Below are 115,343 nucleotides of genomic sequence, written 5' to 3' on the forward strand. Positions count from 1 at the left end.
CATCCAGTCGCCCCCCCCCCCCCACCCACACCCCCCCCCCCCCCCCCCCCCCGCCCCCCCCCCCCCCCCCCCCCCCCCCCCACCTCTCCGAAACCTTGCGCACATCTTCCGGCGGAGCGAGATTCCTCCGCGGAGCCAGATCTCTCCGCGGAGCTAGATCTCTCCGCGCAGTTTCGCCAGTGCCTCCGCGAGGATCGCCTCGCCGTCCGCGTCGCTGCGCCGTTCCCGTACGTACGCGAGGTGCGTCTTGTACGGCTCGGTGCGGGGCGGGGCCGGCGGGTTGTCCCTGTCCCGTCCGGCCGGGAATCCGCAGCGCGGGCAGTCCCAGGTGTCCGGAACAGCTGCGTCGCTGGCGAAACTCGGCTGTGTCTCGTGCCCGTTGGAGCACCAGAAGGAGATGCGCAGGCGGGGCGCGGACTCGCCGCGCTCTGCCTCACCCATCGGGCCCGCTCCGACCCGGCTTCCCCGGATCGCGTTGCCACTTGCCACGGTCGTAACTCCCTGCGTGATGGTGCTGCGAAGCTTCGGCGAGCGGCTTCACGGCGGGCGCCCAGTGTAGATAAGGCTCAACGCGCGTCCAGTGACGGGAGTTACACCCCGGCGGCGGGACGCACGGCCCATGATAGGCCGCGCCCGCCCCGGTGTACCGGAGACGACCGGTCGTGCGACCGGTCGTCCGCGACAGCGACGGCCACTCAGCCGTTGAGCTTCATCAGCAGCGCGAGCACCACGATGATCGCGAACCAGATCAGCCCGACGACGATGGTGATCCGGTCGAGGTTGCGCTCGGCGACCGAGGACCCTCCGACGGACGACTGCATGCCGCCGCCGAACATGTCGGAGAGGCCGCCGCCCTTCCCCTTGTGCATCAGAACCAGCAGCATCAGCAGCAGGCTGAATACGATCAGGGCGATCGAGAACCCCATAACCACGGCTGGACCAACTTCCTCGGAACTAGACATACGACGGGGCCGGTGGCTGGCCACCGGCCCCGTCAGAGTACGACGGATCGGCCCGAGGGCCTACTCACTGCGGTATGACCGCTGCCGATTACTGGTCGCGGAATCGCACAATCTTGACGAACTCGTCCGCGTCCAGCGCCGCGCCGCCGATCAGGGCGCCGTCGACGTCCGGCTTCGCCATGATCGCGGCCACATTGCCCGACTTGACCGAGCCGCCGTACTGGATGCGGACCTTGTCGGCCAGCTCCTGCGAGTACAGCTCGGCGAGACGGCCGCGGATCGCCCCGCAGACCTCCTGCGCGTCCTCGGGGGTGGCGACCTCGCCGGTGCCGATGGCCCAGACGGGCTCGTAGGCGATGACGATGGACTCGGCCTGTTCGGCCGGGATGTCCTTGAGGCCGCCGTCGACCTGGGCGAGCGTGTACTCGACCTGGTTGCCGGCCTTGCGGATGTCCAGGCCCTCGCCGACGCACATGATCGGGGTCAGGCCGTGCTTGTACGCGGCCTTCACCTTGGCGTTGACGACCTCGTCGTTCTCGTTGTGGTACTGGCGGCGCTCGGAGTGACCGATCGCGACGTACGCGCACTTGAACTTGGCCAGCATCGAGCCGGAGATCTCACCGGTGTACGCACCGGAGTCGTGCGCCGAGATGTCCTGGGCGCCGTACTTGATCTTCAGCTTGTCGCCGTCGACCAGCGTCTGCACCGAGCGCAGGTCGGTGAAGGGCGGCAGGACCGCGACCTCGACCGCGTCGAAGTCCTTGTCGGCCAGTGCGAAGGCGAGCTTCTGGACGTGGGCGATGGCCTCAAGGTGGTTGAGGTTCATCTTCCAGTTGCCCGCCATCAGCGGGGTGCGGGTGCCGTTGTCAGGGGTGGTGCTCATGCTGTGATCAGTCCTCCAGTGCGACAAGGCCGGGCAGGCTCTTGCCTTCCAGGTATTCGAGGCTGGCGCCGCCGCCGGTCGAGATGTGGCCGAACTTGTTCTCGTCGAAGCCCAGGATGCGGACCGCGGCGGCGGAGTCGCCACCGCCGACGACCGTGAAGGCGTCGGAGTCCAGCAGGCCCTGTGCGACGGCCGCGGTGCCGCCCGCGTAGTCGGGGTGCTCGAAGACGCCCATCGGCCCGTTCCAGAAGACGGTGGCCGCGTCCGCCAGCTTCGCAGCGTACAGCTCACGGGTCTTCGGGCCGATGTCGAGGCCCTCCTGGTCGGCCGGGATGGCGTCGAAGGCGACCGTGGTGGGGTTGGCCGGGGCCTTGGTCTTGAGGTCGGGGAACTCCGACGAGACCAGGACGTCGACCGGCAGGACGAACTCGACACCCTTCTTCTCGGCGCGCGACAGGTACTCCAGCACCGTCGGGACCTGATCCTCCTGCAGCAGCGAGATGCCGACCTCGTGGCCCTGGGCCTTGAGGAAGGTGTACGCCATGCCGCCGCCGACCAGGATGCGGTCGGCCTTCTCCAGCAGGTGGTCGATCACACCGAGCTTGTCGGAGACCTTGGCACCTCCGAGGACGACGACGTACGGGCGCTTGACGTCGTCGGTGAGCTTCTTCAGGACGCCGACCTCGGTGGCGATGAGGTCGCCGGCCGCGTGCGGCAGGCGGGCCGGGAGGTCGAAGACCGAGGCGTGCTTGCGGTGCACGGCGCCGAAGCCGTCGCCGACGTACAGGTCGGCGAGGGCCGCGAGCTCGTCGGCGAAGGCGCCGCGCTCGGCGTCGTCCTTGGACGTCTCACCGGCGTTGAAGCGGAGGTTCTCGATGACCGCGACCTGGCCGTCGGCGAGGCCCTCGACGGTCGTACGGGCGGACTCGCCGACCGTGTCGGTCGCGAACGCGACGTCGGAACCGAGGAGTTCACCGAGCCGGGCGGCGGCCGGGGCGAGCGAGAACGCGGGGTCCGGGGCACCCTTGGGGCGGCCCAGGTGGGAGGCGACGATCACGCGCGCGCCGGCGGCGGCGAGCTTGGCGATGGTCGGCTGCACGGCGCGGATGCGGCCGTCGTCGGTGATCGTGGTGCCGTCGAGCGGCACGTTGAGGTCGGCGCGGACGAAGACCCGCTTGCCGGTGACCCCTTCGGCGAGAAGTTCGTCGATCGTCTTCATGAACAGTGCTCCTCGGTAGTGCTGGACGTGCGTCAGGGCCCGAACCGCGCTGCGCTGCGCCGCCCGAGCCCTGTCGCTCACATCATGGTGCTCTCAGTGCTGGATTAGAGCTGGCCGCCGACGAAGACGGTCAGGTCGACCAGACGGTTCGAGTAGCCCCACTCATTGTCGTACCAGCCGAGGATCTTCACCGTCTTGCCCTCCTGAACCATGGTCAGGGAGGAGTCGAAGGTGCAGGACGACGGGTCGCCCACGATGTCCGAGGACACGATCGGGTCCTCGGTGTACGTGAGGAAGCCGTGCAGGTCGCCGTCGTCGGCGGCCTTCTTGAACGCGGCGTTGACCTCGTCCTTGGTGACCTCGCGGCCGAGCTCGACGACCAGGTCGGTGGCCGAACCGGTCGGGACCGGCACGCGCATCGCGATGCCGTCGAGCTTGCCCTTGAGCTGCGGGAGGACCAGGGCGGTGGCCTTGGCGGCACCCGTCGTGGTCGGAATGATGTTCTCGGCGGCGGCGCGGGCACGACGCAGGTCCGAGTGCGGGAAGTCCAGGATGCGCTGGTCATTGGTGTACGCGTGGACCGTCGTCATCAGGCCCTTGACCAGACCGAAGTTCTCGTCGAGAACCTTGGCCATCGGCGCCACGCAGTTGGTGGTGCAGGAGGCGTTGGAGATGACGTGGTGGTTTGCGGCGTCGTACTTGTCCTGGTTGACGCCCATCACGATGGTGATGTCCTCGTCCTTGGCCGGAGCCGAGATGAGGACCTTCTTGGCGCCACCGGCGATGTGCTTCTCGGCGTCCGCCTTCTTGGTGAAGATGCCGGTCGACTCGATCACGATGTCGACGCCCAGCTGACCCCAGGGGATGTCGGCCGGGTTGCGCTCGGACAGCACCTTGATGGTGTGGCCGTCGACGGTGATGGTGTCTTCCGTGTGCGACACCTCGGCCTTGAGACGGCCCAGGATGGTGTCGTACTTCAGAAGGTGTGCGGTGGTCGCAGTGTCACCCAGGTCGTTGACAGCCACGATCTCGATGTCCGCACCCTGCTCCAGCAGCGCCCGGAAGTAGTTGCGCCCGATGCGGCCGAAGCCGTTGATGCCTACGCGGATCGTCACGAACCGATCTCCTCGTTGGTACGCCGGGTTTCGACGCCACGGCGAGTTGTATGGGATGTCCCCGACCGCCTCCGACCCTACCTCTCCGTAGACCTTGGCGTCGCATCACGTACGACCGAGTGGGGTCCGGACATGGGCCAACGGCCCGTACTCCCCAGTAATGAAGCGGGTAGTACGGGCCGTCGGGACCTTCGCCCCGACTACTCTGCGTGAGCATCAGGAGGGAGTCTTGACAACAGATGAGCGGGCCCTCGCTCAGCCCTTGATGCTCTTCAGCGCCTTCTCCAGGATCTTGGCGCGCTGGCCCGCGTCCGGGACGTGTTCCAGGCCGAAGCCCAGGAGTGCGGTGTCACGCGTGGTGATGGCCGCGTACGTCTGGAAAAGCTCGCCGGTGCGTGCCCACGGGTTGGCCACCGCCTGGCTGCCGGCCGGAGGTGCGGTCGGCGCCCAGGTGCCCAGGCCGGTCTCGAAGCCGTCCACCGCCTGGTCCGCGCCGCCGATGCTCAGGCGGGCGTTGTCGGCGAAGACACCGCGCTCCAGCGAGCTGGGGTCGGTGACGTACGCCAGCGACAGCTCGACCTTCTTCCCGGCGTAGGCACTCAGGTCGAAGGCGACCTGCTTCCAGCCGCCCGAGATGCCGGTGAAGGCGTTCCAGGAGCCGGTGGTGCCGCTGGCCGTGCAGGCGGTCGCGCTCTGCGTCAGGTAGTGCGCCAGGAACGGGTGGTCGGCGAGGAGGAATCCCTCGTTGCACTGCGCGGGCACGGCGCTGGAGGACTGGCCGTTCAGGTCGGGCAGCGTGGTCCAGTCGTCGGCACCCGCGGTGCGCGCCTCCAGGAGGGCGAAGTCGTAGGCCTCCTCGGTGTTCCAGTTGAGCGCCGTCTTCAGCTTCGGCGCGTCGGCCGCGGTGACCCCGGTGAGATCCACGGTGCGGGTCAGCCGCTTGTAGTTGCTGTTGTCGCTGGTGGCCGAGGCCATGCCCTGACCCTCGAACGGCGCGTACGGGTTGGTGACGCCGGTGTAGCGGCCCGCCTGGGCGCTCCTGAACTGCGGGAACTGGGCCGGCGGCAGCGCGTCGGAGGTCACCAGGTAGGAGCCCGCGGTGTCCAGCGGGTTGGCCGGGGTGCCGGTCAGCGGGGTGGTGACCCCGCCCAGGGCGCCCGCACCCGCCAGGCCGGTGGCCCCCGCGGTGTTCACCCGGCCGTAGGCGCCGAGGTAGTACTGGCTGAAGTCATTGGTGTCGGCCGGGCCGAGCTTGGCCGCACCGCCCGCCTTCTCGCCGGCCTCGACCAGCTTGCCGCCCTCGTTGAGGTACGCCCGCAGCTGGAGCTGGGTCGCGCCGCCGGGCACCGAGGAGCCGGTGTAGTGCACGACCGAGTCGAAGTGGCCGAGGACGCCGAGCGCGTGCGGGGCGCCCTGGGTGGCGACGTCCCAGACGGTGGCCGAACGGCCGTTGGCCTTCAGCGCGTCGACGTACTTCTGCACCTCGGTTGCCGGTGCGCCCTCCTCGGCGACCACCAGGTGGGCGGCCTTGGGGCGCTTGGCGAGGGTGTAGGTGAAGTGCTCGCTGGAGGTGGGCTTTCCGGCCCTGGTGCGTCCGGTGAACCAGACCTCGACCTTGTCGCCAGGCCTGCCGTCCTGGACCTTGGCGCGGTAGTCGTCGAAGTAGACGTTGTCCTCGTCGCCGTAGACCTCGCCGCCGTCCCAGGCCTTGAGGGCCTGGTCGTGGACCTTGCCGCCGTTGACGCGGTACCTGAGCTCCTTGTCGCGGACCGACTTGCGGGCCGTGACGTTCACTTCCTGGTCCTTGTCACGGGCGTACGAGGCGGAGAACGCGTCCAGGGTGAAGTCGGGGGCGTCCATGCCGACCGAGGAGACCGGCTGGTCGGGGGTGAGCGAGGTCTGCGCCACGGATATCGCGAAGGGGATGTTCTTCGCGAACTCCTGCTGGATCAGCTTCTCGTCGTCGGGGAAGTTGAAGCCCGACTGGCAGTCCCGCGCGTTCCAGCGGTCGTTGGGGTCGAGGTTCGAGACGGTCTGGCAGGTGGACATCTCCGGCGTGAACATCTTGATGCCGTTGACGTTGCCCGCGTGGCCGTCGGCCTCGCCGTTGGTGGTGTAGAGCTCGGAGGAGACCTGCGGGTGGTAGCCCGGGACGGCCGGCTTCTCCGGGGTTCCGGCGAGCGCCTTGAGCGGCACGTCGTCGGGGGTGCCGGTGGCCACCTGCCAGCCGACGCCGTACAGGATCAGTTCGGCGGCCGAGTGGTAGTTGATCGCGTACTTGAAGCCGATGCGCTTCTGGAAGGCGTCCAGCGCCTTGGTCTCCGGCTCCGAGTTCGGGGTCGGGCCGCGGAAGGTCTCGTCGGACGGGTCGGGGGACGAACCCTCGTTGTCGTAACCCCACTTGTAGGCGAAGTTGCGGTTGAGGTCGATGCCGTCGCCGGTCTCGATGGTGCCGTTGCCGTTGGTGTCGCGGAGGTTCTTGCGCCACAGGCGGTTGGCGGGGGCGGCGTGGGTGAAGTCGTAGCCGTCCGGGTTGGCGCTGAGCAGGAACCAGACCTCGCTGGAGTCGACCAGCTTGGTGACGGTCCTGTCCTTGCCGTAGTTGTCCAGGTAGTGGTGCATCAGCCGCCGGTTCATCTCCGGGGTGATCCACTCACGGGCGTGCTGGTTGGACATGTACAGCGTCGAGGGCTTGGAGCCGTCGGCGGACCTCTTGGCGTTCTTCGTCAGCTTGAGCGCCAGGATGTCCTTGCCCTGGACGGTCTTGCCGATGGAGACCAGCTTGGTGAGGTCCGGGTACTTCTGCGCGGTGGCCAGCAGCTCCTCCTGGAGGCCGTCCTTTCCGCTGTACGGGCGGAACACGCCGTCGCCGGGGGCCGCGGCCCTCGCGGTGCTCGCGACCTTGTGCTCGCTGATCTCGACGCCCTCGGCGCGGAGTTCGGCGGCCTGCTTGGCGCTGAGGATCAGCTGGACCGTGGCGGTCCCCTTGGCGGGCACCCGCTCGTTGAGCTCGTGGCCGTCGGTGCCCGCCCTGAGCAGCAGCGGCACCTGGGCCTGGGTGACCTTGGCGTTCCACACCGAGATGCTGTCGCCGCCCCCAGCGGCGTTGTTCCCGGCGGGCTGTGCCTCGGCTGCGGGTACGGCCGCAACTCCGGCTATCAGCAGTGAAGAAGCGGCGAGGATCGATCTCGCTCTGCGTCTCATGTGCCCCCCTTGCTGTTGTCCGTCACGTGAGTGAACAGACGTCAGAATCATGACCATTCATGGTCATGTCAATAGGGCATAACGGACCCAAAGAGGATGCCCCTGACACCCAAGTGGGCGTCAGGGGCAGCGCGTTGAAACGGAGTCAGGGGTTCAGTGAAGTTCCGGCCATGAGCGGCGGGGCAAGGGCCGTCAGCCGGCCACTCCCTGGGCCAATCCGTTCGCCAGGCCCTTGGCCATCTCCTCCTCGATCTCCTCGGTCATGTCCTCGGTCAGATTGCACTCCGTACCGGGAATGCCGAGGTCCTGGGCGCGCTTGTCCGCCATGGCCAGCAGCCGGCGGATGCGCCCGGCGACCGCGTCCTTGGTGAGCGGCGGGTCGGCGAGTGCGCCCAGCTCCTCCAGCGAGGCCTGCTTGTGCTCCATGCGCAGCCGTCCCGCGGCGGCCAGGTGCTCGGGCACCTCTTCGCCGAGGATCTCCAGCGCGCGCTGCACACGGGCGCCCGCGGCGACCGCGGCGCGCGCCGAGCGGCGCAGGTTGGCGTCGTCGAAGTTGGCGAGCCGGTTGGCGGTGGCGCGGACCTCGCGGCGCATCCGCCGCTCCTCCCAGGCCAGTACCGAGTCGTGCGCACCGAGCCGGGTCAGCAGGGCGCCGATCGCGTCGCCGTCCCGCACCACCACCCGGTCCACGCCGCGCACCTCGCGCGCCTTGGCTCCGATGGAGAGCCTGCGGGCCGCACCGACCAGCGCGAGCGCCGCCTCCGGGCCGGGGCAGGTGACCTCCAGCGAGGAGGAGCGGCCCGGCTCGGTGAGCGAGCCGTGCGCGAGGAAGGCCCCGCGCCAGGCCGCCTCGGCGTCACAGGTGGCCCCCGAGACCACCTGAGGGGGAAGTCCCCGGATGGGGCGCCCGCGGCCGTCCACGAGCCCGGTCTGGCGCGCCAGCTGATCGCCGCCCGCCACGACCCTTACGAGAAAACGCGAACCCCGGCGCAGTCCGCTGGGGGCCATCACCACCAGCTCCGAGCTGTGCCCGAAGATCTCCAGGATGTCCTTCTTGAGCCTGCGTGCCGCATAGCTGATGTCCAGCTCCGCCTCGATCACGATGCGGCCGCTCACCAGGTGCAGCCCGCCCGCGAACCTGAGGATCGCCGAGACCTCCGCTTTTCTGCAGCAGGTCCGGGTGACGGGGAGCCGGGAGATTTCGTCCTTCACCGCTGCCGTCATCGCCATGGGCCGATCCTTCCATGCATCCGAAAAATACGGTCGTACGCGGCTGCCAGGAGCTCCGGGTCGTGCTTGGGGGCTCCGTCGGGCCGGGCCACCGGCGCCAGCTCGACCGTCGCACCGAACCGCTTTGCGGCATCGGCGAGTGAGGGAAGGTCGGGCACGGCGGCCTGATCGGCCAGCACCACGTCGAGGGCGAGTTTAGGGGCGTGTCGGGCCAAAACCTCCAAATGACGTTGCGGTGAAAAGCCCTCGGTTTCGCCCGGTTGGGGCGCCAGATTGAGGGACAGAATCCGCCTCGCCTTGGTCTCCACCAGGGCATCAAGCAGTTCCGGCACCAACAGGTGGGGGATGACCGAGGAGAACCAGGAACCGGGTCCGAGAACCACCCAGTCGGCGTCACGAACCGCCGCCACGGCCTCCGGAACCGCCGGCGGATCGTGCGGTACCAGGTGCACCGACTGGACCTCGCCGGGGGTGAGCGCGACCGTCGCCTGCCCCCGTACGGTGTCCACGTCGTCCGGGCGCTCCGGGTCGTGACCCCGTACGAGCGCCTGGAGCTCCAGCGGGACCGCCGACATGGGCAGGACCCGGCCGTGCGCGCCGAGCAGTTTGCCGACCAGGTCCAGGGCCTGGACGTGGTCACCGAGCTGTTCCCAGAGGGCGACGATCAGCAGATTGCCGACCGCGTGCTCGTGCAGGTCGCCCTTGGACTGGAAGCGGTGCTGAATGACGCGGGACCACGTCTGGCCCCAGTCGTCGTCGCCGCAGAGCGCCGCGAGCGCCTTGCGCAGGTCGCCGGGGGGCAGCACGCCCAGCTCCTCCCGGAGCCGGCCGCTGGAGCCGCCGTCGTCGGCGACGGTGACGACCGCGGTGAGGTCGCCGGTGATACGGCGCAGGGCCGCGAGCGACGCGGAGAGGCCCATGCCCCCGCCGAGGGCGACGACCTTGGGGGTGGCGCCGCGCTTGCCGCGTGCGGCGCGCGGGGCGGGCCGGCCGTCCTGCGCGGGAGTCACCCGGCGCAGTCGGCGCAGCCGGACAGTGCGGTTGGTCACTCGCGCCCCATGTCCCGGTGAACGATGACGGTCTCGACGCCCTCGGAGGCGAGGCGGGCGGCCAGCTTCTCGGACATGGCGACCGAGCGGTGCTTGCCGCCGGTGCAGCCGACCGCGATGGTGACGTACCGCTTGCCCTCGCGGCGGTAGCCGGTGGCGATCAGCTGGAGCAGCTCGGTGTACTGGTCGAGGAACTCCTTGGCGCCGGGCTGGTTGAAGACGTAACCCGACACCTCCTCGTTGAGGCCGGTGAAGGGGCGCAGCTCGGGGACCCAGTGCGGATTGGGCAGGAAGCGGCAGTCCACCACCAGGTCGGCGTCGACGGGCAGGCCGTACTTGTAGCCGAAGGACATGACGGTGGCGCGCAGCTCCGGCTCCTCGTCGCCGGCGAACTGGGCGTCCATCTTGGCGCGCAGTTCGTGGACGTTGAGGCTGGAGGTGTCGATCACCAGGTCGGCGTCGCCGCGCAGCTCGCGCAGCAGGTCGCGCTCGGCGGCGATGCCGTCGGTGATCCGGCCGTCGCCCTGGAGGGGGTGCGGGCGGCGGACCGACTCGAAGCGGCGGACCAGGGCGTCGTCGGAGGACTCCAGGAAGACGATGCGCCGGGTGACGCCCTTGGCGTCGAGGTCGGCGAGGGACTCGCGGAGGTTGTCGAAGAAGCGGCGGCCGCGGACGTCGACGACGACGGCGATGCGCGCCACGTTGCCCTGGGAGCGGGCGCCGAGCTCCACCATGGTGGGGATCAGCGCGGGCGGCAGGTTGTCGACGACGAACCAGCCGAGGTCCTCCAGGCACTTCGCGGCCGTGCTGCGGCCGGCTCCGGACATGCCGGAGATGATGACCAGCTCGGGAATGGGCGTCTCGGCCGGCTCGGCGGTGGTGTCCCGCGGCGTGCCCGTACTCACGTGTGCTCCGTCTCGTTCCTGGTCGTGGGCCTGGTCCTGGCCCTGACCCGGATCATGTTGGCTCTGTTCGCTCATCGGTGCTGCCCCCGTTCTGCGACCAGGCGGCCGCGGGTGCGGCCGGCTCGTCGTCCTCAATGATCTCTCCTGTCGCCGTGTTCACGGCGGGTGCGGCCGGGGCCGCGTTCGCGAAGGCGACGGCAATGGTCTCGGCCGTCTTGCGGCCGATGCCCGGAACCTCGCAGATCTGGTCAATTGTGGCGGACCGCAGCCTCTTCACCGAACCGAAGTGTTTGAGCAGGGCCTGCCTGCGGGTTTCGCCCAGGCCGGGGACCTCGTCGAGGGGCCCGCTGCGGAACCGCTTGGCCCGCTTGTTGCGCTGGTAGGTGAGGGCGAAGCGGTGGGCCTCGTCACGTACCCGCTGGAGCAGATAGAGCCCCTCGCTGCTGCGGGGCAGGACGACCGGGTCGTCCTCGTCCGGCAGCCAGACCTCTTCGAGCCGCTTGGCGAGGCCGCAGACGGCGACGTCGTCGATGCCCAGCTCTTCGAGGGCCCGCCGGGCCGCGGCCACCTGCGGCTGCCCGCCGTCGACGACGACGAGCTGCGGCGGGTAGGCGAAGCGCTTGGGCCTGCCCTCGTCCTCCTGAGCCTCCTGCTCCACCTCACCCCCCACCCACTCCCCCGTCTTCTCCTTCGCCTGGAGGTAGCGCCGGAACCTGCGGCCGATCACCTCGTGCATCGAGCGGACGTCGTCCTGGCCCTCGAAGCTCTTGATCTCGAAGCGCCGGTACTCGCTCTTGCGGGCGAGGCCGTCCTCGAAGACCACCATCGACGCCACGACATCGTCCCCCTGGAGATGCGAGATGTCGAAGCACTCGATGCGCAGCGGTGCACCGTCCAGGCCGAGGGCCTCGGCGATCTCCTCCAGGGCGCGGGAGCGGGTGGTCAGGTCGGACGCGCGCTTGGTCTTGTGCAGGATCAGGGCCTGCTGGGCGTTGCGCTGGACCGTGGCCATCAGGTCCTTCTTGTCCCCGCGCTGCGGGATGCGGAGCGAGACGTTCGCACCCCGACGGACGGTCAGCCACTGGTTGACGGCAGCGGCGTCCTCGGGGAGTGCGGGGACCAGCACCTCCTTGGGGACGGCGTCACCGCTCTCCTCGCCGTACAGCTGCTGGAGGGCGTGCTCGACCAGACCCGCCGTATCGACGTTCTCGACCTTGTCGGTGACCCAGCCGCGCTGGCCCCGGACGCGTCCGCCGCGGACGTGGAAGATCTGCACTGCGGCTTCCAGCTCGTCCTCGGCCAGGGCGATCAGGTCGGCGTCGGTGGCGTCGTTGAAGACGATCGCGTTCTTCTCCAGGGCCCGCTTGAGTGCCTCTATGTCGTCGCGGAGGCGGGCGGCCCTCTCGTACTCCATGTCCTCGGCGGCGATCATCATCTGCTGCTCGATGCGCTTGAGGTAGGTGCCGGTGCGACCGGCCATGAAGTCGCAGAAGTCCTCGGCCAGTTCGCGGTGCTCCTCGGGGGTGACCCGGCCGACGCAGGGGGCGGCGCACTTGCCGATGTAGCCGAGCAGGCAGGGGCGGCCGGAACGCTCCGCGTTCTTGAACACCCCGGCGGAGCAGGTCCTAACCGGGAAGACACGGAGCATCAGGTCGACGGTCTCGCGGATCGCCCAGGCGTGTCCGTACGGGCCGAAGTAGCGGACGCCCTTCTTCTTGGGGCCGCGCATCACCTGCACGCGCGGGAACTCCTCGTTCATCGTCACCGCGAGGGACGGATAGCTCTTGTCGTCGCGGTACTTGACGTTGAACCGGGGGTCGAACTCCTTGATCCAGGAGTACTCCAGCTGGAGCGCCTCGACCTCGGTGGACACCACCGTCCACTCCACGGACGCGGCGGTGGTGACCATGGTGCGGGTGCGCGGGTGGAGATTGGCCAGGTCCTGGAAGTACGAGGACAGGCGCGGGCGCAGGCTCTTGGCCTTCCCGACGTAGATCACCCGGCGGTGCTCGTCGCGGAATTTGTAGACCCCCGGCGAGTCGGGGATCTGGCCCGGCTTGGGACGGTAACTGGAGGGGTCTGCCATGTCGCACAGCCTACTTGCGGGCACTGACAGCCGGGGTGCCCCGGGTGGGACACCCCGGCGGTGGAGCGGGTGTGCCGTGCGGGGGCCGGTTACGGCTGTTCGCGGCGGCGCAGGCGTACGACGGTGAAGCCGGCCAGGGCGAGGAGTGCGGCTCCGCCGGCGGCGGCCAGCGGGGCTGCGGGGGTGGCGCTCGCGGCGGGGGCCGGGGTGCCGTCCGGGGCTCCCTGGGCGTAGCCGCCCGCCTTGCCCTGCTGGGCGTAGGCGGTGCCGGGGAGCTTGTCGGCATAGGCGGCGCGGACACGCCCGGCGTAGGCGGCCAGGGTGGTGCCCCCGGCGCCGACGGCGCGGGTGGCGTCCGCGTCGAGGGGCAGGACGCGGGTGGTGTCGGCGACGTACCAGGCGTCGATCTGGGGCTCGCGGAAGACGGTGCCGCCGGGGAGCTTGCGGGCGCCTTCGGCGAAGTAGCGGGTCTCGTCGTCGCCGGTGGCGATGTTCACCACCTGCCACTTGCCCCGGAGCGGGGCGGTCCACAGGGAGGCCTTCTGACCGTCGGAGGCGACCGCGGTGGTGGCCATGAATTCGAGTTCGGCGATCCTGGCGCCGGGCCGGCCCGCGACGAACTCCGGGGAGAGCGTGTTGACCTCCACGGTTTCCCGCTGGACGCGGGGGGCGGCGGCGCCGCGGGTGAGGGCGCCGTCCCGGGCGAAGAAGCGCGCGAGGGTGTCGACGGTGGCGGGGGCGGCGGCCGCCTTGTGGGCCTCTGCCCTGGCGTTGCCCGCCGCGGGGTTGTCGGCGGCGGTGGCCTCGGCTGTGGCGCCGAGCAGCAGGGTGGCGGTGACGGCGGCGAGGGCGGCTGCTCTGAGGTGCGAGGCCGGTCCGAAGGGGGAGGTCATCGTCGTCACGCTCCGATCTTGTAGAGCGAGTGGGTCCAGGAGAAGGAGCTGTTGTTCACGTACCAGGCGTGCGAGGCCCAGTTGTAGCGGCTGCTGGTCTGCCACGGGTCGCCCCAGTAGACCCAGCTGCTGGCCGTGTCGTACCCGTAGATGACATGCATGTGGCCGCCGCCGCTCTGCCACTGGATGCGGGTCTCGATGGGTCGGTTGGCCGATATCTCGGTCTGCACGGTCGGGTAGCGCAGATAGCCGGTGACGTACGAGCCGGGGTTGATGCCCGCCCAGTCGAGGCCGTCCTGGACGTTGCCGAGGGTGGCCTGGTTGTTGGGGCAGGTGGTGCTCTGGCTGCGGTTGAAGGCGGCGTTGCAGAACTGGTTCTGGCTGTAGTTCCTGCCGAACCAGGTGGCGATGGTGTTGCCCGCCGCGGCCCAGCACCAGTTGGTCTTCTCCTGGGCCTGCATGGTGATGTTGAGGCGTTTGGCGGCGAGCAGCGGGGCCTGCTCGCCTGCTTGCCGGTCGTCCTGTACGGCGGCGGGGGCGACCGGGCCGGCACCGGGGACGGGTGCGGCCGTGGCTGTCGCCGTGGGGACGGCGAGCAGGGTGGCGGTGGCGAGTGCGGCCAGCGTGAGCCGTCTCTTGTGGGTCTTGCGCATCGCGGTTCCTCCCGTGGCGGGGGGTTGATGGAGGAGCGCGTCCGGACGCTGATGAGGAGCATCGGGTGTTGTCGAGTGCAGGTCAACACGCTTCAATGCGGAGTGACGCGGCGCTGTGAACGGAGTGACCGGGGTGTGAACGCCCGGTTCCCCGCCACCTGCCCGCTTCGCCCACGGCGGCAGGCCGGTCCGGTGTGCCGTCGTGAATGTTCACCGCCACCCAAGGAGCTGTGATGCGGCAGCACCCGTCGCCGGACGCCGGCCCTTTCGTACCGGGCGGGGAACCCCCCGCACCGGCCGGAACCGACCGGGCCCCCGCCGAGGCCGATCTCGAACTGCTGCTGCGCACCGGCCCGTTCCATCTGGCGCTGCGCGCCGCGCTGTCCCTGCGCGGGCTGCCGTTGCAGCGGGTGCAGCACCATCTGGCGGGGCGGGGGGTCAAGGTCGGGGTGACCAGCCTGAGTTACTGGCAGCAGGGGGCGCGGCGCCCGCAGCGTCCCGAATCGCTGCGCGCGGTGCGGGAGTTGGAGGCGGTGCTGAAGCTGCCCGCCGAGTCGTTGATCCGGTTGCTGGTGGCGGAGGGGCCGGGCGGGGAGGCGCAGCGGCCGGCCACCCGTTCCTACCGGGCGTTGGTGGAGGCGTCGGGGTCGGTGGAGCGGATCCTCGCGGAACTGGAGACTCCGCAGGACGGCGGGCTGCATACGGTCGGCCATCACGAGCGGGTACGGATCGGCGCCGACCGGGCGATGCTGGGCCGCGACTCGCAGCAGGTGGTGCGGGCCCACCGGGACGGCATCGACCGCTACCTCGCCATCCACCACGGCGACCCGGGGTGTGATCCGGCGCGGATCGCGGTGCGGGCCGGGGAGAACTGCCGTACCGGGCGGGTGCGTTGGCAGCGGGACACCGGGGTGGTGGTCGCGGAGCTGCTCTTCGACGCGCGACTGCGGGCCGGGGACACGTATCTCTTCGGGTACGGCTTCGAGGACGGCACCGGCGGTCCGAGCGGCGAGTACGTGCGCGGCTTCAGCTTCGCGGGCGGGCAGTACGTGCTCCAGGTCGCCTTCGACGAGGCGGCGCTGCCGGTGCGGTGCCGCCGCTTCGCCCAGGTGTCGGCGGGCGCGCCGAGGGTGGCGCGGCAGGACCTGACACTGAGCGGGCGGCACGGGACGGTGCACTTCGTGGAGCAGGGGGTGCGGCCGGGGATCCTGGGGGTGGACTGGGACTGGGACTGACCCGGCTGTGCGGTACGCCGCTCAGCGCCGGTGTCCCGCCCCCGGCCGGGGTTCGGGCGCCGGGGCCTCAGGCGTCCGGGCCGGCGACCAGCTTGCCGTCCTTGAGCTTGACCGGGACGGCGGGCAGCGGGGCGGTGGCCGGACCCTTGAGTGCCTGGCCGGTGGTGACGTCGAAGCGGCTGCCGTGGCAGGGGCAGTTGCCCTCGTTGGCCTCGACCTTGTCCAGTACGCAGCCCGCGTGGGTGCACTGGGCGCTGAACGCCTTGTACTCGCCCTTCTTGGGGCAGCTGACGACGAGGCGCTGCTCGCGGTACAGCTTGGCGCCGCCCACCGGCACGGCGGTGGCGTCGCCGAGGTCGACCGGGGCGGTCGGGGTCGGCGTCTCGGCGTGCCCGAGCTTGGACTCGGTGGAGCAGGCGGCCACGCCCAGTCCGGCCGCGCCGGCCAGTGCGGCGCCCTTGAGCACGGTGCGGCGGGGGGTGGGCTGGCCGGACATGGTGTCTCCAGTGGTACGAGGGCGGGGTGGGGCGGGTGGGGCAGCGACGGACCGGGGTCGACGATACCGGGGGCGTGGTGGGGGGTGACGCACCCGGTCCGGTGACGGGGCGGACCAGGGGCGGTGACCGGGCGGACCGGGCGCGGTGGGAACAGGTCCGCCCCCCTGGGTCGTGCCCCCGACGGGGCACCCCCAGGGGGGCGGATGCGGCCTCGAAGCGCTACCCGATCAGCGGGTCGTCTTCTTGGCGGTGGCCGAGGACTTGGCGGTGGCCACCTTCTTGGTGGCCGCCACCTTCTTCGCCGGAGCGGCCTTCTTGGCGGTGGCCGCCTTCTTCGCCGGGGCGGCCTTGGCGGGGGCGGCGGTACTGGCCGCCACCACCTTCCTGGCCGGGGCCTTCTTGGCCGGGGCCGTCTTCTTCGCCGTCGCCTTGCGGGCCGGGGCCTTCCTGCCGGCACCGGCTCCGGCCGTCCCCGCGTCGCTGATCCTGCTCGGATCCAGGATGTCGCGGAGGAACTTGCCGGTGTGGCTGGCGGCCACACCCGCGATCTCCTCCGGGGTGCCCTCGGCGACGACCAGGCCGCCGCCCTTTCCGCCCTCGGGGCCCATGTCGACGACCCAGTCGGCGGTCTTGATGACGTCGAGGTTGTGCTCGATGACGATCACCGAGTTGCCCTTCTCGACGAGGCCTTCGAGGATCTTGATCAGCTTGCTGATGTCCTCGAAGTGGAGGCCGGTGGTGGGCTCGTCGAGGATGTAGACGCTGCGGCCCGAGGACCGCTTCTGGAGCTCGGCGGCCAGCTTGACGCGCTGGGCCTCGCCACCGGAGAGGGTGGTGGCGGCCTGGCCCAGGCGGACGTAGCCGAGGCCGACCTCGTTGAGGGTGGCGAGGTAGCGGGCGATCGAGGTGACCGGTTCGAAGAAGGCGAGGGCCTCCTCGATCGGCAGGTTGAGCACCTCGGCGATGTTCTTGCCCTTGTAGTGGACTTCGAGGGTCTCGCGGTTGTAGCGGGCACCGTGACAGACCTCGCACGGGACGTAGACGTCCGGCAGGAAGTTCATCTCGATCTTGATGGTGCCGTCACCGGAGCAGTTCTCGCAGCGGCCGCCCTTGACGTTGAAGGAGAACCGGCCCTGCTGGTAGCCCCGGACCTTCGCCTCGGTGGTCTCCGCGAACAGCTTGCGGATCTTGTCGAAGACACCGGTGTAGGTGGCGGGGTTGGAGCGGGGGGTGCGGCCGATGGGTGACTGGTCGACGTGCACGACCTTGTCGAGGAGGTCATCGCCGGCGACCCGGGTGTGCCGGCCGGGGACGCTGCGCGCACCGTTCAGCTCACGGGCGAGGTGGGTGTAGAGGATGTCGTTGACCAGGGTGGACTTGCCGGAGCCGGAGACTCCGGTGACGGCGGTCAGGACGCCCAGGGGGAAGGAGACGTCGATGTCGCGGAGGTTGTTCTCGCGGGCGCCGTGGACGACCAGCTGACGGGCGGGGTCGACGGGGCGGCGTACCTCCGGGGTGGGGATGACGCGCTTGCCGGAGAGGTACTGGCCGGTGACCGACTCCTTGTTGGCCAGCAGGCCCTTCATGGAGCCGCTGTGCACGACGTTGCCGCCGTGCTCGCCCGCGCCCGGACCGATGTCGACGATCCAGTCGGCGACCTTCATGGTGTCCTCGTCGTGCTCGACCACGATGAGGGTGTTGCCCATGTCACGCAGCCGGACCAGCGTCTCGATGAGGCGGTGGTTGTCGCGCTGGTGCAGGCCGATGGAGGGTTCGTCGAGGACGTAGAGCACACCCACCAGACCGGAGCCGATCTGGGTGGCGAGCCGGATGCGCTGGGCCTCGCCGCCGGACAGCGAGCCGGCCGGACGGTTGAGGGAGAGGTAGTCCAGGCCGACGTCGACCAGGAACCGCAGCCGCTCGTTGACCTCCTTGAGGACCCGCTCGGCGATCGTCTTGTCGCGGTCGTTGAGGGTCAGCTGGGCGAGGAAGTCCGCACACTCGCTGATCGACATGGCGGAGACCTCGGCGATGGACTTGTCCATCACCGTGACCGCGAGGATCAGCGGCTTGAGGCGGGTGCCCTGACAGGTGGGGCAGGGCACCTCGCGCATGTACCCCTCGAAGCGCTCGCGGCTGGAGTCGCTGTCGGACTCGGAGTGCCGGCGCTTCACGAACGGGACCGCACCCTCGAAGGAGGTGGTGTAGGCGCGCTGGCGCCCGTACCGGTTGCGGTAGCGGACCTCGATCTGGGTCTTGTGACCGTGGAGGAGGGCCTTCCTGGCGCGCTGCGGGAGTCCCGCCCAGGCCATCTCGGTGCTGAAGCCCAGTTCGCTCGCCAGGGCGTTGATCAGGCGGGCGAAGTAGTCCTTGGTGTGGCCGTGCGACCAGGGGTGGATGGCGCCCTCGTCGAGGGACTTGTCCGGGTCGGGCACGATCAGCTCGGCGTCGACCTCCATCCGCGTACCGATGCCGGAGCAGTCGGGGCAGGCGCCGAAGGGCGAGTTGAAGGAGAACGAGCGCGGCTCCAGCTCCTCGAACGACAGGTCGTCGTAGGTGCAGTAGAGGTGCTCGGAGTACATCCGCTCGCGGTCCGGGTCGTCCGCGTCGAGGTCCACGAAGTCCAGGATCACCATGCCGCCGGCCAGCCCGAGGGCCGTCTCGACGGAGTCGGTGAGGCGGCGCTTGGCGCTCTCCTTCACCGTGAGGCGGTCGATGACCACCTCGATGGTGTGCTTCTCCTGCTTCTTGAGCGTGGGCGGCTCGGACAGCTGGATGGTCTCGCCGTCGACCCGGGCGCGGCTGTAGCCCTTGGTCTGGAGCTCGGCGAAGAGGTCGACGAACTCGCCCTTGCGCTCGCGGACCAGCGGGGAAAGCACCTGGAACCGGCTGCCCTCGGGCAGTTCGAGCACCTTGTCGACGATGGCCTGCGGGGACTGCCGGGAGATCGGGCGGCCGCACTCGGGGCAGTGCGGCTTGCCGATGCGGGCGAAGAGCAGGCGGAGGTAGTCGTAGACCTCGGTGATGGTGCCGACCGTCGAGCGCGGGTTGCGCGAAGTCGACTTCTGGTCGATGGAGACCGCCGGCGAGAGGCCCTCGATGAAGTCGACGTCCGGCTTGTCCATCTGACCGAGGAACTGCCGGGCGTACGAGGAGAGCGACTCGACGTAACGGCGCTGCCCCTCGGCGAAGATCGTGTCGAACGCGAGGGAGGACTTGCCCGACCCGGAGAGCCCCGTGAACACGATGAGGGAGTCGCGGGGAAGGTCGAGCGAGACGTTCTTGAGGTTGTGCTCGCGAGCGCCACGAACGATGAGACGGTCGGCCACGCCGGTCCGCACCTTTCTTGAGAGAGAAGCAGGGTGCCGGAAAGCAGGCTGCTGGGGGTTCACTACTGCGGGGAATCGCTGGTACTGCCGGGGAGCTGCTGGGGGTGTCACACGTGCACCGGACTGCCGGTCCGGACTGCTCGTCCAGACTGCCGGTCCGGATCGCGAGTCACGGTGCACCGTCCGTACAACGGTTTCCCGGGACTCGGATGTTCCCTTCGAGCGTATAGCACGCACATTCGATTAGAGGACGTTCGCCGCCTGCTTCACCCGAACGAGTGGCCCAGCCTTGCACGGCGGCCTATCGTCTGCCTCATGAATGATCATGTGCACGATCTGGCCCTGCTGAGCGACGCCACACACCGTCTGCTCGACGCCGCGGCCAAGCTGGACAACGCCGCCGTCGCCGAACCGTCACGGCTCCCCGGCTGGACCCGCGGTCATGTACTGGCTCACCTCGCCCGCAACGCCGACGCCCTGCTGAACGTCCTCGCAGGTCGCCCCATGTACGCGAGCGCCGAGACCCGGGACGGCGACATCGACCGCGACGCCCCGCGCCCCCTCGACGTGCAGCTGGCGGACGTACGTACGACCGCGGACGCCTTCGCGCGGGCGGCCGACGCGGACGCCGACTGGTCGCGGACCGTGGAGCTGCGCAACGGGATCACCGACGTGGCGTCCCGGGTGCCCTTCCGGCGGCTGATCGAGGTCGAGCTGCACCATGTCGACCTGGGGATCGGGTACGGCCTGGAGGATCTGCCCGAGGAGTTCACCGGGAGGGAGATCGCGTTCCTGGCGGACCGTTTCTCCGGCAATGCCGCGGTGGCCCCGACCACGCTGACCGCCGCCGACGGACGGCAGTGGAGCACCGGCTGCACGGACGGCGACGCGGTCACCGTGACGGGCGAGGCCGCTGATCTGCTCGGCTGGCTGGCGGGCCGCCGGGACCCAGCCGCACTGAACGCGTCCGGGGGCGCGCTGCCCGTACTCCCGCCGCTGTAGCTAGGCTGCCGGGTATGACGTACAGCGGAGCGGTGAAGGTCGGCGGACCTGCGGATGTGCACGAGCTCACGGACCTGATGATCTCCAAGGTCGCGGTCGGGTCCATGAACAACAACGCATATCTGCTGCGCTGCCGGTACACCGGCGAGCAGCTGCTGATCGACGCGGCCGCCGAGCCGCACACCCTGCTCCGGCTGATCGGAGACGACGGGATCATGTCCGTCGTCACCACCCACCAGCACGGTGACCACTGGCAGGCGCTCGCCGAGGTCGTGGCGGCCACCGGCGCGCGGACCTGCGCGGGGAAGTACGACGCCCAGGGCATCGCGGTCCCCACCGACGTACTGCTTCAGGACGGCGACACCGTCCGGGTCGGCCGCGTCGAGCTGACCGCACGGCACCTCACCGGGCACACCCCCGGCAGCATCGTGCTGATCTACGACGACCCGCACGGCCATCCGCACGTCTTCACCGGCGACTGCCTCTTCCCGGGCGGGGTGGGCAACACCTGGGGCGACCCGGCGGCGTTCGTGACACTGCTCGACGACGTACAGCACAAGCTGTTCGACCGGCTGCCCGACGAGTCCTGGGTCTACCCGGGGCACGGCGGCGACACCACGCTCGGCGACGAGCGGCCGAAGCTGGGCGAGTGGCGCGAGCGCGGCTGGTAGCGCTCCCGCGCCCAACGCGGGCCCTCAGCAGCCCGTGCGACCGGCCCTTGGCAGCCGTACGGCCGGGCCCTCCCGGTGGCAACCGTTCCGTGCGCATAGTGGGACGCACAGGGAGGGCCGAGTCGTGCAGAAGCCCCGAACCGCAACCGCCGTGTCACTGACTGCCGTACCACTGTTGGCAGTTGCCCTGTTCCTCTCCGGCTGCACGTCGGCCGCGGACCCGCCGCGGGGCCCGGCCCCGACGAGCCCCGGCAGCGTCATGGGCGCGGTGGACAGGGGCAAGCTGAAGTCGTTGCGCAAGGTGGACGACCATCCGCTGTGGGTGATGCGGTACGACGGGACGTACGACAGGCTCCAGGAGGTGCGCCCGCCGACCGTGCCGCCGGACGCGGGGTTCGGCTGCTCGCTCTTCTTCGCGTACGGGAACAGCAAGGACCCGCAGTTCGCGCGGAACTTCGACTGGCAGCACGGCCCGGCACTGGTGCTGTTCACCGCGCCTCCGGACGGATACGCGTCGGTGTCGGTGGTCGACACCACCTATCTCGGAGTCCGCTCCGACGCCGACTTCCGTGCGGAGCGCACCAGGAAGGGGCTGCTCCAGGCCCCGTTGCTGCCCTTCGACGGGATGAACGCCAGGGGGCTCGCGGTCGGATTCGCCTCCGTCGACCGGGCGGACGGGCCCAAGTCCGGGCGGAAGGTGGGCAGTACGCGCATCGTGCGGATCATCCTCGACCGGGCCGCCACCGTCGGCGAGGCCCTCAGGCTCTTCGACGACTACGAGATCGACTTCACCGACAGCCCTCCGCTGCACTACTTCCTCGCGGACCGCGAGGGCGACTCGGCCGTGGTCGAACTGGCCGGCGGGAGGATCAAGGTCGCCGAGCGCGGCCGGAAGCCGTGGAACGGTGCGGTCAACTTCACCTTCGCCGACACCCCGGCAGCCGAGCGCCTCAAGGACTGGCGCTACAAGGCGGCGACCGGGGTTCTCGACGGAGCGAAGGGCGTCCTCAACACCGGGCAGTCGGTGGATCTGCTGCGGACGGTCGCCCAGCAGCACACCCAGTGGTCGGTGGTCTACGGCATGACGAGCGGCAAGGTCACCCTGGTGACCGGGCAGCGCTGGCAGACCCGCCACACCTTCCAGTTGCCCATGGGGTGAGGGCCACGAGGGGTACTGGAGTGATCTTCGTCGGCGCGTCGGTACGACTAGTGGAGTACGCCACTTGAGGCGGCGGCCGGTGGGGTATCGAGGGCCGCATGCATGCTTCAGGATCACCGGGCCCGCCGGTGGAAACCACCGCCCCTCCCACACCCACCGCCCCTCGGGTACCCGCCGCCCCTCCCGCACCCACCGCCCCCTCTATGCTCCGCCTCGCGACCGCCTCCCTCGCCGGGACCGCCATCGAGTTCTACGACTTCGCGCTCTACGGGACCGCCGCCGCCCTGGTCCTCGGGCCGCTCTTCTTCCCGTCCTTCTCGCCGCTCGCCGGCACCCTCGCCGCCTTCGGCACCTTCGGTGTCGGCTTTCTGGCCCGTCCGATCGGTGCTGTTCTCTTCGGACACATCGGCGATCGCTACGGCCGGCGTCCTGTTCTCTTCCTGTCGTTGATCCTGACCGGGGCGGCCACGGTCGCGGTCGGCTGTCTGCCCACGTACGCCTCGCTCGGCATCCTCGCGCCGGTCCTGCTGCTCCTGCTCCGCTTCCTCCAGGGGCTCGGCCTGGGCGGCGAGTGGGGCGGGGCGGTGCTGCTGACCGCCGAGCACGCGCCCGCCAACCGCCGTGCGCTGTGGGCGAGTTTCCCGCAGACGGGTCCCTCGATCGGATTCCTGCTGGCCAATGGCGTGATGCTGGCGATGTCGGCGCTGCTGACCGATGCGCAGTTCAGCGCGTGGGGGTGGCGGGTGCCGTTCTGGTTCGCGGGGGTGCTGGCGGTTGCCGGTTTGCTGTTGCGTACGTCGCTGGAGGAGACACCGGACTTCAGGCGGCTGGCGGAGCAGGACGAGCGGTCCGGGGCGCCGTTCGCCGAGATCGTGCGCGGGCACTGGCGGCTGGTCCTGCTGACGGCCGGCGCGCTCTCCCTCGGATATGCGCTGGTCTACACGATGTCGACCTGGGCGCTGGCCCACGGGACGGAGAAGCTCGGCGTGGACCGGACGGTGATGCTCGGCTGCATCATGGCTGCGGTGTTCCTGAAGGGGCCGCTGATTCCTCTGGCCGCGATGCTCGGCGACCGGTTCGGGCGGCGGCCGATGTGTCTGACGGGGTGTGCGATCAGTGCGCTGTGGGTCTTCCCGATGATCGCGCTGCTCTCGACCGCCGAGCCCGTCTGGATGTTCCTCGGATTCCTCGGCGGGGCGCTGTCGTTCGCGGCGATGTTCTCGGTGGTCGGTGCCTATCTGCCGGAGCTGTACGAGCCGCGGGTGCGGTGCACGGGGGCGGCCGTGGGCTACAACCTGGCAGGGGTGCTCGGCGGTGCGCTGACCCCGATCATCGCGACGGCCCTGTCGCAGGGCGCGGGGCCGCCATGGGGTGTGGCCGGGTATCTGACGGGGATGGCGGTGCTCAGCCTGGGGTGCTTCGCACTCCTGCCGGAGACCAGGCCGGTGGCGGCCCGCGCGGTCGGGGCGGGCGCGGCACCGGCCTGAGCGACGTACCGTTGAAGCCCTTCCGGCGTACCTCTGAGGCCTCGCCGACGCCCCCCAAGCCGCAGCAACGTACCCCTGAAACCTTCCGGGGCGACTTTCATGCCGCCGCCACAGTGTGGCAACGACCGGGCGCCACGATGGACGGGAGGCAGCGGGGCCCTCCCCCGCTGCCGGTCAACTCCCTTGATCAGTAGGTCCGTTCATTGCGCCCGGAGGAGTACGCCCATGACCGCCAGCATTCTCAGCTCCCTCGACGTCACCCCGATATCCGGCCGGATCGGCGCCGTCGTCAGCGGCGTCAGGCTCTCCGGCGACCTGCCGGAGGCGACGCTGACCGCCGTCGAGGAAGCCCTCCACACCCACAAGGTGATCTTCTTCCGGGGCCAGGACCACCTCGACGACGCCACCCACGAGGAGTTCGCGCGCCGGCTCGGCCACCCTGTCTCGCACCCGACCGTGCCGTCCGCCGACGGGCGGTACGTCTTCGAGCTGGACGCCACCAAGGGGGTGCGCGCCAACCAGTGGCACACGGACGTCACCTTCGTACCGGCGTATCCCAAGGCGTCGGTCCTGCGTGCGCTGGAGATCCCGGCGCGCGGCGGGCACACGGTCTGGGCGAACACGGCGGCGGCGTACGACGATCTGCCGGTGCCGCTGCGGACGCTCGCGGACTCGCTGCACGCCGTGCACAGCAACGACTACGACTACGCGGAGCGGATCGGGCACCGGGGGCCGGGCGGGGCCGACGGCGGCGAGGTCGCGCAGTTGTTCCGGCAGGTCTTCGTGTCGACGAAGTTCCGCACCGAGCACCCGGTGGTGCGGGTCCACCCGGTGACCGGCGAGCGCACCCTGCTGCTGGGCAACTTCGTCCAGCGCATCGCGGGGCTGCCGACGGCGGACAGCCGGGCGCTGATCGACCTGTTCCAGCGGTACATCGAACGCCCGGAGAACCTGGTGCGCTGGCAGTGGCAGGTCGGTGACGTGGCGATCTGGGACAACCGGGCCACCCAGCACTACGCGGTCAACGACTACGACGACCAGCCGCGGGTGGTCCGCCGGATCACCCTCGACGGTGATGTCCCGGCGGGCGTGGACGGTTTCCGCTCGGTGCTGCTGGAGCCTGCCGAGGCGCCCCGGGTGCCCGGCCTGGTACCGGCGGACGAACTGGAGCGGGAGGGGCGCTGAGCACCTACGACGGCGGCGGCGTACGGCACAGTGCCGTACGCCGCCGCCGTGCGGGGCAGGGTCAGGAGTCGATCGGCGTCTTGTCCTGCGCGGCGGCGGCCTCCGCCGCCTCCCGCTTCTTGTTGGCCATAAGGCTGGTGATCGTCGTGATGACGAGGACACCGCCGATGACGGCGAGCGAGGTCGCGATGGAGATCTCGGGGACGCCCACACCGGACTCGTGCAGGGCGTGCAGCACCAGCTTGACGCCGATGAAGCCGAGGATGACGGACAGGCCGTAGCTCAGGTGGACCAGCTTCTTGAGCAGGCCACCGATCAGGAAGTACAGCTGTCGCAGACCCATCAGCGCGAACGCGTTCGCGGTGAAGACGATGTACGGGTCCTGGGTGAGGCCGAAGATCGCGGGGATGGAGTCCACCGCGAACAGCAGGTCGGTCATGCCGATGGCGAGCATCACGACCATCAGCGGAGTCATGATCCGCTTGCCGTTCTTCTGAATGAAGAGCTTGGTGCCGTGGTACTTGTCGTCGACGCCGAACTTGGCCTCGATCTTCTTGAGGAGACGGTTCTCCTCGAAGTCGTCCTCCTCCTCGCCGGCCCGCGCCTCCTGGATGAGCTTCCAGGCGGTGTAGAGCAGGAACGCACCGAAGATGTAGAAGATCCACGAGAAGTTCGCGATGACCGCGGCGCCGGCCGCGATGAAGATTCCTCGCAGCACCAGGGCGATCAGCACACCGATCAGCAGCACCCGCTGCTGGAGGTGGGAGGGCACCGAGAACTTCGCCATGATCAGTACGAAGACGAAGAGGTTGTCGACGCTGAGCGATTTCTCGGTGACGAAGCCCGCGAAGAACTCCGCGGACGCCTGTCCCGTGCCGAACAGCATCAGGCCGAAACCGAAGAGGACGGCCAGGGTGATCCAGACGACCGTCCAGATTCCGGCTTCCTTGATCGATACGTCGTGGGGCTTGCGCCCGATGAAGAAGTCGACACCGATCAGGGCGGCGAGCCCCAGGATGGTGAAGACCCACATGCTCGTTGAAACGTCCACTGCGCCTCCGGCAGATAGCTACGGCAACTCAATCAGCGTCGTCGCTGCCGGAGGTCTCTTCCACCCGAGCCGCTCAGTGGCGGGCGTCGGGCCGATGCCCCGGGACCGATGGCGGTCCGTATTGACGGGTACATCGCAGGCCGGGAGTACTCCCCTCCGATCCACCGAGAGTACAGGAAGTACCAAGAAAAGGTAAAGGGGCACTCGACATTTTGATTAAGTGCGCAGGTCAGGCTGCCTTTACTGGTCCTTGGGAAAGGGCTGGAACGGTCAGCGGCCGAGAGCCCTCCGGGCGGCGGCCACCTGGCTGAGCACGTTCCACAGCACCTGACTGCCGGGCGGGGCGAGCAGCGGCTCGTACGTCCATGCGTGTCCGACCCACGGATCGGCGAGGTGCTGGTCGGGCACCGGCGTCAGTCGCAGCAGCGAACGCCACAGCGGGTCGAGCACCGGGCCGTAGGCGCTGGCCTCCTCGCGGTCGGCCACCATCATCAGATGGACGCCGACCGACGGGCCCTCGTCCGCGAGGTAGCGGAGCTGGGTGACCGCCCGGTCGTCGAAGCCGTGCGGGAAGTCATTGACGATGAGGAGCTGCTCGGCGGTGTCCAGGTGCGGGGGCAGCGCGTCGGACGCACCCGCCCTGATCGCCATCTGGACCAGGTCCACCCGCTCGGTGAGCTTCCCCAGCACGCTCTGGACGCCCTGGGCACCGGCCGCCGGGGGCTCGGCGAGCGCACCGGACTTGACCAGCGGAGCGAGGGCGGCGTGGGCGGAGCCGGCAGGGTCGATGACGTGGACGGTGAACTCACCGGCCGGGTACGCCCCGAGGAGGCGGGCGGCGTGGGCGACGGCGGTGTCCATGGACTGGCGGCGCAGCTGGTCGGTGTCCATCATCATCGCGGCCTCGGAACCGGTGCGTCCGCTGTCGATCCACAGGCCTCGCTCCAGCGGCAGCCGGACCAGGAGGGGGATGTGCAGGTCGGGGCGCTCGGGGAGGTGGAGGTCGCCGATGCGCAGGGCCATCGGGATCTCCATCGGGACCCGGTAGGAATGCCAGGCCGGGGTGTCCCAGCGGGCGAAGGACGGGGGCAGGGCGGGCTCCACGACCTCGGACTCGGCGAGCAGCTGGGCCAGGTCGCGGTCCATGACCGCGCGGGCCTGCTCGATGAGCTGGTCGCGCTTGGCGCGGGCCTGCTCGCGGGCGAGGTCGCCGGTGCCGCCGATGCGGCTGCGGGGGTCGTCGAGGACCTTGTCCAGCTCCTGCTCCATCCGGGACTCGGCGAAGTCGACGGCGCTGCGGTAGGCGGCGGCAGTCCGGGCCAGGTCTTCGAACATGCTCCAGACCTGGTTGTACAGCCGCTCCTCCAGGGACCATCCGGCGGCGTCACCCGCGACGGGGCGGGCCGGTTGGCCGGGCTCGGCGGGGGGCGCGGGGTCCGGGCGGGCGGGGGGTGCGGGCGGGGGCGCGGGGGTGGCTGCGGGAGGCGTGGGGGCTTTGCGGCGGGGGTGGCTGTAGTTGACGGGGCCGGAGGGGGCGGGGCTCGGGGTGACGGGAGTGGGGCTCGGGGAGGCCGGATCCGAGGTGACAGGGGTGTGGGTTTCCGGCGCCGGGGCGGGGGGCTGCGCGGGGAGGCCCTGGGGGGTGGTGGGGGTGGCCGGGGCGGTGGTGCCGGTGGGTGGGGTGGGGCCGGTGGGTGCGGCGGGGTCGCCGGCTGTGCGGTTGCCGCGTCCCGCGTCCTGGCGGGCCGGGTGGCGGGTCCTGTCGCCCTCGGCGGTACGGGGAGGGGGCGGCGCCACCGAACGGGCCAGCCCGCGGCCGACGGCCTCCTGAATGGTGGCGGCCAGCTCCCCGGCCTGCCCGAGGCCCTGGTCGGCGAGCATCTCGGCGAGCCCGCCGGCGTACCCCTGGCCGACGGCACGCACCTTCCAGGCGTCGCCGCGCCGGTACAGCTCCAGGGCGACCACGGCGGACTCCGCGTCCAGGCCGGTGAGGGTGAAGGTGGCGACCTCGGTGCCGTCCAGGCCGGTGACGGCGACGAAGGGGGCGGCGACCGCGCCGAAGTGGGCGGGGCCCACGGTGGCCGGGAGGGCGAGCAGTACGTTCACCCGGTGCACGTCCTCGGGCAGCGCGCCCAGGTCGACGGCGAGCCGGTGGTCGGCGGCGGCCTGCCGGGAGACTTCGAGGCCGGGCAACTGGGGGGTGCCCGGGTGGGCCACCCACTCCACGCCCCGTACGGTGCCCCGCTCGTCGCCGAGGGTGGCTCCGGCGACGACCGGCTGACCGGCCGAGACCCGGATCTCCAAACGGGCCTGGGGCAAGGGGTGGTTCTGACCCCGGACCAGTTCGGCCGTCATCGTCTGTCTCCCCCACGTCGATGTATCGGTCAGCGGTGCTGGTGATGCAGTTGCAGCTCCCGGCGGCCTGCTGCCTCCGGGAGCTGCGGTGGTGCGTCGTGCCGTACTGCGGTGGAACCGTGCGGTCCGGTTGCTTACAGGTGCGGCAGGATCGACGGCATCAGGTCCTGGAAGGTGCGCCCGTTGGCCGGGTTGCCGAGGGCCGTCATCTGCCAGCCGGCGCCCGCGCGGCTCACCTTGGCCATGATCTGCGCGGTGTACTGACCGCCGCCGTCCAGCGTGTAGCGGGCCAGCTCCTGGCCGTTGGTCTCGTCCACGATGCGGCAGAACGCGTTCTGCACTTCCTGGAAGGTCTGCCCGGTGAAGGAGTTCACCGTGAAGACGATCTGGTCGATGTGCACCGGGACGCGCTGCAGGTCGACCAGGATCGACTCGTCGTCGCCGCCCTGGCCCGCGCCGCCGACCAGGTTGTCGCCGGTGTGCTTGACCGAACCGTCGTCGCTGACCAGGTGACGGAAGAACACGACGTCCACCGGCTGCTTGTCCGCGAACAGGACCGCCGACGCGTCGAGGTCGATCTCCTGGGTGCGCTTGCCGAACAGACCACGACGCGGCGCCGCCTGCCAGCCGAGCCCCATCCGCACCGCGGTCAGGGTTCCCCCGTCGCTCTTCTGCAGGCTGATGGCCTGGCCCTTGGTCATGTTGACCGTCACGCGCTACCCCTCTCCACAAACCCCAGCACCGCCCGTGTGTGCGGTTGTGCAGCACCCTACGCAGTTCCGTGCAGGGGGTCGCAACCCCGGTGCGTTTTGTGTCGTTCCTGCAACACTCCACGGCAACACTCCACGGCAACGCTCCCCGGCGCGCGGCCGTCGCCCGCACCGGGGCGCCCCCGGCCCGCCCGTTACACCTGTCCCGCCTCCCTCATCTGCCGCAGCTCCTTCTTGAGTTCGCCGACCTCGTCGCGCAGCCGGGCCGCCACCTCGAACTGGAGCTCCGCGGCCGCCGCCCGCATCCGTGCGGTCATCTCCTCGATCTGCTCGGCCAGTTGGGCCGCCGGGCGGTCGGTGAGGACCGGTTCGCCCTTCTTGCCCTTCGCCGCCTTGCCGCCGAGCGCGGGGACCGGCGCCTTGGCGTCCTTGCCGGTCTTGGGCTTGCGGTAGTCGGTGCCCAGCAGCTGCTCGGTGTCGACCTCCTCGCGGGCGATCGTCGCGACGATGTCGTTGATCTTCTTGCGGAGCGGCTGCGGGTCGATGCCGTGTTCCTTGTTGTACGCGACCTGCTTCTCCCGGCGGCGGTTGGTCTCGTCAATGGCCTTGGCCATGGCGGGGGTGACCGTGTCGGCGTACATGTGGACCTGGCCGGAGACGTTGCGTGCCGCGCGGCCGATGGTCTGGATCAGCGAGGTGCCCGAGCGCAGGAAGCCCTGCTTGTCGGCGTCCAGGATGGCGACCAGGGACACCTCGGGCAGGTCGAGGCCCTCGCGGAGCAGGTTGATGCCGACCAGTACGTCGTACTCACCGGCGCGCAGCTCGCGCAGCAGCTCGATGCGGCGCAGGGTGTCGACGTCGCTGTGCAGATACCGCACCTGGATGCCCAGTTCGAGGAAGTACTCGGTGAGGTCCTCGGACATCTTCTTGGTGAGCGTGGTGACCAGGACGCGCTCGTCGCGCTCGGTGCGCAGCCGGATCTCGTGCACCAGGTCGTCGATCTGGCCCTCGGTCGGCTTGACGATGACCTCGGGGTCGATGAGGCCGGTGGGGCGGATGATCTGCTCGACGAAGCCGTCGCCGCGGGAGAGTTCGTACGTCCCGGGGGTCGCCGACAGATAGACGGTCTGGCCGATCCGCTTCTGGAACTCCTCCCACTTCAACGGGCGGTTGTCCATCGCGGACGGCAGCCGGAAGCCGTGGTCGACCAGGGTCCGCTTGCGGGAGGCGTCACCCTCGTACATCGCGCCGATCTGCGGGACGGTGACGTGCGACTCGTCGAGGACCAGCAGGAAGTCCTCGGGGAAGTAGTCGAGCAGGGTGTGCGGGGCGGTGCCGGGCTCGCGGCCGTCGAAGTGCATCGAGTAGTTCTCGATGCCGGAGCAGCTGCCGATCTCGCGGAGCATTTCCAGGTCGTACGTGGTGCGCATGCGCAGCCGCTGGGCCTCCAGCATCTTGCCCTGCTTCTCCAGCTCGGCCAGGCGGTCGGCCAGCTCCTTCTCGATGCCGTTGACCGCCTTCTCCATGCGCTCGGGGCCGGCAACGTAGTGCGAGGCGGGGAAGACGTAGAGGCTGCTCTCCTCGCTGATGACCTCGCCGGTGAGCGGGTGCAGCGTGGACAGTGCCTCGATCTCGTCGCCGAACATCTCGATGCGGACGGCCAGCTCTTCGTAGACCGGGAAGATCTCGATGGTGTCGCCGCGCACCCGGAAGGTGCCGCGGGCGAACGCCATGTCGTTGCGGCTGTACTGGATGTCGACGAAGCGGCGCAGCAGGGCGTCGCGGTCGATCTCCTCGCCGACCTTGAGGGTGACCATGCGGTCCACGTACTCCTGCGGCGTACCCAGGCCGTAGATGCAGGAGACGGAGGCGACCACGATGACGTCGCGGCGGGTGAGCAGCGAGTTGGTCGCGGAGTGCCGCAGCCGCTCGACCTCCTCGTTGATGGAGGAGTCCTTCTCGATGTAGGTGTCGGACTGGGGGACGTACGCCTCGGGCTGGTAGTAGTCGTAATAGGAGACGAAATACTCGACCGCGTTGTTCGGGAGCAGCTCACGGAACTCGTTGGCGAGCTGGGCGGCGAGGGTCTTGTTGGGCGCCATGACGAGCGTGGGGCGCTGGAGCTTCTCGATCATCCAGGCGGTCGTTGCCGACTTGCCCGTGCCGGTCGCGCCCAGCAGGACGACATCCTTCTCGCCTGCGCGAATGCGCTTCTCCAGCTCGGCGATGGCCGCCGGCTGGTCACCGCTGGGCTGGTAGGGGCTGACGACCTCGAAGGGCGCCACCGTACGTTCGATCTTGGAAACGGGCCGCATGCAACCACCGTACGACCCACCACTGACACTCACCGTGCGATCGCCGCTTCGGAGGCCCGGAGAGGGGCCCGGGACGGGGTACGGGCCGAACGCCTGATTTGTACCGGATCAGTCACGGAACGTGTTCACATCTCTTGACACATCGTTCACCGCTTGGCCATTCTTCGCCTGTTCCTCAGTGGTGCGCGGCTGTCACGCTCGGCGCGGCCATGACATTCCGCGCAAGGAGAACCACCGTGCCCACCACCACGCTGCGTCGTGCTGCCGCCACCTCCCTGACCGCTCTGCTGGGCGGGGCCGCCGCGCTGGCCCTGCCCGCCACGGCGCAGGCGGCGCCCGCTCCCGCCGCGCCTCGTGCCGCCGCCGCGCCCGCCCCCGCCGCCGGGGGGCCGACGATCATCCGCCGACCGGTCGTGATCGCCCACCGGGGAGCCGCGGGGCAGGCGCCGGAGAACACCCTGGCCGCCGTCGACAGGGCGGACGCGCTCGGCTTTGACTGGGTGGAGAACGACGTCCAGCGCACCAAGGACGGCGAGCTGGTGATCGTCCACGACGACTCCCTGGCGCGCACCACCAACGTGGAGGAGCTGTTCCCGGACCGCGCTCCGTGGAAGATCAAGGACTTCACCGCGGCGGAGATCCGCACGCTGGACGCGGGCAGCTGGTTCGGCCCCGCGTTCGCGGGCGCCCGGGTGCCGACGCTGAAGGAGTACGTGAACCGGGTGGACCGGAACCATCAGAAGATGCTGATGGAGGTCAAGAACCCGGAGCTCTACCCGGGCATCGAGAAGAACATCGCCGACGTGCTGGACCAGGAGGGCTGGCTGGACCGGTCGCACGTGCTCTACAAGCTGGTGATGCAGAGCTTCAGCGCCGACAGCGTGCGGACCTTCCACGGGCTGCGGCCCGAGGTGACCACCGGGTTCCTCGGTACGCCCGCCCTCGCCGACCTGCCCCAGTACGCGGCGTTCACCGACCAGATCAACCCGCAGCACGGGACCATCAACGCGGCCTTCGTGAAGGCCGTGCACAGTCTCCGGGGCCCGCAGGGGAAGGTGCTCCAGGTGAACACCTGGACGGTCGACGACGCGGTGAACACCAAGAAGGTCTGGGACTACAAGGTGGACGGCATCATCAGCAACAAGCCGGATGTCGTACGCGAGGCCATGCGCCAGCCGTAGGGGCAGCCCTGACCCACCCCACCGGCCCTGAACTGCAAGAACCCGGCGTTCAGGGGCCGTTGTCAGTGGTCGGTCGTACCGTGGGAGGCGTGAACAGCAACCCGCCTGGTGCAGGCATCGTCGAGTGGGCCGTCGTCGGCAGTGACATCGGCCCGCTCCTGCTGGCCGCGACCGGGACGGGCCTGGTGAGCGTGGCCTTCCACGCGGACGCCCGGGTCCGCGAGAAGGCCCTGATGCAACTGGCGGCCCGTCTGGGGGCCGAGCCCGTCGAGGTGCTGGACCCGATATCCGGTGCGGGCCGGCTGGCGGAACCGGCCAGGCAGCTCGACGCCTACTTCGCGGGCGCGCTGCGGGAGTTCACCCTCCCGCTGGACTGGTCGCTGACCACCGGCTTCCACCGCAGGGTCCTCCACGAACTCGACGACTCGGTGCCGTACGGAAGCGTGGTCGGGTACGGCGACCTGGCCCGCCGGGTCGGTGAGCCGGGCGCGGCCCAGGCGGTCGGCGCGGCGATGGGCGCGAACCCGCTGCCGATCGTCGTGCCCTGTCACCGGGTGGTGGAGAGCGACGGCGGACTCGGCGGGTTCGGCGGCGGGCTGGAGACCAAGCGGGTGCTGCTGGCACTGGAGGGGGTGCTGCCCCAGCCGCTTTTCTGACACGGCTCTTCGCGGCCGTGCCCGTGCACCGGCGGCCGCTCCCCTCAAGCCGCCCTTCCGCGGTCCTCGCCGCCCGTGCCGCCGTACGCCCCGCAAACCCCGTGTCGCCCGCTCGGGGCCTGCTGGCACACTGCGGCGGTGACGACTACCCCTGACTCCTCACGACGGGCCGCAGCCATGACGCCCCACGACGACGGCCGGAACGACCGGGAGGCACCGGACAGCGCGGACAGCCCGGGCACCCGGGCCACGGACCGCTCCGCCGGCTCCGCCGAGGAAGCCGCCATGCCCGCTCCCGACGCCGCCGCCCTCGCGACCGACCTCGCGGACGCGCCGGTCTCCGCCGAGGCGCTGCCCGCGCTTCAGCGACGTACCACCGCGGTGCTCATCGCCAGCCAGATACTCGGCGGGCTCGGGGTGCCGATCGGTATCGCGCTGGCTCCCGTACTGGCCACCGAGATCAGTGGCACCGAGGCGCTCTCCGGGCTCGCGCCGACCGCGTCCGTGGTGGGCACGGCGCTGCTCTCGGTGCCGCTCGCCTCGCTGATGACCTCGCGCGGACGGCGTCCCGGACTGGTCCTGGCGTATCTGATCGGCGCGTTCGGAGCGGCGTTCGTGGTACTCGCCGCGATGCTGGACAGCTTCCCGCTGCTGCTGGTCGGCATGGCCGGGTTCGGCGCGGCGTCGTCCGCCAATCTCCAGGCCAGGTTCGCCGCCGCCGACCTGGCCGCACCCGACCGCAGGGCGCGGGCCATCTCGACGGTGGTCTGGGCGACCACCATCGGCGCGGTCCTCGGCCCGAACATCGCGGCCCCGGCCGGACGCGTCTTCTCCGGCACCTCCATACCCGTGACGGCGGCCCCGTTTCTGTGGGCCGCCGTCATCTTCCTGCTCACCGGTGTGATCGTCGCGGTGCTGCTGCGCCCCGACCCGCTGCTCACCGCGCGGGCGCTGGCCCCCAAGGAGGAGCAGTCGGCGGCGGGCCGTTCGCTGCGGGCGGGCATCGCCGCGGTGAAGGCGTCCCCGCGCGCCCGGCTCGCCCTGGTGACGGTGGCCGTCACCCACACCGCCATGGTCTCGATCATGACCATGACCCCCGTCCACCTGGGCCACCACGGTGCCGGGCTGCAACTGGTCGGTCTGGTCATCAGCGGGCACATCGCCGGCATGTACGCGTTCTCGCCGGTGATGGGCTGGCTCGCGGACCGGCTCGGCCGGCTGTCGGTGATCGGCCTGGCGGCGGGACTGCTGTCCGTGGCCGCCCTGCTCGCGGGCACCTCCGGCGGCAGCCACGGGCAGACCGCCGCCGGGCTCTTCGTCCTCGGCCTCGGCTGGTCGGCCGGGCTGGTCGCGGGTTCCGCGCTGCTCACGGACTCCGTGCCGCAGCCCGCCCGCGCCGCCGTGCAGGGCCTGTCCGACCTGACGATGAACTCGGCGGCCGGTATCGGTGGCGCGGCGGCCGGACTGATCGTCGCGCAGGCGGGCTACGGCTGGCTGAACGCGGCCGGCGCCCTCCTGCTGCTGCCGATGGCCGCACTGGCCCTCTTTACCGCACGCACCTCCCCGGCTCCTGCCAAGGACTGAGCCGTCGGGGGCTTCGGAAACCTCGGGCGCCTCGGGTACCGCAGGTGCCCGATGAACTCCAGTAACCCCAAGCACTCCCAGGAACCCCAAGGTCCTCAGAGGCTGATGTGGTACGCCTTGCGCAGCGTCTCGTGCACCGTCCACGTCGTACGGTCGCCCTCGCGCAGCACACAGGCGTCGCCCGGACCGATCTCCAGGGTCGCGCCACCCTCCACCTCGACGGTGGCGCGCCCGCTGACCACCACGAACAGCTCGTTGGCCTCGGTGTCGGTCACCACACCCGGCGTGATCTGCCAGATTCCGCGCAGTTGCTTGCCGTCCGGGGACTCCCAGAGCACCTTGCCGGTGACCTCGGGGCTGCCGGAGACGATCTGCTCGGGGTCGAGCGGCTCGGCCTCCAGTTCGGCATCCGGAATGTGTACGGCGAAGGAGGCCGGAGCGGCGTCGGGAACAGCGGCAGCTTGATCAATTGTCGTCATGGCCGGTCACCTTAGCGAGCACTTCCGGTCGGTCAGCGGGCACCCTCGGTCAGGTGTGCCGCGAGGTGGTCGAAGAAGCCGTTCCAGCCCGCCTCCGCCTCCGCGTACCGGTCCGCGGTGAGGTTTCCGCCGATCTGCTGGAAGGGCATCGCGGTCCGCCCGTCCCCCAGGTCGTCGAAGGCGGCGGTGACCAGTTCACCCTCGGCCCCGTCGTCCGAGCTGTGGTCGGCGAGTGTGAACATCAGCCGTTGCGGACGTACCACCTCCTGGTACTCACCCCAGAAGGGCAGCTCCGCACCATCAGCGGTGATCATCGTCGCGTGCCACGCACCGCCCGGCCTGACGTCCAGGAGCACCTTGTCCAGCGGGACGTCGAGGGCGGCCCCGAACCAGGTGGCGAACCGTTCCGGCTGTGTCCATGCCTCATACACCCGCTCCCTCGGTGCGTCGAGGACGCGGCTGAGGTCGATGCCCGACGTACTGGCCATGGTGGTGTCCCTTCCGGCCCACGTGCGGACGCCCGTCGCCTCTCGCCCCGTGCACCTCAGATGCTCGTCGAGCAGGACGCAACCGGCAATCGCGGCGGCGCGTGCTCCGGCGTACGACGGGCAGAGGTAATGGCACAAGCCTCTACAGGGAGCTGCAGCCATGGAGATCTCCGGCATCATCAGCGCAGTCGTGATCGGCATCATCATCGGCATACTGGGTCGGCTCGTGGTCCCCGGCCGCCAGCGCATCGGCATCCTGTGGACCATCGCGGTGGGCATCATCGCGGCACTGGCGGGCGCGGCGATCGCCGAGGCCTTCGGGGTGAACGACACCAAGGGCGTCGACTGGATCGAGTGGCTGATCCAGATCGCTCTCGCCGCACTGGGCGTCGCCGCACTGGACCGCTTCAAGGCCAACGGGCGCAGCCGGAGCCGCAGCCACCGGTAACGCCGAAGGCCCGTCCTGCCTTCTCCGGCTCAACGGCTCATCAGCCGCCCGAATCCATCCCGATCCCCAAATCCATCCCGCTCCCCTCACTCATCCGGATCCCCGCACTCGTCCCCATCCCCGCGAAGTGCTCGCTGCGCGCACGCTGGCCGGTTTCCTCTCCCGGGTGCAGACTCCACAGCGCGAACGGTCCACGACACGCGCGTACGAGTCGAAGGGACGGGTGCGCCATGAGCGCAGCGGGCACGAGCACGGGGAGTACCGGAACGGGCAGGTCAACCAGCGGCGGAAACCGGGCAGTCGCGTACCTCAAGCCAGGAGCGGTCGAGGTCAGGAGCATCGACTACCCGGCGCTGGAACTCCGGGACGGCCCCGGCGTCGCCCCCGGCAACGTCGGCCGCGTCTGCCGGCACGGGGTGATCCTCAAGGTCCTCGCCACCAACATCTGCGGCAGCGACCAGCACATGGTGCGCGGGCGCACCACCGCTCCCGAGGGCCTGGTTCTCGGTCACGAGATCACCGGCGAGGTGATCGAGCGGGGACCGGACGTCGAGTTCACCGAGACCGGCGACATCGTCTCGGTCCCGTTCAACATCGCCTGCGGCCGCTGCCGCAACTGCAAGGAGCGCAGGACCGGCATCTGTCTGAACGTCAACCCGGCCCGCCCCGGCGCCGCTTACGGCTATGTCGACATGGGCGGCTGGGTCGGCGGCCAGGCACAGTACGTGATGATCCCGTACGCCGATTTCAACCTGCTCCGCTTCCCCGACCGGGACGCGGCCCGCGAGAAGCTGCTCGACCTGGCGATGCTGTCGGACATCTTCCCGACCGGATTCCACGGGGCCGTCTCGGCGGGTGCGGGCGTGGGTTCGACGGTGTACGTCGCCGGGGCCGGGCCCGTCGGTCTGGCGGCGGCAGCCTCCGCCCAGCTCCTGGGCGCCGCGGTCGTCATCGTCGGTGACCTCAACCCCGAACGCCTCGCGCAGGCGAGGAGTTTCGGCTGCGAGACCGTCGATCTCACCCGGGGCCGGGTGGAGGAGCAGATCGCCGAGATCCTGGGCGAGCCGGAGGTGGACGCGGCGGTCGACGCGGTCGGCTTCGAAGCCCGCGCACACGGCCGCCCCGACGCCGAGGAGGCTCCCGCCACGGTCCTCAACTCCCTGATGGCGCTCACCCGGGCGGGCGGTGCGCTGGGCATTCCCGGCCTGTACGTCACGGACGACCCGGGCGGCATCGACCAGGACGCCCGCACCGGCACCCTCAAGGTCCGGCTCGGCCTCGGCTGGGCGAAGAGCCACACCCTCACCACGGGCCAGTGCCCGGTGATGCAGTACCACCGGGCCCTCTCGATGGCGATCCTGCACGAGCGGGTACACATCGCGAAGGCGGTCAACGCGACGGTCATCGGCCTGGAGGAGGCTCCGCGCGGCTACGCCGAGTTCGACCGGGGCGCGAGCCGCAAGTACGTTCTGGACCCGCACGGCGCGCTGACCGGGGTCCGGGCGGTCTGACCTGCTAACCACGGCGGGGGCGTCGCCCCTTGCTCACTCCCCGTCGCCGGGGATTCCGGTCCACGCCGGGTGTTGCGCGTCGTCGGCCCGTACGACGACGTCAGCGGCCTGCGAGGGGCCGACCTCGGCCTCGTACCGTGCGAAGGCGGGCAGCGTCCACTGCTCGCCCTCGGCGGTACGGCGGGCCAGCGCCCCCGGCGACAACCGCACATGCACCGTCAGGTCGCACGGGAACCAGTGCCCGAGCAGCAGCGGCCCGTGCAGCAACAGGACTCCGCCGGGCGGGAGCTCCACGTACGGGCTGCGGGTCGCACGGTCGGTGACCGGGTCCCAGAGGTCCGGCAGAACACGTCCGGTGCCGCCGGGCTCCAGGGGGCCGAAGACCTCACGCCACAGCGCCCCGGTGTCGAACCAGCCCTCGAAGTAGCTGTCCGCGTCCTGCTTCCCGTACTCGAAACGCAGGGACGCGGGCCGCAGGAATCCCCCGGTGTCGACCTGGTGGACAACGCGCCCGCGCGCCCGCAGCGCCTCGGCAAGGAGCCCGGCGGGCTCACCGGTCCCGGCAGCAGGCGCACCGTCCACCGCCACCTTCAGCCAAGGACTGCCGTCCGCGGGCACAAGGGTGTCGAGGTGGCGGGCCAGGCGTCCGGCGAGGCGGCCCCAGGTGATCGGTCGAAGCTCCACCCGTCCATCATCGCCGCTTGACCTTGTCACTGGCGTCAGGGTCGGAGCATCAGCCGCATGAACACCACCCGCACCGCCGGAGCCACTGCCCCTGCCCCGGCCCTTGTGCCCGCTCCGGCCCCCGCTCCCGCTCCCGACACCACCGCCGGATCCCGTGTCGTCTTCGTCACCGGAGCGGGCACCGGCATCGGCCGGGCCACCGCACTCGCCTTCGCCACCGAAGGGGCCCGGGTGATCGCCGTCGGCCGCAGGCCCGGCCCGCTCGCCGAGACGGCCGCTGCGGCAGAACACCCCTCCCGCATCGCACCGTTCGTCGCCGACCTCACACGGGAGGGAGCGGCCGGGGAACTGGTGCGGGAGGCCCTCGGCACGTACGGGAGGCTGGATGTACTGGTGAACAATGCCGGGATCGTCGGCGACGGCGCACTCGGTACGTACACCAGGGGCGGCATCGAGGCGCAGCTCGCGACGAACCTGGTCGCTCCGGTGCTGCTGACCCAGTCAGCCCTGCCCGCACTCGCCGAGCGCGGCGGAGTCGTCGTGAACGTCAGCACCTCGGTCGGCCTGCGGGCCTGGCCCGGGAACGCGGTGTACGCGTCGGCGAAGGCCGCCCTCGAACTCCTCACCCGGAGCTGGGCGGTGGAACTCGCGCCCCGCGGCATCCGGGTCGTGGCGGTCGCCCCGGGCGCGATCGACACCCCGATCGGCGCGCACCGCGGGCTGTCGCCCCAGGAGCAGGCCGCCGTACGCGACTGGCAGGTGGCGCACACTCCGCTGGGGAGGGTGGGACGCCCGGAGGAGGTCACGTGGGCGATCACCCGGCTCGCCTCCCCGGCCGGGTCGTTACGGATACCGGCACTACGACGCGGACCGCTCGATCGTCCGCGTACGCAACATCCGCCAGCTCCTGGATGTCGGGCTGACCTTGGAAGACGTCCAGGCATTCGCCCCTTGCCTGGACGGCGAGGTGCTCGCGGCCGAGCCGTCCGCCGCCAGGCTGCGGATCGCGCGGGACCGGCTCGCCGTACTGGACGCACGGATCGCGGCGCAGTCCGCGGCGCGGGACAAACTGGCCGAGGCACTGGCAGGGCGACAGGCGCAGCGCCCTGACATACCGGAGCGGACTCACGGGCGGCGGGCTCACGGGCGGCGGACTCACGGGCGGCGGACTCACGGGCGGCGGACTCACGGGTGCCGGCCGCCTCCCGAGCCTGCGCCGCTCACGAGCCCGTTTCGCCCACGGGCCCGCGCCGCTCACGAGCCCGTATCGCCTCCGAGCCCGCATCGCCCCGTGTGCGAAGGCTTCCCGGAGGCTGTCGGTCCGGCGGTTATTGATCCGGCAGTCGCGGTAACACCTCCGCATGACCTCCCTCCCGGACCCGACCGCCGCCGGCCCGACGGCGTACCCCGCGAGCAGTCTCGTGGTCATCCAGCCGCTGAAGCGCCGCCACTGCGCCGAGTGCAGGCAGGGGCCGCTCCCCCTCCACGTCATGGAGTTCAACGCCCCGCGCTGCCTGGACTGCGCGGATCTCGGCCATCTGGTCCTCCTCCCGCGCGGCAACACGGCCCTCACCCGCCGTGCCAGGGAGGGGAGTTCGCTGTGGGCGGTGGTGGTCCGCCACCATCGGGGGCGCAAGCGGTACGAGCGTCAGGGGCTGCTGGTCGAGGAACAGGCGCTGGCCCGCGCCGAGGCCGCATGTCTCGCGGACGCCGACGCCCGGGAGCGTCGACGGGCCAGGGACGCCGCCCGCCGTGCGGTCGAGGACACCCGTTTCACCGCCGAGTTCGCCGCCACCGTCCGCCGCCTCTTCCCCGGCTGCCCGGCGGAGCGGGCCCGTACCATCGCCGCCCACACCTCGCTGCGGGGCAGTGGCCGGGTCGGGCGCAGTGCGGCGGGGCGCGCGCTGGACGACGGGGCGGTGATCGCCGCGGTGCGCGCGGCGGTGCGGCACGAGGACACCCCGTACGACAGCCTGCTCATGACGCGCGTCCCCCGGCACGAGGCGAGGGCGCGGGTGGCGGAGGCGATCGAAGGGGTGCTGGAGGCGTGGCGGGTGCCGGGTCAACCAGCCGTGACGGGGGAGGATGACACTCCCCCACCCAGCCCCTGACCAGCACAGCCCCGACACACGAACCCGGCGAGGCACCCGTGTGCGGACCCGGTCAGGGCCCACCCAAGGCGAGGTACCAGCCGCGATGACCACCCCTGACGCACGTCCCCGCGACGGGGGCCAGGAGCTCGCCCCCTCCCTCGATGCCGCGCCGCTGCGCCCCTTCCACCTGCGGGTCACCGCCACCACCTTCGGCGCGAACTTCTCCGACGGCTACGCACTCGGCATGATCGGCGCCGTCCTGACCACCCTCACCGACGCCCGCCACCTCTCCGGCGTCTGGCAGGGGCTGCTCGGCGCCTCGGCCCTGATCGGCCTGTTCTTCGGCTCCATCGTGCTGGGCCGGGTGGGCGACATCATCGGCCGCCAGAAGCTCTACATCTACAACTTCGTCCTCATCACCCTCGCCTCCGCCCTCCAGTTCTGGGCGCACGACCCCGCCGTCCTCTTCGCCCTGCGCCTCCTCATCGGCTTCGGCCTCGGCGCGGACTACGCGGTCGGCCCCACGATGCTCTCCGAGTTCGCCCCGAAACGGCTGCGCGGGCTGCTGCTCGGCTCGCTCACCGTGATGTGGACGGTCGGATACGTCCTGGCCGGCATCCTCGGCACCTGGCTCGGCGGCACCGAGGACGCCGCCTACCTCCTGCTCGCCACCGGAGCACTGCCCGCGGCCCTGGTCCTGCTGCTGCGCATCGGCACCCCCGAGTCACCCAGCTGGCTGGTCAGCCAGGGCCGTGTCGAGGAAGCCCGGGACATCGCCCGCCGCTACCTGAGGGCCGAACTCGGCGACACGGCCACGGAGCGCGCCGTCTCCCCCTCGGCCACCTCCTGGGCGGCGTACCGCGAACTGTTCGCACCCGGCCAGTCCCGCCGCACCTGGTTCGGCCTGATCTTCTACAGCGCCCAGGTCCTGCCCTACTTCGCCATCTACACCTTCATGCCGACCATCCTGCTCGCCCTGAACGTCGAGGACCCCGACCTCCAGAACTTCCTCCTCAACCTCTTCCTGCTGGCCGGCGGAATCATCGGCCTCTGGTTCCTGCAACGCACCGGCCGCCGCCCCCTCGTTATCGCCACCTTCGGCATCATGACCTGCGCCCTGATCCTGATGGGCGCCCTCAGCACCGCCTCCACCACGGCGCTGATGATCCCCTTCCTCGTCTACACCTTCGTGATGGCCGGCGCCTCCAACCTCACCCAGGTCTATCCCGCCGAGCTCTACCCCACCCACCTGCGCGCCACCGGCGTCGGCTTCCTCAACGGCACCAGCCGCATCGCCTCCGCCGTCGGCACCTTCGTCCTGCCGGTCAGCCTGGAGTCGATCGGCCTGAGCTGGTCGATGTACTGGCTGGCGGGCGTCCTGCTGATCGGCACGGTGGCGTCGGTGGCATGGGCACCGGAGACGAGGGAGGTGGGGACTACTTCGGGGGGATGAGTTCTCGGATCACGGACGACCTGAAACTGGTTGACGGCTCCAATCCGGTGCAGTTGTTCAAGGAGCACCTCAACCTCGATGTCATCCCTGGCCCGGTGCCGCCCAAGCGCCGCGCTCGGTGAGCAGCCGACGCACGGCGAAAGTCATGTGCTGAATGTGCCCCACCTTGGCCCAGGTCTCCGCACTGCCCGAGCCTTTGCTGCCTTCCCCGTACGCACACTCGTAGAGCCAGCTTTCCGCAGCACTGAAACCTCTCCCCCGGAATCCTGGCGACTCGACGATGCGGCGGGCCTTGGCACGGGTTCTGGCGACGTGGTCGGCACCTCGGGTAGGAACCCTTGGCAGGAGGAAGTCATCCATGGTCGTGTAGCGCAGGATGCTCCAATCCGGGCCGCGGGACTCCTTGGGAGGCGTCGGAATGTTCGCGCTGTGGGCGTGCTCCGCCGAGTAGTCGCCGAAGACCGGACGCCGCGCGTCATCCGGTCGGTCGTCGAGTACGGAGCGATGGACTTGAACGTCGTGGCGCGGGGCGGTGTCCGTGCTTCGGTCGGGGAAACGTTCGTCGCTGACCCTCGGTGAGCGGGGGAAGGAACCCGAGGTGAGGATGAGGGTTCGCCAGCGGGCCAGCTCTCCGAGCAGATCGAGTGTGGCGGTGCCCCGTTTACTCGCCTCCGCCGCGTCCGTGACCATGCCGAGGTCCAGGATGAGGTCGAGTTGAGAGGGCGGGACGCCGAGGCGCTGGATAAGGTCGTGGACTTCTTCAGGGAGGGTTTCTGCCGGTGGGGTGTCGACCAACAGCCGGAGACCGAGACCGCGGCCGCTGAGGAAAGCAAGGTCTGCTGTGTAGCGCTGCTGGGTCGGACTCCGGTCCAAGCTCGTGACAAGACGCAGACGACTCCTGGTCGCGAGGCGCCACAGGCCGATGGCCGCCGCTTCGACCGCGCACTCCACGTGCCCGGTGTCAACCCAGCCTGCGGCGCCCCGCACCGTCCCGATGAGTTTGTCCGTCCTGTCCCTGAACCAGCGAGCCAGCTCGTCCTGGTCGGGGTCCAGGTCGACGTCAGGCCGGACGCCCCGCATCCGTTCTGGCCCGGCGCGAGGGGCCACCGTCCAGAGCGGGACGACTCTGCGGCGTATGCGGGGATCGAGCTGTTCGTAGGCCCACAGGGCATAACGCCGTGTCGGCAGTACTGGCACATAGATCGGTCCGGCCATGGCGAACCGCCCCCATCGCTCCCGACTGCATCTGCGAGAACGTTCCTGTTCGCAGAGTCGCCCTGACCGAGCCGTCACGGAAGAGCGCGTTTCTAGCCAGGGCTTGCATCACGCCAACATCGAGTCCCAGGGCGCTGTCGGTCCAGGTGCGGCACCGGGGGCGCTGGCCCTCACCTTGCAGCAGGCGGGTGGAGGGCAATCTGATCGCGCCGCGTGCGCACGCTCGACCGTCATCGCCGGATACAGCACGGCCCGGATCTCAATGCCTTCAGCCACGACGCCGAACGCGCTATCCATGCTGACGAACGCTTCCACCCTCTGATGATCTTGCGTGGAGGACGGGTATCACCGCGTATGAACGTGACGGATCAGGGCAGCCGGCGAGGGCAGGCCCTCAGGAGTCCAGCAGCAGCGTGAGGACGGCCGAGGGGTCGTTATCCGGTGGACCGCTGGGCCACCAGTCGTCGGTGCCGCCGTCGGACTCGTAGCCGTACCAGAGGCCGTCCCTGCCGAAACGGAGTTGGAAGCGGTCGGTGGAGAGGCGGTTGCGCCAGGGGCGGAAGTCGTGGCGGCCGTGGGCGTGGAGGGTGGAGCGGGCGCGGTCGAAGGGGCCTGCGGGTGGGTCCCAGGCTTCGTCGAGTACGGCGAGGGCGGTGGGGCCGCCCTGCCGCCAGGCGACCACTGCGCGGGCCAGCTCGGTGGGGGTGCGGCCGAGGGCGCGGGTGAGGGAGGTGTAGAGGGAGCGGGTCGCGGCGGTGAGGCCGGAGCCGGGCTGGGCGGCGGCGATGCGGACGGCGTCCTGCCAGGGGGTGAGGCCGGCGATCGGGTCGGTGCCGGTGGTGAGGAGGGTGTGGGCGCGCTGGGCCGCGTCGGTGGCCAGGTGGTCGAGGGTGAGCGGGTCGGGGGCCTTGCGGCCGCCGGGGTACGAGGGCGGGGTGCCGGGGTGTGGTGGCGCGGCGAGCGGAGCGGGGAGCAGGCCGGTGAGTGCGCGGGCGAAGGCGTCGCGGGCCGGGATCGCCGGAACGGTGGGGGCGGTGCGGGTGGCGGTCGCGGCGCGGGCGGCGTTGCGGCGGGAGAGCGCGTCGAGGATCTCGCGTTCGTCGCGGCCGCGCAGGAGGAAGACGACGAAGGGGTCCTCGTCGATGAGGCGGGCCACCTGGTAGCAGAGGGCGGCGGCGTGCTTGCAGGGGCGGCCGGCGTCCGGGCAGGTGCAGGCGGGCAGCAGGTCACCGGCGGTGGCCGGGAGCAGCGGGACGGCCGACAGCGGGGAGTTGGGGTCGAGGAGGGCGGGTGGCAGCGTCTTGGCGAGGAGGGCTTCCAGGTGGTCGCTCTCGTCGGCGGCCCGGTCCAGGAACTCCTCCCAGTCGTCCTCGGGCAGGGTGCGCAGCCGGATGTCCGCACGGTACGGCCGGGCCCGGCTGCCGCGTACGTACGCGACCACGCGGCCCGGGGTGACCGTGATCGTGTCCACGTGACCGGCGTCCGCGTACTGGCGTCCGCGCGCCAGCCGCGCCGGGTCGAGGGAGAGGTCTTCGAGGGCCGCCACCCACGCCTTGCCCCACCAGGTGACGGCCGGACCCGTGGTTTCCGGCGACGGTGCAAAGGTCCGCCGCCGGTCCGCCTGGGGCGGGGACGGCGATGAGGACGAGGAAGAAGAGGAGGTCGAGGAGGACGAGGGTGGGGGCGTGCGGGGCGTCATGACGGCCTCCGCAGGGATACCAGGTCGGCGAGTTCGCGGTCGCTGAGTTCGGTCAGGGCGGCCTCGCCGGTGCCGAGGATGGCGTCCGCCAAGGAGCGTTTGGCGGCGAGGAGTTCGGCGATGCGGTCCTCGACGGTGCCTTCGGCGATCAGTCGGTGGACCTGGACGGGCTGGGTCTGGCCGATGCGGTACGCCCGGTCGGTGGCCTGCTCCTCGACGGCCGGGTTCCACCAGCGGTCGAAGTGGATCACATGGGAGGCACGGGTGAGGTTGAGGCCGGTGCCTGCGGCCTTGAGGGAGAGCAGGAAGATGGGGACCTCGCCGGACTGGAAACGGTCGACCATCTCCTCGCGCTGGGGCACCGGCGTGCCGCCGTGCAGCAGTTGGGCGGGGATCGCGCGGGCGGACAGGTACTGCTCCAGGAGGCGGGCCATGGTGACGTACTGGGTGAAGATCAGGACCGACTGCTCCTCGGCGAGGATCGTGTCGAGGAGTTCGTCGAGGAGGGAGAGCTTGCCGGAGCGGGCGGTGAGGCGGACCGCGCCCTCCTCCCGCAGGTACTGGGCGGGGTGATTGCAGATCTGCTTGAGCGAGGTCAGCAGCTTCATGATCAGGCCACGCCTGGCGATGCCCTCGGAGGCCTCGATGGCGGCCATCGTCTCGTGCACCGCCGCCTGGTAGAGCGCGGCCTGCTCGCGGGTGAGCGGAACCGGGTGGTCGGTCTCGGTCTTGGGCGGCAGTTCGGGGGCGATGCCCGGGTCGGACTTCTTGCGCCGCAGCAGGAAGGGACGTACCAGCCGCGACAGACGCTCCACCGCGTCCGGGTCCTCGCCGCCCTCGACGGCGCGGGCGTGCCGGGCGCGGAAGGTGGTGAGCGGGCCGAGCAGTCCGGGGGTGGTCCAGTCGAGGAGCGCCCACAGCTCGGAGAGGTTGTTCTCGACGGGGGTGCCGGTGAGGGCGATCCGGGCGGGGGCGGGGATGGTGCGCAGCGCCTTGGCGGTGGTGGAGCGGGGGTTCTTCAAGTGCTGGGCCTCGTCCGCGACGATCATGTTCCAGTCGTACCCGGCCAGTTCGGGGGCGCTGGTGCGCATGGTTCCGTACGTGGTGAGGACGAACCCGCCGTCGAGGTCTTCGAGGTGGCGGGAGGTGCCGTGGAAGCGGCGGACCGCGACACCGGGGGCGAACCGCTCGATCTCGCGCTGCCAGTTGCCGAGCACGGAGGCGGGGCAGACCACCAGGGTGGGGGCCTTGCGGGCGCGGTGCAGGTGGAGGGCGATGACGGTGATCGTCTTGCCGAGGCCCATGTCGTCGGCGAGGCAGCCGCCCAGGCCGAGCGAGGTCATCAGGTCCAGCCAGGCCAGGCCGCGCAACTGGTAGTCGCGCAGGGTGGCCCGCAGCGCTTTTGGCTGCGGCACGGCATCGGCGCCGCCTCGCGCCAGCCGGTCCCGCAGGGTGGCCAGCGCACCTGCCGGTACCGCCTCGATCTGCTCCCCGTCGAGCTCCGCCGTCCCGGTCAGGGCGACCGTGAGTGCGTCGGCCGGATCCAGCAGCCCCAACTGCCTTTTGCGGGCCTTGCGTACGAGCGCGGGGTCGACCACCACCCACTGGTCCCGCAACCGGACCACCGGACGGTGCTCCTCGACCAGGGCGTCCATCTCCGCCTCGGTCAACTCCTCGTCGCCGAGGGCGAGTTGCCAGCTGAACTCGAAGAGCTGGTCCGCCTCGAAGAAGGGGGTGCCGTCGGTGGCCGACCCGGGTGCGGGGCGCACCACCGCCGTCGCGGTCAGTGTCCGGGCCAGCTCGCGCGGCCAGTGGACGCGCACCCCGGCCGCCTCCAGCCTGCGCGCCGCCGCACCCAGCAGGTCGTACAACTCCTCGTCGGACAGCGGCAGTACGTCGGGAACGGGCTGCTCCAGCAGCCGGGCGAGCGGCGGCCAGACCCGGCCCGCACGGCGCAGCGCCAGCACGGTGTCGATCCGGGCGCGCGGCCCGAAGTGGTCGCCGCCCTCCCCCGCCCAGAGGTCGGCCACGTCCACCAGGTGGGTCGGGTCGGCGAGGCTGTGCACCTGCACGACGGCTGCCCCGGCCCGGCGCTGGCGGTCCGCGTGCGCGTCCTCCTCCTCCCGGCTGTCGAAGAGTCCGTACGCCGGCAGGTCCAGCCGCAGCGAGACCCGCACCCCGGCGTCCGCGCCCGCCGCCACCTCCGAGGCCCACTCCCGCAACCCGGGCAGCGACTGCGCCTCACTCCCGGCGTACGGCGCACCGAACGCGAGCCCCGCAGCGGGCGTACGCGGCAGGGTGTCGGCGACCGCGTCCACGAACGACCGCACCAGGGGCGCCGGATCGGGCACCTGCAACGGCTTGCGGCCTTCGACCGGTACGGCGTACCCCTCGACCGGCAGCGCGGCGGCGATCGCCCGCAGCTGCGCGATGTCGGCGGCGTCCGGCGGCCCGGCCCGCCAGGCGTCCTCGTCGGCGGGGGTGAGCCCGGGCAGCAGCAGCCCGCGCGCGAGAAGATGCAGGGCGTGCTCGGCGGCGGCGCCCCAGCAGCGGGCGGCGGGGTGCGCGACGGGGGCGTGCCGGGCCGCGACGAGGAGGGGCAACGCCTCGGCGAGGGTGAGCAGCCGGGCGGGGACGGTACGGGCGCGCAGGACGGCGCCGTGCGGGCGGACGACGGAGATCTCACCGTCCACGCCGGGGAAGGGGGCACCGCCCCGCGACGCGCCACTCGCCTCCGCGAGCCCGGTGAGCGGGATGCCGTCGGGGCTCCACAGGGCGATGCGGCCGTCGCGGGGCAGCGGGGCCCTGAGGTAGAGGGCGGCGGCGTACGGAGGCAGTCGGTGGGGCGTGTCGTGCGGTGTGACCATCGTGCCCGTGCCTCCCCTCAGGTCCGGATCCGCGCAGGTGGGCGCAGGGTTTGTGCGTGGACCTGCGAGTGTACGGGCGGGGTCTGACAGTGGGGGCGGATGGCGGGGCGGGTCCGGCCTGCGCCTGTGCCCTGACCCGCCCCGTCCGATCGCCACTCCGTCCGTCGTTCCCCCGCCCCGGCGCGCACCCTCACCTCAACAGGAAGCTCTCCGCCGCCCGCGCCCCCGACTCGGCGCCCGCGTGCACCCGCAGCTGGGTCGAGTGGCCCGCCCCCCTGAGCACCACCAGTTCGGCGTGCGGCAGTTGCGCCTTGGCGGCCCGGGCCCACGCCGGCGGCGTGGACAGATCACGGTCGCCCGCCAGGAGCAGTACCGGCGCCCTGAGCTTCCGGTACCGGTCGGCCGTGTCGTTGGGACGCGACCTCGGCCAGGGCAGACAGGTCTGCGCAATGCCCTGCTCCGCAGCGGTACGGGCCTCGAACGGCCACACGTCGCGCGGCTTCAGCCGTCGTACGGCCCGGTCGAGTGCTGCCTTCCTGCCCTCGGTCGGCGCCGCCGCGTCGCCCCACGGGAACGGCGTGTCCGCGCACAGGGTCGCCGCGTGCAGCCCCGAGCTGAACCTCGCGGGCGGCTCCCCGTCCGGCTGGGCGAATCCGGCGACCAGCCCGTTGAGCTGTGCGGAGTCCCCGCCGGCCGATGTGTGCAGGGCACCCAGGATGTTGAAGCGCGGGTTGTTCAGCGGTGCGTCGATGATGCTGGCGATGACCAGCAGGTTGAAGACGCCGACCCCGTTGCCGTCCCGCCGTACGACCTTGGCGAGGTCGGCCGCCGGGTCGTACCCGCAGGACTGTTCCTCGCAGGCGGTGCGCAGCACCTGTGCCGCGTGGCGCAGGGACGCCGTGTAGAGCCCGTCGGCGCCGTCGAGCGGGACGACGGAGTCGAGGACCAGCCGGTTGACGCGGCGCGGGTGGGTCAGTGCGTACTGGCTCGCGGTGAAGGTGCCGTACGAGACGCCGTCCAGGCTCCACCGGTCGGCGCCCAGCGCCCTGCGCAGGTCCTCCAGGTCGGCGACGGTGTCGCCGGAGGTGTAGAGGTTGCGCCGCTCGCCCAGGGACGCGGCGCAGGCGCGGACGGCCTGCGGGGTGGGCGGGACGGTGTCGCTGCCACCGACCTCCTTCTGGAGCTGCGGGCAGTCGATGGCGGTGCCTCCGGTGCCGCGCTGGTCGATCATGACCAGGCGGTAGTCGGCGGCAGCCCCGGGCAGTGACTCGCGCACCTTCTTGACGTACTCGACACCCGGCTGCCCCGGCCCTCCGCTGAGGAAGAGCAGCACTCCCTTGGGGGCGCGGACGTTGTCGGCGACGGCCACGGGGAGCTTGAGGGAGCCCTTGCCGCGCTTGCGGTCCAGCGGCACGGTCAGTTCGGAACAAGTAGCTCCGGGCAGGTCGGGGCAGGGGTGCGCACCGGTCAGGGCGGGCTTGCCGGGCGTGGGTACGGATGCGGCTTCGGCGCCCGCGCTCCCCGGTGGCACGGAGCCGACGCAGGAGACGAGGGCGAGGAGCGCGGCCACGGCCGTGCACGCGCGGGTGAGGGCGGTCATGGGTCGCTCCCGGTGGAGGAGGGCTCTCGGATCGCTCCCATCCTGGGCAGTGGTTCACCGCCCGGCGTTGAAGATGCGTGCTCGATCCGGGCGTGTCGCCAACTGTCCCCCGTACGGCGCAAGTTGCTCCCGTACGGCACTGGGCAGCGACCCGGTGTACTGGCGCATCACCCGCGTCAGATGCGCCTGGTCCGCGAAGCCGTGGGTGGCGGCCAGCGCGCGCAGCCCCCACTGCCCCTCCTCGATGGCCTGCAGCACGGCCCGCACCCGCAGTGCGTTGCGGTAGGCCGTGAGGGTCCGGCCGGTCACCGCGCGGAAGACCCGGCTGAGGTGGTGCGGGGAGACGCCGATCTCCCGGGCCAGTTCACCGAGGGCCGGTACGGGTGGGTACGCCGTGCGCGCCGCCAGCACCGCGCACGCATCGGCGGCGATCCGCCGGTGCGCCCGCTGCGTCGTCGTCCGCAGCGCCGCTGTCCGCAGCGAAGCCGTCCGCTGCGGTCGGCCTGCCGCCTCCTGACTCGCCGCACCCGCGACCGCGTCCAGCAGCACATGGGCGCGCTCGGCGAGTTCGAAGGGGTCGGCACCGCGCCGAGCCGCCGCCACCAGTGCCCGGTGGCGCAGATCCGTCACCCCGTCGACGAGAACATGCCGGCGAGAGGATCGTTCAACGAAGAGATCGTTGAACAAGTCCCTGTCGCACTGGAGGATCGTTGAACGATCCCCCGGTCCCACAGGGTGCGCGATGAGGTGTTCATCGCCCGGACACATCACATATCCGCCGGTGGAGTCGACGAAGAACTCCTCCCCGTTCACCCGCCGCAGATAGCTCCCGGCCCGGGTGAGCACCACCCCGTACATGTCCTCGCATCCCGGCCCCGCGAACCCCGTGCGATCCTCGCAGCAGTGGACGTCGACGATCCCGAGGCCCGCCGTGCGGAGCAGCACCCGCCCGTCACCCCGCCGCTCCCGCACCGCCTCGCTCCAGCGCTCCGGCATCCGCCGTCCCGCCACGCCCGTACCTCTCTGGCCCATCGCCCCCACCCCCCACGCAGCGCCGCCCCACCCCCCACGCAGCGCCGCCCCAACCGTCCGGACCCCGGCCCGGTCCCTCACAGCGTGAGCCAGCCCACGCCCCCGTACCAGTGCCCGCCCGCCCGCAGATGCCCGGACACCGCACGCTCCAGAGAGGTACGACTGGTCAGGTCCGCCACCGGGATGTCCGGATCGCCGTAGACGAACCGCACGGTCTCCTGGTCGTACTCCTCGTCCCCGGCGACGATCTGCTCGAACAGGTCCTGGAACCCCACAATGCGGGAGCCCTCGGGCAGGTGCTCCCGCAGGTGCGGATCGAGCAGCCAGGATTCACAGACAGCCACCGAGAAGTCCACGTCGGGGTAGTAACGCGGGAAGAAGGCACGCGCCCCGGCCAGCGAACTCTCGCACGCACTCCGGGTGATCGGCCCCGAGAAGTCCGGGATGTGCATGCTCAGGCAGGGATCCCCCACCCGCTCGGGCCGCCCGGCCTCCGCGATCGAGGCGGCTGCCCTGCTCTGCACCCGGGACCGCTGGAACTGGAGCCGCCCCAGCTGGTAGAGCTCGCCCCGGAAGTGCAGCCTGATCCAGTTCGGCACCAGCAGCCCGCCCCGACCCCGCGTCCTGCGCCCCACGGCCAGGTTGCGGCCCAGGTCCGCGAGGGTCCGCCGGGACACCTCGCCCGGAATTCCGAGTTCCCGGTGATGGGCCCGCGTGTACGGCAGCATCGCCAGGAACACGGTCACCGGGAAGTACCGCCCGGCCTCCCCCAACTCCTCGGGCAGCGACGGAATCCGGACGCCCCCGCCCGGCGCCCCCATCTCCCGCACCATCCCCCGCACACACCGCTCCCGCAGCCACCCCCACCCGGGGTCGTCAGCCGTCGCACGCACCAGAGCGACCAGCGGGTTGATGTCCTCGTGCGGAACCGCGAGATCCAGCAGTACGTCGGGCAGGTCGTCGGCCACCGGCAGCTCGGCCCGCACCACGGGCCCCGCCAGCTTCTCCAGCCCCTTCAGCCACTCGGCCAACTTCGGTTCCGCTCCGAGCACTTCTCGTACATCCGTCATTCCCGCCCCTCCTCGCCGTCAGTGCCACCAAGCCTCCCCGACCCCGGCACGGCCCGCCACCGCCGACACCCTCCCCGCCACCTCCGCGTCCATTTACCGAGACCCGATCATCCATCATCCGGACACTGGTTGTCGGGCGGCACCTTCGGAGGAAAGGATGCGGGCATGGCCCCTGTACTCGTCTCGCGTCGTCACGTGGATCTGCTGCGTGTCTCGACCATGCTCTGTCGGGCCTTCTCCTGCCGTACGTCCGGCTGCTGACGCATCTGATTCTTCTCGCCCCGTAGCGGCCCGAGCCCTGCGGCGAAAGAACTTTCCGGCATCCCTCCGGCCCCCTCTCCGAGGGGCGGTCCTGCGCATGCCCCCGCCTGGCAGGGCCCACCACCCTGCCGTGCTCCCCCTCCGCTCCGTGCCCCCCTTCCCACGGAGTCCCGCCGTGCCCGCGCACCGTGCGGCGCTCCCCGCTGCCCCAAAGGTCTCCCGATGCCCCCTGCCGTGCCCGGAACTCCGTCCGCCGCACCCCCACAGCCCCTGCTCCACTGGTTCCTGCCCACCGGCGGTGACGGCCGTGACCCCGGCGGAGTGACCGCCGTGCAGGGCCGGACCGGGGCCGCGACCCGGCGCCCCGCCGACATCGGCTACCTCACCCAAGTGGCCCGCGCCGCCGAACAGGCAGGTTTCCACTCGCTGTTGACCCCGGTGGGTCTCGGCTGCGTCGACCCGTGGATCCTCACCGCCGCGCTCGCCCAGCACACCGACCGGATCGGCTTCCTGGTGGCCTTCCGGGCCGGATTCGCCAGCCCCACCCTGCTCGCCCAGCAGGCGGACGCGTTCCGCCGGTTCGCCGGCGGACGGCTGCGGCTCAATGTGGTCACCGGCGGCGACCCCGTCGAACAGCGGGCGTACGGCGATCACTTGGCGCACGACGAGCGCTACGCCCGTACCGCCGAACTGATGGCGGCGCTGCGCACCCTGCTCGACGGCGGCGCGGTCGACCACGAGGGCGCACACCTTCGCCTCCGGGGGGCACAACTCGTCGACCCCGCCACGGAGCATCCCGTACCGCTGTACTTCGGTGGCGCCTCGCCCGCCGCCGAGGAGGTGGCCGCGCACCACGCCGACGTACAACTCCTCTGGGGAGAGCCGCCGTCGGCGATCGCCGGGCGCATCGAGCGCGTACGTGCCAAGGCGGACGCGGCCGGCCGGGCGAGCGCCGGCCCGGGTGCGCGAGACCCCCTCCGCTTCGGTCTGCGTCTGCATGTCATCGCCCGCGACACCGCCGCCGAGGCCTGGGCGGAGGCGGACCGCATCCTGTCCCGGCTCGACCCGGACGCCGTACGGGCCAGCCAGACCAGGTTCGCCGCCATGGACTCCGTGGGGCAGGCCAGGATGGCCGCCCTGCACGGCGGGTCCACGGACGCGGCGAAGCTGGAGATCGCCCCGAATCTCTGGGCGGGCATCGGTCTGGTACGGGAGGGGGCGGGCACCGCCCTCGTCGGCTCGCACGACGAAGTCGCCGGGCGGCTCCACGAGTACCGGGAGCTGGGCGTCGACGAGTTCGTTCTCTCCGGCTATCCGCATCTCGAAGAGGCGTACAGGGTCGGCGAAGAGGTCGCACCCCGGCTGCGGGCACTGGTGGGGGCGGCGGGCACGGAACGGGCGGCCCGCGCATGACCCTCACCGCCCGGCCGGACACCGCGACCGCCCCGAAGCCGCCTCCGGCACCGGCTCGCGCGCGACCCAAACCCCGCTTTGCCGCGCTCCGCCTGGCCGCTCTGCGCGCCGTGGCCCTGGCCGTCCTGCTCGGTGCCTGGCAGCTGGTGGTGCTCGCCGAGGTGTGGCCGCGAGTGCTGGTGCCCTCGCCCGGTGAGGTGTGGCACCAGTTCGTGCTGTCGTCGACCGTGCACGACGGGGTGCGCGGACAGAGCGGCCATCTGCTGATCGAGCACCTCGGGGTCAGCCTGCGCCGGATCGGCATCGGCACCGGGTACGCGGTGCTCGCCGGGGTGCCGCTGGGGCTGCTGATCGGGGCGGTCCGGCCGATCGCCGTCGTACTGGAACCGGCCGTGACGTTCCTGCGGACGCTGCCCCCGCTGGCGTACCTCTCGCTGCTCGTCATCTGGTTCGGCATCGACGAGTCGCCGAAGGTGTGGCTGCTGATCGTGGCCGCGCTGCCGCCGATCGCGGCGGCGACGGCGGCCGCCGTGCGCACGGTTCCGGACCATCTCGTCGAGGCCGCGCGTGCGCTCGGCGCCAGCCGGCTGTCGCTGCTGCTGTCGGTACGCCTGCCCGCCGCCCTGCCGGAGATCCTGACCGGAATCCGGATCGCCGTCGGCGTCGCGTACACCTCGGTGGTCGCCGCCGAGACCATCAACGGCGTCCCCGGCATCGGCGGCATGATCCGCGACGCCCAGCGCTACAACCAGACCGCCGTGGTCATCGTCGGCATCATCGCCATCGGCCTGTCCGGCATCCTCCTCGACGCCCTGCTCAGGGCCACCGAGCGCTACCTCGTCCCGTGGCGCGGCCGGCAGTGAACCGGCCCCGCCCATCCCACCGAACTCCGGAGACCCCTCATGTCCTCGCTCAGTCGCCGCACCGCACTGCTGGCCGCCACCGCCGCGCTCACCTCCCTCACCGCGACCGCCTGCGGGTTCGGCGGAGCGGACGGCGCGGGCAGCACGGACGCTCACGGGAAGACGGTCGTCAGGATCGCCTACCAGGCGATACCCAATGCCGATCTGGTGGTGAAGAACCAGCGGCTCCTGGAGAAGGCACTGCCCGATGTGTCCGTGAAATGGGTGAAGTTCGACTCGGGCGGCGACGTCAACACCGCGGTCATCGCGGGGTCCGTGGACCTGGGTCTCGCCGGTTCCAGTCCGGTCACCAAGGGGCTCTCGGCGCCGCTGAACATTCCGTACAAGGTCCTCTGGATCCATGACCTGATCGGCGACAACGAAGCGCTCGTCGCCAGGAAGGGCATCGGTTCGGTCAAGGAGCTGGCCGGCCGGAAGGTCGCCACCCCCTTCGGCTCGACCTCCCACTACTCGCTGCTCGCAGCCCTGAAGTCTGCGGGCGTCCCGGCGGACAAGGTCGAGGTGCTCGACCTCCAGCCGCAGGACGCTCTCGCCGCCTGGAAGCGCGGCGACATCGACGCGGCGTACGTCTGGACACCCACCCTGGACGAGCTCACCAAGGACGGAAAGGTACTGACCACCAGCCGCGAGGTCGGCGAAGCGGGCAGGCCGACCGCCGACCTCGGCATCGTCACCAACGCCTTCGCCGACACTCACCCCGAGATCGTCACCGCCTGGCTGAAGGCCCAGGACCAGGCCGTGACCCAGGCCAAGTCCGACCCCGCGAAGGCCGCCGCCTCGATCGGCAAGGAGCTCAACATCTCCCCCGCCGACGCCGAGCGCCAGCTCGGCCAGCTGGTGCTGCTCACCGCCAGGGAGCAGACCGGACCCGACCATCTGGGCCGCCCCGGCGCCCCGGGCAGGCTCGCCGCCCACCTGCGCGACGCCGCCACCTTCCTCAAGGGCCAGAAGGCCGTGGACGCGGTGGCACCCCTCACCGCCTTCCAGCAGGCCCTCGCCGTCAAGGAGCTGTCCCGTGCCGCAGGCTGAGACCGCCGTCGCGGAGCCAAAGGCGGTACTGCCGGAGGTGGTGCTGGACGAGGTGACCGTACGGTACGGGCGCGCGGGCACCGGCACCCTGGCCGCCCGGCGCGGCACCCAGGCCCTGACCACCGCGGTCGAGGGCGTCTCGCTCACCCTCGCGGACGGCGGGTTCACCGTCCTGGTGGGCCCTTCCGGCTGCGGAAAGACGACGCTGCTGAGGGTGGTCGCGGGCTTCGAGCCGGTCTCCGAGGGGTCCGCTCTGGTACGGGGATCCGCTCCCGCCCCGGGCGGCGGCACCGGCATCGTCTTCCAGCAGCCGCGTCTCTTCCCGTGGCGCACGGTCGGCGGAAACCTCTCCTTCGCACTCGCCCGTCACGGCGTTCCGCGCGCCCAACGCCCCTCAGAGGTCGCGGAGTTGCTGGCACGGGTGGGTCTTACCGGAATGGGCCGCCGCCGCACCTGGGAACTCTCCGGCGGCCAGCAACAGCGTGTCGCCATCGCCAGGGCACTCGCCGGCGAGCCCCGCCTCCTCCTCATGGACGAGCCCTTCGCCGCCCTGGACGCCCTCACCCGCGAACGCCTCCAGGAGGAGGTCCGCACCCTGGCGGCGTCCTCGGGAACCACGGTCCTGTTCGTGACCCACTCCGCGGAGGAGGCGGTCCTGCTCGGCACCCGCGTCCTGGTGATGGCCGCCCCCGCGGGCACCCCCGGCCGTATCGTCGCCGAGCTGCCCGTGGACCTCCCCCGCACCCCCGGCACCGACCCGGCAGCACTGCGCGCCACCCCCGAATTCGCCCGCCTGCGGGGCGAGTTGACGACCACGATGCGGGAGGCGGCCGCCCTCCCGTCGTGACGGATGCCCGGCCCGGCACGAGGTGTGCCCCGGCGGAACCTCCGTGGGAGGACCCGCCGGGGCACACGTACACACGCCGGGGCACACGTCCACACACAGGGAGCCCCTGGCTCTGACCGCCCAGTGGTAGGACTCCCCCGTTCTACCCCCCCAGCCCCGCCCGCTCCCTGAGCTCCGCCCACACCTTGCGCACCTGCGGTTCCAGTGCTTCCAGCGGGCCGTCGTTGTCGATCACCCGGTCCGCGACGGCGAGCCGCTGTTCCCGGGTGGCCTGCGCCGCCATCCGTCCGCGCGCGTCCTCCTCGGAGGTGCCCCGCAGCCGTACCAGCCGGTCCAACTGTGTGGCGGGCGAGGCATCCACGACGACCACCAGGTCGTAGAGCGGCGCCAGGGCGTTCTCCGTCAGCAGGGGTACGTCATGGATGACGACCGCGTCGTCGTCGGCCGCCCGCTCCAGCTCCGCCGACCGTGCCCCGACCAGCGGATGCACGATCCCGTTGAGGATCTTCAGCTTCTGGGGATCGGCGAAGACGATCGCCCCCAGCGCCGGCCGGTCCAGGGCGCCGTCCGGCGCGAGGATGTCCTCGCCGAACGCCGCCACCACGGCGTCGAGCCCGGGAGTCCCGGGCTCGACGACCTCACGCGCGATTCTGTCCGCGTCGACGACGACCGCGCCGTACGACGCGAGAAGCCGCGACACCTCACTCTTGCCGGCGCCGATACCACCGGTCAGGCCCACTTTCAGCATGGCCAGCAGCTTAGGGCCTGTCTTTGGGCGCATCCCCCGGGCGGTCTAGAGGTCGCCCTCCCGCTCGGCGAGGAACTTCTCGAATTCCAGGCCGATCTCGTCCGCCGACGGCAGGTCCTTGGCCTCCGCGACCAGGCTGCCGCGGGTCTCCGCGCCGGCCATCGCGTCGTACTGGTGCTCAAGTCCCTGGACCAGCGCGACCAGTTCCTCGTCGCCCTCGCCGACCTGACGGTCGATCTCGTCCTGGGTGCGCCGTGCCTCGGTGCGCAGCGCGTGCGCCACCGACGGCAGGACCAGGCCGGTCGCCGCGGTGATCGCCTCCAGGACGGTCAGCGCCGAATCCGGGTAGGCGGATCGCGCCACATAGTGCGGAACGTGGGCCGCGACGCCGAGCACATCGTGCCCCGCCTCCGTCAGCCGGTACTCCACCAACGACTCCGCCGACCCGGGCACCTGCGCCTCGTCGAACGGGCTGCGGTGCCCCGGCACCAGGTCGGTGCGGTTGCCGTGCGGAGTGAGTCCCACCGGGCGGGTGTGCGGGACACCCATCGGTATCCCGTGGAAATTCACCGCCAGCCGCACGCCGAGCCGCTCCACGATCTGCCGTACGGCAGCCGAGAAACGCTCCCACTCCACATCCGGCTCCGGCCCGGCGAGCACCAGGAACGGCGCCCCCGTGGCGTCCTGCACCAGATGCACTTCGAGTGACGGGGTCTCGTAGTCCGTCCACTGGTCACGCTTGAACGTGAGCAGCGGCCTGCGCGCCCGGTAGTCGACCAGCCGGTCGTGGTCGAAGCGGGCCACCACCTGGTGCGGCAGTGTGTCGAGCAGCTTCTCGACGATCTGGTCGCCGGTTTCTCCCGCGTCGATGTAGCCGTCGAAGTGGTAGAGCATGACAAGTCCGGCCGACTCCTGGGCCAGCGCCATGTCGACGACTGCCAGCCCCTTCGGCTCCCATGAGTACAGACCCTGCGGATCAATCACGATTCCCGCTACCTCCTCGGTGGTTCACAGAGAAGAACGTGTCGCGGGGCCCCGGCATTCCCAACTGGCGCGTTGATCGCTCGTACGAGTGCAGATCGCCCGGTCAGGGAACCGGTCCCGCACAGTCCGGTCCAGCAGGTCCAGCAGGTCCAGCACGATCCGGTCCAGCAGGTCCGGACATGCGGCGAGGCCCGCTCCCCCGGAGGGGAACGGGCCTCGCTGTTCAGCCAGTTCAGCTGTCGACCGCCTCAGCCGGAGCGAGGGCGGTCACGCGGACCGGTGAGGGTCAGAGCTTCAGCTCTGGCCGCCCGCCAGCTTCTCGCGCAGGGCAGCCAGGGCCTCGTCCGACGCCAGGGCGCCGGAGTTGTCGTCCGACTCCGAGGAGTACGAACCGCCCGAGATACCGGCGCTGGCGCTGCCACCGGCGGCGGCGGCCGGAGCGGCCGCACCCTCGGCAGCGGCGGCCTCGTCGGCCTCGCGGGACTTGATGACCTGGGCCTGGTGCTGCTCGAAGCGCGTCTGCGCCTCGGCGTACTGACCCTCCCAAGCCTCACGCTGGGTCTCGAAGCCCTCGAGCCAGTCGTTCGTCTCGGGGTCGAAGCCCTCGGGGTAGATGTAGTTGCCCTGGTCGTCGTACGACGCGGCCATGCCGTAGAGGGTCGGGTCGAACTCGACCGAGGCCGGGTCGGCACCGAAGGACTCGTTGGCCTGCTTCAGCGACAGCGAGATCCGGCGACGCTCAAGGTCGATGTCGATGACCTTGACGAAGATCTCGTCGTTGACCTGGACGACCTGCTCCGGGATCTCCACGTGGCGCTCGGCCAGCTCGGAGATGTGGACCAGACCCTCGATGCCCTCGTCGACGCGGACGAACGCACCGAACGGAACCAGCTTGGTGACCTTGCCGGGAACGACCTGGCCGATCTGGTGCGTACGGGCGAACTGCTGCCACGGGTCTTCCTGCGTCGCCTTCAGCGACAGGGAGACACGCTCGCGGTCCATGTCGACGTCGAGAACCTCGACGGTGACTTCCTGGCCGACCTCGACAACCTCGGACGGGTGGTCGATGTGCTTCCAGGAGAGCTCGGAGACGTGCACGAGACCGTCGACGCCACCCAGGTCCACGAAGGCACCGAAGTTGACGATCGAGGAAACGACGCCGGAGCGGACCTGACCCTTCTGGAGGGTCGTGAGGAACGTCTGGCGAACCTCGGACTGGGTCTGCTCAAGCCAGGCACGGCGGGACAGGACCACGTTGTTGCGGTTCTTGTCCAGCTCGATGATCTTGGCTTCGAGCTCCTTGCCCACGTAGGGCTGGAGGTCGCGGACGCGGCGCATCTCGACGAGGGAGGCCGGCAGGAAGCCGCGGAGGCCGATGTCGAGGATGAGACCACCCTTGACGACCTCGATGACGGTACCGGTGACGATGCCGTCTTCTTCCTTGATCTTCTCGATGGTGCCCCAGGCGCGCTCGTACTGTGCGCGCTTCTTCGAGAGGATCAGGCGACCTTCCTTGTCCTCCTTCTGGAGAACCAGGGCCTCGATCTCGTCACCGACGGCGACGACCTCGTTCGGGTCGACGTCGTGCTTGATCGAGAGCTCGCGGCTCGGGATCACGCCTTCGGTCTTGTAACCGATGTCGAGGAGGACCTCGTCGCGGTCGACCTTGACGATGACGCCGTCAACGATGTCGCCATCGTTGAAGTACTTGATCGTCTCGTCGATCGCCGCGAGGAACGCGTCCGCGTCGCCGATGTCGTTGACCGCAACCTGCGGAGTGGTGGCGGTGGTCTCGGTGCTGCTCGTCATGTGGGAAAGGGCTCCGGTACGGACAGAAGTCGTAGGTACTGCTACGCCGTGAGCCTGTCGCTCTGCAGAAGCCGGACAGCCGAAGAGGCACCGAGCTGGAAAAGCCGCAAGGCGCCTCGAAAACCGAGGAGACATACATACAGATACGAGCGCGGCCTGCTAGGTCTGAGGCGCGCAGGCTCGCAGCGCAACTTGTAGCATACGGGGGCTGCCGTGCAGGGTCAATGCGCGAAGGCGCACACCCGGGGCGGAAAGCCCCATACCCGGCACAACTCAGGTTCGCCGAGGCCACAATGGCCCTTCCGCCCACTTTCGGTGTCGCAGCGAAGCTGCCTGCGAGGGACCGGTCGGGCGGAGCCTACTCAGACGATTCAGACGGGCGCAATGATCCACGAGGACGACGCTTTCGAGGCCCTTGACGTGTTCGGTGACTCCACGGAGCCGGACGATCCCGAACCGGAGGCGACCAGGCGCGCGGCCGGCGACGGCGAGAGCAGCCGGGCCAGCCGGGGCTGGTGGGACCGCAACGCGGACGACTACCAGCTGGAGCACGGGACCTTCCTGGGGGACGACCGCTTCGTGTGGTGCCCCGAGGGCCTGGACGAGGTGGAGGCGGAGCTGCTGGGCCCCGCCGACTCCCTCAAGGGGCTCGATGTGCTGGAGATCGGCGCGGGGGCGGCGCAGTGCTCGCGCTGGCTGGTCTCGCAGGGGGCCCGCCCGGTCGCGGTGGACCTCTCGCACCGCCAGCTGCAGCACGCGCTGCGGATCGGTGGCGGCGAGGACGGGGTACGGCTGGTGCAGGCGGACGCGGGGGTGCTGCCGTTCGCGGACGGTTCCTTCGATCTGGCGTGCTCGGCGTACGGGGCGGTGCCGTTCGTGGCGGACCCGGTGAAGGTGTTCCGCGAGGTGCACCGGGTGCTGCGGCCCGGCGGGCGCTGGGTCTTCTCGGTGACCCACCCGGTGCGCTGGGCGTTCCCGGACGAGCCGGGCCCCGAGGGCCTCTCGGTCTCCGCCTCCTACTTCGACCGCGTCCCCTACGTGGAGCAGGACGAGCGGGGCAACGCGGTCTACGTCGAGCACCACCGCACCCTCGGCGACCGCGTCCGCGACGTGATCGCGGGCGGCTTCCGGCTGGTCGACCTGGTGGAGCCGGAGTGGCCGGCCTGGAACACGGCGGAGTGGGGCGGCTGGTCGCCCCTGCGCGGCAACCTGATCCCGGGCACGGCCATCTTCGTGTGCGAACGCGACTGACTGCCGGGGCCGCGGTGCTCCTGAAGACCCGGGCGGGACGGGGTGGCGGTACGGCAATGGGGTGCCGCCACCCGAGGGGGAGGGTGGGGTCGGCGCCCCGCGTGGCGGGGGCCCCGGCCGGTCAGGCGTCGGCGGTGCCGGCGAGGGCGGCGGACCCCTACCTCCGCAGCCTCGCGTTCGTGCTGCGCGTGGCCGCCACCGCGCCCGGGTCCTCCGGCCAGGGGTGTTTCGGGTAGCGGCCCCGCAGTTCCGCCCGTACTCCCCGGTAGCCGTCCTTCCAGAAGGACGCCAGGTCCGCCGTCACCGCGGCCGGCCGCCCCGCCGGTGAGAGCAGGTGCACCAGCACCGGCACCCCCGGCCGGCCGCCCACCCTGGGCGTCTCGGCCAGGCCGAACATCTCCTGCAACTTGACTGCCAGCACCGGCTGCTCTCCGCCGTAGTCCACCCGGATCCGGGACCCGCTCGGCACCTCGATGCGCTCCGGCGCCAGCTCGTCCAGCCGGGACGCCTCGCCGGTCGCCCACGGCAGGAGCCGTTGCAGCGCCTGCCCGGCCTCGATGCGCCCGAGGTCGGCGCGCCGCCGGGCCCGCGACAGCTCGGGCTCCAGCCATTCCTCCGCCCGCGCGGCCAGCGCCTCGTCCGAGACGTCCGGCCACGGCGCCCCCAACTCCCGGTGCAGGAAGGCGAGTCGCTCGCGCAGGCCCGCCGCGTCGCGGGTCCACCGCAGCAGCCCGAGGCCCTCCCGGTGCAGGCCGTCCCGCAGCGCCTCGTACACACGGGCGCGGGGGGCGTCCTTGAGCGGCCGTACGGTCAGCTCGACGGCACCGAGCCGTTCCACCCGCCGGGCGACGACGTCCCCGCTCTCCCAGTGCACCTCCTCGCCCGAGGCGAGCAGGTGCTGTGCGGCGAGGCGCGCGGTGTCCTCGTCGATCACCGCGGCGAGGCGCACCCGGGCGGACGCGGAGTGCGAGGGCCGGTCGGCGACCGCCACCGCGAGCCACTCGGCGGTGCGCAGCCGCGACCCGTCCGTCACCTCGGCCCCGGTCCCGGAGACCATCAGGAACGCGCCCGCGCCCCGGGCCTTCGCCACCCGCTCGGGAAACGCCAGCGCGGCCACCAGACCCGCCGCCGCGTCGTCGGAGAGGCCGCCGCCACCGGCGGTGGGCCCCTCCTGCGCCACCTGCGAGGCCAGTCGCCGTGCCTCCTGCTTCCAGCGCGCCCCGTACCCGTCGCTGCCCCGGCGGGCCGCGCGCCAGGCGGCCGCCAGGTCGTCGCCGTACTCCCTCGGCGGTTCCTCGCTCAGCAGGGCCACCAGCTCGGCGGCCCTGCGGGAGCCGATCCGCTGGGCGCCGTCGAGGAGGGCGCGTCCCAGTCGGGGGTGCAGGCCGAGCCGGGACAGCCGTAGCCCCCGCGCGGTCGCCCGGCCGTCCGCGCCGACGGCGCCGACCGCCGTCAGTACCTCGCGGGCCGCCGCCATCGCACCGGCCGGGGGTGCGTCGAGCAGGGCGAGGCCGGAGGCGTCGGGGTCACCCCAGCAGGCGGCCTGGAGGGCGAAGGCGGTGAGGTCGGCGACCTTGATCTCGGGGTTGGGAAAGCCGGGGAGGCGGGTTTCCTCCGCTTCGTCCCAGCAGCGGTACGCCGCGCCGGGGGCCTCGCGTCCGGCGCGTCCGGCGCGCTGGCGCAAGGACGCGCGGGACGCCCGTACCGTCGTCAGCGCGCTCAGGCCGCGGGCGTGGTCGGTGCGCGGTTCGCGGGCGAGGCCGGAGTCGACGACGATCCGCACCCCGGGGACGGTCAGGCTGGACTCGGCGACGGAGGTGGCCAGGACCACCCGACGGCCGGTGCCGGAGCCCGCGAGGACCGCGTCCTGGACGGCGGCCGGGGCCCGTCCGTGGACTTGCAGCACCTCGGCGCCGACGCCGCTCAACTGCCCTGCCACCCGGGCGATTTCGCCCACGCCGGGGAGGAAGCAGAGGACGTCTCCGGTGCGTTCGGCGAGCGCCCGGCGGACGACGGAGGCGACGTGGGCGAGCTGGGCCGGGTCGACCCGCATGCCGTGCGGCGGGCGGACCGGCCGGACGGGCGGGGCCCACACCGTTTCCACCGGGAAGGAGACACCGTGCGCCTCCACCACCGGTGCACCGCCCAGGAGTTGGGCCCAGCCCGCCGCGTCCGTGGTGGCGGAGGCCGCCAGCAGGCGCAGCTCCGGGCGGAGGGTTTCGCGTACGTCGAGGAGGAAGGCTGCGACGGTGTCGGCGTCGAGGTGCCGCTCGTGGCACTCGTCGAGGACGACGGTGTCGGTGCCGGTCAGCTCCTGGTCGCGCTGGAGGCGTTGGAGCAGTACGCCGGTGGTGACGACCTCCACGACGGTCTTCGGGCCCACCTTGCGCTCGCCCCGGACGGTGAAGCCGACGCGCTCGCCGGCCTGCTCGCCGAGCAGCCAGGCCATCCGGCGGGCGGCGGCGCGGGCGGCGATGCGGCGGGGCTCGGCCACCACCACCCGTCGCGCCGGGCCCGCACCGACGAGCCCGGCGAGGACCAGCGGCACCAGGGTCGTCTTGCCGGTGCCGGGCGGCGCGCACAGCACGGCGGTGCCGTGGCTGTCCAGCGCCTCGGTGAGGGCGGGGACGGCGGTGCGGACGGGCAGCAGGTCGAGGGCGTCGGTGCGGATCACCTGGACAGTGTCGTACGAACGGAGGGTGGCGTACGAGGGCGGGGCGCGCCCCGGGTCAGGTGGCGACCGGAGCCCTCGCGGCCGGCGGCGCAGGCTCCCCCGCCGGGCGGCGGCTCTTCGCCTCCAGCCACAGGGAGAGGGCGAGCAGGATCAGGCCCAGGGTGAGGAAGCCCCAGGGGAGGTAGGAGGTGAGGAGGAGGATCAGGGTGCGGTTGGACTTGACGAGGGCGACGGTCGAGTCGACGTAGTCCGCGCGCATCTTGACGTGGCCGGAGAACGCGGTGACCTTGTCGCGGCCGGCCAGCAGGCTGCCGCCGCGCATCTCCTCCTGGTGGATCTCCTCGCCGTTGACGGGGGCGCCGGTCACCGGGTCGACCCAGAACATCCGCTTGGTCGTGTACCACATGCTGGTGCCGGTCTGCTTCTCCAGCTTGGTGGAGTCGATGCCGGGCATGGGCATCTTCTTCGGGTAGCGGACCTTGGTCCAGGGGATGGTCTGCTCGAAGTAGTAGACCTCCAGACCGCGGAAGGTCTGGGTGCCCCTGTAGTGGATGGGGGCGGTCTTGAGGGCGCGGTAGTCGTAGTACTCGTAGTCGCGCTTCTCGGTGAGGAAGGGCCACTTGTACTCGATGCCCTGGCGCTGGACCGCGTCGCCGTCGACCATTTCGCCGGTGGCGTGCACCGGGTCCTGGGTGTGCGCGTCGAAGATGTAGCGCTCGGGGATGGACGAGATCATCTTGCCGTCGGGCCCGGCGACGTACGAGAGCGTGTCCCAGACGACCACGTCACGCCCGGCCGTCGCCTCGATCTTCTCGGACTCCTCGACGTTGCCCTTGAGGGTCTGCACGATGGTCAGCTTCTCGACCTGCTTGGCCTGCATGGTGCCGTAGTCGACGAGGGTGGCGGGCTTCGCCTCCAGGACGACCTCCTGGTACTGGCTGGGCGGGATCTTGGCCAGCCTCGGGAAGGCGTACCAGCGCAAGAGCGGGGAGAGCGCGGCGAAGAACACCGCGAAGGCGAGCAGGATCAGGCTGGCTTTGCGTCGCATCTGCGGCTCGCCCCCTTACTTCTTCGGGCCCGGGATCGTGGTCAGCAGCGGCTTCGGCGAGGTCTCGCCGGGCGGCATGCCGATCGCGGTGATGGTGAGGACCAGGGCGAACGCGGCGGCCAGTCCGACGGCAGCGGCGATGAGTGCACGCATGGCCCGACTCCCTCCCGGTGAGCGGTTTCTGACGTACCGTCAGCGAGTGGGCACCGTAGCAACGGGGGCGTCAGAGGGGAATGGGCGGGGACGACGGAACGCCGGTGGGCCGAGGTTTCCCTCGGCCCACCGGCGTGGGTGGTGCATGGCGATGTGCGGTGCCGCGCAGCGGGCTTTCCCGATACCGCTTCGGCGTTACGGCTTCGGCGTGGTCGCCGGTGCGGTCGGTGTCGTCGTGGGCGGTGTCGTCGGGTCGGTGGTGGGCGGAGTGGTCGGCGGGGTGGTGGGCGCCGCCGTGACCGTCAGTTCGACGTTCAGCACGATGTCGTCCGCGACGATCCGCAAGGTGTACGTCCCGGCCGTGCCGTCCGCGTACAGCTTGGGCAGCTTCACCGTGCCGTCGGCAGCCGTGACGAGACCGCCGATGGTGCGGACCGCCGTGCCGTCCGCGGCCTTGAAGTAGGGGCCCTTGGTGCCGACGACGACCGCGGACACCTTGGCACCGGCGAGGGCCTTGCCCGCGTTGGTGGCCTTGACCTCGACCAGGTCCGCGAAGGCGGCCCCCGTCTCGGCCTTGAGGGCGGTGTCGGAGGTGCGGACGAGCTTGTCGGTCTTCGGGGCGGCGGGCTTGGCCGTGACGGACGCCCAGAACTCGGCGACCGGGGCGCCGGGCGCACTCGCCCGGATCACGAACGAGCCCGCCTTCTCGCCCGCCGCGAGGACCGGCGCGGTCGCGATGCCGTCCTTGCCGGTGGTGACGGTGGTGCGCAGCGCGTTGCCCGGGAAGCGGGCGCCGGTGGCTCCGACCAGGACGAAGTCGACCTTGACGCCCGCGACCGGTTTGGCCGTGGCGGACTGGGCGCGCACCGCGGGACGGGCGGCGAAGTCGCCGCCCGCGACGGCGGTCAGCTTCTGGCCGCCGACGAACGCCAGCTTGGAGACTCCCGCCGGGATGGTCGGCTTCGTGGGCGGGGTCGGCCTGGGCGGCTTCGTCGGCTTGGTCGGCGGGGTCGGCTTGGGGCCGGGGGTGGTGGGCCCGGGGCCCGGAGTGCTGGGGCCGGGGGCCGGGGTGGTCGGACCTGGCCCGGGACCGGGACCGGCGCCGGGGCCCGCTCCCTGGCCCGCTCCGGGACCCGCGGTGGGCGGACTGTTGGGCTCCGGGGCGGACGGCTGGACACCGGAGCCGTCGGGGACCTCGTGGGTGCCGCGGTTGTAGAACTCGTACCAGGACAGGACCGTGCGCAGATACTCCTGCGAGTGGTTGTAGCTGAGGATCGCCTTGTCGCGGTCCGCGGCGACGGTCATGTCGCGGGAGCCCGCGCAGAGGTAGTGACCGGCGGCGAGGGCGGCGTCGTAGATGTTGTTCGGATCCTTGCGGCCGTCGCCGTTGCCGTCCTTGCCGTTGCGGGCCCAGGTCGACGGGATGAACTGCATCGGGCCGATCGCCCTGTCGTACGTGGAGTCGCCGTCGAACTCGCCCTTGTCGGTGTCCGAGATGTTGGCGAAGCCGATGCCGTTGAGGACCGGGCCGCGGATCGGCTTGAGGGTTTTGCCCTGGGCGTCGACCTGGCCGCCGCGCGCCTGCCCGGACTCCACCTTGCCGATGGCGGCGAGGAGCTGCCACGGCAGCCGGCAGGAGGGATCGGCTGCCTCGACGGCAGCCTGTGCCTTCTTGTAGGCGTCCAGGACGGTTGCCGGAAGGCCCGCCTCCGCCGCACCGGCCGGGGTGGTGCCGCCGGGGCCGGGGGTGGTGGTCGGGTCCGGGGTGCCGGGGGTGCCCAGCGGTGGCAGGTCCGTGTAGTAGGGGGAGTTTCCGGAGGCCGCCGACTCGGGCTTCGGTTTCGCGCCGGCCGTCTGTCCGTCGTACGTCCCCACGGCTCCGGGGGCCTGTGACGCGGACAGCGCGGCCACGGCTATCGCGGCGACCGCTGTGGTGGTCGCCCCCTTGCGCAAACGGCGACCGAACTGTGCTGCCATGCGAGTGGTCCCTCCCCATCGGCGGCGGTACGCGCTCCCCAGCGCGACGACCCACGTGACACTACGACAACTCCCCGCGCCCGAACACCGGCTTCTGTGCGCTTTTCACCAGTTCGACACCTGAGAAACTCCTGAAGAACCGGCACCGAAGGTCCCGCATACTGAACGTTATTGATCGCTGAAGGGCACTTCTGCCCAGCAGTTCACGCCTGGGGGACAAGGGTGCCGTTCACACTCAGCCATGCCGCAGCAGTGCTGCCCGGGATCCGGCGGGACGGCACCGGGCGGGGGCCCTTCCTCGCCTCCGCCCTGGTGGCCGGGTCCTTCGCCCCGGACCTGACGTACTACGCCGCGTCGGCCGTTCCCGGCGCGATGGTGTTCGGCGACTTCACGCACTCGGTGGCGGGTGTTCTCACGGTGGACGTCCTCTGCACGGCGCTGCTGGTGGGGCTGTGGCTGCTGGTGCGGGAACCGCTGGTGGCGCTGGTGCCCCGGCGGGGGCGGGGGCGGGTGTACGGGGTGGTGCGCGGTGCCCGCTGGGGTGGTCTCTCCGCGGCTTTGGCGGGGCGGTTCGTGCTGTCGGCTGTGGTGGGGGCGGCGAGTCATGTGGCGTGGGATCTTTTCACGCATCCCGGGCGGCTCGGGATGGAGCTGTTCCCGGTGCTCGGGGAGCGGATCGGGGGGTTGCCGCTCTACACGTACGCGCAGTACGGGACTTCGGCGCTGGCGGCGGTGGGGCTGGGCTGGTTCCTGGTGAGGGCCTGGCGGGGCCAGGGAGGTGGAGGTGAAGTGCCCTCCGCGGTACCGGAGTTGACCTCCCGGCAGCGGGTCGTGGGGGCGGTGCTGATTCTCGGCTGCGCGGGGCTCGCGGCGGTGGTGCGGTGTGTACGGTGGGCGGCCGCCCAGACGGTTTCGCTGCGGGCGTTCGACTTCGTGCCGACGTTCTGCTTCGGGGCGGGGGCCGGGCTGCTGGTGGGGTTGGTGCTGTACGTGGGGCTGGTGGGGCGGTGGCGGAGGGTCTCGCCCGAGGTGGGGCGGGTGCCGGTTCCGTAGCAGCAGGGGGCGGGGAGGACGGACAAGGGGTGCGACCTCCGACGGAGTCGCACCCCCAGGCATCCCGGACGTCAGGTCTCAGTGGGCCGCGGACTCCCAGTCCGCGCCGACGCCCACCGACACGTCCAGCGGCGCGCGCAGCTCCACCGCTCCGGCCATCTCGCGGCGGACGATGCCCTCGACCTGTTCACGCTCCCCGGACGCGATCTCCAGAACGATTTCGTCATGCACCTGGAGCAGCATGCGCGAGGTCATTCCTGCCTTCTCCAGGGCCGCGTCCACGTTGAGCATGGCGACCTTGACGATGTCGGCCGCCGTGCCCTGGATCGGGGCGTTGAGGGCCATGCGTTCGGCCATCTCACGGCGCTGGCGGTTGTCGCTGTTGAGGTCGGGGAGGTAGCGGCGGCGGCCGAGCATGGTCTCGGTGTAGCCGGTGGCGCGGGCCTCCTCGACGGCTCGCTGGAGGTAGTCCTGGACGCCTCCGAAGCGTTCGAAGAAGGTGTTCATGAGGCCTCGGGCCTCACCGGCGTCGATGTTGAGCTGCTGGGAGAGGCCGAAGGCGGACAGGCCGTAGGCGAGGCCGTACGACATGGCCTTGATCTTGCGGCGCATCTCGGGGTCGACCGCGGAGCGCTCCACGCCGAAGACCTGGGAGGCGACCGTGGTGTGCAGGTCCTCGCCGGACTTGAACGCCTCGATCAGGCCCGCGTCCTCGGACAGGTGGGCCATCACCCGGAGTTCGATCTGGCTGTAGTCGGCCGTCATCAGACAGTCGTAGCCCTCGCCGACGACGAAGCCACGGCGGATGGCGCGGCCCTCGTCGGTGCGGACCGGGATGTTCTGGAGGTTGGGCTCGGTGGAGGAGAGGCGGCCGGTGGCCGCGACCGTCTGGTTGAAGGTGGTGTGGATGCGGCCGTCGGCGGCGACGGTCTTGATCAGGCCTTCGACGGTGACCCGGAGCTTGGCCTGCTCACGGTGGCGGAGCATGATCACCGGGAGTTCGTGCTCGGTCTGGCCGGCCAGCCAGGCCAGGGCGTCGGCGTCGGTGGTGTAGCCGGTTTTGGTCTTCTTGGTCTTGGGGAGTGCGAGCTCGCCGAAGAGGATCTCCTGGAGCTGCTTGGGCGAGCCCAGGTTGAACTCGCGGCCCGCCGCTTCGTGCGCCTCGCCGACCGCCTGCTGCACGGCGCCCGCGAACTGCTGCTCCATGGCGGTCAGATGGTCGCGGTCGGCGGCGATGCCGTGCCGCTCCAGGCGGGCCAGGAGGATGGAGGTGGGGAGTTCCACGTCGTGCAGGAGGCCGGTGGCGCCGACCTCGCCGAGCTTCTCGGTGAAGGCCGCGCCGAGGTCGAGGACGGTGCGCGCCTGGGTCATCAGGGCGTCGGCCTCGGCCCGGTCGTCCTCCTCGGAGCCGAACGCCAGCTGGCCGTCGGCGACGGCCGCCGGGGCCAGCTCGCGGCCCAGGTATTCGACCGAGAGCGCGTCGAGGGCGAAGGAGCGGCGGCCGGGCTTGACCAGGTAGGCGGCGAGCGCGGTGTCCATGGTGACCCCGGCGACCTGCCAGCCGTGCTCGGGGAAGACCCGCATCACGGCCTTGGCGTTGTGCAGCACCTTGGGGCGGCCCGCGTCGGCGATCCAGGCGGCGAAGGCCTTCTCGTCGGCCTCGTCGATCGTGGCGGGGTCGAACCAGGCGGCCTTGCCGTCGCCGTCGGCGAGGGCGACCTCGGTGACGTTTCCGGTGCCCAGCGCCCAGGTGTCGACGGTGGCCACACCGAGCGGCTGCGCCCCGTGCGCGGCCAGCCACGGGGCCAGCTCGCCGGCGCCCAGGACGGACCCGTCCAGCTCGATCCCGGCGGCCGGGGCCTCGGTCTCCTCCTCGGCGGCACCCGGGTCGACCGCGTACAGCCGCTCGCGCAGCGAGGGGTTGCGGATCTCCAGTACGTCCAGAACGCCGGCCACCGCCTCGCGGTCGTACGGCGCACGCTCCAGGTCGGTGGGGCCCTTGGCCAGCTCCACGTCGCGCACCATCTCGGTGAGCTTGCGGTTCAGCTTGACGGCGTCCAGGTGGTCCCGGAAATTCTGTCCGGCCTTGCCCTTGACCTCCTCGGCGCGCTCCACCAGGTCGGCGAACGAACCGAACTGGTTGATCCACTTCGCGGCGGTCTTCTCGCCGACGCCGGGGATGCCGGGGAGGTTGTCGGACGGGTCGCCGCGCAGCGCCGCGAAGTCCGGGTACTGCTGGGGGGTCAGCCCGTACTTCTCCTCGACCTTCCCCGGGGTGAACCGGGTCAGCTCGGAGACGCCCTTGGTCGGGTAGAGGACGGTGACGTGCTCGGTGATCAGCTGGAACGAATCGCGGTCGCCGGTCACGATCAGCACGTCGAACCCGGCCTCCTCGGCCTGGGTGGCGAGGGTCGCGATCACGTCGTCGGCCTCGAAGCCGTCGATGGCGAACCGGTCGACGTGCATCGCGTCGAGCAGTTCACCGATCAGCTCGACCTGGCCCTTGAACTCGTCGGGGGTCTTGGAGCGGTTCGCCTTGTACTCGGGGAACTCCTCGGAGCGCCAGGTCTTGCGGGACACGTCGAACGCCACCGCGAGGTGCGTGGGCGCCTCGTCGCGCAGCGTGTTCGCCAGCATCGACGCAAAACCGTAGATGGCGTTGGTCGGCTGGCCGCTCGCCGTCGTGAAGTTCTCCGCGGGCAGCGCGAAGAACGCCCGGTACGCCAGGGAGTGCCCGTCCATGAGGAGCAGGCGGGGACGGCCGCCCGAGGTCTCGGCGGTCGGCTTGTCTGCGGTCTTCTTCGCTGCTGTCTTTGCCACGCCCCCGATCCTAGGCGGCGCCACTGACAATCCCGTCCCCGTCACCGCCCGGCCCGGCCCTCGGGGACGCGCTGTCAGTGCGTCGTGACAGGATCGAAGACGTACAGCAGGAAAGCTCGGAGAAGATCCACCGCTCGAAGGGGAGCGCCATGGCAGCGAAGCCGCCCGCAGGGGACCCGGTCCAGGACGCGCCCGAGGTCGCCTCCCCGCAGCACGCCGCCGCCGGTCTGCCCGCCATCGCGCACACGCTGCGGATGGCCCACGAGCAGATGGGCGCGGTGCGCACCGCGCGCACTCTCCTCAAGGTCAACCAGAAGGACGGCTTCGACTGCCCCGGCTGCGCCTGGCCGGAGGAGGACAAGCGGCACACGGCGGAGTTCTGCGAGAACGGTGCGAAGGCCGTCGCCGAGGAAGCCACCCTGCGCAGGGTCACCCCGGCGTTCTTCGCCGCGCATCCACTCTCCGCACTGGCCGGGCGCAGCGGGTACTGGCTGGGGCAGCAGGGCCGGATCACCGAGCCGATGTATCTGGCCGAGGGGTCGGACCGGTACGAGCCGGTGACCTGGGAGCGGGCCTTCGAGCTGATCGCCGGGGAGCTGAAGTCGCTCGACTCCCCCGACGAGGCGCTGTTCTACACCTCGGGCCGCACCAGCAACGAGGCGGCGTTCCTGTTCCAGCTGTTCGCCCGCGAGTTCGGCACCAACAACCTGCCCGACTGCTCCAACATGTGCCACGAGTCGTCGGGCTCGGCGCTGACGGAGACCATCGGCGTCGGCAAGGGCAGCGTCTCCCTGGAAGACCTGCACCGGGCCGACCTGATCATCGTCGCCGGGCAGAACCCGGGCACCAACCACCCGCGGATGCTGACCGCGCTGGAGAAGGCCAAGCACGCCGGCGCGAAGATCATCTCGGTGAATCCGCTGCCGGAGGCGGGGCTGGAGAGGTTCAAGAACCCGCAGACCCCGCAGGGCATGCTCAAGGGCACCGCCCTGACCGACCTCTTCCTGCAGATCCGGCTCGGCGGCGACCAGGCCCTCTTCCGCCTGCTCAACAAGCTGATCCTGCGGACCGAGGGTGCGGTCGACGAGCTGTTCGTACGGGAACACACTCATGGGTACGAGGAGTTCGCGGCGGCGGCGGAGGCGGCCGACTGGGACGAGACGCTGACCGCGACCGGGCTGGAGCGTGCCGACATCGAGCGCGCCCTGCGCATGGTGCTGGACTCCGAGCGGGTCATCGTGTGCTGGGCGATGGGCCTGACCCAGCACAAGCACTCGGTGCCGACCATCCGTGAGGTGGTCAACTTCCTGCTGCTGCGCGGCAACATCGGCCGCACCGGCGCCGGGGTCTGCCCCGTGCGCGGGCACTCCAACGTCCAGGGCGACCGCACCATGGGCATCTTCGAGCGCCCCGCACCGGCCTTCCTGGACGCCCTCGACAAGGAGTTCGGCATCACCTCGCCCCGCCACCACGGGTACGACGTGGTCCGCGCCATCCAGGCGCTGCGCGACGGCGACGCCAAGGTGTTCTTCGCGATGGGCGGCAATTTCGTCTCGGCCACCCCCGACACCCATGTCACCGAAGCGGCCATGCGGAAGGCGAGGCTCACCGTTCATGTCTCGACCAAGCTGAACCGCTCGCACGTGGTCACCGGTACCCGCGCCCTGATCCTGCCCACCCTGGGGCGCACCGACAAGGACGTGCAGAAGAGCGGCAAGCAGTTCGTCACGGTCGAGGACTCGATGAGCATGGTGCACGCCTCGCGCGGCAATCTGCCGCCCGCGGGCCCCCATCTGCTCTCCGAACCGGCCATCGTCGCCCGGATGGCCCGTGCCACCCTCGGCGCCGGATCCGCCACCCCGTGGGAGGAGTTCGAGCAGGACTACGCGAGCATCCGCGACCGGATCTCCCGGGTCGTCCCCGGCTTCAAGGACTTCAACGCCCGGGTGGCCAGGCCCGGCGGCTTCACCCTGCCGCACGGCCCCCGCGACGAGCGCCGTTTCCCCACCGCCACCGGCAGGGCCAACTTCACGGCCGCCCCCGTCGAGTACCCCGAGCTCCCGGCCGGGCGCCTGCTGTTGCAGACGCTGCGCTCGCACGACCAGTACAACACCACCATCTACGGCCTCGACGACCGCTACCGGGGCATCAAGGACGGCCGCCGCGTCGTCATGGTCAACCCCGAGGACGCCCGCGAGCTCGGGCTGGCCGACGGCTCGTACACCGATCTGGTCAGCGAGTGGAAGGACGGCGTCGAGCGGCGCGCGCCCGGCTTCCGGGTGGTCCACTACCCGACCGCCCGGGGCTGCGCGGCCGCCTACTACCCGGAGACCAACGTGCTGGTTCCGCTGGACGCGACGGCGGACACCAGCAACACCCCCGCCAGCAAGTCCGTGATCGTACGTCTGGAACAATCACCGACCACCTGAGCGTTCGCTTAGGCGAGCAGCTGAGAGTCCCTGGCCGAGTAGTCGAGGTCCGCCGCGCCGGCGGGCCCCCCGGCCACGTACACCGATCGGAGCCTGGCCCATGGGTGAGAAGTCCACCGCGAAGTTCCCGCAGGAGGTCATCGACGAGTACGCCACCCTCGGCGTCGACATCGTCTCCCTCTTCTCCGCCGGGCACCTGGGCAACCGGATGGGCGTCGAGCTCGTCGAGGCGTCCGCCGACCGTGTCGTCGGCACCATGCCGGTCGAGGGCAACACCCAGCCGTACGGGCTGCTGCACGGCGGCGCGTCGGCCGTGCTCGCCGAGACGCTGGGCTCGGTGGGCGCGATGCTGCACGGCGGCAGCGGCAAGCTGGCCGTGGGCGTCGACCTCAACTGCACCCACCACCGGGGTGCCCGCAGCGGCCTGGTGACCGGTGTGGCTACCCCGGTCCACCGCGGGCGCTCCACCGCGACGTACGAGATCGTCATCACCGACGACCAGGACAAGCGGGTCTGCACGGCCCGTCTGACCTGCATGCTGCGCGACGCCCCGCAGGCGTAGTACAGGCGAGGGCCCGGCCGCCGTCGATCCGGCGACCGGCCCTCCGTTCAGCCCCCGGTCACCGGCTGACCGGCAGCGTCACACTGCTCACCCCGGCCCTGACCGTCATCGTGGTCCCGGCCGGGTAGCGCAGCGTGTAGTCGTGGTCCGTCGAGATCAGCACCACGCCGAGGCGGTGCCCCTTCTTGAAGACGTACTCCTGCGGCTGCATCCCCCATTTCAGCCCGTACTCCCGGCCCTCGACCACCTTGTCCTGGCGGGAGAAGGAGTTCCGGTTGCGGGCGTCCAGCCAGCCGCGCGACACGATCTTGAAGTCGGCGGTCTCGGTGCGGTGTTTCGTCCGGTACGTACAGCCGGTGTCACCCGGGATGCCCTGCCCGTAGCAGACCGGCGGCTGCGAGGTGTCCTGAGCCAGCCCCGCCGTCGCCCGGGTGTCCTTCCCGTAGTCGACGAGCAGCGCCGTCACATACGGTGACGTTCCCTTCAGCGAGGCGCGCACCGAAATCCGCGGTGTTCCGTTGATCCGCAGGTCCTGCTTGAGCGGTCCCGTGGTGTACGCCAGCCGGTTCGCGTGCGCCGTCTGCGGCGAGGCCGCCAGCTGCTCGGCCCGCACCGTACGGCCCGCGTCCGTCAGCGACTGCCTGACCGGGAGCCCCGGCCACGGCGAGAGCCCCTGGGCGTTCAGCCGCAGCGTCTCCTCCCGGGTGCCGCGCGCGGGCCAGTCCGACTGCTGCTTCCAGGTGAAGTCCGCCTGTTCGACCTCCACCTTCGGCGCGTCCAGCGCCCCGTTCTCCAGCCCGTAGAGCCAGTGGTCGAACCACTGGTGGGTCTGCCTCAGCCACTCCTCCATCCGGAGCGGCATGGGGTTGCTGTGCCCGGCCTGGTGCAGCCACATCTTGCGCGGCACGTGGTTCTTCTTCAGGGCTTCCCACAGCTGGACGGAGTGCTTGGTCTTCACGTTCCAGTCGTTGAAGCCGTGCACCACGAAGACTCCGGCCTTGATGTTCCCGATGTCCTTGAGGTAGTCGCGCTCCTTCCAGAACGGACCGTAGTCCCCTCTCACCCGGTCCTGATCGACCGTCAGCCTGTCGTGCACGGAGGCACAAGTCTCGGGATTCGTACGGCTGTTGACACCCTTGGCGAGGATGTCGGTGTCCTCGCCCTGGTAGCCGCCGGGGGCGACGACGCCGCCACCCGCCCGGTAGTAGTCGTACCAGGAGGAGATTCCGGAGATCGGCACGATCGCCTTGAGGCCCTTGACCCCGGTGGCGGCGACGGCGGTGGGCAGGGTGCCGTTGTAGGAGATGCCCATCATCGCGGAGTTGCCCGTCGACCAGGTGGCGGCGACCGGTTTCCCGTCCGGGTCCCAGCCCTTGGCGCGACCGGCCAGCCAGTCGACCGCCGCCTTCGCGCCGAGGGTCTCGTTGCGCCCGCCGGAGGTGGAGCAGCCGGTGGCCGCGCCCGAACCGACGTTGTCGACCTCGGCGACGGCGTATCCGCGCGGCAGGTAGTAGTTGTCGTAGTAACCGCCGTAGGTGAAGGGGCCGTTGGCCGCCAGCGACGGCTTGCGGGTGTCCGCCAGGGCGCGCTTGCCGCCGAACGGCAGTCCGTCCCCGTCGAGGTCGACGTTGTGGAACGGTACGTCGGGCCCGCCGCCCCAGTAGGGGCTGGCCTCGATGATCGTGGCGACCTTCAGTCCGGCGTCGGTCTCCTTGGGGCGCAGGATCCGCATCCGGATCGTGTCCCGCCTGCCGTCGTGGTCGCTGTCCACCTCGGTCTCGACGTCGACCTGCTGGTAAAGGGCGTCGGCCCGCGAAAAGACGGGCTCGGTACGGTTGTTGACGACCTTCAGGGCGGGGGCGGACCCCGCGGGGCCCTCGTCGGACCGGGCGGCGGCAGGCGTGGGCAGCGCCGCGACCAGGGAAGCGGCCAGCGCCGCCATGCCCCACTTCCGTACCGTCACCGCTCTTGTACGTACTGCGTCGGCTCTCGCCATCGTGCCTGCCTCCAAGGGCCCCGGAAACGACGATCGCGCGGGAAGCGCGCACACATTCCACCGCGTCCGCCCCGTACGCACCAGAGGGCGACAGCGGTCGGCATCCGCAACGGCCGCGGCCGGCGGCGGGGCCGGGGCGACGCTTGTACCGGGGCGCGGATCTGTCGCGCCTGCGGCCCAACACGTAGCTTGGAAAGGTGAGTTCAGCAGAAGTACGGGCCCGGAGGGCACGCGCGGGGTGCGCACTCGCCCTGCTCGCCGCCCTCGCCGGTACGACCGCGTGCGGCCAATCGGGCACGCCCCGCGGCGGCCCCGCCGCCACCTCTTCCGCCACGGCGGGCGCCGCGGAGAAGTCCGCCACCGCGCGCCCCCCGAACCCCGTCGAGGTGTGCACCTCCCTGGTCGGCTACTGGGTGAAGGAGGCCCTCCGGGGCAGCAAGTGGGCCGGTATCGACTGGGAGCAGAAGGGCCTGTCCAACGAGCGGTTCGAGCTCCACGACAAGGTCCTGGCCGAAGCCCGCGCCGAGCAGAAGAAGAACGGGACTGCCGCGGCCGAGAAGCTCGCCGACCGACGGATCCGCGAGGAGTGCGTACGGCACAACGGCGCCACCGGCAGCTCCGAGAACTGGCGCGAACCCACCCCGTGACCGGCATCGGTCCCGTCGAGAGCGCCCGCCCGGAAGACACCGGGAGCCCCGGGGGCACCGCCGGTACCGCGCGACCACCCCCCGGACACCCCGGCGCGGCCACCGAATCGGGGGCGGCCACGGAATCGGGGACGGCCACCAGCGCGGGGCCCGGCCGCGACCCCCACCGCCCCGAGGTACTCACCACCCGCCATCGCCGTAACGCATCGCCCGGTGCATTCAACTCCCTCGCCTCTCACCCCACTTGGCGCCTGGCGGGACGCCGGTCGGCCCTCGCGGCAGGCGCCGTCGCCGCTCTCGTACTCGCCGTGAGCCAGCTCCGTAATCCTCACGCCGAGCCGCGCCCCACCCCGGCCCCCGGGCTGATCACCCAGGTCACCTATCTGGGCCTGGCCGGCCCTCTTGACCGGCGGAACCGGAGCTTCAGTTTCCGCATCCGGATCTCCGTCGACGAGGACGCCCCAGCCCGCCCGGTACTCGTCGAGGCGATCCACCAGCCCTTCCCCTCCCTGACCCTCCACGCCACACCCGCGCCCCCGCTCTTCGTGGGTCCCGGCACGCCCCGGAGCACCACCCTGAGGATCGCCGTCAGGACCTGCTCCGGGGTGCCACGCGGAGTTTCCCTGCCCGCTCTCGACATAACTCTGCGTAACAGTCACCGTGTGCAGATCATGGGCTGCGCACTGGGTGCCGCCTACGCCGCGGACCTGGAGGGCGCGCTCACCCGGCTCTGCCCTCCGTCAGTACCAAGATCACCCCAAGCCCCTTAGCGGAACTGCCAGTTCTCACCATGCGAGAAGAAGACACACCGGCCAAAAGGCCGTTCTGTCCGGACTTGGGCATCAAGCTCTCGCCACGGCATAACAAGAGAGTCACATCCTGCGGCTACCGGCTCCCCGAGTCCTTCACCTGCGCTTAGAGTCACGGCCAGTCACCGCGCCGTCGGGCACGACTGCGAGCGACTGCCAGCAACTGGCACCAACAGTCCCGCAATGCCCTATCACCACGCCTTAGTTCGGCCGGCCAGCGCCACGGCGCCTCATCGCGAGGCGGCCGCGCCAGGGAAAGGATTCACCGTGCGACACCGTTCCTTGCTCATCCTCACCACTGTGCTCACCACCGGAGCACTCACCCTTACCGCTTGCGGATCGCGCGACGAAGGCGGCACGACCGGCGGCGGAACGGGGGGCAAGAAGACCACCGTGATCATCGGTGTCGACGCCCCGCTCACCGGTGACCTCTCCGCTCTCGGGCAGGGCATCAAGAACTCCGCGGACCTCGCGGCCAAGACCGCGAACAAGAACAACGAGGTCGCCGGCATCGAGTTCAAGATCGAGGCCCTCGACGACCAGGCGCTCCCGGCCACCGGCCAGGCCAACGCCACCAGCCTCGTCGGCAACAAGGACGTCGTCGGTGTGGTCGGCCCGCTCAACTCCGGCGTCGCCCAGTCCATGCAGGGCGTCTTCGACTCGGCGAAGCTGACCCAGGTCTCCCCCGCCAACACCAACCCCTCGCTCAGCCAGGGCGACAACTGGGGCAAGGGTGAGAAGAAGCGCACCTTCAAGAGCTACTTCCGCACCGCCACCACCGACGTCATCCAGGGCAAGTTCGCCGCGAACTACCTGTACAACGACGCCAAGAAGAAGAAGGTCTTCGTCGTCGACGACAAGCAGACCTACGGTGTCGGCCTCGGTTCGATCTTCGCCGAGGAGTTCAAGAAGCTCGGCGGCCAGGTCGTGGACACTGACCACGTCACCGTGAAGGAGAAGGACTTCTCCAGCACCGCCAACAAGATCAAGTCCTCCGGCGCGGACTCGGTCTACTTCGGTGGCCAGTACCCCGAGGGCGGCCTGCTCTCCGACCAGGTCAAGAAGGCCGGTGCCACCATCCCGGTCATGGGCGGCGACGGCATCTACGACCCCAAGTTCATCAGCGCCTCCGGCACGGCCAACGACGGTGACATCGCCACCTCCGTCGGCTTCCCCGTCGAGCAGCTGGACACGGCCAAGAAGTTCATCGCCGACTACAAGGCCGGCGGCTACAAGGACCCGTACGCGGCGTACGGCGGCTACTCCTACGACGCCGCCTGGTCCATCATCCAGGCCGTCAAGGCAACCGTGCAGGCCAACAACGGCAAGCTGCCGGAGAACCCGCGCGAGAAGGTCCTGGAAGCCATGTCCAAGGTCGCCTTCGACGGCGTGACCGGCAAGGTCGCCTTCGACGAGTTCGGTGACACCACGAACAAGCAGCTCACCGTCTACCAGGTCAAGGGCGGCGAGTGGAAGTCCGTGAAGAGCGAGACCTTCAAGGACTGACCCGCCCCAGCATTTCCCCGCACTGATCCCAAGACCGCGCGAGGACGCAAACAGCGCCCTCGCGCGGTGTCATATCCGACACGCTCATCGGAGGCCCTGCGGTGCACGAACTGCCGCAACAGCTGGTCGACGGTCTGGCCCTCGGTGCCCTGTATGGCCTCATCGCCATCGGGTACACCATGGTCTACGGCATCGTCCAGCTCATCAACTTCGCCCATGGCGAGATCTTCATGGTCGGGGGCTTCGGCGCCCTCACCACGTACCAGATCCTCCCCTCGGGGACCTCACTCGTGGTGGCCCTGCCCCTCATGCTCATAGGCGGAGCGATAGTCTCCGTGGCTGTCGCCACAGCCGCGGAACGCTTCGCGTACCGACCCCTGCGCGGAGCCCCGCGACTGGCACCACTCATCACCGCGATCGGCCTGTCGATCGCCCTCCAGCAACTCGTCTGGGGCTTCTACCCCGGCGCCAAGTCGTCCGTGAGCTTCCCCGAGTTCACCGGCGCCTCGATCAAGGTCTTCGACAACCTGGCGATCGACCGCGCCGACCTCTTCGTCTTCATCGCGGCCCCCGTCTGCATGGCGGCCCTCGGCCTCTTCGTCTCCAAGAGCCGCAGCGGACGCGCCATGCAGGCCACCAGCCAGGACCGCGACACCGCGAAGCTGATGGGCATCAACACCGACCGCATCATCGTGCTGGCCTTCGCGATCGGCGCCGCATTCGCCGCCGTCGCCGCCGTCGCGGACGGACTCGGCAAGGGCCAGCTCACCTTCGGCATGGGCTTCATCCTCGGACTGAAGGCCTTCACCGCGGCCGTGCTCGGTGGCATCGGCAACATCTACGGCGCCATGATCGGCGGGCTCGTCCTCGGTGTCGCCGAGACCCTCGCCACCGCCTACATCGCGCTCATCCCCGGCATGCAGCAGCTCGGCGGCGGCAGCTGGAAGGACGTCTGGGCCTTCGCCCTCCTCATCCTCGTACTGCTCTTCAGGCCCCAAGGTCTGCTGGGCGAACGCGTCGCGGACAGGGCGTGATCACCATGACCACAGACACCACCAAGCCCACCGGCGCATCCGAGCCCCCGGCGACCACCGAGGTCACCCCCGTCCTCGCCATGCCCGCCACCGCGGCACGGCACCTCGCCTCGGCGGGCGCGGTCCTCACCCTGGTCTCCACCTTCCTCGCCTGGACGTACACCGACGAGTTCCCCGGAAACCTCACCGTCACCGGATACCCCGGTGGCCTCCAGGTGATCGTCCTGGTCGGCGCGCTCCTCACCCTGCTGTACGCCGTCGCCGGCTACGGCGTCCGGGGCCTCGGCTGGCTCAACCCGAACAACAGCAACAACCCCGTCGCCCTCCTGGCCCTCGGCACCCTCGCCACGGCCTGGTTCACCGACATCGCCATCGCCGTACAACTCGGCGGACTCGCCCACCTCGACCCCGGCGCCTACCTCGCGGCCGTGGGCACCCTGGCTGCCTTCGTCGGCACGCTCGGCCTGCCCCTCGACCGCAAGACCAAGGCCGCACTGCCGAAGTGGAACTGGTTCCTCGCCGTCATCCTCGGCCTCGGCACCCTGTACCTGCTCTTCCGGTACATCCGGCTCGGCACCATCCCCCGCCAGGCCAAGCGCCCCAAGGAACTCCCCACCTGGGCCGAGATCCTGATCATCGTCGCCGTCTTCGGCATCGGACTCCTCGTCATCTCGTACGGGATCGACACCGAGTACTCCGAGCTCTTCATCGGCTACCTGATCACGGCGGGCATGGCCACCGCGGCCTTCGGCAAGGCCGGGCTCCTCGCCCGCCTCACCGCACTCACCTACAAGCACCGCGGCCTCACCATGACCGCCGCGTTCATCGCCGCGGCCTGCTTCCCGTTCACCCAGAGCACCGACACCTTCACGCTCATCGGTGTCAACATCCTCATCTTCGCCACCGTCGCCCTGGGCCTGAACATCGTCGTCGGCCTCGCCGGACTCCTCGACCTCGGCTACGTCGCCTTCCTCGGCGTCGGCGCCTACACGGCCGCCCTGGTCTCCGGAACCAGCTCCTCCGTCTTCGGCGTGCAGTTCCCCTTCTGGGCCGCGGCACTCAGTGGAGCGGCCGTCTCGCTGGTCTTCGGCGTCCTCATCGGCGCCCCCACCCTGCGACTGCGCGGCGACTACCTCGCCATCGTCACCCTCGGCTTCGGTGAGATCTTCCGCCTCACCGTCGCCAACCTCGACGGCGAAACGGGCCCCCGGGTCACCAACGGCCCCAACGGTGTCTCCAACGTCCCGCCGATCAACCTCTTCGGCTACGACTTCGGCGAGGAGCACAGCCTCTTCGGCATGGAGATCGGGAAGTTCACCAACTACTTCCTGCTGATGCTGCTCGCCACCCTGATCGTGGTGCTCGTCTTCCGCCGTGCCGGGGACTCCCGCATCGGCCGCGCCTGGGTCGCCATCCGCGAGGACGAGACCGCCGCCACCGCCATGGGCATCAACGGCTTCCGCGTGAAGCTCGTCGCCTTCGCACTCGGCGCCGCCCTCGCCGGACTCGCCGGCAGCGTCCAGGCACACGTCACCACCACCGTGGTCCCCGAGAGCTACCAGTTCGCCGGCCCCGTACCGCCCAACTCCGCGTTCCTGCTCGCGGCGGTCATCCTCGGCGGCATGGGCACCATCAGCGGACCCCTCCTCGGCGCATCCCTGCTCTACCTCCTCCCGGCGAAGCTCGCGTTCCTCAAGGACTTCCAGCTCCTCGGCTTCGGAATCGCCCTCATCCTGCTGATGCGCTTCCGTCCGGAAGGCCTCATCGCCAACCGGCGCGCCCAGCTCGAATACCACGAGACCGACCAGCTCGCCGTACCCGACCAACCCACACCCGGCACCGGCGTCGGCATCACGAAGGCGGGGGCGTGAACCCCATGACGACACCCACAGCCACCACCAGCACCACCCCGACGGCCGGCACCGTCCTCGACGCCAGCGGCGTCACCATGCGCTTCGGCGGACTCACCGCCGTCCGCGACGTCAGCCTCACCGTCAACTCGGGCGAGATCGTCGGACTCATCGGCCCCAACGGAGCCGGCAAGACCACCTTCTTCAACTGCCTGACCGGGCTGTACGTCCCGACCGAGGGCAAGGTCACCTACAAGGGCACCGTCCTGCCGCCCAAGCCCCACCTCGTCACCCAGGCAGGCATCGCCCGTACCTTCCAGAACATCCGGCTCTTCGCCAACATGACCGTTCTGGAGAACGTCCTCGTCGGCCGTCACACCCGCACCAAGGAAGGCCTCTGGTCGGCCCTGCTGCGCGGCCCCGGCTTCAAGAAGGCGGAGAAGGCGTCCCACGAACGGGCCATGGAACTCCTGGAGTTCATCGGCCTGGAGGCCAAGGCCGACCACCTCGCCCGCAACCTGCCCTACGGCGAACAGCGCAAGCTGGAGATCGCCCGGGCACTCGCCAGCGACCCCGGCCTGCTCCTCCTCGACGAGCCCACCGCCGGCATGAACCCGCAGGAGACCCGCGCCACCGAGGAACTGGTCTTCGCGATCCGGGACCTGGGCATCGCCGTACTCGTCATCGAGCACGACATGCGGTTCATCTTCAACCTCTCCGACCGGGTCGCCTGCCTGGTCCAGGGCGAGAAGCTCGTCGAAGGCACCCCCGAGGTCGTCCAGGGCGACGAGCGCGTCATCGCCGCCTACCTCGGAACCCCCTTCGAAGGCGCCCCCGGCGCCGAGGAGGCCGCCGAGGTCGAGGCCGCCGAAGCCCAGGCACAGGCCGACGCCGCCAGCACCACCAGCACGGACCGCACCGAAGGAGACGCCAAGTGACCGCCCTTCTGGAGGTCGAGGACCTCCGCGTCGCCTACGGCAAGATCGAAGCCGTCAAGGGCATCTCCTTCAGCGTCGAAGAAGGCCAGGTCGTCACCCTCATCGGCACCAACGGCGCCGGCAAGACCACGACGCTGCGCACCCTCTCCGGCCTCCTCAAGCCGTCCGGCGGCTCCATCCGCTTCGACGGCAAGCCGCTCGAAGGCGTACCCGCGCACAAGATCGTCGCCCTCGGACTCGCGCACTCCCCCGAGGGCCGCCACATCTTCCCGCGGCTCACCATCACGGAGAACCTCCAGCTCGGCGCCTTCCTCCGCACCGACAAGGCGGGCATCGAGAAGGACATCCAGCGCGCCTACGACCTCTTCCCCATCCTCGGGGAACGCCGCAAGCAGGCCGCCGGAACCCTCTCGGGCGGCGAACAGCAGATGCTCGCCATGGGCCGGGCCCTGATGTCCCAGCCCAAGCTGCTCATGCTCGACGAGCCCTCCATGGGCCTCTCCCCGATCATGATGCAGAAGATCATGGAGACCATCGTCGAGCTGCGCTCCACCGGCACGACGATCCTGCTCGTCGAGCAGAACGCCCAGGCGGCGCTCTCCCTCGCCGACCAGGGCCACGTCATGGAGATCGGCAAGATCGTCCTCTCCGGGACGGGCCAGCACCTCCTCCACGACGAGTCCGTCCGCAAGGCCTACCTCGGCGAGGACTGACCGCTGCCGCTCGTGTACGTACGGGAAGAGGCCCGCCCCGCAGTCGATGCGGGGCGGGCCTCTTCCCGTACGTGCCAGGCCTACTGCTCCTTGGCCGCCTTCTTCTCCTCGGCGTCCTCGATGACCGCCTCCGCCACCTGCTGCATCGACAGCCGGCGGTCCATCGACGTCTTCTGGATCCAGCGGAACGCGGCCGGCTCGCTCAGCCCGTACTGCGTCTGCAAAATCGACTTCGCGCGGTCCACCAGCTTGCGCGTCTCCAGCCGCAGCGTGAGGTCCGCGACCTCGTTCTCCAGCGTCTTCAGCTCGGCGAAGCGCGAGACGGCCATCTCGATCGCCGGGACGACGTCACTCTTGCTGAACGGCTTCACGAGGTACGCCATGGCCCCGGCGTCCCGCGCCCGCTCGACCAGGTCGCGCTGCGAGAACGCGGTGAGCATGAGGACCGGGGCGATCGATTCGGCAGCGATCTGCTCAGCGGCGGAGATGCCGTCGAGCACCGGCATCTTCACGTCAAGGATCACCAGGTCCGGCTTGTGCTCCCGGGCGAGCTCAACGGCCTTCTGACCGTCTCCGGCCTCACCGACGACCGAGTAGCCCTCCTCCTCCAGCATCTCCTTGAGGTCGAGCCGGATGAGGGCTTCGTCCTCGGCGATGACGACGCGGGTCGTCAGCGGCGGAACGTGCGACTTGTCGTCGTCGGCGACGGGCGGCTGGGGCGACTCGGGGGTGGTCACGGGGCTCCTTGATACGGGGCAGATACTGCTGCCAAGAGCGTACCTAGCTGCGGTATGGTGGTCATGCAGCGGGTCGGGGGAAACCTTCGATTCGTTAGGCCCCGGTAGCCCAACTGGCAGCAGGCAATGGATTCAAAACCCATACAGTGTCGGTTCGAATCCGACTCGGGGCACTTTTCCTTGGATTCCAAGGTCACGTGATTTTGGCGACTCTCCACGCGTACGTGTGAATGTGTCGCCTTTTTCATGCCCTGCGGCGGCAATACCCGCAGGATCGCCCCCGTGTACGACATCGCAACACGCAAGCGAGCCCTTTCCCTCGTCGACGGGGGCCGCAGCCTGAACTCCGTGAGCAGAGAGACCGGCATATCGCGCCACGCCATTCGCTCCTGGCAGACCCGCATCGAGCCCCTCCCCCGCATGACGGGAACGCCGATCCGGGACGCTCCGGCAGACCCGGCCGCGTACTCCTACCTTCTGGGCCTCTACCTGGGCGACGGCTGCATCAGCGAGCACCCTCGACGCACGGGCCATTACCTGCGCATCGCGTGCGCCGACGCCTGGCCGGGCCTCATCGAGGAATGCCGGACAGCGATCACGGGCGCACATCCAGGCAGCAAGGTCTACTTGGCCCAGCGGCAGGGTTGCGTCAACGTCACGAGCTACAGCCGCAGTTGGCCCTACCTGTTTCCGCAGCACGGGCCGGGTAAGAAGCACGATCGGCGCATTGCCCTTGAGCCGTGGCAGCAGCACATCGTGGACGACTTCCCCTGGGAGTTCCTCCGGGGGCTCATCCACTCGGACGGATGCCGCGTCACCAACTGGACCACGCGCCTCATCGGTGGCGTGCGCAAGCGCTACGAGTATCCGCGATACTTCTTCACCAACAAGTCCGAGGACATCAGGCGGATGCTCACCAGCACCCTGGACGTCCTCGGCGTGGCGTGGAAACAGTCAAACGCATACAACATCTCCGTGGCCCGACGGGCGTCCGTAGCGCTCGTGGACGCCCACGTCGGGCCCAAGTACTAGCCCCCACCGCCTACTTCGGGGAGTCGTCCTCGCCGATGTGGTGGATGCGGACCAGGTTGGTCGAGCCGGCGACTCCCGGCGGGGAACCGGCCGTAATCACCACCACATCCCCCTTCTGGCAGCGGCCGATGCGCAGCAGTTCCTCGTCGACCTGGGCGACCATCTCGTCGGTGGAGTCGACCTTGGGGCCGAGGAAGGTCTCGACGCCCCAGGTGAGGTTGAGCTGGGAGCGGGTGGCCTGCTCGGGGGTGAAGGCCAGCAGCGGGATCGGGGAGCGGTAGCGGGAGAGGCGCTTGACGGTGTCGCCGGACTGGGTGAACGCGACGAGGAACTTGGCGCCGAGGAAGTCGCCCATTTCGGCCGCTGCCCGGGCGACCGCGCCGCCCTGGGTGCGGGGCTTGTTGCGGTCGGTGAGGGGCGGGAGGCCCTTGGCGAGGATGTCCTCCTCGGCGGCTTCGACGATGCGGGACATCGTGCGGACCGTCTCGATGGGGTACTTGCCGACGCTGGTTTCGCCGGAGAGCATCACGGCGTCGGTGCCGTCGATGACGGCGTTGGCGACGTCGGAGGCCTCGGCGCGGGTGGGGCGGGAGTTCTCGATCATCGAGTCGAGCATCTGGGTGGCGACGATGACCGGCTTGGCGTTGCGCTTGGCGAGTTTGATGGCGCGTTTCTGGACGATCGGGACCTGCTCCAGCGGCATTTCGACACCCAGGTCGCCGCGCGCCACCATGATGCCGTCGAAGGCGGCCACGATGTCGTCGATGTTCTCGACGGCCTGGGGCTTCTCGACCTTGGCGATGACGGGGAGGCGGCGGCCCTCCTCCTCCATCACGCGGTGCACGTCCTCGATGTCGCGGCCGCTGCGGACGAAGGAGAGGGCGATGATGTCGGCGCCGGTGCGCAGGGCCCAGCGGAGGTCGTCGATGTCCTTCTCCGAGAGGGCGGGGACGGAGACGGCGACGCCCGGGAGGTTGAGGCCCTTGTGGTCGGAGACCATGCCGCCCTCGATGACGGTGGTGTGGACGCGGGGTCCTTCGACCGCCGTCACTTCGAGGGTGACCTTGCCGTCGTCGACGAGAATGCGCTCGCCGGTGGTGACGTCGGTGTTGAGGCCGTCATAGGTGGTGCCGCAGGTGTGGCGGTCGCCCTCCGTGGGTTCGACGGTGATGGTGAACTCGTCGCCGCGTTCAAGGAGTACGGGGCCTTCGCGGAAGCGTCCGAGGCGGATCTTCGGGCCTTGAAGGTCGGCGAGGATGCCCACACTGCGGCCGGTCTCCTCGGAGGCTTTCCGTACGTGGCTGTAACGCTCCTCGTGTTCGGCGTAGGTGCCGTGGCTGAGGTTGAAGCGGGCGATGTCCATTCCGGCTTCGACCAGTGCCTTGATCTGGTCGTATGTGTCGGTGGCGGGGCCCAGGGTACAAACGATCTTTGCTCGGCGCATGCTTCGAGCCTAGGGCTTACCGATGGGTAGGTAATTGGCTCTGCATGACTACTCAACAACCTTTGCATGAAAGGTTATTGACAACTGTTGAATTGTGCGCGGGGGTGCTCTGATGAGCAATTCCGGAGTGTGCCGGAAGTGCGCCCGGGATGCGTCAGAGGGTGGGCGGGGCCATCGTGAAGCGCGCGTTGACATGGGCGTGGACGGTCTGGCGCTGGGGTTCCAGGTCGAGCGCGGGGGCCGCCTCGGTTGCCGCGGCGGCGCCGCGCATCATGCCGCCGTATCCGACGTTCATGGGGCGGTAGTCGGCGGTGGAGGTCTCGCTGCCGTCGTCGGCGAGTTCGAGGAGGGCGACCAGGCGGGTGCCCAGGGCCTCGGCGTACTCGCGGGCGCGGACGACGGCCTCGCGGACCGCCTGGGTGCGGGCCTGCGCATAGACGGGCGAGGTGGGGCGCAGCGCCCACCAGGGGCCGTCGACCCGGGTGAGTTCGAGGTCGGAGAGGCGGGTGGTGAGTTCGCCCAGGGCCGTGAAGTCGGCGAGGTCCGCGGTGAGCCGGACACGGCCGTGGTAGGCGCGGATGCGTTCGCCTCGGCCTTTGTGGGTGAGTTCGGGGTTGATCGAGAAGGAGCCGGTTTCGAGCTTCTCGACGGCGTCCCCGTAGGACTTGACGAGTTCGAGGGCGGCGGCGTTGCGGCGGGTGAGGTCTTCGAGGGCGGTGCGGCGGTCGGTGCCCCGGGCACTGACGTTGATGGAGATGGTGGCGATCTCGGGGTCGACTTCGAGGCGGGCCTCGCCGCGGACGGCGACGCGGGGGGCGTCGGCGGTGCCGAAAGGCGCGGGTGCGCTGGGGCTGCTCATGAAGGGGCTCCCTCGGGTGCGGTGGTGCGCGGTGGTGTGCTGGGGATCCGGGTGGATCCGTACGGACCACTGTGGCATCCGGGTCCGACACCGGGGAGTCATCGGATCGAAACCTGTAAAGGGTGTCGCGGAAACCGCCGCTGAGTCAGAATCTACGCGCGTTGTGCTGGGCAACGCGGGGAATGAAGGAGTGCAAATGCCGCTGAATCGGCGGAAGTTCCTGGGCAATGCGGCTGCGACGGGTGCCGGTGTGGCACTGGCCGGCGGTGTCGCGGGGCCGGCCGAGGCCGTGGAGCAGGGCGTCGCCGCGAAGGGCCACGGGCACCGGCCGAAGCGGTACTCGTTCACCGTGATGGGGACGACCGACCTGCACGGCAATGTCTTCAACTGGGACTATTTCACTGACAAGGAATTCGACGACAAGGACCACAATGACGTGGGTCTGGCGAAGATCTCCACGCTGGTGACGGCGATCCGCAAGGAGAAGGGCCGCCGCAATACGCTGCTCATCGACGCCGGCGACACCATCCAGGGCACCCAGCTGTCGTACTACTACGCCAAGGTCGACCCGATCACGGCGAAGCGCGGCCCGGTGCACCCGATGGCGCAGGCGATGAACAAGATCGGTTATGACGCGGCCGCGCTCGGCAACCACGAGTTCAACTACGGCATTCCGGTGCTGCGCAAGTTCGAGGAGCAGTGCGACTTCCCGCTGCTCGGTGCGAACGCGCTGGACGCCAGGACGCTGCGGCCGGCCTTCGCCCCGTACAGCATCCACCGCATGCGGACCCCGCACGGCCGGGACGTCAAGGTGGCCGTCCTCGGTCTGACGAACCCGGGCATCGCCATCTGGGACAAGATGAATGTCCAGGGGAAGATGGTGTTCCCGGGGCTTGAGGAGCAGGCGGCGAAGTGGGTGCCGAAGCTGCGGTCGATGGGCGCGGATGTCGTCATCGTCTCCGCGCACTCGGGTTCCAGCGGCACTTCTTCGTACGGTGACCAGCTTCCGTACGTCGAGAACGCGGCCGGTCTGGTGGCCGAGCAGGTCCCGGGCATCGACGCGATCCTGGTGGGCCACGCGCACACCGAGATCCCCGAGTACTTCGTCGAGAACAAGCAGACCGGAAGGAAGGTCCTGCTGTCCGAGCCGCTGAAGTGGGGCCAGCGGCTGACCCGGTTCGACTTCGAGCTGGTGTGGGGCAGGGGCCGCTGGACCGTGGAGAAGGTCGGGGCGAGTGTCCTGAATTCGAACGCGGTCCAGGAGGACCCGCGGATCACCGGGATGCTCGCGGACGAGCACAAGAAGGTCGTGGCGTACGTCAACCAGGTCATCGGCAGCTCGACGGCGGCGATGACGACGGCCGAGGCGGCGTGGAAGGACGAGCCGCTGATCGACCTGATCAACCTGGTGCAGGTGGAGACGGTGAAGGCGGCCCTCGCGGGCGGCGAGTACGCGGCGCTGCCGGTGCTGTCCCAGGCGTCCTGCTTCTCGCGCACGGCGAAGGTGCCCGCCGGGCAGATCACCATCAAGGACGCGGCGGGCCTGTACCCGTTCGAGAACACCCTTGAGGCGCGGCTGCTGACCGGTGCGCAGATCAAGGAGTACCTGGAGTACTCGGCGAAGTACTACGTGCAGACCCCGGCGGGCACTCCGGTGGACACGGCGAAGCTGACCAACGCCGAGAGCACCCCCGACTACAACTACGACGTGGTGTCGGGTCTGACGTACGAGATCGACATCGCCAAGCCGAAGGGCTCGCGGATCGTCGGCCTCACCTTCGACGGGAAGGCGCTGGACCCGAAGGCGCAGTTCGTGTTCGCGGTGAACAACTACCGGGCGTCCGGCGGGGGTGCGTTCCCGCACATCGCGGGATCCAAGCAGCTGTGGGCGAACTCGGAGGAGATCCGGAACACGATCATCAACTGGGTGAAGGCCAAGGGGACCATCGACCCGAAGGTGTTCGCGTCGGTGGAGTGGAAGCTGACGCGGGACGGTACGCCGGTCTTCTAGGCGGGCCTTTCGAACGGCCGTCCGGGCGGGTGGTCTGCCGGGAGGTGAGGGAGGGCCGCACCCCGGAGGCGGGGTGCGGCCCTTCGTCGTGTCCGCCGGGTTTCAGACCTTGAGCTTGATGAGGCCCTCACGCTGGGTGGGCAGTGTGGGGCGGGCGGGGGCGCCGAGGCCGAAGGTGGTGAAGGCGGTACGGGCGGGCAGCGGGTAGGCGTCGGTGCCGGTGAGCGAGTTGAGGATGACGGCGCTGCGCCAGGCGGCGAGTCCGAGGTCGGGGGCGCCGACGCCGTGGGTGTGCCGTTCGGCGTTCTGGACGTACACCGAGCCCTCGACGACGGGGTCGAGGATCAGGCGCTGGTTCTCGTCGATGCGCGGGCGCTGGGAGGAGTCGCGCTTCATGTACGGGTCGAGGGCGGCGAGGATGCGGTCGACGGGGCGTTCCCGGTAGCCGGTGGCAAGGACGACGGCGTCGGTGGTGAGGCGGGAGCGGGTGCCCTGCTGGGTGTGTTCCAGGTGGAGTTCGACCTTGGTGGTGGCGACGCGTCCGGCGGTGCGGACGTGGACTCCGGGGGTGATGGTGACGTCGGGCCAGCCACCGTCGAGGGTGCGGCGGTAGAGCTCGTCGTGAATGGCGGCGATGGTGTCGGCGTCGATGCCCTTGTGCAACTGCCACTGCCGGGGCAGGAGTTCGTCGCGTACGCCCTCGGGCAGGGCGTGGAAGTAGCGGGTGTAGTCCGGGGTGAAGTGCTCCAGGCCGAGCTTGGAGTACTCCATGGGGGCGAGGGCCTCGGTGCGGGCGAGCCAGGTGATCTTCTCGCGGCCCGTGGGGCGGGCGCGGAGCAGGTCGAGGAAGATCTCGGCGCCGGACTGGCCGCTCCCGATGACGGTGACGTGGTCGGCGGTGAGCAGGTTCGCACGGTGGTGGAGGTACTCGGCGGAGTGGATCACCGGGACGGTGGGGGCTTCGGCGAGGGGCTTGAGGGGCTCGGGGATGTACGGGGCGGTGCCGACGCCGAGGACGAGGTTGCGGGTGTACGTACGGCCGAGGGCTTCGGCCTCCCCGTCGGGGTCGAGCTGGGTGAAGTCGACTTCGAAGGCGATGCGTTCGGGGTTCCAGCGGACGGCGTCGACCTGGTGGCCGAAGTGGAGTCCGGTGAGGCGCTCGCTGACCCAGCGGCAGTAGGCGTCGTACTCGGCGCGCTGGATGTGGAAGCGCTCGGCGAAGTAGAAGGGGAAGAGGCGCTCGCGGTCGCGCAGGTAGTTGAGGAAGGTCCAGGGGCTGGAGGGGTCCGCGAGGGTGACGAGGTCGGCGAGGAAGGGGACTTGGAGGGTGGCGCCCTCGATGAGGAGGCCGGGGTGCCAGTGGAAGGTGGGTCGCTGTTCGTAGAAGGCGGTCTTGAGGCCGCCGTGGACGCCGTCGGCGAGGGCGGCGACGGAGAGGTTGAAGGGGCCGATGCCGATCCCGACGAGGTCGTGGGGGGTGTCGGGGGTGGGGGGCTGAGGGGTGTGGGGCGGCTGGGGGGCGGTCATCGGTGGGGCCTTTCGGGGGTGCGGCAGGGGGTTGCGGGGGTGGCCGGGGTCGGGGGTGCGACGTCCCCGGGGCGCGGCAGAGCGAGGTGTCAGGGCGTGGCGGCAGCGTGTTCCGCGAGGACGAGGGTGAGGAGGGAGGTGAGGTCCTGGAGGGTGGTGTGAGGGTTGAGCAGAGTGGCTTTGAACCAGAGGTGGCCGTCGGCGTGGGCTCGGCCGAGGACGGCACGGCCCTGGGTGAGCAGGTGGCGGCGGGTGGTGGCCACGGAGTCGTCGGTGGCGTGGGTGGGGCGGAAGAGGACGGTGGAGAGGGTGGGGCGGTCGTAGAGCTCAAGGCCGGGGTGTTTGGCGATCAGGTCGGCGAGGTGGTGGGCGGCGTCGCAGGTGCGGTCGACGAGTTCGGCGAGGCCGGTGCGTCCTAGGGCCTTGAGGGTGACGGCGGTCTTGAGGACGTCGGGGCGCCGGGTGGTGCGGAGTGAGCGGCCCAGCAGGTCGGGGAGGCCCGCCTCGGTGTCGTCGTCGGCGTTGAGGTAGTCGGCCCGGTGGTCGAGGGGGGCGAGGGCCGTGGTGTCGGCGACGACGAGGAGGCCGGCCGCGACGGGCTGCCAGCCGAGTTTGTGGAGGTCGACAGTGAGGGTCCGGGCCCGGTCGAGGCCGCTGAGTAAGGGGCGGCGGGTGGGGCTGAAGAGGAGTGGTCCGCCGTACGCCGCGTCGATGTGCAGGTCGGCGCCGTGGTGTTCGCAGAGGTCGGCGATCTCCGGGAGGGGGTCGATCTGGCCGGTGTCGGTGGTGCCGGCGGTGGCGGCGACGAGGATGGGGTATCCCCTGGTCGAGCGAAGCCGAGAGCTTGGGGAAGGGCCGTGGAGGTGGGTGAGGGCCTCGTCGAGTGCGGCGAGGTCGAGGGTGCCGGAAGAGGCGGGGACCACGACGGGTTCGGGCAGGCCGAGGAGCCAGGCGGCGCGGGCGAGGGAGTGGTGGGCGTTGGCGCCGACGACGAGTTGGACGGGGCCCTGGTGGGCGTGGGTCTCGCGGGCGAGGAGGAGGGCGAGCTGGTTGGACTCCGTGCCCCCGGTGGTGACGAGGGCGTCGGGTGCGGGCCGGTCGGGGTAGAACTCGGCGGCCAGCGCGCTGGTGACGGACTCTTCCAGGGCGGAGGCGGCGGGGGCCTGGTCCCAGGAGTCCATCGAGGGGTTGAGCGCGGAGGCGGCGAGGTCGGCGGCGACGGCCATCGCGAGGGGCGGGCAGTGCAGGTGGGCGGCGCAGTGCGGGTGGGCGGGGTCGGCGGCGCCTGCGGCGAGTGCGGTGACGAGGGTACGGAGGGCTTCGTGCGGGCCGGTGCCGGTGTCGGGGAGTACGGGGTGGGCGGCGGTGCGGAGCTGGGCGGCGGTGGAGGTGGGGCCGCCGGCGGGGAGGGGGCCGTTGCGGGCTTTGGTGCCGGTGGAGAGGGCGGTGAGGGTGGTGGAGAGGAGGGGGTGGAGGTGGGTGGGGCCTTCTTCGCCGCCGGCGAGGGGAGGGAGGGGTGGAAGGGGTGGGCGCTGGGACTGGTTGTGGGGTGGGGTCTGGGTGTGGCCCGGGGCCGTGGTCCGGGGTGGGGTGGGGTGGGGGCCCGGGACGGGGGGCGGGGTGTTCATGCGGGGTCCTTCGGGTGCGTCGGGCGCGGGGCGACACACCAGGGTGTACACGGGGTGTGGGTGTGTGTCCGAGGTGGTCAACGATCTCGACCCGAAAGTGGTACTGGCGTGTGGGTGGGGGGAGTTGGGCGGGGCGGGACTGGTATGGGGCGGGGTAAGGGGGCTACCAGGGGGAGGGGCATGGGAAACGGCGGTGGCCGGCAAGGGGGTCCTTGGCCGGCCACCGCCGTTGGGGAGAGAGGGGTTGGTCAGGTGGTGGTGCGGATGTGGAGGGCTCGGCGGAGTTCGGCGAGTTGGTCGATGAGTTTGCGGCGGAGGGCCGGGGTCAGGTCCTCCTCGCGGAGGTGGGCTTCGCCGAGGGCGAGGGCGGCTGCGTCGATCTCGTGGGCGGGGAAGGCGTAGCGGCCCGCCGCCTCCGCGATGGCCGGGCTGCGGCGGGTGGCCAGGGCTGCCGCAGCCGGGTAGTAGCGGGCGACGTACGGCTGGAGGAGTTCGGCCTGCTCCGGCTGCCAGAAGCCGGTCGCGGTGGCGGTGAAGAGGTAGTTGGAGAGCGAGTCGGAGTCGAACATGGCTGTCCAGGCCGCCGACTTGGCCTCCGGGGTGGGCAGCGCGGCCCGGCAGTGCGCGGCGCCCTGCTCGCCGGTGGCGCTGGGGTCTCGGGCGAGTTCGGCGTCGATGGCGGCGGGGTCGGTGGCGCCGAGTACCGCGAGGCGGCCCAGGATGCTCCAGCGGAGTTCCGGGTCGAGGGCGGGGCCGCCGGGGATGCTGCCCGAGTCGTACCAGTCACGGATGCTGTCCGGATGGGTGGCGACGTCGATGAAGTGGCGTACGGCGACGAGGCGCAGCCCGGGGTTGTTGCCGTCCTCGGTGCGGCGCATCAGGTCGCGGCAGAGGTCGGCGAGGGTGGCGAGCGCGGCCGGCCGCCGGGTGGGGGTGAGGTAGCGGTCGGCGATCGGGCCGGTGGCGAAGGCGAGGACGCCCTGGACGACGGCGAGGTCGCTCTCGTACGGGAGGTGGGCGCGGGCCGCCTCCAGGTACGAGGCGGGCGGGAGTTGGCCGTCGCGGACCATGTCGCGGGCGGCGTTCCAGATGACGGCCCGGGTGAGCGGGCCGCCCCCGCTCGAACGCAGTGGAGAGTTCGGGGAGAGGTCGGGGATGCCGGACAGGGAGCGCAGCGCCGTGTTCCAGGACTCCCGGTCGAGGCGGACCTTGGCGAAGGTGTGGTCGCCGTCGTTGAGGAGGAGCAGCGAGGGGCGGCGTCCGGGGCGGGTGGTGGCGACGCCGGGGGCGGAGGGCGCGTCCGGCGACGTCACGCCGTCTGCTCCTGAACCGGTGCCGGGCCCCGGCTCCCCCGCCGGTAGGTCCAGTTCGAACTGCTCCCGCAGCACCAGAGCGTCCGCGTCCACCAGGTCCTGGTCGTACGCCCCGACCGTGATCCGGTGCGGGCGGCCGCCGGTGTGGGCGATGTCGAGGGTCCAGCCCGCGTCGGTGTCGGTGACGGTGGGGGTGAGGGTGTCGACGCCGGTGGTGCGCAGCCAGGAGTCGGCCCACGCGTGGACGTCGCGGTCGGTCACCGACGCCAGGTTGTCGATGAAGTCGGCGAGGCGGGCGTTGCCGAACTTGTGGCGTGCGAAGTGGACGTTGATTCCGGCCAGGAAGTCCTTCTCGCCGAGCCAGGCGACGAGTTGGCGCAGGGCGGAGGCGCCCTTGGCGTAGGAGATGCCGTCGAAGTTGAGGAGTGCGGAGGCGGTGTCGGGGACGTCCTGGGGGTCGGGGGCGACCGGGTGGGTGGAGGGGCTCTGGTCGGCGTCGTACCCCCAGCCCTTGCGCGAGACCGCGAAGCCGGTCCAGGTGTCGGTGAAGCGGGTCGCCTCGGAGAGGATCTGGTAGCCCATGTACTCGGCGAAGGACTCGTTGAGCCAGATGTCGTCCCACCACTGGAGGGTGACCAGGTCGCCGAACCACATGTGCGCCATCTCGTGCGCGATGGTGACGCCGCGCGACTGGCGCTGGGTGTCGGTGACGGCGGAGCGGAAGACGTAGGTGTCGCGGAGGGTGACCAGTCCGGGGTTCTCCATCGCGCCCGCGTTGAACTCCGGGACGAAGGCCTGGTCGTAGGAGTCGAAGGGGTACGGCTCGTCGAACTTCTCGTGGAAGCGGTCGAAGCAGGCGCGGGTGATGCCGAGGAGTTCATCGGCGTCGGCGTCCAGGTGGGGGGCCAGCGAGCGGCGGCAGTGGATGCCGAAGGGGAGGCCGGCGTGCTGGGTGCGGACGGAGTGCCAGGGGCCTGCGGCGACGGCTACCAGGTAGGTGGGGATGAGAGGGGTGGGAGCGAGGGTCCACTTCCCGGCCCCCTGGTGGGTGGCGACGGAGTTGCCGAGGACGGTCCAGGTGGTGGGCGCGGTGACGGTGACCTCGAAGACGGCCTTGAGGTCGGGCTGGTCGAAGGAGGTGAAGACGCGCTGGGTGTCGTCGAGGAAGAGCTGGGTGTAGACGTACGTCTCGCCGTCGGCGGGGTCGGTGAAACGGTGCATGCCCTCGCCGGTGCGGGAGTAGTGCATGGCGGCGTCGACGTGCAGTTCGTGGGTGCCGGGGGTGAGGCCGGTGAGGGGGAAGCGGTTCTCGTGGAGGGCGGCGACGTCGAGGGGGTGCCCGTCGAGGGTGACGGAGCGCAGCAGGGCGGGCTTGAGCTCGACGAAGGTGTCTGCGGGGGCGCCGGAGGGGGTGCCGGCCGGGGCTTCGTTCGCGGGGCTGCTCGCGTGCACCGTGAAGTGGATGACGGTGCGGGAGCCGAAGGTGGCCCCGGCTCCCTCTTCGGCCGCTTCGTCCGCGCCGCCGGTCAGGTCGAGGTCGACCGTGTACCGCTGTACGTCGATGAGTCGGGCTCGGGTCTGCGCTTCGTCGCGCGTCAGTACGGGCATGGGGACATGCTGCCCGATGGGGGTGGACGGCAGGGGCTGCGGGGCGGGGGCGCCCCGACGGAGGGCGGCGGCCCGCCCCGGCCGTCAGGCTTCAGGGGCCGTCGGATGCTCCGCGATCTGCTCGTGGTGGCGGATCACCTCCGCGATGATGAAGTTGAGCAGCTTCTCCGCGAAGGCGGGGTCCAGCTTGGCGCTCTCGGCGAGCGCCCGCAGCCGCTCGATCTGGCGGGCTTCGCGGGCCGGGTCGGCCGGAGGCAGGTGGTGTTCGGCCTTGAGGTGTCCTACCTGCATGGTGGCCTTGAAGCGTTCGGCCAGCATGTGGACGACGGCCGCGTCGATGTTGTCGATGCTGTCGCGGAGCCGGCCGAGCTCGGCACGGACTGCCGGGTCGACGGGGGCGGCGGAGCCCGTGGGGTCGGTGGGGGGCGTAGGGCCGGTGGCGCTGGTCGTCATGGTCAACGAGCTTACGACGCCCCCGGCGGGATCGTCGGCGGGTGTTCGGGATCCGGGATCTGATTGCTCCAGCCGCCGGGGACGGTCCGGCCCTGTTGCTCCCGGAAGCGCACCGGTGCGGTGCCGACGCGGCGGGTGAAGAGGCGGGAGAAGTAGGCGGGGTCGTCGTAGCCGACCCGTCGGGCAACGGCGGCGACGGGCAGTTCGGTGGCGGCGAGGAGTTCCTTGGCGCGGCCCAGGCGGATGCCGAGGAGGTAGTCCTTGGGGCTGCAGCCGGCTCCGCGTCGTACAGCGGTACGGAGTTCGGCGGGGGTCATTCCGTGCCGGGAGGCGTGCTCGGCGACCGAGAGTGGCTGGAAGGCGTCGCGGGCCAGCGCCTGGAGGACGGGGTCACCGTCCGCGCCGAGATCGGCCCTGGCGCGGCGCAGCGCGACCAGCAGCTCGTGGACGGCGGCCCCCGTCTCCACCTCCAGCAGCGGATTCCCGCGCCGTGCCGCCCGTGCGATCCGGCCGACGGCCGCCCGCGCCCCCGCCGCGTCGGCGAGCGGCACGACCGGCCGCTCCGGTTCTATGTAGCCGAGTTCGGTGTACGTCGCGGTGGCGGGCCCGGTGAAGTCGACGAAGCTCTCGTCCCAGCCGGTCTCCGGGTCGGGTCCGTAGTGGTGCGGAATGCCGGGGGTGACCCAGAGCAGGGCGGGCGCGGTCACGGTCGTACGGCGTCCGTCCGCGCCCCGGTACCAGCCGGAGCCCGCGCTGATCACGACGGCCACATGGTGGTCGAGGGTGCGGGGGCCGACGGTGGGCAGCGCGCCGTGCTGGAGGCCGACGCCGAGGCAGGCCAGCCCGAGTTTGTGGTGGGTGGGGCTGGGGGTGAAGTAGCGCATCCAGGTGTGGTACATCGGCGTCCCTCCTTGTCGGTGTTCCCGTACGGATCTGCTCCGGACGTGCCGCTGATCTGCGGTGTGCCCGCCAACCGTCCAACTTCCGTTGATCTTTGTCCATGGACGGGCCCGCCGCCAGGGGGCGAGCCTGTGACGGAGCCCCGGCCGGGGCGGGGACACAGGCTCACGGGGTGCATCGCTGAGCGGACGACGAGGGATGGGCGGGGACCGTGGCTGATTTCACGGTGGGTGACGTGGACTTTCTGCTGGACGGGCGGCCGGTGCGGCTGCTGTCCGGCGCGCTGCACTACTTCCGGGTGCACGAGGAGAGTTGGGGCCATCGGCTGTCCATGCTCCGCGCGATGGGCCTCAACTGCGTGGAGACGTACGTCCCCTGGAACCTCCACGAGCCCTCCCCCGGCCGCTTCCACGATGTGGACGCGCTCGGCCGCTTCCTGGACGCGGCGCAGGAGGCCGGGCTGTGGGCGATCGTCCGCCCGGGCCCGTACATCTGCGCCGAATGGGAGAACGGCGGACTCCCCCACTGGCTGACCGGCCCGCTCGGCAACCGCGTCCGTACCCGCGACGCGGCTTATTTCGGACAGGTGGAGCGGTGGTTCCGGCGGTTGCTGCCGCAGGTGGTGCAGCGGCAGGTCACCCGGGGCGGTCCGGTGCTGATGGTTCAGGTGGAGAACGAGTACGGGTCGTACGGCAGCGACCAGGCCTATCTGAGCCGCCTCGCCGGTTTCCTCCGCGAAGCCGGCGTGAGCGTCCCGCTCTTCACCTCGGACGGCCCCGAGGACCACATGCTGACCGGCGGCTCGGTCCCTGGCGTCCTCGCCACCGCGAACTTCGGTTCGGGGGCGCGCGCGGCCTTCGACGTACTGCGCACGCACCAGCCGTCGGGGCCCCTCATGTGCATGGAGTTCTGGTGCGGCTGGTTCGACCACTGGGGGTCCGAGCGGGTGGTACGGGACGCCGGGGACGCGACGGAGGCGCTTCGGGAGATCCTGGAGTGCGGGGCGTCGGTCAACCTCTATATGGCGCACGGCGGTACGAACTTCGCGGGCTGGGCCGGGGCGAACCGTTCCGGCACCCTGCACGGCGGTGAGCTCAGGCCGACCGTCACCTCCTACGACTACGACGCGCCGATCGACGAGTACGGGCGCCCCACGGACAAGTTCTGGCGCTTCAGGGAGGTGCTGTCCGAGTACGCGGAGGGTCCGCTTCCGGAGGTCCCGGCGCCTCCGGGCGTTCCCGCCGCGCGGGTGGCGGTGGGCTTCGACGGGTGGGTTCCGCTGGGTGAGATGATGGACGCTCTTGGGGGCGAGGAGACGGAACGGGGTGTTCCGGCCACCTTCGAGGAGCTGGGGATCGGCCGTGGCGTCGTCCGTCACCGGGTGGACGTGCCGGGTCCCCGTCAGCCGTACCCGCTGGGGGTGCGGGGGCTGCGGGACCGGGCGGTGGTGTACGTCGACGGCCGGCGGGCCGGGGTGCTCGCGGCGGAGGACGCCTACCTGCCGGATCCGGTGGCCGGGCCCGCCGCCGTGGAGCTGTGGGTGGAGTCCCTCGGCCGCGTCAACTACGGTCCCCGGCTGGCCGAGCCCAAGGGCGTCACCGGCGGAATCCTGCACGAGCGGCAGTATCTGCACGGGGTGCGCTCGCAAGGCCTGTCCCTGGAGGCCTTCGACGACGGCCCGGCCGTACGGAAGCTGGGGTTCCGTACGATCCCCGAGGGGGCGGCCGGGCTTGTCCGGGGCTCCTTCGACCTGGACGCGGCCTGCGACGGCGCCGGGCTCGAACTCTCCGGGGTGATACGGGGGTTCGTGTGGGTGAACGGATTCTGCCTGGGGCGGTACTGGCCCGGGGCGGGCCCGCAGACGTCCCTCTACGTGCCGGGCCCGGTGCTGAGGGCCGGGAGCAACGAGGTGTGGGTGCTGGAGCTGGAGGGGTGCGGGGACGGGAACGGGGCCGAGCTGACCGGGTCGGTGGGGTAAACGCGGTAGACGGGATGGGTGGGGCACGCAGGGTGGGTGGGGCGTTCCCGCCGGAGGCCGCACCCACCCCGCCCCCGGGTTACAGACCCGCTGCCGCCTGGGCGATCGCCGAGGCGAACGTCGAGACCTCGGTGTACACGCCCGGGTAGTTCGGCCGGGCGCAGCCATTGCCCCAGCTCACGATCCCGACCTGGACCCACGCACCCGCGTTGTCCTTGCGGAACATCGGGCCGCCCGAGTCACCCTGGCAGGTGTCGACCCCGCCCTGCGGGAGTCCGGCACACAGCTCCTCGCCGGGGATGAGGTCGGCGTACGACGTCTTGCAGCTGGCGTCGGAGACGAACGGCACCTTGGCCTTGAGGAGGTAGCGCTGCTGGGCGCCGCCTTCCCTGGCCGCGCCCCATCCGGCGATGTCGAACGTGCCGGTGTTGTACGCCGTGCTGGTGGCGATCTTCAGCGTCGGCAGGTTGATCGGCTTGGCGAGCTTGATGAGGGCCCAGTCCTTGCCGCTGCCGTTGTAGCCCGGCGCCTGGAGCACCTTGGTGGACTTGACCTTGATGGCGCTGGAGCTCTGGAGGTCCACCACACCGGCGGTGGCGGTGATGCTCGTGTTGTTGCCCGAGCCGCTCACACAGTGCGCGGCGGTCAGCACGATGTCCTTGGCGTAGAGGGAACCGCCACAGCCCATGGACAGCCGGACCATGAACGGGAACTCACCCTGGGCGGCGCGCGTTCCTCCTACGACGGGCTGGGTGCCGGCCGATCCGGGAGTGGGCGCCGCGGTGGCCCCGGCGGGCTGGAGGCTGACGGCGGCGAGGGCGATGGCGCCGGTCACGGCGCATCTCTTGAGGGCACGGAGTACGTTCTTCAACGGAGTGCCTTTCGTGGGGGGTGAAGAGGGACGCGCGCTGACAACGAGCACACACCTGGGCACGGCAGGAACGGCACAGCAAAGTCACAGGACACACACCGACCTCACGCTGGCATGAGCCCGTCAACGCGCTGTTGGATTATGTGGAGTTGATCGTCCGTGCGACAAGGGTCCCTTTTCGGCCAGCGCCGAAGTGGGTTTGAGAAGGGGGTACGCCGGTGGGCATCGGCAGCGAGGTCGAACACGGTTTTCCGCATCTGGACACCGTCCGGGCCGCACTGACGGCCCTGTACCGGCGGATCGGCGAGGACGGGGTGCGGTCGTACGCGCCCAGCGTCTTCCCCGTCGACGTGGCGTTCTCCGAGGACGACGACCCGCATCTGGGGGCGCAGTACGTGGCGCGGGCACTGGTCTCGCACTTCCGGCTGCCCGACGCCCGGATGATCGTCAGCTACCGCGAAATGGAGCACGCAGCCGGTGTCGAACTGACCGCGGGCCCGGAGTACTTCATCGAGCTGAACGACCGCTTCCGCCAGCACCGCAAGGACATCGGCGCCGCCCTCGCCCACGAGATCACCCATGTGCTGCTGCACCGCCTTGACCTCTCCTTCCCCGGCACCCGCGACAACGAGATCCTCACCGACACGGTGACCACCTATCTCGGCGCGGGCTGGCTGCTGCTGGACGCCTACCGGCAGGACGGCGCGTCCAGCCAGAAGCTCGGCTACCTCACCCCGGAGGAATTCGGATACGTACTGGCCAAGCGCTCGCTGCTGCTCGGCGAGGATCCGTCCCCCTGGTTCACCAGCGCGGAGGCGTACACGGCGTACACCAAGGGCATGGCGCAGGCCCGCCGCGACGAGCAGCAGCCGCCGCTGGCCGGTGCGGGCAGGCTGGCCAGGCACCGGTACGGAAGGGACCGCCGGCAGGCCCTGGAGCACGGCGGCACGGGGCTGGTGGGCCCGCTCGCCTCGTACATCTTCGAGGGGCGCACGGGCCAGGGCCCGGGGCTGCGGGTCTCGTTCCCCTGCCCGACCTGCCACCAGCGGATCCGGGTGCCGGTGCGCGGCGAGCTGAAGGCCCGCTGCGGCCTGTGCCGCACGGTGCTGGAGTGCGACGGCTGAGCGCCGGATCTGTTGTCCCTGTGCCTCTGCCCGCTCCTGGGCAGCCCCCTCCCATACCCTCAGCCCCTCCTGCCCGCACAGCCCCTGACCTGCGGGAACACTCGGCGGTCCGCGTAGGGTCGAAGGATGGACAACAAGCCGACAGCGGGCCTGCGGGACCTGTTCGAGGCTGTGCACGGTGACGAGGACGACGCTGTTGTACGGCTGCTTCGGGCGGGCGCCCCTGCCGAGGCCACCGATGAGGAAGGCACCACCGTGCTGTACGCGGCGGTGGTGGACGACCGTGCGGGGGCGGTCCGGCTGCTGCTCGCGGCGGGCGCGGACCCGGACCGGCCGAGCGGGTCGGGCGACGGGGACCTGCCGCTGTGCGCGGCGGCGGTCGGTGGGCACACCGAGGTGACGCGGGCGCTGCTCGCGGCGGGGGCGCGCCCCGATCTGCGGGAGGCGTACGGCTTCACCGCGCTGGCGTGGGCGGCGGGCCGGGGTCACGCCGCCGTGGCCGAGGCGCTGCTGGAGTACGGCGCCGATCCCGACCTGCCAGGGCCTTCCGGTGAGCCGCCGCTGGTGCTGGCGGCGCGGCGGGGTTCGGCCGCGACCGTACGGGTGCTGCTGCGGCATCGGGCGTCGGCGCACAGGGCGACGCTGGAGGAGGCGCTGGCGGAGGCCGAACGGTGGCTGGAACGCGACCTGGAGCACTCGTTGCGGGAGGGGCTGAAACACACATACGGGAGCCTGGGGGGCGATGAGTTCGCGGTGCGCCGGATAGCCGAGGACGGTGGCACCACGGTCGTCGCCGAGCTGCTGCGGGACGGCCTTCCGGTGGCGGCGGCCGAGCAGCAGACGGGGCATGCGGCCGTGGTCACACGCCTGGAGTGCGTCCTGGGGATCAGCACCCCGGCCGCCGAACTCGCCGCCCGCGCGGTGCGTTCCGGCTCCCCCGTGAGCAACAACTGGCGCGAGTCGGTGGCCGTCCTGTGGCAGCGCGCGGACGCCGAGACGCTGCGGGCGGCGCAGGAGTGGTGTGCGGACGATCCGCTGTGCGACGACCCACTGTGTGCGGATGGCTTCACTTTCCTGCACGGAACCTTCGCAGCGGATGTGCTCGCCCGGGCGGCTCCGGCAGCCGCCGCCGTACCCCTGCTGCGGGATCTCGCGGCCCGCCCCGGCCCCGCGCACCTGACCCGTGCGGCGATACGTGCCCTGGGCCGGCACCGCGACCCGTCGGCGCTGCCGGAGGTGCTGGCGCAGGCCTCGCACGAGGATGCGGAGGTACGTCGACGGGTGGCCGAGGCACTGGGGCGGCTGGCGGGGTGCGGGGCGCCGGGGGCACAGGGAGCGCCGCAAGCCCAGGAGGCACGGGCGGCTCAGGACGAGGCAGCGGCTCTCATCGCCCTCACCCGGGACCCCGACTCCGCGGTCCGGCACGAGGCTGTGGCCGCGCTGGCCCGCTCGCAGGCGGACACTCCTGCCGTGCGTGACGCACTGGCCCGGCAAGTGGGCACCCACTCGCGACAGTTGGAGCAGGGGCCGCCGCTCGATTCCGTATACGCCGAAGCGGCCCGGGGCCTGGCCGTCCGCCAGGACCCCCGGGCCGCCGGGGCACTGCTGCGGGTGCTCGCCGACGGTCCGCCCGAGGGCCCGGGCCGGGCCGTCGCCGTACAGGCGCTCACCCATCTCACGGACGGCGCTCTCAGGCGTCGGCTCCAGTCGACTTTTCCGCGATGTCGTTGACCGCCGCCCAGCTGAACGCCATGGCGGGCCCGATGGTCGCGCCCGGACCCGGGTACGTCTCGCCCATCACCGCGGCCGAGCAGTTGCCCGAGGCGTACAGGCCCTCGATGACCGAGCCGTCCTCACGCAGCACGCGGGCGTCCGCGTCCGTGACCAGGCCACCCTTGGTGCCGATGTCGCCCGGGTGGACCGGGATCGCGTAGAACGGGCCCTTCTCCAGCGGGGCGAGGTTCGGATTGGGGAGGGTCGGGTCGCCGTAGTAGCGGTCGTAGACACTGTCTCCGCGGCCGAAGTCCTCGTCCTTTCCGTTCTCCGCCTGCTTGTTGAAGCGGCGTACGGCGGCGGGCAGTCCGGGCGCCCTGATCAGGGCGGCGAGCTGCTCGACCGTCGCGGCCTTCTTCAGGAAACCGCTCTCGGTCCAGGACTTGGGGAACGGCTGGCCGGGGAAGAGGCCCGCGAAGAGATAGCGGGACTTGGAGCGGGCGTCCAGGATCAGCCAGGAGGGAACGGTGGTCGCCTCCTCCTTGTCCGCCTCGTACATCGCGTCGACGAACTGGTGGTACGGCGCGGCCTCGTTGGCGTACCGCGTCCCCGCCGCGTTCACGATCACCATGCCGGGGATTCCCCGGTCCGCGACCAGGAAGAACCCCTTCTCCCCCGGCGGGCAGACCGACGGCGCACCCCACACCTTGTCCAGCAGGTCGGTGGCCGCGCCCAGTTCCTCGCCGAGTTGCAGCGCGTCGCCGGTCTGGCCCTCGGAGGCGTGCGTCCACTCGGTGGAGGTCGGCCCGGGGAGGTACTTCTCGCGCAGCTCCTGGTGGTGCGAGAAGCCGCCCGAGGCGAGCACGACGCCGCCCTTGGCGCGGACGGTGACCTCCCTGCCGTCACGGGTGACCGTGACTCCGGTGACCCGGCCGCCGTCCTCCCGCACGAAGCCGGTGAGCGGTGCGGACAGCCACATGTCCGCGCCCTCCTTCTTCAGCGAGAGCCGCAGCCTGGCAATCAGCGCCTCTCCCAGCGAGAGCAGCTTCTTGCCCGTGACCAGGGCCCTGACCGCCCGGCTGCCCACCCGCAGCGAGGCCTTCCTGCCGGCCCAGGTGCGGCCGATCATGTTCACGTAGCGGAAGTCGTACGAGGTGAGGGTGAGCCCGTACGTCGGAAGGCCGGCCCGGCGCATGTCCTTGGCGAGCGGGCCCAGGTCCTTGAGGTCGGCGATGCGGGGCTCGATGGACCGGCCCTGCGCCATGCCGCCCATGGCCTCGGGGAAGTAGTCCGAGTAGCCCGGGGTGTACATGAAGCGCACATCGGTGCGGTCGTGGAACTCCCTGACCATGCGTGGCCCGTGGTCGAGGTAGGCCTCCTTGCGGGCCTCCGGGACGCGGTCGCCGACGGTGGCGTCCAGATAGGCGCGGGCCTTGGCTCGGGTGTCGCCGAGACCGGCGTCGTCCAGGTGGAAGTTGGTGGGCACCCATATCGCGCCGCCGGAAAGGGCGGTGGAGCCGCCGTACTTGTCGGTCTTCTCCACCACCAGGGCGCTCAGCCCGCGCAGCCGTGCGGTGAGGGCCGCGGCCATTCCCGCGGCACCGGAACCGACCACGACGACGTCGTAGGTGTGGTCCCAGCGCGGGGACTCCGCCGCGGATTGCGGTGCCGTCATGTGAACACTCCGGTGACGTAGTCGCTGCGGAAGTACAGCAGGGGTGATCCGTCTTCGCGCGCGGCCAGATCGAGTACGCGGGCGGTGATCACATAATGATCACCCGCTTCGTGCACGGCGTACAGCTCACAATCGACCGTGGCCAGCGCGTTGTTGATCAGAACCGCGTCGTTTTCGGTGCGTTTCCAGTCGACTCCGACGAATTTGTCGGCGCCCTTACGACCGAGGGCGGCGCAGGTGTCCGCCTGATCCTCGGCGAGGATGCTGACGCCGAAGCGGCCGGCCCGCTCCACCCCGGGCCAGCTGCTGGAACTCCTGCCGACACAGAGCAGCACCAGCGGCGGGTCCAGGGAGAGCGAGGCGAAGGACTGGCAGGCCAGACCGACCGGGGTGCCGTCCTGGTCGAGGGCAGCGACGACGGTGACGCCGCTGGCGAACCGGCCGAGGACGTCCCGGAACTTGTGCGGGTCGGCCGACAGGCCCGTCAGGGGGCCGGGCGGCGGGTCCGTCAGGGGGCCGGTCGGCGGGTCCGTCAGCCGTTCCACTGGTGTCCCCAGAAGCTGTCCGAGGTCATTTCCTTCGCCACCCAGTCCGCCGGGTCGACGATCAGCCCGTCCCAGCCGTACTCGACCTGGAAGCCGCCGGGCGCCTGCGCGTAGAAGGACACCATGTGATCGTTGGAGTGGCGGCCCAGGGTGGAGGCGATCGGCACTCCGGCCCCGGTCATCCGGTCCAGGCAGTAGCCGACGTCGTCGAGGGACTCCAGCTCGACCATGAAGTGCACGATGCCGGGCGGCAGCGCGCCCGGATACAGGCCCAGGCTGTGGTGGCGGCGGTTGGGGCTGAGGAAGTGCATCGTGTGGAAGTCCTGGCCGGGCGTGCCGGTGGGCACCGCGACGGGCGGCAGCTTCATCGAGTCGCGCAGCTGGAAGCCGAGGACGTTCTCGTAGAAGTCGAGGGTCTTCTCGGTGTCCGGGGCGGGGACGACGACATGGCCGAGGCCGAGGTTGCCCGCCCCGGGGGTCGAGGTGACGAACCGGTTGCCGTACGGGGTGCCGAGCGGGCTGTGGTCCTGGGCCTGGCCCCAGAAGATCTCCAGAGGGTTGCCACTGGGGTCCTGGAGGTGGATCAGGCCCTGCACCCGGCGCTCGGCGAGAGTGGCGGCGTCGCCCTGCTTGACGACCACACCGGCCGCTTCGAGCTGGGCCGCGGCGGTGGCGAGGGCTGCCGCGTTGGCGACCTCGAAGCCGGCCGCGAGCAGCCGGTCGGAGTCACCGGTGACGATCTGGAAGCGGTGGATCCGGTCGTCGATCCGAAGGTTCAGCTGCTGCTCGGTGGAGCCTTCGGCCTCGACCATGCCGAGAATGTCCAGGGTGTAGGTGCGCCACTCGTCGAGCTTGGTGGTTTCGAGGCGCAGATAGCCAAGAGCGCGAATGTCCATGGGAGTTGCGGCCCTTCAAGGCAGAGGAATGAAGATGACAGATTTCAGAATCTGTCATCTGATATCTGATAGCTGTCAGTTGAAATCTGCTGGTTGATATCTGTCAGCCGTCAGCCGTCAGTGCGAGAAGAAGTCGATCGCCAGGCGGTTGAACTCGTCCGCCTTCTCCCGCTGCGCCCAGTGACCGCAGTGCGGGAAGACGTGCAGCCGCGCGTTCCCGATCGCCTTGAGGGCGACGAACGCGCCGTCGAGCGGGTTGACCCGGTCCTCGCGCCCCCAGGTGAGCAGCGTCGGCTGGGTGATCCGGTGGGCCTCGCGCCACAGCATGGTGTCCGCCGGCCACTTGGCGAACGAAGCCGCCATCCGGGCGTTGCCCAGGGCCGCCTCCGGGTCGGTGGCCTGCGCGAACCGCTCGTCGATGAGTGCCTCGGTGACGATCGCCGGGTCGTACGCCAGCGTCGTGAGGAAGGTCCGCATCTGCTCCCGGGTCGGCGTCGCCGCCGTACTGAACTCGAAGAGCCGCTTGATGCCCTCGGTGGGGTCCGCGTGGAAGAGGTTCAGCGACACCCCGCCCGGCCCCATCAGCAGCAGCTTGCCGACCTTGTCCGGGTGGTCGAGCGCCATCCGGGTCGCGGTGCCGCCGCCCAGCGAGTTGCCGATGAAGTGCGCCTGCGCGATGCCCAGTTCGTCCATCAGGCCGGCGACCGCGTCGGCGGCGTAGGAGAAGAAGTCCTTGTCGAGCTCGGGCTTCTCGGACTTGCCGTAGCAGGGCTGGTCGACCAGGAGGGTGCGGAAGTGCTCAGCGAAGACCGGCAGGTTGGCACCGAAGTTGGACCAGCCGGAGGCGCCCGGACCGCCACCGTGCAGCATGATCACGACGGGTGTCCCGGCGGTCGCGCCGGCCGGGCCCGCCTCGTGGAAGTGCAGGGTCAGCCCGCCGGCCTTCGTGGTGCGCGAAGTGCTCTCGTACGTCATCGGAGTACTCACCGTGCCGCTCACAGCATCGTGTCCTGGATGTCGAGGCCGAGGGCGCCCTGGCCGAAGAGGACGAGCGCCCGTTCGGGGTCGTTGGCCGCGTGGCCGCGTCCGGTGTGGACGTCGCGCCAGGCGCGCTGGACGGCGTTGGTGGCCTTGTTGCGCAGGGCGGAGCCGCCCGCGTTCTCCATCAGGAGGTCGACGGCGGCCACCGCGCGCTCGGTGGCGAGGACCTGGTCGCGGCGGGTACGGGTGCGCAGCGGCATCGGCAGTTCCTCGCCGGCGACCGCGAGGTCGTACAGGTCACTGATGTTGCGTTCCAGTTGGAGCCAGGCGGCGTCGATGTCGCTGGCGGCGCGGGCGATCCGCACCTGGGCGAAGGGGTCCTCGGCGACCTGCTGGCCGTAGGAGATCCGGAAGCGCTCGCGGGTGGCGGCGACGTACGCCTCGTAAGCACCCTCGGCGATGCCGACGACGGGGGTGGAGATGGTGGTGGTGAAGACCGCGGCGTAGGGGAGCTTGTAGAGCGGCTCCGGGTTGACCTCCTGGCCGGGCGTCTTCAGCGCGGTGACCGGGCCGAAGCTGAGCGCACGGTGCTCGGGGACGAACACGTCCTCGCAGACCACGTCGTTGGAGCCGGTGCCCCGCAGGCCGACGGTGTCCCAGACGTCGTTGATCGTGTAGTCGGTGCGCGGGACCAGGAAGGTGCGCATGTCCAGCGGGCGGCCGTCGGCGTCGGTGATCATGCCGCCGAGCAGCGCCCAGTCCGCGTGGTCGCAGCCGGACGAGAAGTGCCAGGCGCCGGTGACCCGGAAGCCGCCCTCGACCGGGGTGACCTCGCAGGTCGGAGCATACGAGGAGCAGATCCGGGTGTGCGGGTCCTCGCCCCACACCTCGTCCTGGGCGCGTACGTCGTAGAGGGCGACGTGCCACGGGTGGACCCCGACGACCGAGGCGACCCAGCCGGTGGAGCCGCACGCCTTGGCGATCTCCTTGACGGCGGAGTAGAAAGCGGCCGGGTGCGCGGCCAGACCCCCGTACCGCTTCGGCTGGAGCAGCCGGAAGAACCCGCTCGCCTCCAGCTCCTTGATGCTGGTCCCGGGGACCTTGCGCTGCGCCTCGGCCTCGGGGGCGCGTTCGCGCAGCGCGGGGGCCAGGGCGCGGACCGCTGCGAGGACTTCGAGGACTTCTTCGTCACCCATGCGTTGTCGCCTCTCGGGGATTACGGCTGTGAGGTAGGGCTGTACGTGCTCCGGGCTGAGCGGTGGCAGGAACGTACGCCCGCGCTGTTCGGCCGCGAAATACCGGATTCCCACTGAGCGGGAAGGGGCTCCGCGACCCCCCACCGTATTCCGAAACGAAATACCTCAGTACGACCCCTTCCCCCGCCCCGACCCCCGTGACAAGGTCACCCCAAGGCCGCAGCTGTGTCCGCAATGTCGCGGATGCGCACCGCACACAGGGGTTCTTCTCATGACTGATCTCATGCCTGAACAGATCACGCTCGCGGAGATGATGGCACGTGCCACCAGCGAGCCCGCGGCGGGCGGTCACGCCCCTCTGTCACTCCTCGAAAAGGCCGCCAAGGTGCTCGGCGCCTTCGACGGCGCGGAACCACGCCTCTCGCTGACCGAGGTGGTACGCCGTTCCGGCATCCCCCGCTCCTCCGCGCACCGCATCCTCGACCAACTGGTCGGCCTGCGCTGGCTGGACCGCGAGGGCCGCGACTACCGGATGGGCATGCGGATGCTGGAGCTGGGCGCGCTCGCCTCGCACCACAACCGGCTGCGCCGCGCCGCCCTCCCGTTGCTGCACGCCCTGCACGAGCAGACCGGGCACCTGGTCCACCTCGCCGTCCCGGACGGCACCGAGGTGGTCTATCTGGAACGGATCGGCGGCCTCGACGACCGCAGCGTCCCCTCCCGCGTCGGCGGCAGGATGCCCGCCTACTGCACCGGCGCCGGCAAGGCCGTCCTGGCCTTCGGCGAACCGGACGCCGCCGAGCGGGTCATCGCCGCGGGACTGCGCCCGCGCACCCCCTCCACGCTCATCCGCCCGGTCTCGCTGCGCTCGGAACTGGCAGCGGTGCGCGACCGGGGCATCGCCTTCGACCACGAGGAGAGCTTCCGGGGCGTCGTCTGCGTGGCGGCCCCGCTGCGTGGCGCGGGCCGGGCGATCGCCGCGATCTCCCTGTCCTGCAAGGGCGGTGGCACCGCCCGGCGCGAACTCGAAAGGCTCGCCCCCGCGGTGCTCTCCTGCTCGCGCGCGGTCTGGCGCGAACTGTACGGTCCCGGCCGCGCCCGCACCCGTCACGCGGCAGCCACCCCGCCCGCGCCCGTCGCTCAGCAGCCCCGGATCTCGGAGCAGGCGATGGACAACATGATGGGGTGGCTGGGCCGCAGCGAGTGGATGTGACCGGTCCGGTCCGAGGCGACCTGAACGGGCCCCTCAGCAGCCGTACTTCACCAGACTGTCTCAGCAGCCGTACTTCACCAGACTGAACGACTTGTAGTGGTCACCGGTGTAGTAGTCCTCCTGCGCCTTGTCGCCGGTCACGATGCGCCTGGCGCCGCGCGTCGGCGCGCCCGGGGTGACGACCGTGTACTCGTGGTAGTAGCCGTTGGTCTGGCTCGGCAGGATGCCCTCGCGGTTCTTGAAGACGGTCCCGTCCTGTTCGTACGGGAAGGGTCCGCCCTTCTCGATGAGGCCGAGGGTGTCGTGCGCCTGGGGCGGCAGCTCGGAGTGGCAGATCTCGCCGACGGCGGCGATCTGGACCACCGCGACCTGGTTCACCGCGACCTGGGCCACGGGAGCAGAGGCGGGGGCGGCGACCGCGCCCCCGGCGAGGAGTGCGGTCGCGAGGGTGGCGGCGGAGCCGATGACGGCGATTCGTGGGGGGATTCGCATGCCCCCATTGATGCGCGTAGAACGCGTCGGGGTCAACGCCAACTCCCGCGAATTCCCCGTACGTTCACCTCCTCCGCAGCCTCCTCGCAGACCCCCTCCGCCACTCCCCCACTACTCGTAGCTGATCTCCACCCGCGCGCTCAACGGCACCGTCTGACAGGCCAGGACGTACCCGTCGGCCATGTCCTCCTCGTCCAGTACGTCGTTGCGCAGCATCTTCACCTCGCCGGAGACCACCCGGCAGCAGCACGCGCTGCACGCGCCCTCCCGGCAGGAGAACGGCGCGTCGACACCGGCCGCGAGCAGGGTGTCGAGCAGCGGGACCTCCGCCGCCCAGCCGACCTCCCGCCTCTCCCCGTCGAGCGTCACCTCCGCCGTGTGCGCGGCCCGGGCACCACCGGCTGCGGCGACCGCCACCGGATCCCGGTCGAAGACGTCGTCGGCGAGCGAGAAGTACTTCTCCCGCGACACCGTGCGCGCGCCGGCCGAACGCAGGGCCTGTTCCGCCGCGTCCATCAGCGGCCCCGGCCCGCACAGATAGGCGTCCCGGCCGGCGTACGGGGCCAGTACCGCGCACAGCATCTTCGCGGTGGGCAGCCCCTGCAAGGTTTCCAGCCAGTGCACGACGGAGAGCCGCCCGGGGTACGTCTCGGCGAGCCCCCACAGTTCGTCGCGGAAGATCACCGACCCCTGGTCGCGGTTGGCGTACAGCAGCGCCACCTTGCCCCGCCCGGCCGCGAGCACCGACTTGAGGATCGACAGCACCGGCGTGATGCCGCTGCCACCGGCCACCAGGACCACATCGCGGTCGAGGTCGCGTGGGGTGAAGGTGCCGGCCGGGACGAGCACCTCCAGCTCGTCACCGGCCGCCACCTGTCCGCAGACCCAGCCGGAGCCGAGCCCGCCGGCCACCCTCTTCACCGTGACCTTCATGGGCTCCCCGGTGTGCGGGGAACTGGCGAGCGAGTAGCAGCGGGCGGCCCCGCCGGGCACCCGCAGGGTCAGGAACTGCCCCGGTTTGTAAGGGAGTTGGGCGTCCAGCACCAGCGACACCGCGTCGTCCGTCTCCGGTAGGACCTCGGCGACGCGCACCTTCACCGACGTACCGCTCACGACGGTCCACCCACTTCCAGCAGCCCGCTCGCGACCGCCGCGTCGATGCTGCCGCGCAGCGCCTCGCAGGAACGCACCCGGGCGCTCGGCTCACCGGCGGCGACCCCGGCCCGGATCCGCGGGCAGACCTCGGCGGCCTCGTCGGTCCACTGGATCTGGGTGTGGGCGGGGCTGAACTTCTCGCACAGGACCTCATTCCCACAGGTCCCGCACGCGACCGCGCGCCTCACGAACCTGCTGCCGCGATGTTCGCCCCGGCCTCCGCCCGCCAGGCCTCGTTGGCGCGGGTGGTGTCGATCTCGAACTCGAAGCGCCGGACCATCTCGTCCTTGACGTCGGCGGCGTTTACGTAGAACTGCTCGTACCAGCGGCGCAGTTGGTAGACCGGGCCATCCTCCTCGGTGAGCAGCGGGTTGTCGATCCGGGTCTTGTTCTTCCAGATCTCGACGTCCTGCTCGAAGCCGACCGCGAGGCCCTCGGAGGTGGCCTGCGCGGCTGCGGCGGCCATCTCGTCGCTCATGCCGGGGAGCTTCCTGACGATCGCCCCGTACATCAGCATGAAGCTGTTCTCGTCGATCGGGTAGTGGCAGTTGATCAGCACGGACTCCATTTCGACGCCGCCGCCCACGTCGGCCCACAGCTTGTCGATCATGTAGGAGGGGCCGTGGTAGGAGGCGTCGGAGCGCAGCCCGCCGGTGGCGGAGAGGGTGCCCAGATCGATGTCGGGGCGCGGCGAGGACTCCATGTACTGGGTGGCGACGTGCCCGTCGAAGACGTTCTTGAAGTACTCGGGAAACGCGTAGTGCACATAGTAGAAGTGCGCCATGTCGACGACGTTGTCCACGATTTCGCGGCAGTTGGAGTTGTCGACGCGCAGCTGGTTCCAGGACCAGTCGCTCCACTCGCCGGCGTCGGGGCCGTGGACGCCCTCGATCTCGGGGATGGTGACGTCGTCGGTGGGTTTGCTGCCCTCCGGGTCGTTCCAGACGTAGAGCTGCCTGTTGCGCTCCAGAGTGGCCCAGGCGCGGGTCTTGGCGCGCGGGGGAACCCGGCGGGCGTAGGGGATGCCCGCGCACCTGCCGTCGCCGGCCCAGCGCCAGTCGTGGAACGGGCAGGCCACCGCGTCGCCCTTGACGGTGCCGTGGGCCAGGTTGCCGCCCATGTGCGGGCAGTAGGCGTTGAGGACGTGGAGTGCGCCGTCGTCCTCGCCCTGGAAGACGACCAGCTTGGTGCCGAAGGCCTGGATCTCGTGCGGCCGGCCGTCCTTGAAGGTGTCGGCGAGGCCCACGCAGTGCCAGCCGCGGGCGAAGCGGGTGGGCGGCGCCGCCGCTTCGATGACGCGGACCTCCTCGGCCGGCGCGGTCGCTCCGGTCTGCTGAACAGACATGGTCTTCCCCCTAGTTGGTGCGCGAGTCGGTGCGTGAATCGGTGGGCAGGTCGGTGCGCGTGGCGGGATACGGCCGACCGGATTCCGCGGCGAGTTCCACCGCGATGTCGATCAGTTGGTCCTCCTGGCCTCCGACGAGTCGCCGCTGCCCGGCGCGCAGGAGGATCTCGGCGCCGGAGACGCCGTAGCGCCCGGCCTGCCGGTCGGCGTGCTTGAGGAAGCTGGAGTAGACCCCGGCGTGGCCCATCAGCAGGCTCATCCGGTCGAGCAGGCACTCCTCGTCCATCACGGGCCGGACCACGTCCTCGGCCGCGTCGATGATCTTGAGTACGTCGATGCCGGTGCGAAGGCCCATCTTCTGGCAGACGGCGGCGAACGCCTCGACGGGGGTGTTCCCCGCCCCCGCGCCGAGCCTCCTCGTCGACCCGTCGATCTGGAGCGCCCCGGCGCGCACGGCGGCGACCGAGTTGCCCACCCCGAGCCCGAGGTTCTCGTGTCCGTGGAAGCCGACCTGGGCGTCCTCGCCGAGCTCGGCGACCAGTGCGCCCACCCGGCCGGTGACGTCGTCCATGACCATCGCACCGGCCGAGTCGACGACGTACACGCACTGGCAGCCGGCATCGGCCATGATCCGCGCCTGCCCGGCGAGGGTCTCGGGCGTCGTCGAGTGGGCCATCATCAGGAACCCGACGGTCTCCAGCCCCCTCTCCCGCGCCAGCCCGAAGTGCTGGACGGAGATGTCGGCCTCGGTGCAGTGGGTGGCGATCCGGCATACACGCGCCCCGTTCCCGTGCGCCTCTCGGATGTCGTCCTTCACCCCCAGCCCCGGCAGCATCAGGAAGGCGATCTTCGCCCGCTGTGCCGTATCGACGGCGATCTTGATGAGTTCCTGCTCGGGCGTCCCTGAGAACCCGTAGTTGAACGAGGACCCGCCGAGCCCGTCGCCGTGCGCGACCTCGATGACGGGGACACCCGCGCCGTCCAGCGCGCCGACGATGTTCCGCACGTCCGCACCGGTGAACCGGTGCCGCTTGGCGTGCGAGCCGTCCCGCAGGGAGGAGTCGGTGATCCTGATGTCCCAGGTGTCCGAGTACGTCTGGCGGCTCACGCCTTCATCCCCTTCGCGAACTCCTCGCCGACCTTGGTGGCGGCGGCGGTCATGATGTCGAGGTTTCCGGCGTACGGCGGCAGGAAGTCGCCCGCGCCCTCCACCTCCAGGAAGATCGCCACCCGGGCCATTCCCTCGTGCGTCGCCGTGGGACCCCCGTTGTCCGCGCGATGCCGCGACCGTGCGGACGGCTGGTCGAACTGCGGCTCGGCGCGCAGCCGGTAGCCCGGTACGTACGTCGCGACGTCGGCGGCCACCTGCTTGACCGACGCGATGATCGCCTCGCGGTCGGCGTCCTCGGGGATCGCGCAGAACACCGTGTCGCGCATGATGACCGGCGGGTCGGCCGGGTTGAGGATGATGATCGCCTTGCCGCGTGCGGCGCCGCCGATCTCCTCGATGCCGCGCGCGGTGGTGCGGGTGAACTCGTCGATGTTGGCGCGGGTGCCGGGTCCGGCGGACACGGAGGCGACCGACGCGACGATCTCCGCGTAGGCCACCGGCACGACCCGCGACACGGCGTACACCATCGGGATGGTCGCCTGGCCACCGCAGGTGATCATGTTGACGTTGTCCTGGTCGAGGTGCGCGCTGAGATTCGCCGGTGGGACGACGGCGGGGCCGACGGCTGCGGGGGTCAGGTCGACCGCCTTGATGCCGAGTTCGGCGTAGCGCGGGGCATTGGCCCGGTGGACGTGGGCGGAGGTCGCCTCGAAGACGATGTCCGGCTTCTCGTGCTGCGCCAGCAGCCGGTCCACCCCTTCGTGGCCGGCCTCGACGCCCAGCTTCCGGGCGCGTGCGAGCCCTTCGCTCCGCGGGTCGACACCGATCATCCAGCGCGGCTCGATGTGGGCGGAGCGCCGGAGCTTGTAGAGGAGGTCGGTTCCGATGTTGCCGGAGCCGACGATGGCGGCGGTCGCCTTCTTGACAGCCTTGACGGTCATACGTACCTCAGCAGAAGGAGAGAGAGACGGAGCCGAGCCCGGCGAACTCGGCGGTGTACGTCCGCCCGGCGGTGACGTCCACGGCCCGGGTGCAGGATCCGGGCAGCACCAGGTGCCCCTTCTTCAGGGGCACCCCGAACCGTGCGACGGTCCGTGCCAGCCAGGCCACGGCCTCGGCCGGATCACCGAGTACGGCGTCCCCGCGCCCCTCGGCGAGCAGTTCGCCGCCGCTGGACAGCCGGGCCTCGACGCCCAAGAGGTCGAGTGCGCGCGGGTCGCGGCCCTCCCCGGTCACGTAACCGGCGGAGGAGGCGTTGTCGGCGATGGTGTCGGCGATGCGGATCCGCCAGTCGCGCACCCGGCTGTCGATCAACTCCAGTGCGGGGACGACGCGTTCGGTGGCGTCCAGTACGTCGGCGACGGTGCAGCCCGCACCGGGCAGGTCGTCGCCGAGTACGAAGCCGATCTCGACCTCGACGCGTGGCGCGCAGTACCTGGCGGCGGGCACCGGCCGGTCCGGGTGCAGCTCCATGTCGTCGAGCAGATGTCCGTAGTCGGGCTCGTCGACGCCCATCATGCGCTGCATGACGCGCGAGGAGAGCCCGACCTTGTGTCCGGTGACGAGGGCTCCGGCGGTGGTGCGGTGGGCGATGTTGAGGAGCTGGATCCCGTAGGCGTCCTCGGCGTCGATGCCGGGGAACGTCTCGGTCAGCGGCGCGACGGGCGTGCGCCCGTGCTCGGCGGAGCGCAGCAGCTCCGCCGCCTCCTGCCTCCGGCGTGCGGTGAGCATCGGGCTCCTCCAGGGGCGGGGACTCGGGGTGGACGGTGCCCGAGGCTAAATCCCTGCGGGAGCACCCGGGGAGAGCCACTTCCCGCTGAGTGGGAAACGGCACGACACCCACCGCCCACGCCTCCGGCCGCTTGCCCCACGGCCCCTACGGACGAAGCGTTCACCGTCCTCACCCCGGCACCGGACAGCACCGGGACCCAGCGAGCCGCCCGCCCGGCGCGGGCGGCTACCCCGCCGCCCCGTACACCGGCTGCGGCGGCAATGCCTCGCCCAGGAGCTTGCGGGCGGATTCGCCCGCCTCCGCCGGGGTCCAGCGGGAGCCCTTGTCGGCCGTCGGGCCCGGGCGCCAGCCCTCCATGACCGTGATCCGGCCCGCCTCGGCCTCGAAGACGCGACCCGTCACGCCCTCGGAGGCGGCCGAGCCCAGCCAGACGACCAGGGGCGAGACGTTCTCGGGGGCCATCGCGTCGAAGGCTCCCTCGCCCGGTGCGGCCATCGTCTCGGCGAAGGTCTGCTCGGTCATACGGGTGCGGGCGGCCGGGGCGAGGGCGTTGACCTGGACGCCGTAACGGCCCATCTCGGCGGCGGCGACCAGCGTCAGACCGATGATGCCCGCCTTGGCAGCCGAGTAGTTGCCCTGGCCGACGCTGCCCAACAGGCCTGCTCCGGAGCTGGTGTTGATGATGCGGGCGGCGCGCGGGCGGCCCGCCTTGGCCTCGGCGCGCCAGTACGCCGCCGCGTGCTTCAGCGGGAGGAAGTGGCCCTTGAGGTGGACACGCATGACGGCGTCCCAGTCGTCCTCGTCGAGGTTGACGAGCATCCGGTCGCGGAGGAACCCGGCGTTGTTGACCAGGGTGTCCAGGGCGCCGAAGGTCGCGACCGCCGTGGCCACCAGCGAGGCGGCACCCTCGCTGGTGGCGATGTCGCCGCCGTGCGCGACCGCCTCGCCGCCCCGCGCGCGGATCTCCTCGGCCACCTCCTGGGCGGGCCCGCCCGACACGCCCGCCCCCTGCGCGCTCACCCCGAGGTCGTTGACCACGATCTTCGCGCCCTCGGCCGCGAAGGCCAGCGCATGG

The 115,343-nt window shown here is 70.8% G+C and carries 92 protein-coding genes, 1 tRNA gene and 2 pseudogenes (1 of these 95 running past the window's edge); 37 read left to right on the top strand and 58 right to left on the bottom strand.

Annotation, left to right across the window (positions count from 1 at the left end; all coding sequences use genetic code 11):
- Positions 1–153: 153 nt before the first annotated feature.
- The 12 genes from ACIA73_RS29610 to ACIA73_RS29665 form a co-directional block, all read right to left on the bottom strand.
- Positions 154–489 carry an RNA polymerase-binding protein RbpA gene (locus ACIA73_RS29610; RefSeq protein ID WP_399441881.1) on the bottom strand — a complete coding sequence of 112 codons (336 nt, stop codon included), beginning with the start codon at positions 487–489 and terminating at the stop codon, positions 154–156.
- 206 nt (positions 490–695) lie between these two features.
- Positions 696–926, bottom strand: coding sequence for a preprotein translocase subunit SecG (gene secG, locus ACIA73_RS29615; RefSeq protein WP_399442041.1), 231 nt, complete (start codon positions 924–926; stop codon positions 696–698).
- Positions 927–1,050: 124 nt separating this feature from the next.
- The gene (tpiA, locus tag ACIA73_RS29620) at positions 1,051–1,845 is read right to left on the bottom strand and encodes a triose-phosphate isomerase (protein WP_399441882.1); all 795 of its coding nucleotides are present in this window, start codon (positions 1,843–1,845) and stop codon (positions 1,051–1,053) included.
- A 7-nt stretch (positions 1,846–1,852) separates the two neighbouring features.
- Positions 1,853–3,064, bottom strand: a complete 1,212-nt coding sequence (locus ACIA73_RS29625; protein WP_399441883.1) for a phosphoglycerate kinase — start codon at positions 3,062–3,064, stop codon at positions 1,853–1,855.
- A gap of 104 nt (positions 3,065–3,168) precedes the next feature.
- Positions 3,169–4,179 (bottom strand): type I glyceraldehyde-3-phosphate dehydrogenase, encoded by a 1,011-nt coding sequence (gene gap / locus ACIA73_RS29630; protein WP_399441884.1) that lies wholly within the window; start codon positions 4,177–4,179, stop codon positions 3,169–3,171.
- 255 nt (positions 4,180–4,434) lie between these two features.
- Complete coding sequence (locus ACIA73_RS29635) at positions 4,435–7,383, bottom strand: M14 family zinc carboxypeptidase (protein WP_399441885.1); 2,949 nt, start codon at positions 7,381–7,383, stop codon at positions 4,435–4,437.
- Between the two features lie 192 nt (positions 7,384–7,575).
- Positions 7,576–8,613, bottom strand: a complete 1,038-nt coding sequence (whiA, locus tag ACIA73_RS29640; RefSeq protein ID WP_399441887.1) for a DNA-binding protein WhiA — start codon at positions 8,611–8,613, stop codon at positions 7,576–7,578.
- Complete coding sequence (gene yvcK / locus ACIA73_RS29645; protein WP_399441888.1) at positions 8,604–9,662, bottom strand: uridine diphosphate-N-acetylglucosamine-binding protein YvcK; 1,059 nt, start codon at positions 9,660–9,662, stop codon at positions 8,604–8,606. Before yvcK ends, whiA begins: the two co-directional genes overlap by 10 nt.
- Entirely contained in the window at positions 9,659–10,642 is a 984-nt protein-coding gene (gene rapZ / locus ACIA73_RS29650; protein ID WP_399441889.1) for an RNase adapter RapZ, read from the bottom strand. Before rapZ ends, yvcK begins: the two co-directional genes overlap by 4 nt.
- A complete protein-coding gene (gene uvrC / locus ACIA73_RS29655) occupies positions 10,620–12,653 on the bottom strand; it encodes an excinuclease ABC subunit UvrC (RefSeq protein ID WP_399441890.1) in 2,034 nt (677 codons plus the stop codon). Before uvrC ends, rapZ begins: the two co-directional genes overlap by 23 nt.
- A gap of 89 nt (positions 12,654–12,742) precedes the next feature.
- Positions 12,743–13,546, bottom strand: coding sequence for a hypothetical protein (locus ACIA73_RS29660; RefSeq protein ID WP_399442043.1), 804 nt, complete (start codon positions 13,544–13,546; stop codon positions 12,743–12,745).
- 5 nt (positions 13,547–13,551) lie between these two features.
- Complete coding sequence (locus ACIA73_RS29665) at positions 13,552–14,199, bottom strand: papain-like cysteine protease family protein (RefSeq protein ID WP_399441891.1); 648 nt, start codon at positions 14,197–14,199, stop codon at positions 13,552–13,554.
- A gap of 233 nt (positions 14,200–14,432) precedes the next feature.
- Between ACIA73_RS29665 and ACIA73_RS29670 the strand changes: the two genes are divergently transcribed.
- Positions 14,433–15,434 carry a hypothetical protein gene (locus ACIA73_RS29670; protein WP_399441893.1) on the top strand — a complete coding sequence of 334 codons (1,002 nt, stop codon included), beginning with the start codon at positions 14,433–14,435 and terminating at the stop codon, positions 15,432–15,434.
- A 67-nt stretch (positions 15,435–15,501) separates the two neighbouring features.
- On the opposite strand, the gene ACIA73_RS29675 is transcribed toward ACIA73_RS29670, so the two are convergent.
- Both ACIA73_RS29675 and uvrA read right to left on the bottom strand, forming a co-directional pair.
- A complete protein-coding gene (locus tag ACIA73_RS29675; protein WP_399441894.1) occupies positions 15,502–15,930 on the bottom strand; it encodes a Rieske (2Fe-2S) protein in 429 nt (142 codons plus the stop codon).
- 228 nt (positions 15,931–16,158) lie between these two features.
- Positions 16,159–19,260 carry an excinuclease ABC subunit UvrA gene (gene uvrA / locus ACIA73_RS29680; RefSeq protein WP_399441895.1) on the bottom strand — a complete coding sequence of 1,034 codons (3,102 nt, stop codon included), beginning with the start codon at positions 19,258–19,260 and terminating at the stop codon, positions 16,159–16,161.
- A 315-nt stretch (positions 19,261–19,575) separates the two neighbouring features.
- On the opposite strand from uvrA, the gene ACIA73_RS29685 reads away from it, so the two are divergent.
- The 5 genes from ACIA73_RS29685 (at position 19,576) to ACIA73_RS29705 (ending at position 24,764) form a co-directional block, all read left to right on the top strand.
- The gene (locus tag ACIA73_RS29685) at positions 19,576–20,262 is read left to right on the top strand and encodes a maleylpyruvate isomerase family mycothiol-dependent enzyme (RefSeq protein ID WP_399441896.1); all 687 of its coding nucleotides are present in this window, start codon (positions 19,576–19,578) and stop codon (positions 20,260–20,262) included.
- A 14-nt stretch (positions 20,263–20,276) separates the two neighbouring features.
- Positions 20,277–20,933, top strand: a complete 657-nt coding sequence (locus ACIA73_RS29690) for an MBL fold metallo-hydrolase (RefSeq protein WP_399441897.1) — start codon at positions 20,277–20,279, stop codon at positions 20,931–20,933.
- Between the two features lie 124 nt (positions 20,934–21,057).
- On the top strand, positions 21,058–22,092 hold the full coding sequence (locus tag ACIA73_RS29695; protein ID WP_399441898.1) for a carcinine hydrolase/isopenicillin-N N-acyltransferase family protein: 1,035 nt from the start codon (positions 21,058–21,060) through the stop codon (positions 22,090–22,092).
- Positions 22,093–22,295: 203 nt separating this feature from the next.
- Positions 22,296–23,579, top strand: coding sequence for an MFS transporter (locus ACIA73_RS29700; protein ID WP_399441899.1), 1,284 nt, complete (start codon positions 22,296–22,298; stop codon positions 23,577–23,579).
- 225 nt (positions 23,580–23,804) lie between these two features.
- Positions 23,805–24,764, top strand: coding sequence for a TauD/TfdA dioxygenase family protein (locus ACIA73_RS29705; protein ID WP_399441900.1), 960 nt, complete (start codon positions 23,805–23,807; stop codon positions 24,762–24,764).
- Between the two features lie 61 nt (positions 24,765–24,825).
- Here ACIA73_RS29705 and ACIA73_RS29710 read toward each other — a convergent pair whose 3' ends face one another.
- From ACIA73_RS29710 to uvrB, 4 genes are all read right to left on the bottom strand, one after another.
- Positions 24,826–25,797, bottom strand: coding sequence for a TerC family protein (locus ACIA73_RS29710; RefSeq protein ID WP_399442044.1), 972 nt, complete (start codon positions 25,795–25,797; stop codon positions 24,826–24,828).
- 288 nt (positions 25,798–26,085) lie between these two features.
- Positions 26,086–28,170 (bottom strand): TerD family protein, encoded by a 2,085-nt coding sequence (locus tag ACIA73_RS29715; protein WP_399441901.1) that lies wholly within the window; start codon positions 28,168–28,170, stop codon positions 26,086–26,088.
- A gap of 134 nt (positions 28,171–28,304) precedes the next feature.
- Entirely contained in the window at positions 28,305–28,883 is a 579-nt protein-coding gene (locus ACIA73_RS29720; RefSeq protein ID WP_399441902.1) for a TerD family protein, read from the bottom strand.
- 191 nt (positions 28,884–29,074) lie between these two features.
- Positions 29,075–31,195, bottom strand: a complete 2,121-nt coding sequence (gene uvrB, locus ACIA73_RS29725) for an excinuclease ABC subunit UvrB (RefSeq protein ID WP_399441903.1) — start codon at positions 31,193–31,195, stop codon at positions 29,075–29,077.
- Positions 31,196–31,431: 236 nt separating this feature from the next.
- Between uvrB and ACIA73_RS29730 the strand changes: the two genes are divergently transcribed.
- The 3 genes from ACIA73_RS29730 to ACIA73_RS29740 all read left to right on the top strand — a co-directional run bounded on the left by ACIA73_RS29730 (position 31,432) and on the right by ACIA73_RS29740 (position 34,616).
- Positions 31,432–32,376: a glycerophosphodiester phosphodiesterase gene (locus ACIA73_RS29730; RefSeq protein WP_399441904.1), complete on the top strand. Its 945-nt coding sequence runs from the start codon at positions 31,432–31,434 to the stop codon at positions 32,374–32,376.
- A gap of 89 nt (positions 32,377–32,465) precedes the next feature.
- Positions 32,466–33,032 (top strand): methylated-DNA--[protein]-cysteine S-methyltransferase, encoded by a 567-nt coding sequence (locus tag ACIA73_RS29735; protein ID WP_399441905.1) that lies wholly within the window; start codon positions 32,466–32,468, stop codon positions 33,030–33,032.
- A 285-nt stretch (positions 33,033–33,317) separates the two neighbouring features.
- A complete protein-coding gene (locus tag ACIA73_RS29740; protein WP_399442045.1) occupies positions 33,318–34,616 on the top strand; it encodes an MFS transporter in 1,299 nt (432 codons plus the stop codon).
- 95 nt (positions 34,617–34,711) lie between these two features.
- On the opposite strand, the gene ACIA73_RS29745 is transcribed toward ACIA73_RS29740, so the two are convergent.
- Together ACIA73_RS29745 and ACIA73_RS29750 are read right to left on the bottom strand one after the other, a co-directional pair.
- Positions 34,712–35,095: a cupin domain-containing protein gene (locus ACIA73_RS29745; RefSeq protein WP_399441906.1), complete on the bottom strand. Its 384-nt coding sequence runs from the start codon at positions 35,093–35,095 to the stop codon at positions 34,712–34,714.
- 32 nt (positions 35,096–35,127) lie between these two features.
- Positions 35,128–35,583 (bottom strand): SRPBCC domain-containing protein, encoded by a 456-nt coding sequence (locus tag ACIA73_RS29750; protein WP_399441907.1) that lies wholly within the window; start codon positions 35,581–35,583, stop codon positions 35,128–35,130.
- 160 nt (positions 35,584–35,743) lie between these two features.
- On the opposite strand from ACIA73_RS29750, the gene ACIA73_RS29755 reads away from it, so the two are divergent.
- Together ACIA73_RS29755 and fdhA are read left to right on the top strand one after the other, a co-directional pair.
- Positions 35,744–36,031, top strand: a complete 288-nt coding sequence (locus tag ACIA73_RS29755; protein ID WP_399441908.1) for a GlsB/YeaQ/YmgE family stress response membrane protein — start codon at positions 35,744–35,746, stop codon at positions 36,029–36,031.
- A gap of 230 nt (positions 36,032–36,261) precedes the next feature.
- On the top strand, positions 36,262–37,542 hold the full coding sequence (fdhA, locus tag ACIA73_RS29760; RefSeq protein WP_399441909.1) for a formaldehyde dehydrogenase, glutathione-independent: 1,281 nt from the start codon (positions 36,262–36,264) through the stop codon (positions 37,540–37,542).
- Positions 37,543–37,575: 33 nt separating this feature from the next.
- On the opposite strand, the gene ACIA73_RS29765 is transcribed toward fdhA, so the two are convergent.
- Positions 37,576–38,226, bottom strand: coding sequence for a uridine kinase (locus ACIA73_RS29765; protein ID WP_399441910.1), 651 nt, complete (start codon positions 38,224–38,226; stop codon positions 37,576–37,578).
- Positions 38,227–38,331: 105 nt separating this feature from the next.
- On the opposite strand from ACIA73_RS29765, the pseudogene ACIA73_RS29770 reads away from it, so the two are divergent.
- The 4 genes and pseudogenes from ACIA73_RS29770 to ACIA73_RS29785 form a co-directional block, all read left to right on the top strand.
- Positions 38,332–39,069 (top strand): annotated as a pseudogene (locus ACIA73_RS29770) (SDR family NAD(P)-dependent oxidoreductase); the annotation flags it as partial.
- Between the two features lie 4 nt (positions 39,070–39,073).
- Positions 39,074–39,310: pseudogene (locus ACIA73_RS29775) on the top strand (MerR family DNA-binding protein); the annotation flags it as partial.
- A 277-nt stretch (positions 39,311–39,587) separates the two neighbouring features.
- Positions 39,588–40,337 (top strand): DUF2293 domain-containing protein, encoded by a 750-nt coding sequence (locus ACIA73_RS29780; protein ID WP_399441911.1) that lies wholly within the window; start codon positions 39,588–39,590, stop codon positions 40,335–40,337.
- Positions 40,338–40,422: 85 nt separating this feature from the next.
- Positions 40,423–41,772, top strand: coding sequence for an MFS transporter (locus tag ACIA73_RS29785; protein ID WP_399441912.1), 1,350 nt, complete (start codon positions 40,423–40,425; stop codon positions 41,770–41,772).
- Between the two features lie 81 nt (positions 41,773–41,853).
- Here the strand turns inward: ACIA73_RS29785 and ACIA73_RS29790 are convergent, their stop codons facing one another.
- The 6 genes from ACIA73_RS29790 to ACIA73_RS29815 form a co-directional block, all read right to left on the bottom strand.
- The gene (locus tag ACIA73_RS29790; RefSeq protein ID WP_399441913.1) at positions 41,854–42,987 is read right to left on the bottom strand and encodes a hypothetical protein; all 1,134 of its coding nucleotides are present in this window, start codon (positions 42,985–42,987) and stop codon (positions 41,854–41,856) included.
- Between the two features lie 394 nt (positions 42,988–43,381).
- Positions 43,382–44,686 (bottom strand): SWIM zinc finger family protein, encoded by a 1,305-nt coding sequence (locus ACIA73_RS29795; protein WP_399441914.1) that lies wholly within the window; start codon positions 44,684–44,686, stop codon positions 43,382–43,384.
- Entirely contained in the window at positions 44,683–47,553 is a 2,871-nt protein-coding gene (locus ACIA73_RS29800; RefSeq protein ID WP_399441915.1) for an SNF2-related protein, read from the bottom strand. Before ACIA73_RS29800 ends, ACIA73_RS29795 begins: the two co-directional genes overlap by 4 nt.
- Before the next feature lie 190 nt (positions 47,554–47,743).
- Positions 47,744–49,153, bottom strand: coding sequence for an alpha/beta fold hydrolase (locus ACIA73_RS29805; protein WP_399441916.1), 1,410 nt, complete (start codon positions 49,151–49,153; stop codon positions 47,744–47,746).
- A 54-nt stretch (positions 49,154–49,207) separates the two neighbouring features.
- On the bottom strand, positions 49,208–50,185 hold the full coding sequence (locus tag ACIA73_RS29810) for a helix-turn-helix transcriptional regulator (RefSeq protein WP_399441917.1): 978 nt from the start codon (positions 50,183–50,185) through the stop codon (positions 49,208–49,210).
- Between the two features lie 77 nt (positions 50,186–50,262).
- The gene (locus tag ACIA73_RS29815) at positions 50,263–51,255 is read right to left on the bottom strand and encodes an acyltransferase domain-containing protein (RefSeq protein ID WP_399441918.1); all 993 of its coding nucleotides are present in this window, start codon (positions 51,253–51,255) and stop codon (positions 50,263–50,265) included.
- A gap of 483 nt (positions 51,256–51,738) precedes the next feature.
- On the opposite strand from ACIA73_RS29815, the gene ACIA73_RS29820 reads away from it, so the two are divergent.
- From ACIA73_RS29820 to ACIA73_RS29835, 4 genes are read left to right on the top strand one after another with little or no spacing between them, the layout of a single operon-like run.
- Positions 51,739–52,929, top strand: coding sequence for an LLM class flavin-dependent oxidoreductase (locus ACIA73_RS29820; RefSeq protein WP_399441919.1), 1,191 nt, complete (start codon positions 51,739–51,741; stop codon positions 52,927–52,929).
- A complete protein-coding gene (locus ACIA73_RS29825) occupies positions 52,926–53,792 on the top strand; it encodes an ABC transporter permease (RefSeq protein WP_399441921.1) in 867 nt (288 codons plus the stop codon). Before ACIA73_RS29820 ends, ACIA73_RS29825 begins: the two co-directional genes overlap by 4 nt.
- Positions 53,793–53,831: 39 nt before the next feature.
- The gene (locus ACIA73_RS29830) at positions 53,832–54,881 is read left to right on the top strand and encodes a glycine betaine ABC transporter substrate-binding protein (protein ID WP_399441922.1); all 1,050 of its coding nucleotides are present in this window, start codon (positions 53,832–53,834) and stop codon (positions 54,879–54,881) included.
- The gene (locus ACIA73_RS29835) at positions 54,868–55,728 is read left to right on the top strand and encodes an ABC transporter ATP-binding protein (protein ID WP_399441923.1); all 861 of its coding nucleotides are present in this window, start codon (positions 54,868–54,870) and stop codon (positions 55,726–55,728) included. Before ACIA73_RS29830 ends, ACIA73_RS29835 begins: the two co-directional genes overlap by 14 nt.
- Before the next feature lie 142 nt (positions 55,729–55,870).
- Here ACIA73_RS29835 and coaE read toward each other — a convergent pair whose 3' ends face one another.
- The 3 genes from coaE to rpsA form a co-directional block, all read right to left on the bottom strand.
- Complete coding sequence (gene coaE, locus ACIA73_RS29840) at positions 55,871–56,476, bottom strand: dephospho-CoA kinase (RefSeq protein WP_399441924.1); 606 nt, start codon at positions 56,474–56,476, stop codon at positions 55,871–55,873.
- A gap of 45 nt (positions 56,477–56,521) precedes the next feature.
- Positions 56,522–57,460 carry a PAC2 family protein gene (locus tag ACIA73_RS29845; RefSeq protein WP_399441925.1) on the bottom strand — a complete coding sequence of 313 codons (939 nt, stop codon included), beginning with the start codon at positions 57,458–57,460 and terminating at the stop codon, positions 56,522–56,524.
- 294 nt (positions 57,461–57,754) lie between these two features.
- Positions 57,755–59,269, bottom strand: a complete 1,515-nt coding sequence (gene rpsA / locus ACIA73_RS29850) for a 30S ribosomal protein S1 (protein ID WP_398415866.1) — start codon at positions 59,267–59,269, stop codon at positions 57,755–57,757.
- A 384-nt stretch (positions 59,270–59,653) separates the two neighbouring features.
- Here rpsA and ACIA73_RS29855 point away from each other — a divergent pair, with 384 nt between their 5' ends.
- A complete protein-coding gene (locus tag ACIA73_RS29855) occupies positions 59,654–60,520 on the top strand; it encodes a class I SAM-dependent methyltransferase (RefSeq protein WP_399441926.1) in 867 nt (288 codons plus the stop codon).
- A 157-nt stretch (positions 60,521–60,677) separates the two neighbouring features.
- Here ACIA73_RS29855 and hrpB read toward each other — a convergent pair whose 3' ends face one another.
- The 4 genes from hrpB to ACIA73_RS29875 form a co-directional block, all read right to left on the bottom strand.
- Complete coding sequence (gene hrpB / locus ACIA73_RS29860; protein WP_399441927.1) at positions 60,678–63,194, bottom strand: ATP-dependent helicase HrpB; 2,517 nt, start codon at positions 63,192–63,194, stop codon at positions 60,678–60,680.
- A 55-nt stretch (positions 63,195–63,249) separates the two neighbouring features.
- On the bottom strand, positions 63,250–64,242 hold the full coding sequence (locus ACIA73_RS29865) for a DUF3068 domain-containing protein (protein ID WP_399441928.1): 993 nt from the start codon (positions 64,240–64,242) through the stop codon (positions 63,250–63,252).
- A 15-nt stretch (positions 64,243–64,257) separates the two neighbouring features.
- On the bottom strand, positions 64,258–64,395 hold the full coding sequence (locus tag ACIA73_RS29870; protein ID WP_399441929.1) for an SPW_0924 family protein: 138 nt from the start codon (positions 64,393–64,395) through the stop codon (positions 64,258–64,260).
- Between the two features lie 195 nt (positions 64,396–64,590).
- Complete coding sequence (locus ACIA73_RS29875; RefSeq protein WP_399441930.1) at positions 64,591–66,372, bottom strand: lytic murein transglycosylase; 1,782 nt, start codon at positions 66,370–66,372, stop codon at positions 64,591–64,593.
- Positions 66,373–66,594: 222 nt separating this feature from the next.
- Between ACIA73_RS29875 and ACIA73_RS29880 the strand changes: the two genes are divergently transcribed.
- A complete protein-coding gene (locus ACIA73_RS29880; RefSeq protein WP_399441931.1) occupies positions 66,595–67,425 on the top strand; it encodes a DUF4184 family protein in 831 nt (276 codons plus the stop codon).
- 78 nt (positions 67,426–67,503) lie between these two features.
- Here ACIA73_RS29880 and polA read toward each other — a convergent pair whose 3' ends face one another.
- Positions 67,504–70,245 (bottom strand): DNA polymerase I, encoded by a 2,742-nt coding sequence (polA, locus tag ACIA73_RS29885; RefSeq protein ID WP_399441932.1) that lies wholly within the window; start codon positions 70,243–70,245, stop codon positions 67,504–67,506.
- A gap of 149 nt (positions 70,246–70,394) precedes the next feature.
- Between polA and ACIA73_RS29890 the strand changes: the two genes are divergently transcribed.
- On the top strand, positions 70,395–72,674 hold the full coding sequence (locus tag ACIA73_RS29890; protein WP_399441933.1) for an FdhF/YdeP family oxidoreductase: 2,280 nt from the start codon (positions 70,395–70,397) through the stop codon (positions 72,672–72,674).
- A gap of 100 nt (positions 72,675–72,774) precedes the next feature.
- On the top strand, positions 72,775–73,236 hold the full coding sequence (locus tag ACIA73_RS29895; RefSeq protein WP_399441934.1) for a PaaI family thioesterase: 462 nt from the start codon (positions 72,775–72,777) through the stop codon (positions 73,234–73,236).
- Between the two features lie 58 nt (positions 73,237–73,294).
- Here ACIA73_RS29895 and ACIA73_RS29900 read toward each other — a convergent pair whose 3' ends face one another.
- A complete protein-coding gene (locus ACIA73_RS29900; RefSeq protein WP_399441935.1) occupies positions 73,295–75,199 on the bottom strand; it encodes a Xaa-Pro dipeptidyl-peptidase in 1,905 nt (634 codons plus the stop codon).
- A 230-nt stretch (positions 75,200–75,429) separates the two neighbouring features.
- Between ACIA73_RS29900 and ACIA73_RS29905 the strand changes: the two genes are divergently transcribed.
- From ACIA73_RS29905 to ACIA73_RS29935, 7 genes are all read left to right on the top strand, one after another.
- Positions 75,430–75,879, top strand: coding sequence for a hypothetical protein (locus ACIA73_RS29905; RefSeq protein ID WP_399441936.1), 450 nt, complete (start codon positions 75,430–75,432; stop codon positions 75,877–75,879).
- A gap of 308 nt (positions 75,880–76,187) precedes the next feature.
- Positions 76,188–76,649, top strand: a complete 462-nt coding sequence (locus ACIA73_RS29910; protein ID WP_399441937.1) for a hypothetical protein — start codon at positions 76,188–76,190, stop codon at positions 76,647–76,649.
- Positions 76,650–76,955: 306 nt separating this feature from the next.
- Positions 76,956–78,194: a branched-chain amino acid ABC transporter substrate-binding protein gene (locus tag ACIA73_RS29915; RefSeq protein WP_399441938.1), complete on the top strand. Its 1,239-nt coding sequence runs from the start codon at positions 76,956–76,958 to the stop codon at positions 78,192–78,194.
- Positions 78,195–78,295: 101 nt separating this feature from the next.
- Positions 78,296–79,228 carry a branched-chain amino acid ABC transporter permease gene (locus tag ACIA73_RS29920; protein WP_399441939.1) on the top strand — a complete coding sequence of 311 codons (933 nt, stop codon included), beginning with the start codon at positions 78,296–78,298 and terminating at the stop codon, positions 79,226–79,228.
- A gap of 5 nt (positions 79,229–79,233) precedes the next feature.
- Positions 79,234–81,099, top strand: coding sequence for a branched-chain amino acid ABC transporter permease (locus tag ACIA73_RS29925; RefSeq protein ID WP_399441940.1), 1,866 nt, complete (start codon positions 79,234–79,236; stop codon positions 81,097–81,099).
- 5 nt (positions 81,100–81,104) lie between these two features.
- Positions 81,105–82,016, top strand: a complete 912-nt coding sequence (locus ACIA73_RS29930; protein ID WP_399441942.1) for an ABC transporter ATP-binding protein — start codon at positions 81,105–81,107, stop codon at positions 82,014–82,016.
- The gene (locus ACIA73_RS29935; RefSeq protein ID WP_399441943.1) at positions 82,013–82,729 is read left to right on the top strand and encodes an ABC transporter ATP-binding protein; all 717 of its coding nucleotides are present in this window, start codon (positions 82,013–82,015) and stop codon (positions 82,727–82,729) included. The genes ACIA73_RS29930 and ACIA73_RS29935 overlap by 4 nt, the downstream gene beginning before the upstream one ends.
- An 80-nt stretch (positions 82,730–82,809) precedes the next feature.
- Here ACIA73_RS29935 and ACIA73_RS29940 read toward each other — a convergent pair whose 3' ends face one another.
- Positions 82,810–83,466 (bottom strand): ANTAR domain-containing response regulator, encoded by a 657-nt coding sequence (locus ACIA73_RS29940; protein WP_399441944.1) that lies wholly within the window; start codon positions 83,464–83,466, stop codon positions 82,810–82,812.
- Positions 83,467–83,564: 98 nt separating this feature from the next.
- Between ACIA73_RS29940 and ACIA73_RS29945 the strand changes: the two genes are divergently transcribed.
- Together ACIA73_RS29945 and ACIA73_RS29950 are read left to right on the top strand one after the other, a co-directional pair.
- Positions 83,565–83,639: transfer RNA gene (locus tag ACIA73_RS29945), tRNA-Leu, on the top strand.
- 109 nt (positions 83,640–83,748) lie between these two features.
- Positions 83,749–84,498 carry a helix-turn-helix domain-containing protein gene (locus ACIA73_RS29950; RefSeq protein ID WP_399441945.1) on the top strand — a complete coding sequence of 250 codons (750 nt, stop codon included), beginning with the start codon at positions 83,749–83,751 and terminating at the stop codon, positions 84,496–84,498.
- A gap of 10 nt (positions 84,499–84,508) precedes the next feature.
- Here the strand turns inward: ACIA73_RS29950 and pyk are convergent, their stop codons facing one another.
- Positions 84,509–85,942, bottom strand: a complete 1,434-nt coding sequence (pyk, locus tag ACIA73_RS29955) for a pyruvate kinase (protein WP_399441946.1) — start codon at positions 85,940–85,942, stop codon at positions 84,509–84,511.
- Between the two features lie 154 nt (positions 85,943–86,096).
- Complete coding sequence (locus ACIA73_RS29960; protein ID WP_399441947.1) at positions 86,097–86,801, bottom strand: SIMPL domain-containing protein; 705 nt, start codon at positions 86,799–86,801, stop codon at positions 86,097–86,099.
- A 196-nt stretch (positions 86,802–86,997) separates the two neighbouring features.
- Between ACIA73_RS29960 and ACIA73_RS29965 the strand changes: the two genes are divergently transcribed.
- Positions 86,998–88,812 carry a 5'-nucleotidase C-terminal domain-containing protein gene (locus ACIA73_RS29965; RefSeq protein ID WP_399441948.1) on the top strand — a complete coding sequence of 605 codons (1,815 nt, stop codon included), beginning with the start codon at positions 86,998–87,000 and terminating at the stop codon, positions 88,810–88,812.
- A 102-nt stretch (positions 88,813–88,914) separates the two neighbouring features.
- On the opposite strand, the gene ACIA73_RS29970 is transcribed toward ACIA73_RS29965, so the two are convergent.
- From ACIA73_RS29970 to ACIA73_RS29990, 5 genes are all read right to left on the bottom strand, one after another.
- Positions 88,915–90,339 (bottom strand): lysine N(6)-hydroxylase/L-ornithine N(5)-oxygenase family protein, encoded by a 1,425-nt coding sequence (locus ACIA73_RS29970; protein WP_399441949.1) that lies wholly within the window; start codon positions 90,337–90,339, stop codon positions 88,915–88,917.
- A gap of 89 nt (positions 90,340–90,428) precedes the next feature.
- Positions 90,429–91,967: a pyridoxal phosphate-dependent decarboxylase family protein gene (locus ACIA73_RS29975; RefSeq protein WP_399441950.1), complete on the bottom strand. Its 1,539-nt coding sequence runs from the start codon at positions 91,965–91,967 to the stop codon at positions 90,429–90,431.
- Positions 91,968–92,215: 248 nt separating this feature from the next.
- The gene (gene pepN, locus ACIA73_RS29980; protein ID WP_399441951.1) at positions 92,216–94,888 is read right to left on the bottom strand and encodes an aminopeptidase N; all 2,673 of its coding nucleotides are present in this window, start codon (positions 94,886–94,888) and stop codon (positions 92,216–92,218) included.
- Positions 94,889–94,972: 84 nt separating this feature from the next.
- Positions 94,973–95,341: a chorismate mutase gene (locus ACIA73_RS29985; protein WP_399441953.1), complete on the bottom strand. Its 369-nt coding sequence runs from the start codon at positions 95,339–95,341 to the stop codon at positions 94,973–94,975.
- A gap of 11 nt (positions 95,342–95,352) precedes the next feature.
- Positions 95,353–96,240: a helix-turn-helix domain-containing protein gene (locus tag ACIA73_RS29990; RefSeq protein ID WP_399441954.1), complete on the bottom strand. Its 888-nt coding sequence runs from the start codon at positions 96,238–96,240 to the stop codon at positions 95,353–95,355.
- 212 nt (positions 96,241–96,452) lie between these two features.
- Between ACIA73_RS29990 and ACIA73_RS29995 the strand changes: the two genes are divergently transcribed.
- A complete protein-coding gene (locus ACIA73_RS29995) occupies positions 96,453–98,219 on the top strand; it encodes a beta-galactosidase (protein WP_399441955.1) in 1,767 nt (588 codons plus the stop codon).
- A 79-nt stretch (positions 98,220–98,298) separates the two neighbouring features.
- On the opposite strand, the gene ACIA73_RS30000 is transcribed toward ACIA73_RS29995, so the two are convergent.
- A complete protein-coding gene (locus tag ACIA73_RS30000) occupies positions 98,299–99,090 on the bottom strand; it encodes a S1 family peptidase (RefSeq protein WP_399441956.1) in 792 nt (263 codons plus the stop codon).
- Between the two features lie 218 nt (positions 99,091–99,308).
- Here ACIA73_RS30000 and ACIA73_RS30005 point away from each other — a divergent pair, with 218 nt between their 5' ends.
- Together ACIA73_RS30005 and ACIA73_RS30010 are read left to right on the top strand one after the other, a co-directional pair.
- Positions 99,309–100,214 carry a hypothetical protein gene (locus tag ACIA73_RS30005; RefSeq protein ID WP_399441957.1) on the top strand — a complete coding sequence of 302 codons (906 nt, stop codon included), beginning with the start codon at positions 99,309–99,311 and terminating at the stop codon, positions 100,212–100,214.
- A 126-nt stretch (positions 100,215–100,340) separates the two neighbouring features.
- Positions 100,341–101,945, top strand: coding sequence for an ankyrin repeat domain-containing protein (locus tag ACIA73_RS30010; RefSeq protein ID WP_399441958.1), 1,605 nt, complete (start codon positions 100,341–100,343; stop codon positions 101,943–101,945).
- On the opposite strand, the gene ACIA73_RS30015 is transcribed toward ACIA73_RS30010, so the two are convergent.
- The 5 genes from ACIA73_RS30015 to hsaA form a co-directional block, all read right to left on the bottom strand.
- Positions 101,905–103,602, bottom strand: a complete 1,698-nt coding sequence (locus tag ACIA73_RS30015) for an FAD-dependent oxidoreductase (protein ID WP_399441959.1) — start codon at positions 103,600–103,602, stop codon at positions 101,905–101,907. The two genes, ACIA73_RS30010 and ACIA73_RS30015, sit on opposite strands and share 41 nt — an antisense overlap.
- Complete coding sequence (locus tag ACIA73_RS30020; protein WP_399441960.1) at positions 103,599–104,147, bottom strand: flavin reductase family protein; 549 nt, start codon at positions 104,145–104,147, stop codon at positions 103,599–103,601. Before ACIA73_RS30020 ends, ACIA73_RS30015 begins: the two co-directional genes overlap by 4 nt.
- Positions 104,135–105,043, bottom strand: coding sequence for a VOC family protein (locus ACIA73_RS30025; protein ID WP_399441961.1), 909 nt, complete (start codon positions 105,041–105,043; stop codon positions 104,135–104,137). Before ACIA73_RS30025 ends, ACIA73_RS30020 begins: the two co-directional genes overlap by 13 nt.
- A gap of 117 nt (positions 105,044–105,160) precedes the next feature.
- Positions 105,161–106,018: a 4,5:9,10-diseco-3-hydroxy-5,9,17-trioxoandrosta-1(10),2-diene-4-oate hydrolase gene (hsaD, locus tag ACIA73_RS30030; protein ID WP_399441962.1), complete on the bottom strand. Its 858-nt coding sequence runs from the start codon at positions 106,016–106,018 to the stop codon at positions 105,161–105,163.
- A gap of 20 nt (positions 106,019–106,038) precedes the next feature.
- A complete protein-coding gene (hsaA, locus tag ACIA73_RS30035) occupies positions 106,039–107,220 on the bottom strand; it encodes a 3-hydroxy-9,10-secoandrosta-1,3,5(10)-triene-9,17-dione monooxygenase oxygenase subunit (protein ID WP_399441964.1) in 1,182 nt (393 codons plus the stop codon).
- Between the two features lie 283 nt (positions 107,221–107,503).
- On the opposite strand from hsaA, the gene ACIA73_RS30040 reads away from it, so the two are divergent.
- Positions 107,504–108,433 carry an IclR family transcriptional regulator gene (locus ACIA73_RS30040; RefSeq protein ID WP_399441965.1) on the top strand — a complete coding sequence of 310 codons (930 nt, stop codon included), beginning with the start codon at positions 107,504–107,506 and terminating at the stop codon, positions 108,431–108,433.
- Positions 108,434–108,493: 60 nt separating this feature from the next.
- On the opposite strand, the gene ACIA73_RS30045 is transcribed toward ACIA73_RS30040, so the two are convergent.
- The 8 genes from ACIA73_RS30045 to ACIA73_RS30080 form a co-directional block, all read right to left on the bottom strand.
- The gene (locus ACIA73_RS30045; protein WP_399441966.1) at positions 108,494–108,925 is read right to left on the bottom strand and encodes a ribonuclease domain-containing protein; all 432 of its coding nucleotides are present in this window, start codon (positions 108,923–108,925) and stop codon (positions 108,494–108,496) included.
- Positions 108,926–109,036: 111 nt separating this feature from the next.
- The gene (locus tag ACIA73_RS30050) at positions 109,037–110,038 is read right to left on the bottom strand and encodes a 2Fe-2S iron-sulfur cluster-binding protein (RefSeq protein WP_399441968.1); all 1,002 of its coding nucleotides are present in this window, start codon (positions 110,036–110,038) and stop codon (positions 109,037–109,039) included.
- Complete coding sequence (locus ACIA73_RS30055) at positions 110,035–110,268, bottom strand: hypothetical protein (protein ID WP_399441969.1); 234 nt, start codon at positions 110,266–110,268, stop codon at positions 110,035–110,037. The genes ACIA73_RS30050 and ACIA73_RS30055 overlap by 4 nt, the downstream gene beginning before the upstream one ends.
- A complete protein-coding gene (locus tag ACIA73_RS30060; RefSeq protein ID WP_399441970.1) occupies positions 110,265–111,425 on the bottom strand; it encodes a Rieske 2Fe-2S domain-containing protein in 1,161 nt (386 codons plus the stop codon). Before ACIA73_RS30060 ends, ACIA73_RS30055 begins: the two co-directional genes overlap by 4 nt.
- Before the next feature lie 10 nt (positions 111,426–111,435).
- Complete coding sequence (gene dmpG / locus ACIA73_RS30065; protein WP_399441971.1) at positions 111,436–112,533, bottom strand: 4-hydroxy-2-oxovalerate aldolase; 1,098 nt, start codon at positions 112,531–112,533, stop codon at positions 111,436–111,438.
- Positions 112,530–113,477 carry an acetaldehyde dehydrogenase (acetylating) gene (locus tag ACIA73_RS30070; RefSeq protein WP_399441972.1) on the bottom strand — a complete coding sequence of 316 codons (948 nt, stop codon included), beginning with the start codon at positions 113,475–113,477 and terminating at the stop codon, positions 112,530–112,532. Before ACIA73_RS30070 ends, dmpG begins: the two co-directional genes overlap by 4 nt.
- Positions 113,478–113,484: 7 nt before the next feature.
- Complete coding sequence (locus ACIA73_RS30075; RefSeq protein ID WP_399441973.1) at positions 113,485–114,267, bottom strand: 2-keto-4-pentenoate hydratase; 783 nt, start codon at positions 114,265–114,267, stop codon at positions 113,485–113,487.
- A 226-nt stretch (positions 114,268–114,493) separates the two neighbouring features.
- A protein-coding gene (locus ACIA73_RS30080; RefSeq protein ID WP_399441974.1) for an SDR family oxidoreductase crosses the window boundary here: on the bottom strand, positions 114,494–115,343 show its 3' portion. 71 nt of this gene lie beyond the right edge of the window; the window shows 850 of its 921 coding nt (coding positions 72–921); its start codon lies beyond the right edge, outside the window — the gene reads right to left on this strand; it ends in the stop codon at positions 114,494–114,496.

Origin of the sequence: Streptomyces sp. NPDC051561 (assembly GCF_044454195.1) — a bacterium.
Taxonomy (GTDB): Bacteria; Actinomycetota; Actinomycetes; order Streptomycetales; family Streptomycetaceae; genus Streptomyces.

What these genes read in the sequence shown, in the direction of transcription:
- ACIA73_RS30075 (WP_399441973.1), bottom strand. Translation starts at nt 114,267, where the DNA reads ATGCTCACCGCACGCCGGAGGCAGGAGGCGGCGGAGCTGCTGCGCTCC.
- ACIA73_RS29875 (WP_399441930.1), bottom strand. Translation starts at nt 66,372, where the DNA reads ATGGCAGCACAGTTCGGTCGCCGTTTGCGCAAGGGGGCGACCACCACA.
- ACIA73_RS29740 (WP_399442045.1), top strand. Translation starts at nt 33,318, where the DNA reads ATGCCCGCTCCCGACGCCGCCGCCCTCGCGACCGACCTCGCGGACGCG.
- ACIA73_RS29665 (WP_399441891.1), bottom strand. Translation starts at nt 14,199, where the DNA reads ATGCGCAAGACCCACAAGAGACGGCTCACGCTGGCCGCACTCGCCACC.
- ACIA73_RS29830 (WP_399441922.1), top strand. Translation starts at nt 53,832, where the DNA reads ATGTCCTCGCTCAGTCGCCGCACCGCACTGCTGGCCGCCACCGCCGCG.
- ACIA73_RS30045 (WP_399441966.1), bottom strand. Translation starts at nt 108,925, where the DNA reads ATGCGAATCCCCCCACGAATCGCCGTCATCGGCTCCGCCGCCACCCTC.
- ACIA73_RS29805 (WP_399441916.1), bottom strand. Translation starts at nt 49,153, where the DNA reads ATGACCGCCCTCACCCGCGCGTGCACGGCCGTGGCCGCGCTCCTCGCC.
- ACIA73_RS30070 (WP_399441972.1), bottom strand. Translation starts at nt 113,477, where the DNA reads ATGACCGTCAAGGCTGTCAAGAAGGCGACCGCCGCCATCGTCGGCTCC.
- secG (WP_399442041.1), bottom strand. Translation starts at nt 926, where the DNA reads ATGGGGTTCTCGATCGCCCTGATCGTATTCAGCCTGCTGCTGATGCTG.
- ACIA73_RS29790 (WP_399441913.1), bottom strand. Translation starts at nt 42,987, where the DNA reads ATGGCCGGACCGATCTATGTGCCAGTACTGCCGACACGGCGTTATGCC.
- ACIA73_RS29895 (WP_399441934.1), top strand. Translation starts at nt 72,775, where the DNA reads ATGGGTGAGAAGTCCACCGCGAAGTTCCCGCAGGAGGTCATCGACGAG.
- ACIA73_RS29865 (WP_399441928.1), bottom strand. Translation starts at nt 64,242, where the DNA reads ATGCGACGCAAAGCCAGCCTGATCCTGCTCGCCTTCGCGGTGTTCTTC.
- pyk (WP_399441946.1), bottom strand. Translation starts at nt 85,942, where the DNA reads ATGCGCCGAGCAAAGATCGTTTGTACCCTGGGCCCCGCCACCGACACA.
- ACIA73_RS29670 (WP_399441893.1), top strand. Translation starts at nt 14,433, where the DNA reads ATGCGGCAGCACCCGTCGCCGGACGCCGGCCCTTTCGTACCGGGCGGG.
- ACIA73_RS29925 (WP_399441940.1), top strand. Translation starts at nt 79,234, where the DNA reads ATGACCACAGACACCACCAAGCCCACCGGCGCATCCGAGCCCCCGGCG.
- fdhA (WP_399441909.1), top strand. Translation starts at nt 36,262, where the DNA reads ATGAGCGCAGCGGGCACGAGCACGGGGAGTACCGGAACGGGCAGGTCA.
- ACIA73_RS30015 (WP_399441959.1), bottom strand. Translation starts at nt 103,602, where the DNA reads ATGACGGCACCGCAATCCGCGGCGGAGTCCCCGCGCTGGGACCACACC.
- ACIA73_RS29675 (WP_399441894.1), bottom strand. Translation starts at nt 15,930, where the DNA reads ATGTCCGGCCAGCCCACCCCCCGCCGCACCGTGCTCAAGGGCGCCGCA.
- ACIA73_RS29785 (WP_399441912.1), top strand. Translation starts at nt 40,423, where the DNA reads ATGACCACCCCTGACGCACGTCCCCGCGACGGGGGCCAGGAGCTCGCC.
- rapZ (WP_399441889.1), bottom strand. Translation starts at nt 10,642, where the DNA reads ATGAGCGAACAGAGCCAACATGATCCGGGTCAGGGCCAGGACCAGGCC.
- ACIA73_RS30010 (WP_399441958.1), top strand. Translation starts at nt 100,341, where the DNA reads ATGGACAACAAGCCGACAGCGGGCCTGCGGGACCTGTTCGAGGCTGTG.
- ACIA73_RS29625 (WP_399441883.1), bottom strand. Translation starts at nt 3,064, where the DNA reads ATGAAGACGATCGACGAACTTCTCGCCGAAGGGGTCACCGGCAAGCGG.
- ACIA73_RS29800 (WP_399441915.1), bottom strand. Translation starts at nt 47,553, where the DNA reads ATGGTCACACCGCACGACACGCCCCACCGACTGCCTCCGTACGCCGCC.
- ACIA73_RS29930 (WP_399441942.1), top strand. Translation starts at nt 81,105, where the DNA reads ATGACGACACCCACAGCCACCACCAGCACCACCCCGACGGCCGGCACC.
- ACIA73_RS29870 (WP_399441929.1), bottom strand. Translation starts at nt 64,395, where the DNA reads ATGCGTGCACTCATCGCCGCTGCCGTCGGACTGGCCGCCGCGTTCGCC.
- ACIA73_RS29685 (WP_399441896.1), top strand. Translation starts at nt 19,576, where the DNA reads ATGAATGATCATGTGCACGATCTGGCCCTGCTGAGCGACGCCACACAC.
- ACIA73_RS29810 (WP_399441917.1), bottom strand. Translation starts at nt 50,185, where the DNA reads ATGGGCCAGAGAGGTACGGGCGTGGCGGGACGGCGGATGCCGGAGCGC.
- ACIA73_RS29715 (WP_399441901.1), bottom strand. Translation starts at nt 28,170, where the DNA reads ATGACGGCCGAACTGGTCCGGGGTCAGAACCACCCCTTGCCCCAGGCC.
- ACIA73_RS29820 (WP_399441919.1), top strand. Translation starts at nt 51,739, where the DNA reads ATGCCCCCTGCCGTGCCCGGAACTCCGTCCGCCGCACCCCCACAGCCC.
- ACIA73_RS29815 (WP_399441918.1), bottom strand. Translation starts at nt 51,255, where the DNA reads ATGACGGATGTACGAGAAGTGCTCGGAGCGGAACCGAAGTTGGCCGAG.
- rpsA (WP_398415866.1), bottom strand. Translation starts at nt 59,269, where the DNA reads ATGACGAGCAGCACCGAGACCACCGCCACCACTCCGCAGGTTGCGGTC.
- ACIA73_RS30040 (WP_399441965.1), top strand. Translation starts at nt 107,504, where the DNA reads ATGCCTGAACAGATCACGCTCGCGGAGATGATGGCACGTGCCACCAGC.
- ACIA73_RS29700 (WP_399441899.1), top strand. Translation starts at nt 22,296, where the DNA reads ATGCTCCGCCTCGCGACCGCCTCCCTCGCCGGGACCGCCATCGAGTTC.
- ACIA73_RS29975 (WP_399441950.1), bottom strand. Translation starts at nt 91,967, where the DNA reads ATGAACACCCCGCCCCCCGTCCCGGGCCCCCACCCCACCCCACCCCGG.
- ACIA73_RS29780 (WP_399441911.1), top strand. Translation starts at nt 39,588, where the DNA reads ATGACCTCCCTCCCGGACCCGACCGCCGCCGGCCCGACGGCGTACCCC.
- pepN (WP_399441951.1), bottom strand. Translation starts at nt 94,888, where the DNA reads ATGCCCGTACTGACGCGCGACGAAGCGCAGACCCGAGCCCGACTCATC.
- ACIA73_RS29890 (WP_399441933.1), top strand. Translation starts at nt 70,395, where the DNA reads ATGGCAGCGAAGCCGCCCGCAGGGGACCCGGTCCAGGACGCGCCCGAG.
- ACIA73_RS29990 (WP_399441954.1), bottom strand. Translation starts at nt 96,240, where the DNA reads ATGTACCACACCTGGATGCGCTACTTCACCCCCAGCCCCACCCACCAC.
- hsaA (WP_399441964.1), bottom strand. Translation starts at nt 107,220, where the DNA reads ATGGGTGACGAAGAAGTCCTCGAAGTCCTCGCAGCGGTCCGCGCCCTG.
- ACIA73_RS29825 (WP_399441921.1), top strand. Translation starts at nt 52,926, where the DNA reads ATGACCCTCACCGCCCGGCCGGACACCGCGACCGCCCCGAAGCCGCCT.
- hsaD (WP_399441962.1), bottom strand. Translation starts at nt 106,018, where the DNA reads ATGACGTACGAGAGCACTTCGCGCACCACGAAGGCCGGCGGGCTGACC.
- ACIA73_RS29970 (WP_399441949.1), bottom strand. Translation starts at nt 90,339, where the DNA reads ATGACCGCCCCCCAGCCGCCCCACACCCCTCAGCCCCCCACCCCCGAC.
- ACIA73_RS29710 (WP_399442044.1), bottom strand. Translation starts at nt 25,797, where the DNA reads ATGTGGGTCTTCACCATCCTGGGGCTCGCCGCCCTGATCGGTGTCGAC.
- ACIA73_RS29795 (WP_399441914.1), bottom strand. Translation starts at nt 44,686, where the DNA reads ATGACGCCCCGCACGCCCCCACCCTCGTCCTCCTCGACCTCCTCTTCT.
- whiA (WP_399441887.1), bottom strand. Translation starts at nt 8,613, where the DNA reads ATGGCGATGACGGCAGCGGTGAAGGACGAAATCTCCCGGCTCCCCGTC.
- uvrC (WP_399441890.1), bottom strand. Translation starts at nt 12,653, where the DNA reads ATGGCAGACCCCTCCAGTTACCGTCCCAAGCCGGGCCAGATCCCCGAC.
- ACIA73_RS29965 (WP_399441948.1), top strand. Translation starts at nt 86,998, where the DNA reads ATGCCGCTGAATCGGCGGAAGTTCCTGGGCAATGCGGCTGCGACGGGT.
- ACIA73_RS29750 (WP_399441907.1), bottom strand. Translation starts at nt 35,583, where the DNA reads ATGGCCAGTACGTCGGGCATCGACCTCAGCCGCGTCCTCGACGCACCG.
- tpiA (WP_399441882.1), bottom strand. Translation starts at nt 1,845, where the DNA reads ATGAGCACCACCCCTGACAACGGCACCCGCACCCCGCTGATGGCGGGC.
- ACIA73_RS30025 (WP_399441961.1), bottom strand. Translation starts at nt 105,043, where the DNA reads ATGGACATTCGCGCTCTTGGCTATCTGCGCCTCGAAACCACCAAGCTC.
- ACIA73_RS29660 (WP_399442043.1), bottom strand. Translation starts at nt 13,546, where the DNA reads ATGACCTCCCCCTTCGGACCGGCCTCGCACCTCAGAGCAGCCGCCCTC.
- ACIA73_RS29855 (WP_399441926.1), top strand. Translation starts at nt 59,654, where the DNA reads ATGATCCACGAGGACGACGCTTTCGAGGCCCTTGACGTGTTCGGTGAC.
- coaE (WP_399441924.1), bottom strand. Translation starts at nt 56,476, where the DNA reads ATGCTGAAAGTGGGCCTGACCGGTGGTATCGGCGCCGGCAAGAGTGAG.
- ACIA73_RS29705 (WP_399441900.1), top strand. Translation starts at nt 23,805, where the DNA reads ATGACCGCCAGCATTCTCAGCTCCCTCGACGTCACCCCGATATCCGGC.
- ACIA73_RS29960 (WP_399441947.1), bottom strand. Translation starts at nt 86,801, where the DNA reads ATGAGCAGCCCCAGCGCACCCGCGCCTTTCGGCACCGCCGACGCCCCC.
- ACIA73_RS29745 (WP_399441906.1), bottom strand. Translation starts at nt 35,095, where the DNA reads ATGACGACAATTGATCAAGCTGCCGCTGTTCCCGACGCCGCTCCGGCC.
- ACIA73_RS29635 (WP_399441885.1), bottom strand. Translation starts at nt 7,383, where the DNA reads ATGAGACGCAGAGCGAGATCGATCCTCGCCGCTTCTTCACTGCTGATA.
- ACIA73_RS29690 (WP_399441897.1), top strand. Translation starts at nt 20,277, where the DNA reads ATGACGTACAGCGGAGCGGTGAAGGTCGGCGGACCTGCGGATGTGCAC.
- ACIA73_RS29755 (WP_399441908.1), top strand. Translation starts at nt 35,744, where the DNA reads ATGGAGATCTCCGGCATCATCAGCGCAGTCGTGATCGGCATCATCATC.
- uvrB (WP_399441903.1), bottom strand. Translation starts at nt 31,195, where the DNA reads ATGCGGCCCGTTTCCAAGATCGAACGTACGGTGGCGCCCTTCGAGGTC.
- ACIA73_RS30060 (WP_399441970.1), bottom strand. Translation starts at nt 111,425, where the DNA reads ATGTCTGTTCAGCAGACCGGAGCGACCGCGCCGGCCGAGGAGGTCCGC.
- ACIA73_RS29985 (WP_399441953.1), bottom strand. Translation starts at nt 95,341, where the DNA reads ATGACGACCAGCGCCACCGGCCCTACGCCCCCCACCGACCCCACGGGC.